Annotated in this window: 106 protein-coding genes, 2 tRNA genes and 11 pseudogenes (2 of these 119 only partly in view); 56 read left to right on the top strand and 63 right to left on the bottom strand. The window is 60.4% G+C overall.

Going from position 1 to position 113,230, the window contains the following annotated elements:
- Positions 1–483, bottom strand: partial view of an inorganic phosphate transporter gene (locus PSAKL28_RS16035; protein WP_038612312.1) — the 5' portion only. The gene continues 1,134 nt to the left of window position 1, outside the view; the window shows 483 of its 1,617 coding nt (coding positions 1–483); it begins with the start codon at positions 481–483; the stop codon falls past the left edge of the window.
- Between the two features lie 112 nt (positions 484–595).
- On the opposite strand from PSAKL28_RS16035, the gene PSAKL28_RS16030 reads away from it, so the two are divergent.
- Positions 596–994: a DUF488 domain-containing protein gene (locus PSAKL28_RS16030; protein ID WP_038612307.1), complete on the top strand. Its 399-nt coding sequence runs from the start codon at positions 596–598 to the stop codon at positions 992–994.
- Positions 995–1,112: 118 nt separating this feature from the next.
- Positions 1,113–1,556 (top strand): GNAT family N-acetyltransferase, encoded by a 444-nt coding sequence (locus PSAKL28_RS16025; protein ID WP_038616766.1) that lies wholly within the window; start codon positions 1,113–1,115, stop codon positions 1,554–1,556.
- Here PSAKL28_RS16025 and PSAKL28_RS16020 read toward each other — a convergent pair.
- The 11 genes from PSAKL28_RS16020 to PSAKL28_RS15970 all read right to left on the bottom strand — a co-directional run bounded on the left by PSAKL28_RS16020 (position 1,534) and on the right by PSAKL28_RS15970 (position 15,823).
- Positions 1,534–2,994 (bottom strand): right-handed parallel beta-helix repeat-containing protein, encoded by a 1,461-nt coding sequence (locus PSAKL28_RS16020; protein WP_257011811.1) that lies wholly within the window; start codon positions 2,992–2,994, stop codon positions 1,534–1,536. The genes PSAKL28_RS16025 and PSAKL28_RS16020 overlap by 23 nt on opposite strands.
- 17 nt (positions 2,995–3,011) lie before the next feature.
- Complete coding sequence (locus PSAKL28_RS16015) at positions 3,012–4,127, bottom strand: polysaccharide lyase (protein WP_038612304.1); 1,116 nt, start codon at positions 4,125–4,127, stop codon at positions 3,012–3,014.
- On the bottom strand, positions 4,118–5,512 hold the full coding sequence (locus tag PSAKL28_RS16010) for an alginate O-acetyltransferase AlgX-related protein (protein ID WP_038612301.1): 1,395 nt from the start codon (positions 5,510–5,512) through the stop codon (positions 4,118–4,120). Before PSAKL28_RS16010 ends, PSAKL28_RS16015 begins: the two co-directional genes overlap by 10 nt.
- A gap of 8 nt (positions 5,513–5,520) precedes the next feature.
- The gene (locus PSAKL28_RS16005; RefSeq protein ID WP_038612298.1) at positions 5,521–6,165 is read right to left on the bottom strand and encodes an alginate O-acetyltransferase AlgF; all 645 of its coding nucleotides are present in this window, start codon (positions 6,163–6,165) and stop codon (positions 5,521–5,523) included.
- A 19-nt stretch (positions 6,166–6,184) separates the two neighbouring features.
- On the bottom strand, positions 6,185–7,279 hold the full coding sequence (locus PSAKL28_RS16000; protein ID WP_038612295.1) for an alginate O-acetyltransferase: 1,095 nt from the start codon (positions 7,277–7,279) through the stop codon (positions 6,185–6,187).
- A gap of 9 nt (positions 7,280–7,288) precedes the next feature.
- The gene (locus tag PSAKL28_RS15995) at positions 7,289–8,716 is read right to left on the bottom strand and encodes an MBOAT family O-acyltransferase (protein ID WP_038612292.1); all 1,428 of its coding nucleotides are present in this window, start codon (positions 8,714–8,716) and stop codon (positions 7,289–7,291) included.
- 14 nt (positions 8,717–8,730) lie between these two features.
- Positions 8,731–10,188 carry an alginate export family protein gene (locus PSAKL28_RS15990; protein WP_038612289.1) on the bottom strand — a complete coding sequence of 486 codons (1,458 nt, stop codon included), beginning with the start codon at positions 10,186–10,188 and terminating at the stop codon, positions 8,731–8,733.
- Positions 10,185–11,636: a tetratricopeptide repeat protein gene (locus tag PSAKL28_RS15985; RefSeq protein ID WP_038612286.1), complete on the bottom strand. Its 1,452-nt coding sequence runs from the start codon at positions 11,634–11,636 to the stop codon at positions 10,185–10,187. Before PSAKL28_RS15985 ends, PSAKL28_RS15990 begins: the two co-directional genes overlap by 4 nt.
- A gap of 20 nt (positions 11,637–11,656) precedes the next feature.
- On the bottom strand, positions 11,657–12,820 hold the full coding sequence (locus tag PSAKL28_RS15980) for a PilZ domain-containing protein (protein ID WP_038612283.1): 1,164 nt from the start codon (positions 12,818–12,820) through the stop codon (positions 11,657–11,659).
- Between the two features lie 15 nt (positions 12,821–12,835).
- Entirely contained in the window at positions 12,836–14,359 is a 1,524-nt protein-coding gene (locus PSAKL28_RS15975; protein ID WP_096335676.1) for a glycosyltransferase, read from the bottom strand.
- A 156-nt stretch (positions 14,360–14,515) separates the two neighbouring features.
- Positions 14,516–15,823 carry a nucleotide sugar dehydrogenase gene (locus tag PSAKL28_RS15970; protein ID WP_038612277.1) on the bottom strand — a complete coding sequence of 436 codons (1,308 nt, stop codon included), beginning with the start codon at positions 15,821–15,823 and terminating at the stop codon, positions 14,516–14,518.
- A 654-nt stretch (positions 15,824–16,477) separates the two neighbouring features.
- Between PSAKL28_RS15970 and PSAKL28_RS15965 the strand changes: the two genes are divergently transcribed.
- The 7 genes from PSAKL28_RS15965 (at position 16,478) to PSAKL28_RS15935 (ending at position 22,392) form a co-directional block, all read left to right on the top strand.
- Positions 16,478–16,885 carry a helix-turn-helix domain-containing protein gene (locus tag PSAKL28_RS15965; protein WP_051939428.1) on the top strand — a complete coding sequence of 136 codons (408 nt, stop codon included), beginning with the start codon at positions 16,478–16,480 and terminating at the stop codon, positions 16,883–16,885.
- A gap of 78 nt (positions 16,886–16,963) precedes the next feature.
- Positions 16,964–17,602 carry a response regulator transcription factor GacA gene (gene gacA / locus PSAKL28_RS15960; protein ID WP_038612274.1) on the top strand — a complete coding sequence of 213 codons (639 nt, stop codon included), beginning with the start codon at positions 16,964–16,966 and terminating at the stop codon, positions 17,600–17,602.
- Between the two features lie 4 nt (positions 17,603–17,606).
- Entirely contained in the window at positions 17,607–19,430 is a 1,824-nt protein-coding gene (uvrC, locus tag PSAKL28_RS15955) for an excinuclease ABC subunit UvrC (protein WP_038612271.1), read from the top strand.
- 32 nt (positions 19,431–19,462) lie between these two features.
- Positions 19,463–20,023, top strand: coding sequence for a CDP-diacylglycerol--glycerol-3-phosphate 3-phosphatidyltransferase (gene pgsA / locus PSAKL28_RS15950; protein WP_038612268.1), 561 nt, complete (start codon positions 19,463–19,465; stop codon positions 20,021–20,023).
- A gap of 62 nt (positions 20,024–20,085) precedes the next feature.
- Positions 20,086–20,161: transfer RNA gene (locus PSAKL28_RS15945), tRNA-Gly, on the top strand.
- 90 nt (positions 20,162–20,251) lie between these two features.
- Positions 20,252–20,327 (top strand) — tRNA-Gly (locus tag PSAKL28_RS15940).
- A 226-nt stretch (positions 20,328–20,553) separates the two neighbouring features.
- A complete protein-coding gene (locus tag PSAKL28_RS15935) occupies positions 20,554–22,392 on the top strand; it encodes a tyrosine-type recombinase/integrase (protein WP_038612265.1) in 1,839 nt (612 codons plus the stop codon).
- A gap of 159 nt (positions 22,393–22,551) precedes the next feature.
- On the opposite strand, the gene istB is transcribed toward PSAKL28_RS15935, so the two are convergent.
- Together istB and istA are read right to left on the bottom strand one after the other, a co-directional pair.
- Positions 22,552–23,307: an IS21-like element ISPpu7 family helper ATPase IstB gene (gene istB, locus PSAKL28_RS15930; RefSeq protein ID WP_003290589.1), complete on the bottom strand. Its 756-nt coding sequence runs from the start codon at positions 23,305–23,307 to the stop codon at positions 22,552–22,554.
- 17 nt (positions 23,308–23,324) lie between these two features.
- Positions 23,325–24,839, bottom strand: a complete 1,515-nt coding sequence (gene istA / locus PSAKL28_RS15925; protein ID WP_019364253.1) for an IS21-like element IS1491 family transposase — start codon at positions 24,837–24,839, stop codon at positions 23,325–23,327.
- A 927-nt stretch (positions 24,840–25,766) separates the two neighbouring features.
- On the opposite strand from istA, the pseudogene PSAKL28_RS15920 reads away from it, so the two are divergent.
- Positions 25,767–26,363 (top strand): annotated as a pseudogene (locus PSAKL28_RS15920) (reverse transcriptase domain-containing protein); the annotation flags it as partial.
- 14 nt (positions 26,364–26,377) lie between these two features.
- Here the strand turns inward: PSAKL28_RS15920 and PSAKL28_RS15915 are convergent.
- From PSAKL28_RS15915 to PSAKL28_RS28770, 3 genes and pseudogenes are all read right to left on the bottom strand, one after another.
- The gene (locus PSAKL28_RS15915) at positions 26,378–28,591 is read right to left on the bottom strand and encodes a recombinase family protein (RefSeq protein WP_038612262.1); all 2,214 of its coding nucleotides are present in this window, start codon (positions 28,589–28,591) and stop codon (positions 26,378–26,380) included.
- Positions 28,584–28,748, bottom strand: a complete 165-nt coding sequence (locus PSAKL28_RS28275) for a hypothetical protein (RefSeq protein WP_157687042.1) — start codon at positions 28,746–28,748, stop codon at positions 28,584–28,586. Before PSAKL28_RS28275 ends, PSAKL28_RS15915 begins: the two co-directional genes overlap by 8 nt.
- 40 nt (positions 28,749–28,788) lie before the next feature.
- Positions 28,789–29,010: pseudogene (locus PSAKL28_RS28770) on the bottom strand (DUF5372 family protein); the annotation flags it as partial.
- Positions 29,011–29,051: 41 nt separating this feature from the next.
- Between PSAKL28_RS28770 and PSAKL28_RS15910 the strand changes: the two are divergent.
- Entirely contained in the window at positions 29,052–29,774 is a 723-nt protein-coding gene (locus tag PSAKL28_RS15910) for a reverse transcriptase domain-containing protein (RefSeq protein WP_257011810.1), read from the top strand.
- Positions 29,775–29,960: 186 nt separating this feature from the next.
- A pseudogene (locus PSAKL28_RS27085) lies at positions 29,961–30,405 on the top strand (transposase); the annotation flags it as partial.
- Between the two features lie 121 nt (positions 30,406–30,526).
- On the opposite strand, the gene PSAKL28_RS15905 reads toward PSAKL28_RS27085, so the two are convergent.
- The 3 genes from PSAKL28_RS15905 to PSAKL28_RS15895 all read right to left on the bottom strand — a co-directional run bounded on the left by PSAKL28_RS15905 (position 30,527) and on the right by PSAKL28_RS15895 (position 33,233).
- Positions 30,527–31,504 (bottom strand): DUF2955 domain-containing protein, encoded by a 978-nt coding sequence (locus tag PSAKL28_RS15905; RefSeq protein ID WP_051939423.1) that lies wholly within the window; start codon positions 31,502–31,504, stop codon positions 30,527–30,529.
- A 60-nt stretch (positions 31,505–31,564) separates the two neighbouring features.
- Positions 31,565–32,623, bottom strand: a complete 1,059-nt coding sequence (locus PSAKL28_RS15900; protein WP_038612256.1) for an HlyD family secretion protein — start codon at positions 32,621–32,623, stop codon at positions 31,565–31,567.
- Positions 32,624–32,852: 229 nt separating this feature from the next.
- Entirely contained in the window at positions 32,853–33,233 is a 381-nt protein-coding gene (locus PSAKL28_RS15895; RefSeq protein ID WP_038612253.1) for a hypothetical protein, read from the bottom strand.
- 462 nt (positions 33,234–33,695) lie between these two features.
- Here PSAKL28_RS15895 and wrbA point away from each other — a divergent pair, with 462 nt between their 5' ends.
- The 4 genes and pseudogenes from wrbA (at position 33,696) to PSAKL28_RS28580 (ending at position 36,752) form a co-directional block, all read left to right on the top strand.
- Positions 33,696–34,298 (top strand): NAD(P)H:quinone oxidoreductase, encoded by a 603-nt coding sequence (wrbA, locus tag PSAKL28_RS15890; protein WP_038612250.1) that lies wholly within the window; start codon positions 33,696–33,698, stop codon positions 34,296–34,298.
- 133 nt (positions 34,299–34,431) lie between these two features.
- Positions 34,432–35,442: an alpha-hydroxy-acid oxidizing protein gene (locus PSAKL28_RS15885; protein WP_051939421.1), complete on the top strand. Its 1,011-nt coding sequence runs from the start codon at positions 34,432–34,434 to the stop codon at positions 35,440–35,442.
- A gap of 11 nt (positions 35,443–35,453) precedes the next feature.
- On the top strand, positions 35,454–35,681 hold the full coding sequence (locus tag PSAKL28_RS26555) for an alpha-hydroxy-acid oxidizing protein (RefSeq protein ID WP_051939419.1): 228 nt from the start codon (positions 35,454–35,456) through the stop codon (positions 35,679–35,681).
- 129 nt (positions 35,682–35,810) lie between these two features.
- Positions 35,811–36,752: pseudogene (locus tag PSAKL28_RS28580) on the top strand (catalase).
- Between the two features lie 45 nt (positions 36,753–36,797).
- On the opposite strand, the gene PSAKL28_RS15875 reads toward PSAKL28_RS28580, so the two are convergent.
- From PSAKL28_RS15875 to PSAKL28_RS15860, 4 genes are read right to left on the bottom strand one after another with little or no spacing between them, the layout of a single operon-like run.
- On the bottom strand, positions 36,798–37,760 hold the full coding sequence (locus PSAKL28_RS15875) for an SdiA-regulated domain-containing protein (RefSeq protein WP_021264366.1): 963 nt from the start codon (positions 37,758–37,760) through the stop codon (positions 36,798–36,800).
- 45 nt (positions 37,761–37,805) lie between these two features.
- A complete protein-coding gene (locus PSAKL28_RS15870) occupies positions 37,806–38,165 on the bottom strand; it encodes a TraR/DksA family transcriptional regulator (protein ID WP_021264365.1) in 360 nt (119 codons plus the stop codon).
- A complete protein-coding gene (locus PSAKL28_RS15865; protein WP_038612245.1) occupies positions 38,165–39,016 on the bottom strand; it encodes a universal stress protein in 852 nt (283 codons plus the stop codon). The genes PSAKL28_RS15870 and PSAKL28_RS15865 overlap by 1 nt, the downstream gene beginning before the upstream one ends.
- 14 nt (positions 39,017–39,030) lie before the next feature.
- Positions 39,031–40,518: a SulP family inorganic anion transporter gene (locus PSAKL28_RS15860; RefSeq protein WP_021264363.1), complete on the bottom strand. Its 1,488-nt coding sequence runs from the start codon at positions 40,516–40,518 to the stop codon at positions 39,031–39,033.
- A 505-nt stretch (positions 40,519–41,023) separates the two neighbouring features.
- Between PSAKL28_RS15860 and PSAKL28_RS15855 the strand changes: the two genes are divergently transcribed.
- From PSAKL28_RS15855 to PSAKL28_RS15840, 4 genes are all read left to right on the top strand, one after another.
- Positions 41,024–42,706 carry a TnsB C-terminal domain-containing protein gene (locus PSAKL28_RS15855; RefSeq protein ID WP_010791757.1) on the top strand — a complete coding sequence of 561 codons (1,683 nt, stop codon included), beginning with the start codon at positions 41,024–41,026 and terminating at the stop codon, positions 42,704–42,706.
- A 2-nt stretch (positions 42,707–42,708) separates the two neighbouring features.
- Positions 42,709–43,617, top strand: a complete 909-nt coding sequence (locus tag PSAKL28_RS15850) for a TniB family NTP-binding protein (RefSeq protein WP_038612208.1) — start codon at positions 42,709–42,711, stop codon at positions 43,615–43,617.
- Between the two features lie 50 nt (positions 43,618–43,667).
- On the top strand, positions 43,668–44,804 hold the full coding sequence (locus PSAKL28_RS15845) for a TniQ family protein (protein WP_430308200.1): 1,137 nt from the start codon (positions 43,668–43,670) through the stop codon (positions 44,802–44,804).
- Positions 44,805–44,891: 87 nt separating this feature from the next.
- Positions 44,892–45,506, top strand: a complete 615-nt coding sequence (locus PSAKL28_RS15840) for a recombinase family protein (protein WP_000904941.1) — start codon at positions 44,892–44,894, stop codon at positions 45,504–45,506.
- 52 nt (positions 45,507–45,558) lie between these two features.
- On the opposite strand, the gene merE (PSAKL28_RS15835) is transcribed toward PSAKL28_RS15840, so the two are convergent.
- From merE (PSAKL28_RS15835) to merT (PSAKL28_RS15810), 6 genes are read right to left on the bottom strand one after another with little or no spacing between them, the layout of a single operon-like run.
- Positions 45,559–45,795 (bottom strand): broad-spectrum mercury transporter MerE, encoded by a 237-nt coding sequence (gene merE / locus PSAKL28_RS15835; protein ID WP_001087809.1) that lies wholly within the window; start codon positions 45,793–45,795, stop codon positions 45,559–45,561.
- Entirely contained in the window at positions 45,792–46,157 is a 366-nt protein-coding gene (gene merD, locus PSAKL28_RS15830; protein ID WP_003465059.1) for a mercury resistance co-regulator MerD, read from the bottom strand. The genes merE (PSAKL28_RS15835) and merD (PSAKL28_RS15830) overlap by 4 nt, the downstream gene beginning before the upstream one ends.
- 16 nt (positions 46,158–46,173) lie before the next feature.
- On the bottom strand, positions 46,174–47,820 hold the full coding sequence (gene merA, locus PSAKL28_RS15825; RefSeq protein ID WP_038612220.1) for a mercury(II) reductase: 1,647 nt from the start codon (positions 47,818–47,820) through the stop codon (positions 46,174–46,176).
- Positions 47,817–48,062, bottom strand: a complete 246-nt coding sequence (gene merF / locus PSAKL28_RS15820) for a mercury resistance system transport protein MerF (RefSeq protein ID WP_023083081.1) — start codon at positions 48,060–48,062, stop codon at positions 47,817–47,819. Before merF (PSAKL28_RS15820) ends, merA (PSAKL28_RS15825) begins: the two co-directional genes overlap by 4 nt.
- Before the next feature lie 2 nt (positions 48,063–48,064).
- Complete coding sequence (merP, locus tag PSAKL28_RS15815) at positions 48,065–48,340, bottom strand: mercury resistance system periplasmic binding protein MerP (RefSeq protein ID WP_000735441.1); 276 nt, start codon at positions 48,338–48,340, stop codon at positions 48,065–48,067.
- Positions 48,341–48,355: 15 nt separating this feature from the next.
- Positions 48,356–48,706, bottom strand: a complete 351-nt coding sequence (gene merT / locus PSAKL28_RS15810) for a mercuric ion transporter MerT (protein WP_001294667.1) — start codon at positions 48,704–48,706, stop codon at positions 48,356–48,358.
- 71 nt (positions 48,707–48,777) lie between these two features.
- On the opposite strand from merT (PSAKL28_RS15810), the gene merR (PSAKL28_RS15805) reads away from it, so the two are divergent.
- The 15 genes and pseudogenes from merR (PSAKL28_RS15805) (at position 48,778) to pcaC (ending at position 64,812) form a co-directional block, all read left to right on the top strand.
- A complete protein-coding gene (gene merR, locus PSAKL28_RS15805) occupies positions 48,778–49,212 on the top strand; it encodes a mercury resistance transcriptional regulator MerR (RefSeq protein WP_000429838.1) in 435 nt (144 codons plus the stop codon).
- Between the two features lie 269 nt (positions 49,213–49,481).
- Positions 49,482–50,042, top strand: a complete 561-nt coding sequence (locus tag PSAKL28_RS15800; RefSeq protein WP_034115140.1) for a recombinase family protein — start codon at positions 49,482–49,484, stop codon at positions 50,040–50,042.
- 3 nt (positions 50,043–50,045) lie between these two features.
- Entirely contained in the window at positions 50,046–53,012 is a 2,967-nt protein-coding gene (locus PSAKL28_RS15795) for a Tn3 family transposase (RefSeq protein ID WP_032495636.1), read from the top strand.
- A gap of 32 nt (positions 53,013–53,044) precedes the next feature.
- Positions 53,045–53,218: pseudogene (locus tag PSAKL28_RS27710) on the top strand (helix-turn-helix domain-containing protein); the annotation flags it as partial.
- Positions 53,219–53,624: 406 nt separating this feature from the next.
- Positions 53,625–54,734 carry an NAD(P)-dependent alcohol dehydrogenase gene (locus tag PSAKL28_RS15790; RefSeq protein WP_032495629.1) on the top strand — a complete coding sequence of 370 codons (1,110 nt, stop codon included), beginning with the start codon at positions 53,625–53,627 and terminating at the stop codon, positions 54,732–54,734.
- A gap of 397 nt (positions 54,735–55,131) precedes the next feature.
- Positions 55,132–55,845 (top strand): SphA family protein, encoded by a 714-nt coding sequence (locus tag PSAKL28_RS15785; protein ID WP_306452870.1) that lies wholly within the window; start codon positions 55,132–55,134, stop codon positions 55,843–55,845.
- Between the two features lie 408 nt (positions 55,846–56,253).
- A complete protein-coding gene (gene pchA, locus PSAKL28_RS15780) occupies positions 56,254–57,729 on the top strand; it encodes a 4-hydroxybenzaldehyde dehydrogenase (RefSeq protein ID WP_032489498.1) in 1,476 nt (491 codons plus the stop codon).
- An 87-nt stretch (positions 57,730–57,816) separates the two neighbouring features.
- Positions 57,817–58,122 (top strand): c-type cytochrome, encoded by a 306-nt coding sequence (locus PSAKL28_RS15775; protein ID WP_371262002.1) that lies wholly within the window; start codon positions 57,817–57,819, stop codon positions 58,120–58,122.
- Positions 58,123–58,132: 10 nt separating this feature from the next.
- On the top strand, positions 58,133–58,816 hold the full coding sequence (locus PSAKL28_RS15770; RefSeq protein ID WP_032489500.1) for a hypothetical protein: 684 nt from the start codon (positions 58,133–58,135) through the stop codon (positions 58,814–58,816).
- A gap of 13 nt (positions 58,817–58,829) precedes the next feature.
- Positions 58,830–60,395, top strand: coding sequence for an FAD-binding oxidoreductase (locus PSAKL28_RS15765; RefSeq protein ID WP_032489501.1), 1,566 nt, complete (start codon positions 58,830–58,832; stop codon positions 60,393–60,395).
- A gap of 214 nt (positions 60,396–60,609) precedes the next feature.
- The gene (gene pcaH / locus PSAKL28_RS15760) at positions 60,610–61,329 is read left to right on the top strand and encodes a protocatechuate 3,4-dioxygenase subunit beta (protein WP_032495631.1); all 720 of its coding nucleotides are present in this window, start codon (positions 60,610–60,612) and stop codon (positions 61,327–61,329) included.
- Positions 61,330–61,339: 10 nt separating this feature from the next.
- Entirely contained in the window at positions 61,340–61,951 is a 612-nt protein-coding gene (pcaG, locus tag PSAKL28_RS15755) for a protocatechuate 3,4-dioxygenase subunit alpha (protein ID WP_032495632.1), read from the top strand.
- A complete protein-coding gene (gene zapE, locus PSAKL28_RS15750) occupies positions 61,941–63,029 on the top strand; it encodes a cell division protein ZapE (RefSeq protein ID WP_051939417.1) in 1,089 nt (362 codons plus the stop codon). The genes pcaG and zapE overlap by 11 nt, the downstream gene beginning before the upstream one ends.
- Positions 63,023–64,390: a 3-carboxy-cis,cis-muconate cycloisomerase gene (locus PSAKL28_RS15745; RefSeq protein ID WP_038612238.1), complete on the top strand. Its 1,368-nt coding sequence runs from the start codon at positions 63,023–63,025 to the stop codon at positions 64,388–64,390. The genes zapE and PSAKL28_RS15745 overlap by 7 nt, the downstream gene beginning before the upstream one ends.
- A 26-nt stretch (positions 64,391–64,416) precedes the next feature.
- On the top strand, positions 64,417–64,812 hold the full coding sequence (gene pcaC / locus PSAKL28_RS15740) for a 4-carboxymuconolactone decarboxylase (protein ID WP_032495635.1): 396 nt from the start codon (positions 64,417–64,419) through the stop codon (positions 64,810–64,812).
- Positions 64,813–64,988: 176 nt separating this feature from the next.
- Here the strand turns inward: pcaC and PSAKL28_RS15735 are convergent, their stop codons facing one another.
- The 3 genes from PSAKL28_RS15735 to merR (PSAKL28_RS15725) form a co-directional block, all read right to left on the bottom strand.
- On the bottom strand, positions 64,989–67,955 hold the full coding sequence (locus PSAKL28_RS15735; protein ID WP_032495636.1) for a Tn3 family transposase: 2,967 nt from the start codon (positions 67,953–67,955) through the stop codon (positions 64,989–64,991).
- 3 nt (positions 67,956–67,958) lie between these two features.
- Positions 67,959–68,519, bottom strand: coding sequence for a recombinase family protein (locus PSAKL28_RS15730; protein ID WP_034115140.1), 561 nt, complete (start codon positions 68,517–68,519; stop codon positions 67,959–67,961).
- 269 nt (positions 68,520–68,788) lie between these two features.
- Positions 68,789–69,223 carry a mercury resistance transcriptional regulator MerR gene (gene merR / locus PSAKL28_RS15725; RefSeq protein ID WP_000429838.1) on the bottom strand — a complete coding sequence of 145 codons (435 nt, stop codon included), beginning with the start codon at positions 69,221–69,223 and terminating at the stop codon, positions 68,789–68,791.
- Between the two features lie 71 nt (positions 69,224–69,294).
- On the opposite strand from merR (PSAKL28_RS15725), the gene merT (PSAKL28_RS15720) reads away from it, so the two are divergent.
- Genes merT (PSAKL28_RS15720) through merE (PSAKL28_RS15695) form a run of 6 tightly spaced genes read left to right on the top strand, consistent with a single transcriptional unit; the run spans position 69,295 to position 72,442 of the window.
- On the top strand, positions 69,295–69,645 hold the full coding sequence (gene merT / locus PSAKL28_RS15720; protein WP_001294667.1) for a mercuric ion transporter MerT: 351 nt from the start codon (positions 69,295–69,297) through the stop codon (positions 69,643–69,645).
- A 15-nt stretch (positions 69,646–69,660) separates the two neighbouring features.
- Positions 69,661–69,936, top strand: coding sequence for a mercury resistance system periplasmic binding protein MerP (gene merP, locus PSAKL28_RS15715; RefSeq protein WP_000735441.1), 276 nt, complete (start codon positions 69,661–69,663; stop codon positions 69,934–69,936).
- A gap of 2 nt (positions 69,937–69,938) precedes the next feature.
- Positions 69,939–70,184: a mercury resistance system transport protein MerF gene (merF, locus tag PSAKL28_RS15710; RefSeq protein WP_023083081.1), complete on the top strand. Its 246-nt coding sequence runs from the start codon at positions 69,939–69,941 to the stop codon at positions 70,182–70,184.
- Complete coding sequence (gene merA / locus PSAKL28_RS15705) at positions 70,181–71,827, top strand: mercury(II) reductase (protein ID WP_038612220.1); 1,647 nt, start codon at positions 70,181–70,183, stop codon at positions 71,825–71,827. The genes merF (PSAKL28_RS15710) and merA (PSAKL28_RS15705) overlap by 4 nt, the downstream gene beginning before the upstream one ends.
- Positions 71,828–71,843: 16 nt before the next feature.
- Positions 71,844–72,209: a mercury resistance co-regulator MerD gene (gene merD / locus PSAKL28_RS15700; RefSeq protein WP_003465059.1), complete on the top strand. Its 366-nt coding sequence runs from the start codon at positions 71,844–71,846 to the stop codon at positions 72,207–72,209.
- A complete protein-coding gene (gene merE, locus PSAKL28_RS15695; RefSeq protein ID WP_001087809.1) occupies positions 72,206–72,442 on the top strand; it encodes a broad-spectrum mercury transporter MerE in 237 nt (78 codons plus the stop codon). The genes merD (PSAKL28_RS15700) and merE (PSAKL28_RS15695) overlap by 4 nt, the downstream gene beginning before the upstream one ends.
- A 52-nt stretch (positions 72,443–72,494) precedes the next feature.
- Here merE (PSAKL28_RS15695) and PSAKL28_RS15690 read toward each other — a convergent pair whose 3' ends face one another.
- The 6 genes from PSAKL28_RS15690 to chrA all read right to left on the bottom strand — a co-directional run bounded on the left by PSAKL28_RS15690 (position 72,495) and on the right by chrA (position 78,702).
- Entirely contained in the window at positions 72,495–73,109 is a 615-nt protein-coding gene (locus PSAKL28_RS15690; protein WP_000904941.1) for a recombinase family protein, read from the bottom strand.
- Between the two features lie 87 nt (positions 73,110–73,196).
- Positions 73,197–74,333 (bottom strand): TniQ family protein, encoded by a 1,137-nt coding sequence (locus PSAKL28_RS15685; protein WP_430308200.1) that lies wholly within the window; start codon positions 74,331–74,333, stop codon positions 73,197–73,199.
- 50 nt (positions 74,334–74,383) lie between these two features.
- Positions 74,384–75,292, bottom strand: coding sequence for a TniB family NTP-binding protein (locus PSAKL28_RS15680; RefSeq protein WP_038612208.1), 909 nt, complete (start codon positions 75,290–75,292; stop codon positions 74,384–74,386).
- A 2-nt stretch (positions 75,293–75,294) separates the two neighbouring features.
- The gene (locus tag PSAKL28_RS15675; RefSeq protein ID WP_010791757.1) at positions 75,295–76,977 is read right to left on the bottom strand and encodes a TnsB C-terminal domain-containing protein; all 1,683 of its coding nucleotides are present in this window, start codon (positions 76,975–76,977) and stop codon (positions 75,295–75,297) included.
- A gap of 203 nt (positions 76,978–77,180) precedes the next feature.
- The gene (locus PSAKL28_RS15670) at positions 77,181–77,486 is read right to left on the bottom strand and encodes a PadR family transcriptional regulator (RefSeq protein ID WP_038612200.1); all 306 of its coding nucleotides are present in this window, start codon (positions 77,484–77,486) and stop codon (positions 77,181–77,183) included.
- Positions 77,487–77,496: 10 nt separating this feature from the next.
- A complete protein-coding gene (chrA, locus tag PSAKL28_RS15665; protein WP_032495638.1) occupies positions 77,497–78,702 on the bottom strand; it encodes a chromate efflux transporter in 1,206 nt (401 codons plus the stop codon).
- A gap of 295 nt (positions 78,703–78,997) precedes the next feature.
- On the opposite strand from chrA, the pseudogene PSAKL28_RS28255 reads away from it, so the two are divergent.
- The 5 genes and pseudogenes from PSAKL28_RS28255 to PSAKL28_RS27065 form a co-directional block, all read left to right on the top strand.
- Positions 78,998–79,234: pseudogene (locus PSAKL28_RS28255) on the top strand (catalase); the annotation flags it as partial.
- A 119-nt stretch (positions 79,235–79,353) separates the two neighbouring features.
- On the top strand, positions 79,354–79,623 hold the full coding sequence (locus tag PSAKL28_RS28250) for a catalase-related domain-containing protein (protein ID WP_257011809.1): 270 nt from the start codon (positions 79,354–79,356) through the stop codon (positions 79,621–79,623).
- 316 nt (positions 79,624–79,939) lie between these two features.
- A complete protein-coding gene (locus tag PSAKL28_RS28030; RefSeq protein ID WP_218918487.1) occupies positions 79,940–80,128 on the top strand; it encodes a globin domain-containing protein in 189 nt (62 codons plus the stop codon).
- 12 nt (positions 80,129–80,140) lie between these two features.
- Positions 80,141–81,193, top strand: a pseudogene (gene hmpA / locus PSAKL28_RS15655) (NO-inducible flavohemoprotein); the annotation flags it as partial.
- Positions 81,194–81,219: 26 nt separating this feature from the next.
- Positions 81,220–81,460, top strand: a pseudogene (locus PSAKL28_RS27065) (transposase); the annotation flags it as partial.
- On the opposite strand, the pseudogene PSAKL28_RS27060 reads toward PSAKL28_RS27065, so the two are convergent.
- Together PSAKL28_RS27060 and PSAKL28_RS15645 are read right to left on the bottom strand one after the other, a co-directional pair.
- Positions 81,449–81,912, bottom strand: a pseudogene (locus PSAKL28_RS27060) (transposase); the annotation flags it as partial. The pseudogenes PSAKL28_RS27065 and PSAKL28_RS27060 sit on opposite strands and share 12 nt — an antisense overlap.
- Positions 81,913–82,030: 118 nt before the next feature.
- Positions 82,031–82,951: pseudogene (locus PSAKL28_RS15645) on the bottom strand (LysR family transcriptional regulator).
- Between the two features lie 108 nt (positions 82,952–83,059).
- Between PSAKL28_RS15645 and PSAKL28_RS15640 the strand changes: the two are divergent.
- The 6 genes from PSAKL28_RS15640 (at position 83,060) to PSAKL28_RS28245 (ending at position 87,926) form a co-directional block, all read left to right on the top strand.
- Complete coding sequence (locus PSAKL28_RS15640) at positions 83,060–83,875, top strand: DODA-type extradiol aromatic ring-opening family dioxygenase (RefSeq protein ID WP_038612189.1); 816 nt, start codon at positions 83,060–83,062, stop codon at positions 83,873–83,875.
- A gap of 19 nt (positions 83,876–83,894) precedes the next feature.
- Positions 83,895–84,689: an SDR family NAD(P)-dependent oxidoreductase gene (locus PSAKL28_RS15635; protein WP_038612186.1), complete on the top strand. Its 795-nt coding sequence runs from the start codon at positions 83,895–83,897 to the stop codon at positions 84,687–84,689.
- 58 nt (positions 84,690–84,747) lie between these two features.
- The gene (locus PSAKL28_RS15630) at positions 84,748–85,038 is read left to right on the top strand and encodes a DUF2218 domain-containing protein (protein WP_051939415.1); all 291 of its coding nucleotides are present in this window, start codon (positions 84,748–84,750) and stop codon (positions 85,036–85,038) included.
- 28 nt (positions 85,039–85,066) lie between these two features.
- Positions 85,067–85,591, top strand: a complete 525-nt coding sequence (locus tag PSAKL28_RS15625) for a cytochrome b (RefSeq protein ID WP_038612183.1) — start codon at positions 85,067–85,069, stop codon at positions 85,589–85,591.
- A 492-nt stretch (positions 85,592–86,083) separates the two neighbouring features.
- A complete protein-coding gene (locus tag PSAKL28_RS15620) occupies positions 86,084–87,415 on the top strand; it encodes an IS4 family transposase (RefSeq protein WP_075226550.1) in 1,332 nt (443 codons plus the stop codon).
- 181 nt (positions 87,416–87,596) lie between these two features.
- Entirely contained in the window at positions 87,597–87,926 is a 330-nt protein-coding gene (locus PSAKL28_RS28245) for a hypothetical protein (RefSeq protein WP_075226638.1), read from the top strand.
- Positions 87,927–88,352: 426 nt separating this feature from the next.
- Here the strand turns inward: PSAKL28_RS28245 and PSAKL28_RS26550 are convergent, their stop codons facing one another.
- Positions 88,353–88,793, bottom strand: a complete 441-nt coding sequence (locus PSAKL28_RS26550) for a type II toxin-antitoxin system HicB family antitoxin (protein ID WP_157687041.1) — start codon at positions 88,791–88,793, stop codon at positions 88,353–88,355.
- Between the two features lie 415 nt (positions 88,794–89,208).
- Between PSAKL28_RS26550 and PSAKL28_RS15610 the strand changes: the two genes are divergently transcribed.
- Entirely contained in the window at positions 89,209–89,520 is a 312-nt protein-coding gene (locus PSAKL28_RS15610) for a carbohydrate porin (protein WP_084589125.1), read from the top strand.
- A gap of 31 nt (positions 89,521–89,551) precedes the next feature.
- Here the strand turns inward: PSAKL28_RS15610 and PSAKL28_RS15605 are convergent, their stop codons facing one another.
- From PSAKL28_RS15605 to PSAKL28_RS15565, 9 genes are all read right to left on the bottom strand, one after another.
- Positions 89,552–90,535: a LysR family transcriptional regulator gene (locus PSAKL28_RS15605; RefSeq protein WP_218918485.1), complete on the bottom strand. Its 984-nt coding sequence runs from the start codon at positions 90,533–90,535 to the stop codon at positions 89,552–89,554.
- A gap of 25 nt (positions 90,536–90,560) precedes the next feature.
- Positions 90,561–91,781 carry an L-lactate MFS transporter gene (locus tag PSAKL28_RS15600; RefSeq protein WP_038612175.1) on the bottom strand — a complete coding sequence of 407 codons (1,221 nt, stop codon included), beginning with the start codon at positions 91,779–91,781 and terminating at the stop codon, positions 90,561–90,563.
- Positions 91,782–91,911: 130 nt separating this feature from the next.
- A complete protein-coding gene (locus tag PSAKL28_RS15595) occupies positions 91,912–93,210 on the bottom strand; it encodes an NAD(P)/FAD-dependent oxidoreductase (RefSeq protein ID WP_038612172.1) in 1,299 nt (432 codons plus the stop codon).
- Positions 93,211–93,273: 63 nt separating this feature from the next.
- Positions 93,274–93,729: a lipocalin-like domain-containing protein gene (locus PSAKL28_RS15590; protein ID WP_038612170.1), complete on the bottom strand. Its 456-nt coding sequence runs from the start codon at positions 93,727–93,729 to the stop codon at positions 93,274–93,276.
- Between the two features lie 14 nt (positions 93,730–93,743).
- Positions 93,744–94,505, bottom strand: coding sequence for an SDR family oxidoreductase (locus PSAKL28_RS15585; RefSeq protein WP_038612167.1), 762 nt, complete (start codon positions 94,503–94,505; stop codon positions 93,744–93,746).
- 166 nt (positions 94,506–94,671) lie between these two features.
- On the bottom strand, positions 94,672–95,190 hold the full coding sequence (locus PSAKL28_RS15580; RefSeq protein ID WP_038612165.1) for an acyloxyacyl hydrolase: 519 nt from the start codon (positions 95,188–95,190) through the stop codon (positions 94,672–94,674).
- Positions 95,191–95,264: 74 nt separating this feature from the next.
- Positions 95,265–96,692, bottom strand: a complete 1,428-nt coding sequence (locus PSAKL28_RS15575; protein ID WP_038612162.1) for an efflux transporter outer membrane subunit — start codon at positions 96,690–96,692, stop codon at positions 95,265–95,267.
- Complete coding sequence (locus PSAKL28_RS15570) at positions 96,689–99,826, bottom strand: efflux RND transporter permease subunit (RefSeq protein WP_038612159.1); 3,138 nt, start codon at positions 99,824–99,826, stop codon at positions 96,689–96,691. The genes PSAKL28_RS15575 and PSAKL28_RS15570 overlap by 4 nt, the downstream gene beginning before the upstream one ends.
- A 14-nt stretch (positions 99,827–99,840) precedes the next feature.
- Positions 99,841–100,989, bottom strand: coding sequence for an efflux RND transporter periplasmic adaptor subunit (locus PSAKL28_RS15565; RefSeq protein ID WP_038612156.1), 1,149 nt, complete (start codon positions 100,987–100,989; stop codon positions 99,841–99,843).
- 232 nt (positions 100,990–101,221) lie between these two features.
- Here PSAKL28_RS15565 and PSAKL28_RS15560 point away from each other — a divergent pair, with 232 nt between their 5' ends.
- Positions 101,222–102,004, top strand: a complete 783-nt coding sequence (locus PSAKL28_RS15560; protein WP_038612153.1) for an IclR family transcriptional regulator — start codon at positions 101,222–101,224, stop codon at positions 102,002–102,004.
- Between the two features lie 7 nt (positions 102,005–102,011).
- Entirely contained in the window at positions 102,012–102,629 is a 618-nt protein-coding gene (locus tag PSAKL28_RS26545) for a TetR family transcriptional regulator (protein WP_051939412.1), read from the top strand.
- A 60-nt stretch (positions 102,630–102,689) separates the two neighbouring features.
- Here the strand turns inward: PSAKL28_RS26545 and PSAKL28_RS28575 are convergent.
- Positions 102,690–102,838, bottom strand: a pseudogene (locus PSAKL28_RS28575) (IS630 family transposase); the annotation flags it as partial.
- Between the two features lie 59 nt (positions 102,839–102,897).
- Here PSAKL28_RS28575 and PSAKL28_RS15550 point away from each other — a divergent pair.
- Positions 102,898–103,650, top strand: a complete 753-nt coding sequence (locus tag PSAKL28_RS15550; protein ID WP_038612150.1) for an SDR family NAD(P)-dependent oxidoreductase — start codon at positions 102,898–102,900, stop codon at positions 103,648–103,650.
- A gap of 63 nt (positions 103,651–103,713) precedes the next feature.
- On the opposite strand, the gene PSAKL28_RS27050 is transcribed toward PSAKL28_RS15550, so the two are convergent.
- From PSAKL28_RS27050 to PSAKL28_RS15495, 11 genes are all read right to left on the bottom strand, one after another.
- Positions 103,714–104,067, bottom strand: a complete 354-nt coding sequence (locus PSAKL28_RS27050) for a c-type cytochrome (protein ID WP_075226636.1) — start codon at positions 104,065–104,067, stop codon at positions 103,714–103,716.
- A complete protein-coding gene (locus PSAKL28_RS15540) occupies positions 104,067–105,707 on the bottom strand; it encodes an FAD-binding oxidoreductase (protein WP_038612147.1) in 1,641 nt (546 codons plus the stop codon). Before PSAKL28_RS15540 ends, PSAKL28_RS27050 begins: the two co-directional genes overlap by 1 nt.
- A gap of 35 nt (positions 105,708–105,742) precedes the next feature.
- Entirely contained in the window at positions 105,743–106,402 is a 660-nt protein-coding gene (locus tag PSAKL28_RS15535) for a hypothetical protein (protein ID WP_038612144.1), read from the bottom strand.
- 169 nt (positions 106,403–106,571) lie between these two features.
- Positions 106,572–107,504 carry a LysR family transcriptional regulator gene (locus PSAKL28_RS15530; RefSeq protein ID WP_038612141.1) on the bottom strand — a complete coding sequence of 311 codons (933 nt, stop codon included), beginning with the start codon at positions 107,502–107,504 and terminating at the stop codon, positions 106,572–106,574.
- Between the two features lie 92 nt (positions 107,505–107,596).
- The gene (locus tag PSAKL28_RS15525; RefSeq protein ID WP_038612138.1) at positions 107,597–109,519 is read right to left on the bottom strand and encodes a flavin-containing monooxygenase; all 1,923 of its coding nucleotides are present in this window, start codon (positions 109,517–109,519) and stop codon (positions 107,597–107,599) included.
- Between the two features lie 60 nt (positions 109,520–109,579).
- Positions 109,580–110,488, bottom strand: coding sequence for an alpha/beta hydrolase (locus PSAKL28_RS15520; protein WP_038612135.1), 909 nt, complete (start codon positions 110,486–110,488; stop codon positions 109,580–109,582).
- Positions 110,478–110,867 carry a Rieske (2Fe-2S) protein gene (locus PSAKL28_RS15515; RefSeq protein ID WP_051939410.1) on the bottom strand — a complete coding sequence of 130 codons (390 nt, stop codon included), beginning with the start codon at positions 110,865–110,867 and terminating at the stop codon, positions 110,478–110,480. Before PSAKL28_RS15515 ends, PSAKL28_RS15520 begins: the two co-directional genes overlap by 11 nt.
- Before the next feature lie 3 nt (positions 110,868–110,870).
- A complete protein-coding gene (locus PSAKL28_RS15510; protein ID WP_038612132.1) occupies positions 110,871–111,182 on the bottom strand; it encodes a YciI family protein in 312 nt (103 codons plus the stop codon).
- A complete protein-coding gene (locus PSAKL28_RS15505; RefSeq protein WP_038612129.1) occupies positions 111,179–112,054 on the bottom strand; it encodes a dioxygenase family protein in 876 nt (291 codons plus the stop codon). The genes PSAKL28_RS15510 and PSAKL28_RS15505 overlap by 4 nt, the downstream gene beginning before the upstream one ends.
- 43 nt (positions 112,055–112,097) lie before the next feature.
- Entirely contained in the window at positions 112,098–113,165 is a 1,068-nt protein-coding gene (locus tag PSAKL28_RS15500; protein WP_038612126.1) for a maleylacetate reductase, read from the bottom strand.
- A gap of 9 nt (positions 113,166–113,174) precedes the next feature.
- On the bottom strand, positions 113,175–113,230 hold the final stretch of the coding sequence (locus PSAKL28_RS15495) for an aldehyde dehydrogenase family protein (protein WP_038612123.1). The gene runs 1,408 nt beyond the window's last position; the window shows 56 of its 1,464 coding nt (coding positions 1,409–1,464); its start codon lies off the right edge, out of view; its stop codon occupies positions 113,175–113,177.

Here is a 113,230-nt window from a genome sequence, read left to right as displayed (position 1 = left end):
CAGGTTCCAGATGATCGCCGATAGCAACAAGGCGAAGACCATGGCAAAGCCGGCCGAGGAGCCAACCTTGAGAATCAGTTCTACCGGCAACAGGGCGATGATCCCAAAAGCCACGGCACCGCTGGACAGCAGTACCCCGAGGAAGTTGAAGAAACCGGACCAGACCACCGCCACCGAGGCGGGTAGGGAATGGGTGTAGATCACTGTGGCTACGGCGTTGGCGGTATCGTGAAAGCCATTGACGAATTCGAAGCCCAGGGCGATCACCAGCGCCACCCCGAGCAACAGGAAGGGCGTCCAGGTGGTGACCACCGTGCCGCTGGCATCGATGTCGTGCGCCAGGCTCCAGGCTGTGTAAAGCAGACCGGCCAGCAACAGGCCGAAGAACAGGATCAGGGTACCGCGACCGGGCTTGTGGTTCAGCTGCGGTCGTGGGTCGGTTGTGGCAAGCGATGGACTGCTGGCCAGCGTCGGGGTAGTCATGATGACTCCGGGTTGGTTACCTCAGGCGGCAAGCTTAGAAGATAAGAGCGAAACCGACCTGATCCCGATCAATGAAAGGTCTAGGCTGATACAAAATAATGACGAGGTGCCGATGATTCGCTGCAAGCGTGTTTATGACCCCGTGGCGGCCGAAGATGGCCAGCGTGTGCTGGTCGACCGCTTGTGGCCACGTAACAAGCGCAAGGAGCAGCTACAGGCGCTATGGTTGCCTGAGGTGGCGCCGTCGACTGTATTGCGTCAGGCCTTCCATAAAGGCGAAGTGGATTTTGCCGGCTTTGCCGAGCGCTATCGTCAGGAGCTGGCGGCGCGGCCCGAGCATTGGTGGTCACTGCTTGGGATGGCCGGGAAGGGCGATCTGACCCTGCTTTATGCAGGTAAAGACACCGAACACAACAATGCCCTGGTACTGGCCCAGTGGCTGGAAGATGAGCTGGACCGGCAGGGGCCGATGAGTTCGCCGGTGTGCTATGCCGGGGAAATCAAACCCTAGTTGGTGCTGAAGACTTCTCGGTGGGAGCGGGCTTGCCCCGCGATTGCATTTTCTCAGTCACATTGCATCGCGGGGCAAGCCCGCTCCCACCGTTGTTTTGAACAACTCATTCAGGGACCTGCCCTTGCAACTCATCCCCGCCACCGACCAGCACTGTGCCTTCGCCCGCGACCTGACCCGTCGCGCCATGCTGCGTTACTACCACGAGTTCGACCTGCTGTGGATCGAAGAAGCCTTCGATCAGGCCTGGAACTGGCGTGAACAATGGTTGATCGTCGAAAGCGATACGGTGCTGGGCTTTTGCAGCCTCAGCCAGGACCGCCAGGCCCTGTACATCCGCGAATTGCATCTGCTCGAGAATGCCCGTGGGCGCGGCATCGGTACCCAGGTATTGGAGCACCTGGCCGGCTGGGCTGCCGAGCGGCGTTTACCGCTGATACGTCTGACAGTGTTCAAAAGCAACCCGGCGCAGGCCCTGTACCAGCGCCGGGGGTTTCAAGCAATGGGCGAGGATGAATGCTTCGTGCGCATGCAGCGGACTATTGACTACCGTTCCGGTTGACGCGCACCACGTGCTCCTGGCGCTGGGTGGCGTCGAGCAGCGGCCCCTGAATGGTCAGCAGGTCACCGATCAACAGGTTCTGCAACAGCGGTTTGCCTTCGAAGCGATTGCGCCCGAGCACCACCTGCTGCAGTCCTTCGACCCGTACCACTGCCTTGCCTGCCTTGCCCAGGGTGTTGCCACTGAGGGTCAGTGGACCTGCCAATGGCGCGGCATTACGCAGGCTGATGGCATATTCCGGGGTGTTGCCGATACGGTTATTGACCAGGATTGCGCCGCTCACTTCGCTGGCATCCACGGCGCTGCCCTGGCTGTTGCCGATCAGGTTGTCCTCGATCAGCAGGGGCGCCTGGGCGTTGGGTGCCAGGTTGCGCAGTTGCAGGCCGTTGCCGCGGCTGTCGCCGATCAGGTTGGCGCTGAGCAGCAGGGCGCCGCGCTGCTCGCTGATTTCGATGGCGGCCTTGTGCGCGCCGAGGATCAGGTTGCGCTCGACCCGTGCCACCGTCTGTCCGCGCAGGCGGATGCCACTGTTGTTGTCGATGCCGCGCAGTTGGTTGTTGACCAGGTTGACCTGGCTGTCGCGTACGTCGATGGCGTACTGCTGTGACTGCTCGAAACGACTGTCGTTGATCTGCGCTTGCGTGTGTTGCAACTCGACGGCGCTGGACAGCTCGTTGAACTGGCTGTTACGCACGATCAGCGTAGCCTGGGCCGTGCCCGGCGCTTGCTGGCTGCTCAGGGCGGTGCTCAGGCCACGGGACAGGTTGGCGTTGTAACCCAGGCGTGCAAGGGTCGAGCCGATGATCTGGGTATGGCTGCCGGCCCAGGCCACCACGAACGGGCGCCAGGCACGGTCGGTGCTGCCCGGTTTGTCGCCGGCGACACTTTCCAGGCGTGACTGGTTCAGGCCCAGCCAGCCCTGGTTGATCAGCGCCGTGCCCGAGTAGCTGTACAGGTACAGGCTGGTGCCTTCCAGCACCAGACCGCCATCACTGCCGATCATCAGTGGATAGCTGAGCAGGTAGCCGTCCTTGTAGGGCTTGAGGATCCGCGGGTTGTTCAGCGCGTCGTGCAGTTGCCCCAGAGTGATGCTGCCGCCATGAATCAGTACCGCCTGCGGGTGATGTGCCTGGTAGCCGGCAATGGCGCGGAACAGGCCATTATTGACGAACGGTTCGAACGGCCAGCTGCCGCTCTGCGAGGAAAACATCGGTTGCAGGCTGACACTGGCACGCCCGGCCGGACGCGGGCGTTCCGTGACCTGCAACTGCACGGCCTGGGCAGTCTGTTGTTGCAGCTGTTGCAACTGTGCCTGATGTTCGCTGTTGCTGATCACGCTCAGCGACTGCTGCTGTGGCAGGCTTTGGCTTGCCGCCTGGGCCGTGCCTGCGCAGAGCAGGGCGGCGAGGCAGCAAAGGGAAAGAGGGCGCATGGCCATGGCGATTCGTCCTTGGGTTACGGCAGTTTGGGGTACAGCGGCTTGAGCGGGCCGCCAATCTGGCTGTAGTTGTCGACGTCGCCGTCTTCGCTGTCGTACAGCTGGCGAGCCAGGCGATGGTCTGGTGCGCGCTGCAGGAAGGGGATCAGCCAGGCCAGCTTGTAAGGCGCTACGGTGATCTGCGATTGCCCCTTGAGCTCGGGCAGTTCGTCGGGATCGAGGATGCTGCGTGCGGCGAAATTGCCCAGCAGTTCCAGGGTCTGCTGGTCTTGCGCGCTCCAGGGCAAGCCATTGACCCGCGCCGACTCGGCCAGCAACACCAGCGGCACCAGGGCGTATTGGCTATAGGTGGCGGCCAGTTTGCCGCGGGCGACTTCCAGCGGCAGGTAGGCATAGCTGCCATCGCGGGCCTTGACCGCCTGTTGCAGGCCAAGGCGCAGGTTGCCGTCGGCCCACTGGATGAAGTCGTCACGCCCGATCAACATGCCGGTTGCGGCTACCGCCCAAGCGGCCCAGTAGTCATGGTTGTTGAACCAGGCAAAACCTTGCGCCCGGCGCGGCTGGTACTCGGCAATGATGCGTTCGCCCAACTGCCTGAACCAGTCGCGCTGCTGCGCCGACAGCTGCAATTTGCCGTCGCTGGCGGCCTGGGTCATCAGCAAGGTCGAGGCCATCGCCGCCACCGCCCACTTGCGCGCGGCCATGCCGGTGCTGCTGGCGTCGGCGCTGAGCAGGGCCTGGGCTTCGGCCCAGCGTTGCAGCCACTGGTCCTGGCAGGCCAGGGCCATGTTCGCTTGCTGGGGCGTTTTCGCCCGCTGGAAACGCTTGCTGGCATAGATCAAGCCGCCGATAAACTGTTTGACCTGCTTACCGATCTTTGCGCTGTTGGCATCGGGACTGCTGCGCAGGGTCGACTTGCTGGAATCGCGCTGGTCGTACTTGCTCTGCATCTGCAAGCTGCCGGTATAGGGCGCGGGTGGCCCCTTGCTGCACTGCAGGGTGCGGTAGTCGGCGATCATCGCCGACTGCGCAGTGGCACGTGGCGGCCAGATCGAGCTGGCCGCCAGGCTGTGGCTCAGTTGCAGGCTGGCGCACAGACCCAGGGCCAGTGCGCTCCAGGTCTTCACAGGCATAGTCGGGTTTCCACCTGGGTAGCAGCGCTGCCGGGCTTGGTCGGCTCCATGAACACCGAGAGCAGATTGGCCCCGGCAAACTCCTTGGCGCGGCTCAGTTCCAGGTAGTACTGACCACCGGTGACCACCGCCTCGCGGCGGAACCAGACCTTGTCGCGCGCGCCGTTGTCGTAATAGACGATCACGTAGAAATCCTTGACGTTCTTGTCGCTGATGCGGATGTCGAGGAAGCCAGCGTTCACCGCCTTGCGCGCTTGGCCTGCGTTACTGAGCAGTTCGATACGCTCGTTGACCTTCAGCGCCGGACGCTGCAGGCGGTTGGTCATGACCTCGGTGGACACCGGGCAGCCGCCCTTGATCGCTGGAATCAGCTGGCGGTACATCAGCTCGGATTCCAGCTGGTAGTTGGCCGGCAACTCCCAGATGATCAGCTTGGGCGGCGCCTTGGGCTTGTAGTTCTCCGACAGCAGGTATTCGAGTAACGAGCCGTCCTGGCCGACGCCGGGCAGGGCGTAGTTGAGAATGTCGACGTCGAGGAACTGCTTGAGGTAGCCGTCGAAGTTGAACTGCTTGCTCTCGTCTTCCCGGGCGGCGGCGTTACTGTCGCCGACCAGGATCACCTGCGGATCCGGCGCGTCGTCGAACAAGGCATCGGCGCCCTGGTCCGCGGGGATGGTCTGGTAGCCACGCACGTACTGGAAACCGTAGTTGTTGCCGCAGATATAGCTCAGCGCCAGGTTCAGGGTGCCGTCTTTGGGCACCATCACCCCAGGCTCGGTGCGGTACTGCTTCTTGTCCAATGAGGCATAGAACGGCTGACGGCGTACTTCCTCGGCCACCAGGCGGGCGGTGGCTTCAGCGCCCGCCGGCGTCCAGTGGTGATCGCGGCGGAAGAAGAACTCGCCCTCGGGCGGGTTCTGCACCACCTGCATCATCGGTGCGACGATGGCACCGCCGTTGCGCAGTTGTTGCAGATAACTGCTCAGGTTGCCGCTGGCGCGGGCGAAGTCGAAACCATGCAGTTTGTCGGCGTACAGCTTGTCGCGGTGCATCAGGCCGCGGGTTGGCTGGATGGCCATGGCCACCTGGATACCCTGACGATGGAAGGTGTCCATCAGGCGTGCGAACTCCGGGCGCATCGGCGCCGGGATGCCGAAGTCGTTGGTCAGGTCGACCGCCGAGCGAAACAGCCAGCGATCCTTGCCCGGCACGATTTCGCGCATCAGCTTCATGCGCCCTTCGGCATAGTGCTGGGGATTGCTCAAGCCGGGGCACATCAGGCACTCCAGGCCTTTGCAGGTGGCCGGGTTGCTGTCGGCGGCCGCGCCGTGCACGCTGAACAGCGCGCCGGTAACGGCCAGGCCAAGGGCGAATAGGCTTTTCATGGCGCCGCTCACTCGCTCGGGTCGATGCTGTTGGCCAGGCTCATGCTGCGATAGCCGTTGCCCTGAGGCAGCAGTACGTAGCTATAGGAACGGCCTTTCTTGAGGAACAGTTCGTCGAACTGGGCGATTTTCTGCTGCTGGTCATAGGCGGCAAAACCGATCTTGATTTCGTTGACCATGCGGCTACCGGTCTGGTCCTTGCCCAGGGTGTCGACCACCACACTCTTGCCATCGACGGTTTTCAGCGCGACCTTGGCCGGGGTCAGGTTGTAGAAGGCGATCTGCGCTTTTTTCGGCTCGTTGACGTACTTGTCGGCAATCAGCGTCAGCGTGTTGCCGTCATAGACCACGGTGCTCGCGGCATTGGCCTTGAGCTGTGGCTCGATGGCCTTGGCACCGACGGCGATCTTGTGGTTACCGGCCGGGGTGAAACGGTAGCCACTCAGTTGTCCGGCGGCGACCCGCTGCGGGTTGACCTTGCCGCTCAGAGTCACGTCGATGTTGCTCTCGGACAGGTTGAGCACCCGCACAAAGGCGGAGTCGGCCGGGGCCACGGCGTCGTACAGGTCGGCGTTGCCTTCGGCGGCCACGCCTTGGGTGCTGACCAGCAACAAGGCGCTGGCGGTGAGCAGGTGCTTGAGCGAACGGTTCATGTCGATCTCCTTGAAAGTGTCAGAAATGCTGGGTCTGGCCGGGACGGCTCAGAGAGCCCAGGCGGTGGGCGAGCAGGGTGCGCAGCGGGAACTCCCAGATCACCGTGTCGATCTGCGGGTTCTTGAGGTCGTCGCTGGCGAGGAACTGGTTCATCGCCTCGAACGGGCCGCGGGCTTCCACCGCGACACTGAGCAGGTCGCGGTTGAGCGCCTCTTTGAGAAAACCGGTGAAGTTCCAGTCGTCGATCTTGCTGTAGCTGGTGCCGACCAGCAGCAGGCTCTGCTGTTCGTCGGCGAACAACGCGTCAGTGTTCTGTTCGGCCTTGAGGGTTTCGTACAGGGCGATCTGGCTGGGGCCGAACTGCGGGGCCAGTTGGGCGTGATTGAACTGGATGTAGTTCATCAGGTCGCCCTTGACGGTTTTTTCCGCGACCTTGTGTGACACGTAGCGCTCATCGCCGAGCAGGTCAGGGCGCTGACGGGCCAGTTCATAGGCCGTCAGCCGCGCGCCTTCCGGGCTCCAGTGGGTGTCGGATTTAAGGAACAGTTCCGGGCCGGCGCTGTTGTACAGGAAGGCCGAACGCACGGGCGTGACCTCGGTTTTCTGCGCCTGCAGGCCGGCAATGAAGCGGTCGTACAGGCTGATCGCCCGCGGATCGACCGCACGCTCGGTGTGGGCGCCATAGACATCCACCTTCATCGGCAGCGGCAGCAGGATCAGGCGTTTGTTATGCGCCTTGAGCTTTTGCTCGACCTCGGCGATTTGCGCCAGCTGGCCTTCCAGGTTGGCTTGCAGGTTGTTCGGTACGCGGTACTCCTGGTTGGTGTACAGCCAGCCGTCCTTGCCCAGCACCACGCCTTTGGTGCCTTCGTCGAACAAGTGGTACTGGGCGTTGGCCCACAGTTCAACCGAGGGTTCGCGCAGGAAGAAGCGCTTGTCGTAGACCTGCTCGAATTTGCGCAGCAACTTGCCATCGACAAACAGGTTCCAGGCATCGCTCTGGCTTTTGGCGAAGCTGAACACTGGCGGCAGGGAATAGACGAACATCCCTGCCAGCACTACGCCAAAGAGGATGCCGTTGACCTTGCTCGCCGAACTCATGACCGGGTACATGGCCGTCTCCTAGAACTGGAAGTACAGAAAGGGTGAAAAGGAGTTCGCTGCCAGGCTGCTCAGCGCCAGGGCGAAACCGGCCCACAGCAGCACGGCCTTGAGGCCACCGACATGACGCATGAAGTACTGCTCTTTATTGCCGGCGTAGTAGCGCACGTTGTTGCTGCCGGCCAGCACCAGCCAGCACAGGGCGACGGCGGCAAACGACATGGCCATCTTCGAGGCTCCGAGCACGTACAGGTCCAGCGAGCCCAGGCCGTTGAAGCCGAACAGCGCCTGGTAGATGTCCAGGCTGTGACGCAGGTCGTTGGTGAAGAACAGCGGCATGCTCAGGATGATCAGCACGAAGGTGCGCAGGTTGCGTCCCAGGTGGTAGGGCGTGGTGATCTTGGTCGCCAGGTTGTATTTGCGTTCGATGACCATCCCCAGGCCAAAGAACAGACCCCAGAAGATGAAGGCGAAGCTTGCGCCGTGCCACAGCCCCGACAGCAGCATGGTGTAGACCAGTGCCGGCAGTGCCCCGGCCACCCGTTTGCGCACCAGCGGCATGTACACGTAGTCGCGCAGGAAATGCGCCAGGGTCATGTGCCAGCGAGCCCAGAACTCGGTGATGCTCTGCGAGACGTAGGGCTGGTTGAAGTTCTCCGGAAAACGGAAGCCCATCATCAACGCCAGGCCCAGGGCCATATGGCTGTAGCCGGCGAAGTCGAAGTACAGCTGCAGGGTCGAGACCACCAGGCCGAACCAGGCGTCGCTGAGCTGCAGGGTGCCTTCGCTGATGAACAGCACGTTGATCGGTGCCAGCTGGTCGGCGATCAGCACCTTCATGATGAAGCCGAGCATGAAACGACACACGCCCAGGGAAAACAGCTCCAGGGAGTGGGTGCGCTGGCGCAGCTGCGGCGCCAGCTGGCTGTAACGCAGGATCGGGCCGGCGACCAGGTGCGGGAACAGAGCAACGAAGGCGGCGAAGTCGATGAAGTTGTTGGTTGGCGTGGCGTCCTTGCGGTAGATGTCGACGATGTAACTCAGGGCGTGGAACACATAGAAGGAGATGCCCAGCGGCAGGAAGATGGTCTCCAGGCTCCAGGTGTTGATACCCAGCGGCGCGAGCAGGGCGGCGAGCACTTCGGCGCCAAAGTTGGCGTATTTGAAGTAGCCCAGGGTCGACAGGTTGCCGACGATACCGATCCACAGCAGGCGCAGGGCCCAGCGTTTGTCGCCGGCATCCAGGCGCGCCTTGATGCGCAGGCCGAACCAGTAGTTCCAGTAGGTGATGGCGACAAACAGCAGCAAAAAGTCCGGCCGCCACCAGGCATAGAAGATGTAGCTGGCAGCAACGATCACGGTCGAGCGCCACTGCGGCCGGGCGAGGAAGTACACGGCCAGGAACAACGGCAGGTAGAGGAACAGAAAGACGTTGGAGGCGAAGATCATCGGAGGGTCCGTCCTTAGTAGCTGATCACCACGCCGACACTCAGCTGGTAGTCATCACCGCTGTCCAGGGCGTTGCCGGCATTGAGGTAGCTGGCGCTGACCAGGGCGTTGACGTCCAGGTGCTTGCCGTCGATGGCCACGGGAAACATCTTCCAGTAGTAATTGAGGTCGTACATTTGCCCGACATCCTTGCCGCCACCGTGGTTGCCCTGGGCAATGGCGCGGTTGCGTTCGCTGCGCTGGTCACCGTCGATGCGCACTGGCAGGGTGCCGTCGGCATCGCGCAGTTTCAGGTCGGTCACGCGCAGGTCGAGGGCACTGCGCGGGGTCGGGTTGGTTTCCAGGCTGATACCGTAGTAGCTCAGGTTGCGCAGGTCGAGACTGACGAAGGAACTGGTCAGGCGCGTGCTGTAGCTGCCCTGGCGGGTGATGCGGTCGGACTGGATGGCATTGAGGCGAAAGCCGTCGTTTTCGTTGCTTGGCTTGTCGGTCAGGCCGCCACGCAAAGCTACCCGTGGCGTCCAGGGCAGGTCGTGAAAGCGCTTGCCGATCTCGCCCAGGGCTGCCCAGCCGCTGGCATTGTTGCCGGTGCTGGTGGTGCCGTTGCCATCGGTGTTGTCGACCTTGCCATCGAGACCGGCCAGCTCCAGGTGGTAGTCACTGAACAGCGGGCTGACATCCAGGTCATCGGCCTTGAAGAACAGCCCGTAGCGCATGCCCTTGAAGTCGTAGCGATCTTCCGGGTCGTGGCCGCTGTGGTCATTCTCGTGCATCAGGCGCACGCCGGCCCAGTTGCGCTCGCTCCAGCGGTAGGCGTATTCACCCATCAGGTAGGTGGTGCGTTCTTCGCTGTCGGCCAGGCTGTTGACGTCGCTGTTGTAGTTGTAGAACTTCTGCCCCACGGCAAAAAAGCCACGGGAGAAGGTGTCGTTGTAGTTGAAGCGCAGCGACTCCAGGCTGTCGTCCCACCAGATGCCGTAGTCATCGAAGTAGCGTTGGCGGCCGACCGACAGCGAGAAGCGCGGGTCATCGCCGAGCAGGTTGCGTTTGACGTACAGCTCGCGCAGTTCGGCGTACCAGCCTTCAGGCTGTTCGCGGTCGAAGCTGTTGCTGTTCTCGTTCTGCGTGCTGATCGACTGGCTGGAGTCATAGTTCAGCCACAGGCGGCCATAGACCATCCACTTGGCCCAGCGCTTTTCCGGCGAGTACCAGGCAAACGATGGCTCGTAGCGCAGGCTGTAGAACATCTCGCGGCTGCGGCCGACCTCGGAGTTTTCCGGGCCGTAGCCGGTCTGCACGGTCAGTTTGTTGAAGAACTCCGAGGTGATCACCGGCGCACTGCCGTCGCTGGGCAGCACCCGCACCGGTTCGTTGCTGTCTGCTTCGGGGCCGGTGATTTCTTCGGCGGCCATGGCCGGGTACAGCGGTGTCAGGGCCAGCAGGGCACCGAACAGGGAGTGATGCGCTTTCACAGGGTTGCCTCCTTCAACAGATCGGCGCGCGCCGCCAGGGCACGGTCGATGTCATCCTTTTTCAGGGTCTTTTCCAGGCGTTTGATCAGGCTGCGGGCACCACTTTCGCCCAGTTCAAGCGCCACCTGGGCATAGGTGTAGGCCTTGACCGGGTCATGGCAGATGGCCCGGCCATAGGCGTGCAGGGTGGCCATGCGGTACCAGGCCGTGGTTGAGCCGGCCTGGGCCTGGGCCTGGAAAATCTGCAGGGCCTTGTCCTGGTCCGGCTCATCCTCTACGCCCTTGCTGTAGTAGTCGGCGAGCAGCAACTGGGCATCGGGGTAGTGGCTGGCGATCAGTTCATCAATCAGCGCGCGGGCTTTTTGCGGGTCCAGGGTTAACCAGTTGTTGACCATATAGAACGAGGCTTGCAGGGCCTTGGCGCGGGTCGGCTCATGGGCTTGCACCTGGTTGATCAGGGCCTGGGTCTCTTCCGCGTTATGCGCGGTGGGGTCGGAGATCATGTAGCTGGCCTTGGACGCTATCGCCGGTACATAGCCGCGCTCGACAGCATGGTCACGCCAGCGCAGGGCCTCGGCCCGAGCCAGCTCCAGTTCGTCGCTGCGCGCTTTTTCCCGGGCCAGCTGCGCGGCGTCAGGTTGCACCTGGGCAGTGCCCATGGCGCGTACCTGGCGCTCCTGACGGTCGCTTTCCAGGTCGGCGCGCTGCACGCTGTTGATGCTGTCAAGCAGCGAGCCGATGCGGTGCACGATCTCCACCGCCAGGGTTGGCCGCTGGGCTTCGAGGCTACGGGCGAAGGCCGGGAAGGCGCGGTCCTGGTCTTCACCGAGGAAGCGGTAGTAGCGATCGATGGCCCGCACATCCACGCGCACTGCTTGCTGGTACCAGTGCTCGGCGGTCTGCCGATCGCCCTGGCGTTCAGCCAGCACTGCACGGTACAGCTCGGGGCGGCAGTTGAGCAGGCACGATTGCTGGTACAGCGCCAGCAGGTGCTGCGCCTGGTCGTTGGAGACCAGTTGCGGGTAGACCAGAAACACCTCCAAGGTGGTGCTGGCATTGCGCGGGTCGAGGGTTGCCGGATAGCGCGTCAAGGCCTGGGCTACCCAATCACGCTGGCCTTTTTGCAGGCTCGGGGTGCGATCAAGCAGACGTGCCAGCGAGGCCAGCGCCGGAATCTGCCCACGGCCGTCAGCGAATGCTTCCTTGTACAGGCCGAGTACTTCCTGACGGCTGGCGCCGTCGGTGTTGGCCAGGACATCGCCGAGAAGCAGCTTGGAGGCCAGGTCGCCACGATCGGACAGCAGGCGCAGGTCGCTACTGACATTGGCGCTGGGGTCCTTGTACAGCGCGTAGCGGATCTGCTCCAGGCTCTGGCCGGCCGACACGGCACTGGCACAGGCTACGCACAGGCCTGCCAGAAGCAGACGGGAGGGCATCATCGCGTTCATCGCCAATCCTTCCTTTGCGCTCAACGCGATGCCGTGAACGGCAAGCCCAGGAACAGGTCCACCGCCACCGGCTTCTGGTAGGCCTGGCGTGGCAACGGGGTGTCCGGAGCGATGGTCAGGGCGAGGTTCTTGTTGGCTTCATCGACACGCGAGTCGACCACCTTGCCGCTGAAGTGCTGGTCCAGGCCGAACACCTTCAGGTCCACCGAGGTGACCCGGGAGATATCGGCCAGCTTGTCGAACGGCACATTGGCGGTAACGAACAGGCCTTCGTCACGCGGCAGCAAGTGCATCAGCGGCGCCTGTTTGTAGCCGTAGCCATCCAGCGGCTTGCTCGGGAAGTAAACCTCGCAGTCGCACGGGCTGTTGATCACCGTCTCGATGGTGGCGCGTCCGAGCAGCGTCTGCAGATCGCCTGGCGACAGGTCGGCCACGGCTTTCATGTCCGCCGGGCTGGTGAAGCTGGTGGCCAGCTGGGTGGAGATATTGGCCAGCGGCTGGCCGGCTTTCACCTCGGTCTGGCCGGGCTGCAGGAGGAACTTCACATAGCCGTTGTCGGGCATGCTGATGAGCTGGGCGTTGGCTGAGACCTGGGCCTGCACCGCGGGAATGCGGAAGAACAGCAGGTAGCTCTTGTAGGCCACAAAGCCCAGGGCGGCGAGACCGGCAGCGGCGTAGAGCAGAGTGCCGGTCACGGCCTTGAGACGATCGCTGCTGCTGCGCGCGCTGGCGTGCTGTTGCTTGCGTTCCTTGATGTAGTTCTCGCGCTGCATCACGTTGAACAGGCCGTTGATGTCGGCAATCTCGCCCGACAGGTAGGCGCTGATGATGTAGCGCAGGATGTCGCGCTTCTGCGCATCGAGGTCGACGAACTGGGCGCCGACTTCTTCGCCGCGCTGGGAGACGATGCGCACCTTGCTGTCCAGGCTCAGGTCGACCTGGTTCAGGCGCAGGCGGATCGAGGCGTTGTACAGGCTGCCGATGGTCAGCGGTTTGTCGTGACGCAGGCCGATACCGCCCAGGGAAATGTCCTGCAAGGTGGTTTCCACAGTCGGCTGGCCGGCCGCTGCCAGGGTGACGCGGGCATTGATCCGGGTGCGCACGTACTGGCGTTCGTCGATCGCTTCATGGACGACATTGGCTGCAGTTTTACCGGGAACTGTAGGTGTACTTGAGCTACTCATGGCAGGCGGCTTTCCTTAACGTTGCGTGAGTTCGAGAAGAACCGAGATGACCCCGAAGAAAATCGCGATGGAAGAAAACAGCATCGCCTTGGAGGACCAGCGGTTCAGGGCGGCATCGAAGTCGACGCTGCCGTTGCTTAAAGTGGTTTTCTGTCGGGTCCAGCGCTGCTGGTCCATATGGAACAGCGCGTAGATCTTCATCACCGAGCCGACAATCTGGTTGTAATAAAGAACGAAGGGGTACACCGGGCTCACCGGGTGGCCTGCGAACAGAAACAGCACGGTGACAATGCTGCGCGACAGCAGCACCCAGAACAGGTACACCAGCAGGTACTGGATGCCGAACACGAGGCCTGCGACCACCGAGGCGGTCAGGCCCATCAGACAGGTCCACATCGACACCCGCTGATCGAGCAGCACATACAGGGTGAACAGGCCCAGGCGCGCGCGGCCGAGCAGGGCGGTGGCACGAAAGTTCTGGCGCAGCGAGTTGCCGTACCAGCGGAACATCAGCAGGCGGGTGGCGCGCCAGAAGCTGTTGTCCGGTGGATGCTCGACGGTCAGGGTATTGCTGTCGGGCACGTAGAAGGTGTCCCAGCCAGCACGCATCAGGCTCAACCACGACGACTTGTCGTCACCGGTGAGGAACTGGAAGCGGCCCAGGCGCCAGTGTTCGAGAAAGTCGGCTTCGACGTCGCGGATGAAGTCCGGATTGGTCATGACGCTGGCGCGAAAGAACGACAGCCGTCCGGTCAGGGTCAGCACCCGGTGCGACAGGGCCATGGAGCACATGTTGATGTGCCGCTGGACAAAGCGCATCGAGTGCCACTGGCGCATCAGATTGCTGCCTTCGACCTCGCAGAACTCGTTGGTGGTCAGGCCGCCAACCTTGGGCAGGTAAGCGAACAGCTTGACCGCCCGTTCGACGCAGCCCGGCAGCATCATGGTGTCGCCATCGACCACACCGACCACCGAATCCTCCAGCGGCATCTGCCGCGACAGGGCGCGGAAGGCATGGGCCAGGCCATCACGCTTGCCGGTACCACGGGCGCGAACGATCACCAGTTTGATGTCGTCGCGGTCCTTGACCTCGTTGCGCATGATTTGCTTGATGAACTGCTCGTCGCCTTTTTCGACGATCGAGGCAATCACCGTGCACGGCACCTTGAGCCGTTGCACCTCCTGGAACACCGACTGGTAGACCTTGAAGGTGGTGTGGGTGGGGATGCGAAAACTGGTCACCACCATGAACATGTGCGCGGGCAGCGCCGCATCGCCCATGCGCTCGACGGCCTTGCGGATGCGCGGGAACTTCCAGTGCAGGAAGTACATACCGCGCGCGTAGTGGACGATGGCATTGCCATAGCGCCACATGCCCAGGGTGCCGATGAAGAAGATGAAGCTGTGGTGGCTCGGGTCCAGGTACGCCGGGGCGATCATCTCCGATGCCAGGGCGATCAGGCCGAACAGGCAGGCCCAGGCGCATAAGCTCATGGCTGCCCGTCGTGCGCCTGAAGGCGGTTGTTGCTGTCGTTCCATCTAACCGTTGCTCCGTTGTACAGGCGCCTGAGCCTGAGCGAAACGCGCACTTGCCAGGCCCGGCCGCAGTGCGGCAGGCAGACAGAGGCAGGAGTGCAGTTCGCTCAGGCGCAGGCCTGGGATGCTTGCCGGGTGCTCTCTACGGAGTCTCAGGCGTTACCAGCAGATACCCTGTTGGCTGCTGTTGCTGCCATGGGGCATGAAGCCGACCAGGTCGATGACCTGTTTGCCATCAGCGACATCCAGGGCCTGGGCGAAGCTATCGTCGTTGTTGCCCAGCACAATCACGTCAGCCCCGTTGATGACCTGGCTGAGGTCGCTGCAGAGCAGGGACGAGACGTGAGGGATCTTCGATTCGATGTACTCGCGGTTGGCGCCGAAAACCCGTGCGTACTCGACGTTGGCGTCATAGATACTCAGCTCGTAACCCTTGCCGATCAGCATCTCGGCCAGTTCCACCAGCGGACTTTCGCGCAGGTCGTCAGTACCGGACTTGAAGCTCAGGCCGAGCAGGCCGATGCGGCGTTTGTCCTGGCGAGCGATCAGCTCGAAGGCATTGCGCACCTGGTTGCGGTTGCTGTCCATGATCGAGGCCAGCAGCGGGTGCTCAACGTCCAGTTGCCCGGCGCGGTAGGTGAGGGCGCGCACGTCCTTGGGCAGGCAAGAGCCACCGAAGGCGAAGCCTGGACGCAGGTAGTAGCGCGACAGATTGAGTTTGTAGTCCTGGCAGACCACATCCATCACTTCGCGGCCATCGACACCGGAGGCCTTGGCAATGTTGCCGATTTCGTTGGCAAAGCTGACCTTGGTCGCGTGCCAGACGTTGCAGGTGTACTTGATCATCTCGGCGACTTCGATCGACTTGCGGATCACCGGTGCATCAAGGCCCTTGTACAGCGACTCAAGGAGGTCGCCGGACTGTTGGTCCAGCTCGCCGATCACGGTCATGGCCGGGAAGTCGTAGTCCTGGATCGCAGTGCTTTCGCGCAGGAACTCGGGGTTCACGGCAACCCCGAAATCAACACCGGCGCGTTTGCCCGAAGCTTTCTCAAGCAGTGGGATGACCACATTTTTCGCCGTGCCTGGCAGTACCGTGCTGCGCACCACGATGGTATGGCGGCTGCCTTTGTCGCGCAGGGCCATGCCGATTTCGCGACACACCGCTTCCATGTAGACCAGGTCCAGGTCACCGTTTTTCTTGCTCGGCGTGCCGACGCACAGCAGCGACATCTCGGTCGCCAGCACGGCGGCCTGAACATCAGTGGTGCCGCGCAGGCGGCCATGATTCACACCATCGAGCAACAGTTGCTCAAGCCCGGGTTCGACAATCGGCGATTTGCCCTGGTTGATCATGTCGACCTTGGCCTGAGAAATGTCGACGCCCAACACCTGGTGGCCGCGGGCGGACAAACAGCCGGCACACACGGCACCCACATAACCCAGTCCAAAAATACTGATGTTCATAGTTCCCTCTTCCGGGTTCGGCAATGCCGACCCGGTTACTCGGTTTATCGGTGATGTCGACGAGGCGAGCACGCATAAACATATCGCGCACTGAACAGGCGATGGCCGTGTTGTTCGTTGTCTTATTTCTATCCTAAGGGGGAAATTTTTAGTTACGCAAGCAATCTGTTGTTGTTAATTCAAAACTAATTGATATTTGCTTTTTAAGTTTAAAAAACACTTATAAATCAATAACTTAAAGTTGCCAATAAGTTGTGTGTCAAAAAACAGGCTTTGTTGCTCTGGCGGTTTTATGGCGCCAATAAAATGAGTTTTATTGCGTTTTCGACGACGTTTTGGCGGGTTTGTTGCTGGGTTTTGCTGTTGTCATTGAACTTTTTTGTTGGCTTGAATTGTGGTGAGTGATGGCGTTTAGATAGTTGTTGAGTAGCACTAAAGTGCCATTTTCGCCGGGATGAAAGTTTACCTGCCGATATTCGGTTCTAAGGCCGTCGAGCGCCGAGTAAATTCCTTGTACAGACAACCTCAGGCAGGTGAGGCATGTGCCGGCTTGTGCAGTACTCGTGTTCCTGTGCATAGTGCTGTGCGACTGGCCTATCCTGTAGGTCTTACGTAGTTGCCCCTCTGGGTGATGTATCAAGGACATGGATCGCAATGAACGGAATCGGTGCCCGTCTACGGGAAGAAAGGGAGCGTCTGGGGCTGACTCAGCGGGTGTTCGGTGACATTGGTGGGGTCGAGCCCAATGCCCAGGGCAAGTACGAGAGTGGCGAGCGAACGCCCAAGGCCGATTACCTGGCGGCGGTGGCAACGCGTGGCGTCGATGCCCTGTATGTGTTGAGCGGTACACGTACGCTTGTCCTTCAGGGCAGTCTGAGCCCGGAGGAGGAGCGCTTGCTGGGGGCTTTTCGCGGCTTGCCCGCGGCCGATCAGGCCGCCATCGCGCAATTGCTCGGTAGTCTTGCCAATGCTCTGCCAAGGGCCTATGCGAAGGTTTCCAGGCGTGACTCGAGTGTTTTTGGCCGTGAAGTGGGCAACGGCGAAATAGCAGCGATGCGATGACGTGTTCCGTTAGCTCTAGCGCCTGGTTTTTTGCTAAGGTGGCGGGATCCAATTGCCGCCGCAGTGTGAGGTGTCTGCTTGATTAGGGTCCTGGTGGTCGATGATCACGATCTGGTACGTACGGGCATCACCCGCATGCTGGCCGATATCGATGGTCTGCAGGTGGTGGGCGAGGCCGACTCTGGCGAGGCATCGTTGAAGGTCGCGCGTGAACTCAAGCCCGATGTGGTCCTGATGGATGTGAAAATGCCCGGGATCGGTGGTCTTGAAGCCACACGCAAGCTGCTGCGCAGTCATCCGGATGTGAAAGTGGTGGCAGTGACCGCCTGCGAGGAAGACCCGTTTCCCACGCGCCTGTTGCAGGCGGGGGCGGCCGGCTACCTGACCAAAGGTGCGGGCCTGGATGAAATGGTCCAGGCCATTCGCTTGGTGTTTGCCGGTCAGCGCTACATCAGCCCGCAGATCGCCCAGCAACTGGCGCTCAAGTCGTTCCAGCCGCAAGGCTCGCCGTTCGATGCACTGTCGGAGCGGGAAATCCAGATCGCCTTGATGATCGTCGGTTGCCAGAAAGTGCAGATCATCTCCGACAAGCTGTGCCTGTCACCGAAAACGGTCAATACTTACCGTTACCGGATCTTCGAAAAACTCTCGGTCACCAGCGACGTCGAACTGACGCTGCTGGCGGTCCGCCATGGCATGGTTGACGCCAGTCTCTGAACTCATGACCCCTGTGTTCGATTCAAGTGCTTTCCTGGCGACCTGCAGCGGTCGCCCGGGTGTTTACCGGATGTTCGACGGTGAAGCCCGGCTGCTGTATGTCGGCAAGGCGAAGAACCTCAAGAAGCGCCTGGCCAGCTATTTCCGCAAGACCGGCCTGGCGCCGAAGACGGCTGCCCTGGTGGCACGTATCGCCCAGGTCGAAACCACCATCACCGCCAACGAGACCGAAGCGCTGCTGCTTGAGCAGACACTGATCAAGGAATGGCGGCCGCCGTATAACATCCTGCTGCGCGACGATAAGTCCTACCCTTATGTGTTCCTCTCCGACGGACCGTTCCCGCGGCTGGGGATTCATCGCGGCGCCAAGAAGCTGAAGGGCAAGTACTTCGGGCCTTACCCCAGCGCGGGGGCGATTCGTGAAAGCCTGAGCCTGCTGCAGAAAACCTTCTTCGTCCGGCAATGCGAAGACAGCTATTACAGCAACCGCACCCGGCCGTGCCTGCAATACCAGATCAAACGCTGCAAGGCGCCTTGTGTCGGCCTGGTCGAGCCTGAGGAATATGCCGTTGATGTACGTCACTCGGTGATGTTCCTCGAAGGCCGCAGTCATCAACTGACCAACGAGCTGAATGCCGAGATGGAGCAGGCCGCCATGGCCCTGGAGTTCGAGAAGGCCGCCGAATTGCGCGACCAGATCGCCTTGCTGCGCCGGGTCCAGGACCAGCAGAGTATGGAGGGCGGCAGCGGCGACGTGGACGTCATCGCCGCGTTCACCAACCCGGGTGGCGCCTGCGTGCACCTGATCAGTGTGCGCGGCGGGCGGGTGTTGGGTAGCAAGAATTTCTTTCCCCAGGTTGGGATCGAAGAGGAGGTGGCCGAGGTCATGGCCGCGTTTCTCTCCCAGTACTACATCGGCAATGCCGAGCGCGACCTGCCGGGCGAGCTGATCGTCAACGTGGTGCACGAAGACTTCGCAGCGTTCACCGCCGCCATTGAAGCCTTGCGCGGGCGTGAGTTGACCATCAGCCATCGGGTGCGCGGTACCCGTGCGCGCTGGCAGCAATTGGCGGTGACCAACGCCGAGCAGGCACTGGGTGCGCGCCTGGCCAACCGTCAGCACATGGCCTCACGGTTCGAAGCGCTGGCGCAGGTGCTGGACCTGGATGAAACCCCGCAGCGCCTGGAATGCTACGACATCAGCCACTCCAGCGGTGAGGCGACGGTCGCCTCCTGCGTGGTGTTCGGCCCGGAAGGCCCGTTGAAGTCCGACTACCGGCGCTTCAACATCGAAGGCGTTACCCCCGGTGACGACTATGCGGCCATGCACCAGGCGCTGACCCGACGCTTCGGGCGGATCAAGGACGGCGAGGGCAAGCTGCCCGACGTACTGCTGGTCGACGGTGGCAAAGGCCAGCTGAATATGGCTCGCGAGGTGCTCCAGGAACTGGCGGTTCCCGACCTGATCCTGCTTGGCGTGGCCAAGGGCGTGACGCGCAAGGCCGGCTTTGAAACGCTCTACCTCAACGACGCTGCCCATGAGTTCACCCTCAAGGGCGACTCGCCGGCGTTGCACCTGATCCAGCAGATCCGTGACGAAGCGCACCGTTTTGCCATTACCGGCCACCGTGCCCGGCGTGGCAAAGCCCGGCGTACTTCCAGCCTGGAAGACGTCGCCGGGGTAGGGCCAAAGCGTCGTCGTGACCTGCTCAAACACTTCGGTGGTTTGCAGGAACTGACCCGCGCCAGCATCGAAGAAATCGCCAAAGCACCGGGAATCAGTAAAAAGCTTGCCGAGTCGATTTATGCCAACCTGCATAGCGAGTAGAATGCACGCTCACTTTGCAGCCAGTTGTGCCGATGAATATCCCAAATCTACTTACAGTTCTTCGCGTCCTGCTCATTCCGATCTTCATTCTGCTGTTTTATGTTCCGTATCACTGGAGCTATATCGCAGCGAGCAGCGTCTTCGCCATTGCGGCGGCCACTGACTGGCTTGACGGTTACCTGGCCCGTCGCCTGCAGCAGAGCACGCCCTTTGGTGCCTTTCTCGACCCGGTAGCCGACAAGCTGATGGTCGCCGTGGCCCTGGTGCTGCTGGTGCAGGTGCATGCGAACTTCTGGCTGACACTGCCAGCGGCGGTGATCATCGGTCGCGAGATCGTGGTATCGGCGCTGCGCGAGTGGATGGCCGAACTGGGGGCGAGGGCGCATGTGGCCGTGTCGAACCTGGGCAAATGGAAAACCGCGGCACAGATGCTGGCGCTGGTAATCCTGCTGGCCAACCCGCCGGTGCTGACCTTCTGGGTGATCCTGGGCTACGCCTTGCTGATGGTCTCTGCCGGCCTGACCCTGTGGTCGATGGTGCACTACCTGCGCGCCGCCTGGCCGCACCTGCGCGAAGGTTCGGAGCAAAAATAAAGCTTTTTTGAATCAAGGGCTTGACGGCGATTCATGATCCTATAGAATGGCCGTCACCAAATGCGGGAATAGCTCAGTTGGTAGAGCACGACCTTGCCAAGGTCGGGGTCGCGAGTTCGAGTCTCGTTTCCCGCTCCAAATTTGGCGTCGCAGTATTCAGGTACTGCATGCATTGGAAACAAGGTCGTTGGCCGTGTTTCTGTCCGGTATAACCGGTTGCTGTATTTTGCGGGAATAGCTCAGTTGGTAGAGCACGACCTTGCCAAGGTCGGGGTCGCGAGTTCGAGTCTCGTTTCCCGCTCCAAATTATGATCTACAGACGTCCATTGAAGTCTGTAAGTCGTTGAAATCAGGACCTTCGGGTCCTTTTTTCGTTCCAGCGAGTTCCACTGGAAACCACCGACAGCCACGACTTTTAAGTCCATTTTTAAGTCCATCAATACGGGTGTCACGGTTTCCGGATTGTTGCTGGAGGAGCGAGGCCTGCGCGACAAGTATCTAGTCCTGACCAAGAGTTCAGGAGCTAGAGCATGGCACTCTCAGATCTGGCTGTCCGGCAAGCAAAAGCAACCGGAAAGCCTTACACCCTCGGCGACCTTGATGGGCTGTCCCTGGCGGTGGCACCTGAAGGCGGCAAGTCGTGGCACTACCGCTACTACTGGGCCGGTAAGCAGAAACGCATGTCGCTGGGCACTTACCCCGAGGTCAGTCTCCGGGAAGCGCGTGCCCTACGCGACGAAGCCCGAGCTCTTGTGGCCAAGGGCATCAACCCCCGAGCACACCGTAAGCAGAAGCGGCAGTCCGTCCGTCTCGCGGACGAGAACACATTCAAGACCGTGTTTGACAAGTGGGTCGAGCACCGTAGGCTCGTTCTCAAGGAAGGACGGCAGAGCACGCTTTCACAGATCCAGCGCATCTTTGCCAAAGACGTTCTTTCTGTTCTTGGGAAGCGGTCAATTTATGAGATCCAGCGCCCCGACCTGTTGGAGGTCGTTGCAAGGATCGAGCGTAGAAAGGCGCTCACTACCGCCGAAAAGGTCCGTACTTGGTTCCGGCAGATGTTCCGTTACGCACTGATCATCGTCCCTGGGTTACCGCTGAACCCAGCGTTCGATCTGGATGTCGTCGCGTTGCCTCAGCCGCCTGTGCGTCACAATCCATTTCTGCGCATGCCTGAACTTCCGGTCATGCTCCAGATACTACGCAAGTATCCCGGTAAGCTGCAGACCCAGCTTGGCCTTCGGTTGCTACTTTTGACAGGGGTTCGCACTGGGGAGTTGCGACTGGCGACGCCGGATCAGTTCCGCCTTGATAAGGGCCTGTGGATCATCCCCCCTGAAGTGGTAAAACAGTTGCAGCTTGAACTGCGCAAGGAGGGCAAGCGTTCCGGTGATATCCCGCCCTACATCGTGCCGCTCTCTGTGCAGGCGATGGAGGTCGTTCACCACCTGCTCGATCAAGTCAAGCCAGCCCAGCGTTATCTGTTTGCCCACTACAGTGATCTGAAAAAACGCATCAGTGAAAACACGCTCAACTCCGCGCTGAAACGGATGGGGTACAAGGATCAACTGACAGGTCATGGCATCAGGGGGACCATTTCCACCGCTCTCAACGAAATTGGCTACCCTAAGGTCTGGGTCGATGCGCAGCTCTCGCACTCTGATCCTGACAAAGTGAGCTCGGCGTACAACCATGCCGAATACGTGGAGCAACGGCGGCGCATGATGCAGGACTGGGCCGACCGGCTGAACCTGTTCGAGCAAAACCAGATCGAGTCAGCCAGCATGCACCTCACGGTTCATCTAGAAGGTGTTCCGCAGTTGGCGGGAGGTTTTGATGAAGTGGTCCCTACCTCCGCGACGCATGCGCCAATCCTGCGGGTGACGAAGTCAGGGAACACGATGCCAACTCTGCCAGCGACTGTTCAACGTATATCGGCTGTTTCGGGACCAATGCCTGAGTTTTCGGATATTCAGCGTGAGCGGCTGGAAATGCTGGAGATGTTCAATGCCCCGCATAACCTGCCGGCGGCGGTGTTCGCTGAGATGGCCGGCAAATCACGCCGGTGGATCAGTTACGAGATTCAGGCCAGAAAAGTGCTTGCGCTGAGCCTGGGTAACCAGGGACGGCGCGTTCCAGATTGGCACCTAGATCCCCTGAAACATAGGCTGGTGCAGGCCGTTCTGAAGCATTCGCAGGACGCTGATTCCTGGGAGATCTACCGAGCATTACTGAATCCTCACCGAATGCTGGAAGACCGCACGCCGATCGGGGCCGTTACGTCAGCGAATTTCCATGAGGCTGTCATGGCTGCGTGTTTTACCTTGAAGAGTAGCGAGAGCGAGAACTCCTCTCCTCAACGAGCATAGAAAAGGATCGGTCACGAGTTCCGGGCCTTAATGCGGATTCCACGCCATCCGGCCACCCAGTCCGCTCTCATCTGGCCAGGCATTCCAGGGCCATCTGGCCACCTGTTCCACGGCCATCCGGCCGGGCAGTCGGAGCGCAGCGACGCAGGGGTGGCATTGTTAGTCCGGGTTGGCTGGCGTCGTCAATTTCTGCGTCCGTTTGCGCATTGATTCACCCTTCAGATTGATCCGGTAAGCGTTGTGCACCAGGCGGTCGAGGATAGCGTCGGCCAGGGTCGGATCGCCGATCAGTTCGTGCCAGTTGTCCACCGGCATCTGGCTGGTAACGATGGTCGAGCGCTGGCCGTAGCGGTCGTCCAGTAGCTCCAGCATGTCGCGCCGCTGTTCGGCGGTGAACGGGGCCAAGCCCCAGTCATCGAGGATCAGCAGGTCGGTCTTGGCGTAGCTGCTCATCAGCTTGGCGAAGCGCCCGTCGCCATGGGCCAGACCCAGTTCTTCCAGCAAACGCGGCAAGCGCAGGTAACGCACGCTGTAGCCTTCTCGGCAGGCCTGGTGGGCCAGGGCGCAGGCCAGCCAGGTTTTACCGACACCGGTGGGGCCGCCGATGATCAGGTTGAGGCCGTCGCGTAGCCACTGGCCGCCGCTCAGTTGCAGGATCAGCGCCTTATCCAGCCCGCGCGGGCTGCGGTAGTCGATGTCTTCGAGGCAGGCGTTGTGCTTGAGCCGGGCCTGGCGCAGGCGGCTGCTCAGGCGCTTGTCGTCGCGTTCAGTCAGCTCGCGGTCGACCAGCAGGCCGAGGCGTTCCTCGAAGCTCAGGCTGTCGATGTCCGGGGTTTTCAGTTGTTCGTTCAGCGCCTTGAGCATGCCGTGCAGGCGCAGGGTTTGCAGCTTGTCCAGGGTCGGATGGGGCAGCATGGTGGGATTCCTTGTGTTCAGTGGTAGTAGCCGGGGCCGCGCAGGTTGGCGTGGTCGTCCGGCAGCAGGGGCAGGTGCTGCTGGGCCAGCGGCAGGTTCTCCAGCCCCTGGCGCAGGATCGATTCGAGGCTCTTGTAGCTGCACGTGCCGAGGCTGATGGCGCGACGGCAGGCCAACTCCAGGCGCACTTCGCCGTGGGTTTTGCCCAGGCGCAGGATGCCCAGGCAGGCCCGGTAGCCCTGCTGCGGATGGATGCGCCGTTCGAGGATGTGCCGGATCACGCCGGCGGTGTTCGGCCCGGTCTGCTCGGCCCAGCGGATCAGCCGTTGTGGCGTCCACTCGGCATGCTCGCGATGGCTCTTGGGCATGTGCTCGGCCTGCGTGCTGTGCCGGCCCTTGTGCATTGAGCGCAGGTGGCTGGCCACTCGCTGGTTGGCGTGGAAACACTCGACGGTGCGCGCCGTCAGGCGCACCTCCAGCTGCTTCTTCACCAGTTGATACGGCACCGAGTAGTAATGCCCATCGACCTCGACGTGGTAGTCGATGTGCACCCGCGCTTTCTTCCACTCGGCGTAGACGTAGGGTTGCTCCGGCAGGGGGCGCAGCGCCGGACGATCCAGGCTGTCGAAGGCCGTCTGGCGCGAGCCCGGCAGCTTCTTGAACGGGCGTTGGTTGAGCCGCTCCAGCAACACGGAGATGGCGCTGTTGAGTTCGTCCAAGGAGAAGAACTGACGGTTGCGCAGGGCCGCGAGGATCCAACGCTCGACCACCTGCACGCCGACTTCGGCCTTGGCCTTGTCGCGCGGTTTGCGTGCCCGCGCCGGCACCACCGCCACTCCGTAGTGCTCGGCAAGGTCGCGGTAGCTGGGGTTGATGTCCGGCTCGTAACGATGGGCCTTGCTCACCGCGCTGCGCAGGTTGTCCGGCACCACGATCTCCGGCACGCCGCCGAGGAAGGCGAAGCAACGGGTATGCGAGCCTAGCCAGTCCGGCAGCTGCTGCGACCAGGTGGCTTCGGCGAAGGTGTAGCTGGACGCGCCGAGCACCGCGACGAACACCTGCGCCTGGCGGATCTCGCCGCTGTGGCGGTCGATAACCGGCACCGTCTGGCCGGCATAGTCGACGAACAGCTTCTCGCCGACGCGGTGCTCCTGACGCATCACCACGTCCAGCTTGCCCTGCCAGGCCCGGTAGTGCTCACAGAACCAGCTGTACTGAAAGCCCTGCGGCTGGCTCAGGCGGTACTCCTGCCAGAGCAGCGCCAGGGTCACCCCGGGGCGGCGCAGTTCGGCATGCACCCATGCCCAATCGGGTAAAGGCCGCTTCTCGCTGGCAACCGCCGGGGCCGGCGGGAACAGTTGCTGCTCCAACTCGGCATCGGACAACGAACAGGGCCAACTGAGACCACTGGCGGCAAAACGATTGAGGTAGTCGCCGACGGTGACACGACCGACCTGCACGCTGACCGCAATCTGGCGAGCTGATAGTCCGACCTCGAACTTGAGACGTAGTACTTCGCGAATCTTACGCATGGATAAACGCTCCACGACGACCTCTCTGCTTCGAAAAAGAGGTCGATGGTAGTGAAGAAATCCTGCGTAGCTGCCTGCCCGGTTGAGTGGCCGGATGGCCGTGGAATCAGTGGCCGGATGCGCGTGGAATGGGTGGCCGGATCAGCGTGGAATCGGTGGTCAGATGCTCATGGAATGGGTGGCCAGATGACCGTGGAATCCGCAGCCTTAAGGGAATGGCTGAGAATCTCGACATTTAATCGTTAGCTTGCTATCATACTTATACATTCCGCCATGTTGAGATGCTTGAGGAATTAGAAGCCCTGACGGCCACGAACCGTCAGGGCTTTACTTTGTCAGCTAAATGCTCAACTGGAAGATGGCCTCGGGGCAGGGGGTGGATGTCCTGTGAAATCCATAAGTTAATGGCTGGGGTGCAAGGGGTCGAGTGTTCGAATCACTCCGTCCCGACCATTTATCTTTAAGAAATCCAGTCACTTAGCGGTGACTGGATTTTTTTATGGTGCGCCAGGCATGGCGCGTTGCGCGAAGCGCAACCAGCTTGGCTGTGGTGGCCTCGCTGGTGACTTGGAGGTGAAAGTCCTCTACACACCCGGCAAGGGGAAGTGTTAGCCAGAGGCAAGGGTGTCGCGGGCGACTGCGAATCTGAAGGAAGCCCGAGGCAAAGTGCTGGCCTGACGAACAGGAAGCGGATTAGGCGGTGCAGCGGGGTAAGACGGCCATAATCGTCAAAGCCCAATACTTGCACGGAACGCTGTGACGTATATCCGACAGGCATAAGTAGGAAGGTCGCGCGAATTACCCTGGGAGATCTTCACGTTTGCCACTGTGCTACCGAGCGTCGAGAGGCGACGGGATGAACGTGCAGAAGTCAGCCGAAGCCGTAGTAAGTGACGAGTAACTCCGTCACCAAGGGCCGAACAGGTTATGCCGCCAGTAGGCGTCAGAGTCTCGTTGAATACCGAAATGCAGAAATTTCTCTCAGAGAAGACTGTCACTCCGAGTCCCGGACAGAATCCGCGGATGACGGCTGACAGCGCACAGGTATCAGCGGCGTCTATGGCGTGGACGAACGCGGAGCCGGACACGCTGATGGAGCGGGTGCTTGCACCGGCCAACCTCAGACGTGCGTATCAACGCGTAGTCAGCAACAAGGGTGCGCCGGGTGCCGATGGCATGACGGTCGACGAATTGGCGGGCTACGTGAAACAGTATTGGCCGACTCTCAAGACTCGGTTGCTGGCCGGCGAGTATCACCCGCAAGGTGTACGCGCCGTCGACATCCCCAAGCCAAAAGGCGGAACAAGACAGCTGGGAATCCCCTGCGTCGTGGATCGCCTGATCCAACAGGCACTGCTGCAACAGCTCACGCCGATCTTCGACCCACTGTTCTCGGATCACAGCTACGGCTTCCGTCCGGGCAGAAGCGCTCACCAAGCCATCGAAACAGCCCGTGCCCACGTGGCAGCGGGTCACCGCTGGTGCGTGGAACTGGATCTGGAGAAGTTCTTGGATCGTGCATCGCAATACCCTTTGGTTCATGAAGAGTGTTCGAAGAGGTCAGGTTGATCGTTGACAGCCTTGATACGCAAGCCTTTGCGTCGTCCGTGGCAGACCAGGACGGCGTCGAGTTCGCCGCGCTTTACACGTTGCAACACGGTTTGACGGGAAACACCGAGTAGCTTGGTTGCCTCCTGCATCACGACGTAGCCCTCTGGGGAGTGTTCAACGAAGCGGCGTCGCAATGAGTCGGTGATGCGAATACGCCAAGGCGCACCGGGCGTTGTTTGTTCGGCGGCGATGAAGCCGTCGTTGACCCAGCGATGTAGCGTGGACGGCGCAGTGCCCAACGCTCGGGCGGCTTGGCGGATGCTGAGCAACTCGCCGTCAGGGAGTACGGCGGGCAGTTCGAAACAAGGGATGTGCCAATGGCGCCGAAGGTTGCCCACAAGGCTCTGGTTGAAACGCAAGCCACGTGCGGTCACCCGACCTTGCGCATTGAGGATTCCGGCGATGATGGCATCAGGATGGTGTTCCGCCAGACGACGAACCAAGGCAATGGTGTCTTCGTCGGTGCGGATGGTCGCGGGTCGCGATCGCGGTAACGCGATATCGCATTCGGTGAGTTTGCCGCCTCGCCAACGTAATTTCAGATGAGCCTGATAGTGCTCGCGCTGGACGGTGATGGAGACTTCCTCGAGCAACGTGCGCAGCAATTGCTTCCTGTCACGCACCGTGAGATTTGGTGCGTCCCACAGTTGTTTGAGGTCTTTGCCGAGTACCAGCAGGCTCTTGCGCTGTTCAGGGCTCAGCGTACGTGGTCGAAGCTGTTCGCGCCGGGAAAGTTCTGCCTGGGCCTGTTCGAGTTCACGCAGCTGTGTCTCCCATTGTGTTTCAAGTCCGCGCGCGACCAGACAGTTCTCAGGATCCACGGCACGGTAGCGTCGTTCGGCACGCAGCGCTTCGTAGTGCGTCCGTTCGACAGTCAGGCGCCACTGCGCAAGTGCTGCATCGTGATCGGCCTCAAGACGTTCTGCGGCCTGTACGGCCGCTTCGAGGCCGGCCGGCTCAACGGCGTGCAGGAAGGCCAGCGCAACGGCGGTGTCAATCTGAAGGCCACCAATATTGAGGCAATAGACGCCACGACCATTCTCGATGCCTTTGTTCGAACAATGGTAACCCGGCGTCTGATTCGTGCCGCGGTAGTGGGTTTTAAGCGACCGACCGCAGTGGCCGCAGGTGGCCAGGCCTTGCAGCAAGGCGGTACCTTCCCTCACGGCTCCCCCGGTTTCATGGGGGCGGGGCTTGGTATTTGCAGCCAGACGCATTTGGTTGGCCTCATAGGTTGCCCAATCGATATAACCCTCATGGTGCTCACGGATAAGCACGGCCCATTGCGATTGAGGCAGACGCCGCAAGCGTGTCTTGAGCGTGCCGTGTTTATCGACATAGCGTTCTGTGCGCGTCTTGCCATAGCAGTAGGCTCCCGCATAAACCGGGTTGGTGAGCACATTGTAAATGGCGTTGTAGGTCGGTGCGACCCAGCGGATTTGCTCGTTGCGGTTCAATTGCAGAGGGAACGATAAGTTCTCGGAACGCAACCACAGCCAAACACGGCGGGCAGAGCCAAACTCGTTAAAACGTGCAAACACGGCATGTAGTGCGCTCACGACGGCTTCATCGGGATGCAACCTGACTTCGCCGTCGGCCTCGCCCCACACCAGTCCGGTCGGCAGACCCCGGCGCAACTCACCGCGAGCAGCCTTGTTGCGAATGCCGCCGTCCAGACGCGCGCGCAGAATGTGCAGTTCGGCCTCGCTCATAGTGCCCTTGAGTCCAAGCAACAGGCGATCGTTGAAGTGCGCTGGGTTGTACACGCCGTCGGCATCGCCGATGAGCGTATCGGTCATGGTGCAGAGGTCGAGCGGTCGGTACCAGTCAGCGTTATTACGCGCCAGACGGGAGACCTCCAATCCAAGAATAATGCCGACGTGACCGAGCGCGACTTCGGCGGTCATCCGCGCGAAGCCGCCCCGGCGAGCGGTGCTGGCCCCCGAGAGCCCCAAATCATCGTCGACAACATTGACCTGCTGTTGGGACCAGCCGAGGGCAGTCGCCCGTTGTGCGAGCGCGTACTGGCGTTGTGTCGATTCCCGGTTGTGCTCTACCTGGCTCGCGCTGGACTGTCGAATGTAGACGAACGCCGCACGCTGCAAATGGCTGGTACCGATCTTGTTGGCAGTGTCACTCATCAGCGTTCTCCCTGTGGATCGGATCGTTGCCCGTCACGACCTTCGCGATCGCTTGAGCCAGACTGTCGATCACCGCTTGGCGTGTTGTTTGGTCGAGTTGTTCCCACAGACTGTCGTCGTCCGGCGGCAGGTCTGCGAAGGTTAGGTTCAGTTGCATCGTTGCTCTCCTGTTCCGTCTGGCGCAGCAAAGCATCAATGATCAGGCGTGCGTGGAGTAAGTCGGCAAGTGAGCCAATCGCGTCGGCGACCGAGGCCGTGGGAGCCTCGTCGGAGCCGACGACGAAATCGGTCCAATTGACGGGAATCAATCCGCGTGACTCATCGGGAAAAATCAGCAGAAGGTGCAATCGTCCGGCGCGCTGCCTTCGGTTAATGACCTTGAGGCGTTGGCCTTCGAACGGGTGACCCGTTCGCGTAATGACGACCGATTCAGGAACGTCGTGGCGAGGGGTAGTCTGTCGTGGTTTCCTTTGATGAGATCGACCATGAATGGATGCTGATGTTTCTGGGACACCGGATTGCAGACCGGCGCCTGCTCGGGCTTATCTGCAAATGGTTTCAGGCGGGAGTAATGGAAGATGGCCGTAGGGTAGCTGCTACCAAGGGATCCCCTCAGGGTGCAGTGATTTCACCCGTGTTGGCGAATATCTATCTGCACTACGTGTTGGATCTTTGGGCAAGGCAGTGGCGCCAGCGGCATGCCCGTGGCGATGTAATTGTTGTGCGCTACGCGGACGACAGCGTGGTGGGTTTCAGGACGCAATGGCAGGCTCAGCAGTTTCTGGTGCAATTGCAGGAACGGTTAGCCAGATTCGGTTTATCTCTCAACGCCTCGAAGACCCGGCTGATTGAGTTTGGTCGTTTTGCTGCGAGAAATCGTAGGAAGCAAGGTTTAGGCAAACCGGAGACTTTTGACTTCCTGGGCTTCACGCACTGTTGTAGTACCAACAGAAGCGGTGGGTTTCAAATACTGCGACTGACGGCCAAGAAGCGAATGCGCGCGACGCTGCTGGCTATTCGGGATGAGCTGAAGCGCCGACGGCATGAACCCATCCGGGCTCAAGGGCAATGGCTCACTCGGGTGGTGAGTGGTTACTTCAACTACCACGCGGTGCCGGGAAATCTGATACGTCTTGGTGGTTTTCGTCTGGCGGCAAGCCCTCAAACGTCGCAGCCAGCGTAATCGGCTTCAATGGTCACGCTACGGACGCCTTGCCGATCTCTACATACCTAGACCCAGAAATGCACATCCTTACCCTGAGGATCGCTTCGCGTCACGTACCCAAGGCAGGAGCCGTATGCGGTAGTTCCGCACGTACGGATCTGGGCGGGGGGCGGCAGGTAACTGCCGTCCCTACCGCGACCCTTTCATCGCACTCGGCAGGGGTTTATCGAAGAGTGCACCGCCTCTTACAACCGACTGCGGGGATTACTTTCTGAATTTGGAGTGGTCCTGCCGCAAAGCCCAGAGCGATTGAGAAGAGAGATTGACCCCTATCTGGACAGTTTGCCTGGCTGGGCAAGACGGTGCATGAGTGAACTATTGGAACACATCAGCCATATTGAGGACCGACTGCTAGAACTTGATCGAGCAATCAACCACATTGCTCGTGAAGATGATCGTAGCCGTAGGTTGCTGCAATTACGCGGGCTGACTCGACCACGGCGAGTGCCTTGGTTGCCAGTATCGAGGGCTGGACGACTTCAGAAATGGCCGCCAAGTGGCCGCATGGCTCGGACTGACACCGGGTCAATACAGTAGCGGCGGAAAGCAGCGCTTGGGGAGTATTCCACAGAATCACCAGCAGTTTCTTAATGTAGGGAGAAAATCTGCCCACTTCGTCCAGAGGGGCGCCAACGCAGCCAGCACTTGGTTCTTCGGCGAAGCCGCAGCCAGGTGTTCCTGGCAGGACTCGCGCCGCGCGCCGGGGATATTCAATGTTTAGCGTGTCGGGTGGGCTCAAACAGATTAAAGAAGCGGTGCAGCAGAAACACTACCACCAACATGCCCAGCACCGAGACGCAGGTCGAGGCCAAGCGGTAAGCCGTGTTCTGCATGATGTCCTGATTCATCGTCAGATCCTGACCGAAAATCACCGCCAGCGTGGTTACCGTGGCGAAGCCGGCCCCGGGGCGCCCCATGTCCATCATGTGCCAGCGCGCGCATAGCATGAAGCCGACCCAGAGCAACAGCCCAACTATCGGCAGTACGTCGTAGTGGGTGTAAACAATCAGCTGGATGATCATCGCTACCAGACAGCCGATGATGGTGCCGAGCGCCCTCTCGCGCCCGGCGAAATGCACGCCTTTCCAGTGCATCGGGAACAGCACCAGAATCCCGGCGATTTGCGCCGCCAGGGTGTCAAACAGGTTGAAACACTGAAAGATCACAAAGGAAAACGTCGCCGCCGAGGCACCGAGCAAGGCTTCATGACGCAAGCTCGCGGTATCCTTGGTCGATGCCGGTGGTGGCTGGCGTGGCTCGCGGTCCGGGAACAGCACGTACATCACGCAAGCGATCAGAATCGCCAGCCAGATGGCGACCGCGTTGCTGAACAGCATTTCCACCACATTGATATCCGGATAGCTGGCGAAGTGCAGCTGCATGGAAAGGAACACCGTGGCCAGGGCACCGAACAGCATCAGCGGTCCGCGCGCCATCAGCGCAAAGCGGTACAGGAATAACAGAAACACAATCGGGATCATCAATACAGGACGATCGCCGAACATCCCCTGCAGCAGCGCCACCTCTACTGCGCACACCACACCCTGTGCCAGAAACTGACGGATGATGGACGGATTTAGGATCGGTACTAACCCCAGCAATAGCACTGGGTACAACACAAAAAATGCACCGTAATCCCAGTTGAAAAGCTTGCACAGATAAAAGCCTGTAGTACCCCCACCAGCCATGCGCAGACATTGCTGCACCCCGTTGGAGCTTAGCTGGAAGCTTCGACTCACGCGGCCACCTCAGTAGATGTAGTGCAGCAGGCCGACCAGGCGAATCTGCACCCAACCCAGGACATCCGCTGGAGTGCCACCCGGATAAAGCTGCACAGTGGCCTTGGCTCCAGTCGGCAGGTTCTGGGGCAAAGGTTGCTCCAGTTTCACATGCAGACGCTGACGCTGGGCATCCCGTACCCAGCGGTCAGACTTCACCGGCTGCGCCAGTTCGCCAGTGGGGTCGAGCTGGCCTTCGCGTACACCGGCGTCGACGTGGGTTACCCGGGCATCGAACAACATCCCTGGCAAAGCGTCGAACACCACGGTCGCCTCGGTGCCCGGGACGACGTACCGCAGCGCCTTTTCACGGAAATCCGCAGTGATATCCGTTTGATCGGCCACCAAAGCTGCAACGGGAGTACCGGCATTAATGTAGGTCCCGGAAGTCAGTTGCAGATTGCTGATCACGCCAGCCTGAACAGCCCTTACCTGGCTGTACTCCAGCTGCAAGCGTGCCTGATCCAGTGCATTCTGCGCTTGACGCACGCGCAGGCTGTTGACACCAGCTTGACCACGGCGGACTACCAATTCCTGGACCGTGGAGCGCGCAGCGCTCGCATCAGCCAGCGCCATCTTGCGCTTGGTCTCAGTCTGATCGAACAGTTGTTGCGAAACCAGCTTACGGCCAATCAAGGCATGCAGACGCTTGGCTTGACGCGTCTGCTCCACCGCATTGGCTTCTGCCGCCAGCAGCGCCGCGCGAGCAGCCGCCAGGCGGGAGTCCAGTTCATCGTTATCTTGCTCGGCCTGTTCCAGTGCCAGCTTGGCTTCATCTACAGCCAACTCAAACGGCTCCGGGTCAAGGCGGAACAGCACTTGCCCCGCCTGAACATGGGCGTTGTTGTCGACAGCAACCTTTACCACCAACCCTGAAACTTGAGGCGCAACCCGTACTACGGGCCGCATCAGCTGAGCCTGGGGGGTCAAGGGCATCCACAAATCGGCAACCATAAAATAGACGAACACAAAACCGAAAACCGTGATGCCAACCTTGACCCAACGGGCAAACCGTTGATCGGGCGTCATGTGAATCCTCAAATAGATAAATGTCCTGCTCGTACGGCAGCATGGCTGCCATACTAAACTTTAGCTAGCGAACATTAGCTACAAAATTCACGCCTCATCACAAGCACCAAAAGATAGATGGCCGCTGCAGGGGCCGAGCGAGGGCCATTGAATCGTAGCTGACGGTTCGCAGAAGGGGTTCAAATCCCTGCTTTAGCGCCACATTATGGACCTCTGATTTCCTCGGAAATCAGGGGTTTTGTATTTTCAGGCCCTGGCGCTTCCAAGTGCCGGCCATCTTCGAATACGTTTTGCTGTCGGCAATGGTCATCAGCTTGCGGCCATCCTTGAAGGTGGCGATAAAGGTCACTTCCTCCTCCTTGCCGCCTAGCCTCAAACCAGCGAGCAGGCCGATCGGGCCCGCCACTAGGGCGCCGGCCATGCCCCAGCCAATCGCACCGCGCAGGCTCGTGTTGGTTTCCTGGTTGGCGTTCTTCATGTCCTTGATGCGTGTCAGCGGAATCGTTTCCCCGGGGAAGGGGCTTCGGGCAGTCTTGAGTGTGAGCGATCCATTGCTGTATTCGCCTTCACCTTGCAAGAAGTCACCCGACTGAACGGAGAGCCGTGTCATGGGATTTCCTGAATGAGTCGAGATGAATGTGACGCTCACTGATGATCCTGTAATGGGTGAGCGTCAATGCCTTTGCAACGGGATGTAAGAGTAGGTCATTTCCTCCGGACTGCCGGGAAGGAAAGAAGCGCTGTCAGCAAATACCGAAGTCAGCCCTACCTTGACGTTGCGCAGGCAGTCGGCCTGACGCCCGGTTAGGGTTTACTTCAAACTGACACAACCAAAAATTCGAAAGTCGTTGAACTCCGTTCTCTGCGCTCCCCAACAAAAGCGTCTGCCAGCAGGCAGCATACGGAGCTGCTAGTGTTAAGACCGCATGCCGTCCACGTCTCTGCAGTCTGGTGGGTATTAGTCGCAGTTTTGTACGTGAGCAAGCGCTACACCTGCCACTGTTGTCGTGGCAGTGCTGCGTTCCAAGATCTTCCTGATCCATCGAATGGCTCTTAATCCAGGAAAAAAATCATGGCGAAGGTACTTGTTCTCTATTACTCAATGTACGGCCACCTCGAAATAATGGCTAACGCTGTGGCCGAAGGTGCGCGATCCGTCTCTGGCGCCGACGTGACGCTCAAGCGTGTCGCTGAAACCATCTCGGCCGAACAGGCAGCAGCCATCGGCGTCAAACTTGACCAGAAGGCACCGGTGGCAACACCTGACGAGCTGGCTAATTACGACGCTATCATCTTTGGTACGCCGACGCGCTTTGGCAATATGGTGGGACAGATGCGCACGTTTCTCGACCAGACCGGCGGACTGTGGATGAGCGGTGCCCTCGTCGGGAAGATCGGTAGTGTGTTTGCGTCGACGGGTACGCAGCATGGTGGCCAGGAAACCACTATTACGTCGTTCCACAGCACACTCCTGCATCAGGGGATGGTCATCGTGGGTGTGCCTTACACCTGCGCAGGGCTGACCAACATGAGCGAGATCACCGGCGGCACGCCTTATGGCGCGACCACGCTGGCAGGCGCCGACGGCAAACGGCAACCGTCACAAAATGAACTGGATATTGCGCGTTTCCAGGGTAAACACGTCGCTGAACTCGCAATAAAGCTCGCGGGTTAACGCAAGCACGTAGACGGCATATAACGCAAGCACGTAAACGGCATATGTTGCAGGACAGCCGCCGAGCTTCTCTGGCCTGTGTAACGCCGGGGCGGATTGCGTCTTTGACAGCCAGCAACAAAGGAGCTCAAGCATGCCAGCTTACGAGCAAAGTGCCATCAACCTCTCGCGCCGAGGAGTGCTGAAACTTGCCGGCGCCGGCCTCGCGGCCACGGCGCTTGCCGCCAGTCCCGTGGCCGCCCAGACGCCGGAGGACGTCAGCAACGTCGATCTCAACCTCGTGCGCAGGGGTACCGACAAGAAACTCGACATCTTCAACATGGACCGGCTGGAAGAGCAGGCCAAGCAGATTTATGGGCACGGTATCTACGTGTTCGTGGCCAACGGCTCCGGCAAGCAGTGGACATTGGCCGAAAATCAGCGCTCTTGGGGCGACTACGCATTCGTCCCGCAGCGCATGCGAGGCGTGGTGCGCGACAAGATCGACCTGTCGGTAGATCTGCTCGGGCTGCGCCTGCCGCACCCGTTCATCATTACCCCCTTCGGCAGCCACGGCTTGCACCATCCACTGGCCGAAGTGGCCACAGCGCGCGGCATCGCCAAATCTGGTGGGCTGCTGACCGTTTCGAGCTCGTCCACGGCCAGCATGGAAGACATCGCCAAGGTCAGCGACGGCCCCAAGTGGTTTCAGATCTACTTGACCACTGACGACGGTTTTTCCCGCACAGTGCTGCAGCGTGCCAAGGCGGCGGGTTTCAAGGCTATCGTGCTGACGGTGGATGCTATCGGTCAGGGATCGTCCGACGAATACATGCGCCTGGGCAATCCGCGCCCGTGGCTGCCCTACGGCAACTTCCCGGACGGCAAGCAGCCGGCGTTCAAGACCAACCTGAGCTGGGCCGACGTCGAGATGATCCGCAACGTCACCGGCTTGCCGGTGGTCGTCAAGGGTATCACCCGGCCCGAGGACGCGCGTTCGGCGATAGCGGCTGGCGCTGCGGGGATCCAGGTCTCCAATCACGGTGGGCGGGCGCTCGACGGAACAGCGGCCGGCATCACTGTGCTGCCTTCGATCGCAGAAGAGGTCAAAGGCGAGGTGCCCTTGATTCTTGACAGCGGCATCCGCCGCGGCACTGACGGGTGAAGGCACTGGCGATGGGCGCCAACGCGGTGGCGATCGGCAGGCCGGTCATGTTCGGCTTGGCGTTGGAGGGTGCGAGCGGCGTCGACAGTGTGATCGACTACTTGCACCGCGAAACCGTGAATACACTCCTGCATCTGGGTGCCAATAACCTCGGCGAGCTGCGTAGTGAGCACGTGCGCCCAGCCGCTGCGCCTGGTACCTACGAGCCGCTGAGCGTGGGAGCAGAGCGGCTGGGCTGATGAGACGTCGCGCAACAGGCCTGGACGTGTACGCCCGACACCTGCAGGTGGCTTCCTCGTGCCACCCACCCCAGGCAAAAACGCAAGATCATGAACCATTACTTCCTCTACCACTAGAGAAGAAGCCTCATGAGTAGTTCTGACGACAATAGCGTTACGGGGTCGACCACCAGTTCCGGCGCGCCCGCCGTAAGCGATCGTAACTCTCTGACGGTTGGCCCCGATGGCCCGATCGTTCTGCACGATGTGCATTTCCTCGAGCAGATGGCGCATTTCAACCGCGAAAAGGGGCCGAGCGCCAGCCACACGCCAAGGGCTCCGGCGCGTTCGGTGTACTGCAAATCAGCGAGGATGTTTCGCAGTACACCAAGGCGGCATTGTTCCAGAAAGGCGCGTCCACCGAGATGCTGGCGCGCTTTTCTACCGTAGTCGACGAGCAAGGTAGCCCCGACCTGGCGAAATGTGCGCGGCTTTTCGCTGAAGTTTTATACATCTGAAGGCAACTACGACCTGGTGGGCAACAACACGCCGGTGTTTTTCGTGCGCGACCCGATGAAGTTTCCCCACTTCATCCGCAGCCAAAAGCGTCTGCCAGACTCGGGCTTGCGCGACAACCATATGCAGTGGGACTTCTGGACCAGCAATCCCGAAACGGCGCACCAGGTCACCTACCTGATGGGCGAGCGCGGCCTGCCGCGCACCTGGCGCCAGATGAACGGCTACGGCTCGCACATCTACATGTGGGTCAATGCGGCCGGCGAGAAATTCTGGGTGAAATATCATTTCCACACCCAGCAGGGCATGGCCTTCTTCCGTAATGCCGAAGCCTCGGCCATGACGGACAACGACGCCGACTTCCATCGCCGCGACCTGTTCGAGGCCATCGCCCACGGCGAGTATCCGATGTGGACGCTGGCGGTACAGGTCATGCCCTACGCCGACGCGAAGAACTACCGCTTTAACCCCTTCGATCTGACCAAAACCTGGTCGCACAAGGACTATCCTCTTATCAAGGTCGGCACCATGACCCTGAAGGGGAGCCCGCAGAATTCGGAAAAAATCGTACGCTAACAGTTCAAGCGTCCCGGCCACGCCTGACTGTAGCTTGTTGACTGGTCAATCTGTCTCGCGGGTAAAGCGATAGAACAAGTTCGGCTCGCTGACCACGTACAAATACCCTTCATCGTCGATGGTTACGCCTTCGGCTTGGGGTATGCCTTTCAGCAAACCAGCAAACCCCCTCGCCAAGGAGCGGAAACTCACCACCGTGCCCTCATCGGTCATTTCAATCAGCAGTTTCGACTCGTCGCTCAGCAATATCAGATGACCGCTCTGTTGATCGAAGACGACCGAAGACAAGTCAGTGGCAAATACCTTGTCTTTTACTAAGCTGGACAGGTCGCGGACGTGCAGGGAAAAACCTCCTGTCAGACTGGCACGAAGGCCGCTCACCTCAAGCAATTGGCGAGGGTCACGCTCCTTGGTCACAAACAGGCGGTCACCTTCCAGGTCGTAGGCGAGCCCTTCAAGGCCTTTGTTGCCCTCTTTGCCAAGTGCCAAGGTCAGAGCTGGATACTGGTTTCGGCTCAATGAGCGGTCAGAAGAAAGCTTGCCGTTTTCGTCGATGGGGACATCCACGATAACCAGGCTCTGCCGACGCTCCTCGGCAATTACCAATTGACCGTTGCCGGCATAAGACACCGCTTCCACATCGTGGAAGCCATCCAGGCTGTAACGTCGCTCCACGTCACCGTCACGGCTTAGGGCCAGCAGTTCGTTCGGGCCATTGGTAACCGCCCACAGCAGTTTTAGATCAGGGTCGAAGGTCAGGCCCGAAAGGTTATTGTCCACACCGGGAACCGGCCTAGCATCCAGTTCAACCCGATAGCCAGGCAGCCAAACAGAACGTTCCTGCCAATCGTCTGTGTGCCAGTGGGTCTTGATCCAGAAGTACAGACGATCATCAAGGTGATGAGTACGTACTTGGAATACGGTGAGCAACACAAGGCACAGAAGCGCCCACATCCAAACACTTACTTTCCGTGTTCTGCCCAGCCAGTTTTTAGCCATCAAATACATTAGAAGTCTCGTTAAATGGGACTGACGCCACCAGCCGTGATGGTTTCAACCCGACTCGGTGCGGCTGGCACAGGTGACGCAAAACGGCGTGGCCGGATCGAATTCCAAGCGGCCCGAGGCGATCAACTCGCCGCATTGGTTACACCAGCCATACTCACCCTCGTGCCAACGCTTGAGGGCCAGTTGGAGGCGGACGCGTTCATGCTGCGCCCGACTGCGGATGGCATCGTTCATTGCTTGCTGCTGGAGTGCATCCATCCTCGACAAACGCCCTACCTTGCTTTGATCCAGCTCTACCGATTGCGAGCGAGACTCAGCGTCTTCCAGCAATCGATCCAGCTCGGCAGCCCGCTGTTCCAGCAGGGTCTTGAAATGGGCAAGATCGAGGGCGTCCTCCAAGGCCATTAGCGCAGCAGTAACAGCGGACTGGTTGTGGTGCGGAGCATGCTGGTCGTGGTGCTACCGACCAGGAATTGCCGGATACGGGAATGGCCATAGGCCCCCATCACCAGCAGATCAATGCCATGCTCTTTCTGATAGGCGTGCAGGGTAGGCTCTATCTCACCGCTCCGGGTCTCGGCACGAACAGTGAAGCCGGCGTTGATCAGCACTTTCTGCGCCCAGTCCAGCTGTGCAGATGCTTCATCGCTTACGGGGCCAACCATGACCAGGTGGATCGGCAACCCCTTCAGCAGCGGGCTGGCTGCCAGCATCTCCACACCCTTGCGGGTAGTAGCGCCGCCATCGAATGCCAGCATCGCGCTCTCGGGCTTTTGGAAGTTGGCCGGGGTGACCAGGATTGGTCGGTGCATGATACGAATCACGCTCTCCAGCTGGCTTCCGACATGCTGACTCAGACCGCCGCTAGACTCGCCCTGGCGACCGATGACCAGCAGGCGCGTTTCGCTTTGTAGCTCTTGCAGGCTTTCCAGCAGATCGCCATGGCGTTGCTTGGACTCCGGTGCGGCCACACCATCCTTCATGGCACGCTCTTTCGCGGCCGCAAGCATGATCCGCCCTTGTTCAAGGGCCAACTTGCCGCGCTGTTCATCCAGGGAAGCAAGCTCATCGAGTAGGTGCTCGCGGCTGCCAAGCCCGATATTGCCACTCAGATTCGCTGCAACCGGGTACTGGCGCTGATCCAGCACATGCAGAAAGGTCAGTGGTGCTTCCAGGCTCAGACTGGCCCAGGCTGCGTAGTCGCAAACGGCTGGGGACGAGGCGGAACCGTCGATACAGGCAATTACGTGGGTCATTGTTGTTCTCCTTCTCAGTGGCCCATGAGTTGATCAATGGCGTCGGGTTTATCGTGAACGCCGAAGCGATCCACGATAGTGGCGCTCGCTTCGTTGAGGCCCAGCACTTCGACTTCGGTGCCTTCGCGGCGGAACTTGATGACCACCTTGTCCAGGGCGGCAACGGCGGTTATATCCCAGAAGTGGGCACGGTTCAGGTCGATGGTTACCTTGTCCAAGGCTTCCTTGAAGTCGAAGGCTGCGACGAACTTGTCGGCCGAGCTGAAGAACACCTGGCCGGTGACCGCGTAGAGGCGGTGTTCGCTGGTTTCGTCCAGCGAAGAGCTGATCGCCATGTAATGGCCAACCTTGTTGGCGAAGAACATCGCGGCCAGCAGCACGCCGGCCAAGACGCCGAAGGCCAGGTTGTGGGTGGCCACCACGACCACCACGGTGACGACCATGACAATGTTGGTCGACAGTGGGTGCTTCTTCAGGTTGCGCAGCGAATCCCAACTGAAGGTGCCGATGGACACCATGATCATCACTGCCACCAGCGCAGCCATCGGGATCTGCTTCAGCCAGTCGCCGAGGAATACCACCATCAGTAGCAGGAATACGCCTGCGGCCAGGGAGGACAGACGAGAACGACCGCCGGATTTAACGTTGATGATCGACTGACCAATCATCGCGCAACCTGCCATACCGCCGATTAGGCCCGAAGCAATGTTGGCCACGCCTTGACCCTTGCACTCGCGGTTCTTGTCACTGGAGGTGTCGGTCAGGTCGTCGACAATGGTCGCGGTCATCATCGATTCCAACAGACCGACCACGGCCAGCGCTGCCGAGTAAGGGAAGATGATGGCCAACGTCTCGAACGTCAGCGGCACGTCAGGCCAGAGGAAGATTGGCAACGTATCTGGCAGTTGACCCATATCACCGACCGTGCGGATATCCAGCCCAACCGACATGGCGACGGCGGTCAGCACGATGATGCACACCAGCGGCGATGGGATGAGCTTGCCGATCTTGGGGACATAGGGGAACAGATAGATGATGCCGAGGCCCGCGGCTGTCATGGCGTAGACGTGCCAGGTGACATTGGTCAGCTCGGGCAGCTGAGCCATGAAGATCAGGATTGCCAGCGCATTGACGAAGCCGGTCACCACCGAGCGCGAGACAAAGCGCATCAGCGAGCCGAGCTTCAGGTAACCGGCGGCGATCTGCAACACACCACACAGCAGCGTGGCAGCCAGCAGGTATTCGAGACCATGATTCTTGACCAGGGTCACCATCAGCAGTGCCATGGCCCCAGTTGCGGCCGAGATCATGCCGGGTCGGCCACCGACAAAGGCGATCACCACGGCGATACAGAAAGAGGCGTACAGGCCGACCTTGGGGTCAACCCCGGCAATGATCGAGAAGGCGATGGCTTCAGGGATGAGGGCCAGGGCGACCACAAGACCGGCGAGGATGTCGCCACGGATGTTGGAAAACCAGGTTTGTTTTAACGAGTGGAGCATCAGAATTCCCAAGGCAATGGATCGCGCAGCACAGCACGGCGCAAGCCATGTGCAGCTGGTCGATACGAGGTCAAATTGTCGGATGTAGGGGTGCTGTGGAGGGTGTTAAAACCGAAGGCACAGCAGAGCGTGACTGCTGGCGGAGCAAGCAGTCACAGATGATGCGGGGGGCGAAGCGCTATGGCGGCGTAGGCAGCCAGATCATGTTTTGCAGGGTAAGCATGAGGTCTTATCGAATGTCTTTGGTAACTCAATGGCCGCGACAGTCTACAGGAAGAGGGCAATTTCTGCGAGTCAACCCCGACTAGGGCGTCCAGCTTGGATGTCAGCCTGAGCTATACCCTAACTGGATGTCAGGCAAGTGTCATTTTCAGAAGACGACTGCACCAATTGACGGGGCGTAACGCCAGATGTGCAGGCGACTCCTGACAACGCAATATCAGAAGTCATCTGCACCAATCTCGACTATGCTCAATACTCGTGTGCACCAAAGCGAGGTGTGAGCATGGCGTCAGACACATCATTGATTGCCGAGCAAGGCGTGGCCACCCTGCCCGATGCGGCTTGGGCGCAGGCCCGGCAACGGGCGGAAATCATCGGGCCGCTGGCAGCGCTTGATGTGGTCGGGCATGAAGCCGCCGATGCCGCTGCTCACGCGCTTGGCCTGTCCAGGCGGCAGGTGTATGTCCTAATCCGCCGTGCCCGGCAAGGTGCTGGGCTTGTGACGGACCTGGCTCGCAGCCGATCCGGCGGCGGAAAAGGCAAGGGACGCTTGCCGGAATCAGTTGAGCGCATCATCCGCGAGTTGCTGCAAAAGCGCTTCCTGACCAAGCAGAAGCGTAGCCTGGCAGCGTTCCACCGCGAGGTCGCGCAGGCTTGCAAAGCGCAAAAGCTGCGGGCGCCGGCGCGCAACACCGTGGCTCTGCGGATCGCCGGCCTCGATCCGCTCAAGGCCACTCGCCGCCGGGAAGGTCAGGATGCGTCCCGCAGCCTGCAAGGTGTCGGTGGTGAGCCTCCCGCCGTGACCGCGCCACTGGAACAAGTGCAGATTGATCACACGGTCATCGACTTGATCGTGGTGGACGAGCGCGACCGGCAACCGATTGGCCGTCCGTATCTGACCATCGCCATCGACGTGTTTACCCGCTGCGTGCTCGGCATGGTCGTCACGCTGGAAGCGCCGTCATCTGTTTCGGTCGGCCTGTGCCTTGTGCATGTCGCCTGCGACAAGCGTCCCTGGCTGGAGGGTCTGAACATAGAAATGGAGTGGCCGATGAGCGGCAAGCCCAGGCTGCTCTACCTGGACAACGCGGCCGAGTTCAAGAGCGAAGCGCTACGCCGAGGCTGCGAGCAGCATGGCATCCGGCTTGACTATCGCCCGCTCGGGCAGCCGCACTACGGCGGCATCGTGGAACGGATCATCGGCACGGCGATGCAGATGATCCACGACGAATTGCCAGGGACGACCTTCTCCAACCCTGACCAGCGCGGCGACTACGATTCCGAAAACAAGGCCGCCCTGACGCTGCGTGAGCTGGAGCGCTGGCTCACATTGGCGGTCGGCACCTACCACGGCTCCGTGCACAACGGCCTGCTCCAGCCGCCGGCAGCGCGCTGGGCCGAAGCTATCGCGCGGACCGGCGTGCCAACCGTCATCACTCGCACCACGGCTTTTCTGGTCGATTTTCTGCCCATCATCCGCCGCACGCTGACCCGCACCGGCTTCGTCATCGACCACATCCATTACTACGCCGATGCGCTCAAGCCGTGGATAGCTCGGCGCGACCGCTTGCCTGCGTTCCTGATCCGGCGCGACCCGCGCGACATCAGCCGCATTTGGGTGCTGGAGCCGGAGGGGCAGCACTATCTGGAAATTCCATACCGCACCTTGTCGCACCCGGCTGTCACCCTCTGGGAACAACGACAGGCGCTGGCGAAATTGCGGCAGCAAGGGCGCGAACAGGTGGATGAGTCGGCGCTGTTTCGCATGATCGGCCAGATGCGCGAAATCGTGTCCACCGCGCAGAAAGCTACGCGCAAGGCGCGGCGCGACGCGGATCGACGCCAGCATCTCAAGGCAACGGCAGTTCTTTTCAAAACCACGCCACCACCGGACGCGGACATGGCTGACCCGCAGGCAGACAACCAGCCACCTGCCAAACCGTTCGACCAGATTGAGGAGTGGTAGCCGTGGAAGAATATCCCATCATCGACTTGTCCCACCTGATGCCGGTGGCCCAGGGCTTGGCCCGTCTTCCGGCGGACGAACGCATCCATCGCCTTCGCGCTGACCGCTGGATCGGCTATCCGCGAGCAGTCGAGGCGCTGAATCGGCTGGAAGCCCTGTATGCGTGGCCGAACAAACAACGCATGCCCAACCTGCTGTTGGTCGGTCCAACCAACAACGGCAAGTCGATGATCGTCGAGAAATTCCGCCGCACCCATCCGGCCAGCTCCGACGCCGACCAGGAGCACATCCCAGTGTTGGTTGTGCAGATGCCGTCCGAGCCGTCGGTGATCCGCTTCTACATCGCGCTACTTGCCGCGATGGGCGCGCCATTGCGCCCGCGCCCACGGCTGCCGGAAATGGAGCAATTGGCGCTGGCACTGCTGCGCAAGGTCGGCGTGCGCATGCTGGTGATCGACGAGTTGCACAACGTCCTGGCCGGCAACAGCGTCAACCGCCGGGAATTCCTCAATCTGTTGCGTTTCCTCGGCAACGAGCTGCGCATCCCGCTGGTCGGGGTCGGCACACGCGATGCCTACTTGGCGATCCGCTCGGACGACCAGTTGGAAAACCGCTTCGAGCCGATGATGCTGCCGGTGTGGGAGGCCAACGACGATTGCTGCTCACTGCTGGCCAGCTTCGCGGCTTCACTCCCGCTGCGGCGACCCTCGTCGATTGCCACGCTGGATATGGCCCGCTACCTGCTCACGCGCAGCGAGGGCACCATCGGCGAGCTGGCGCACCTGTTGATGGCGGCGGCCGTCGCTGCCGTGGAGAGCGGTGAGGAAGCGATCAACCATCGCACGCTCAGCATGGCCGATTACACCGGTCCCAGCGAGCGGCGGCGGCAATTCGAGCGGGAACTGATGTGAAGCCAGCGCCACACTGGCCACTGCATCCGGCTCCCAGGGAAGGCGAAGCCTTGTCTTCGTGGCTCAACCGCGTGGCCCTTTGCTATCACATGGAGGTGTCCGAGCTGCTGGAGCACGATCTTGGTCACGGCCAGGTTGATGACCTGGACACCGCGCCACCACTGGCGCTGCTGGCGATGCTCTCCCAGCGGAGCGGCATCGAGCCGGACCGGCTGCGTTGCATGAGTTTCGCCGGCTGGGTGCCTTGGCTACTGGACAGCCTTGATGATCAGATTCCAGACGCATTGGAAACCTATGCGTTCCAGCTCTCGGTGCTGCTGCCGAAACTCCGCCGTAGGACGCGATCCATCACGAGCTGGCGTGCCTGGCTGCCCAGCCAGCCGATACATCGCGCCTGCCCGCTCTGTCTGAACGACCCGGCAAACCAAGCCGTACTGCTTGCATGGAAGCTGCCCCTGATGCTGAGCTGCCCGCTGCATGGCTGCTGGCTGGAATCCTATTGGGGCGTGCCTGGGCGGTTTCTCGGCTGGGAGAACGCCGACACTGCGCCGCGCACCGCCAGCGACGCGATTGCGGTGATGGACCGGCGCACCTGGCAGGCACTGACGACCGGCCATGTGGAGCTGCCGCGCCGACGCATCCACGCTGGATTGTGGTTTCGGCTACTACGCACGCTGCTCGATGAGCTGAACACCCCGCTTTCGACGTGCGGAACCTGCGCGGGGTATCTCCGCCAAGTCTGGGAAGGCTGCGGGCATCCGCTGCGTGCTGGGCAAAGTCTGTGGCGACCGTATGAAACCCTGAACCCGGCAGTACGGTTGCAGATGCTGGAGGCGGCGGCAACGGCAATCAGCTTGATTGAGGTGAGGGATATAAGCCCGCCGGGCGAGCATGCAAAGCTGTTCTGGTCCGAACCCCAAACCGGTTTCACCAGTGGCCTGTCGGCGAAAACGCCGAAGCCCGAACCCGTCGATCACTGGCAACGGGCGGTCCAGGCTATCAATGAGGCGATCATTGAAGCGCGGCACAACCCCGAGACGGCTCGCTCGCTGTTCGCGTTGGCTTCCTATGGTCGGCGCGACCCCGCTTCCCAGGAACAGTTGCGCGCCACCTTTGCAAAGGAAGGCATCCCTCCGGAATTTCTGTCACATTACGAGCCTGATGGACCCTTTGCATGTCTTAGATAGAGTGACGGGTTAAGTGACAAATTTTGACGACCAGAACTTTCCGGCGCACACTGTCACATAATCGAACGTATATGTGACAGGTACGACATGCTGATAGGCTACATGCGGGTATCGAAGGCGGACGGCTCCCAGGCTACCGATTTGCAGCGCGACGCGCTGATTGCCGCCGGGGTCGATCCAGTACATCTTTACGAGGACCAGGCATCCGGCATGCGCGAGGATCGGCCCGGCTTGACGAGCTGCCTGAAGGCGTTGCGAACTGGCGACACACTGGTCGTGTGGAAACTGGATCGGCTCGGACGCGACCTGCGACATCTCATCAACACCGTGCACGACCTGACTGGGCGCGGCATCGGCTTGAAGGTATTAACCGGGCACGGCGCGGCCATCGACACCACGACCGCCGCCGGCAAGCTGGTCTTTGGCATCTTCGCCGCCCTGGCCGAGTTCGAGCGCGAGTTGATCGCGGAGCGCACGATTGCCGGCCTAGCCTCGGCCCGCGCGCGCGGGCGGAAAGGCGGCCGGCCGTTCAAGATGACCGCCGCCAAGCTGCGGCTGGCGATGGCGGCAATGGGTCAGCCAGAGACCAAGGTCGGCGACCTGTGCCAGGAACTTGGCGTCACGCGGCAGACCCTGTATCGGCATGTTTCACCCAAGGGTGAGCTACGTCCAGATGGCGAGAAGCTACTCAGCCGAATTTGATGCCGGCATGAGGCAACGTAGCGACAGCGTGGTTTGTCTCAATGGGAAGCGCTCATGATCGATCTTTGAAGGCCCGCAGCAGTCGTGTCACAGACAGGACGAACAAACCGGTCAGCGTGAGGGCTGCGATACCCCAGTACTCTCCGATGAACGCGCCGGCCGTCGTGCCGGCCAGCACAATGGCGAGAATCGGCAAATGGCAGGGACAGGTGAGCACGGCCAGCGCGCCCCACAGGTAGCCGGTGATCGGTTTGTGCGTCTCGGACGGCAAGCGCTCGGGGCTGTTCATGGCAGACTCTCCGCGTGCTGTGCCGGCTCGGTCGGCATGGTGGCCAACTGCACCTCCAGATCGGCCAACGCTTCGCGCCGACGCTCGACGAACTGGCGCAGAACGGCAAGCTGCGCGGCCGCTTCATCGCCGTCCGCAGCATCCAGCGCCCGGCACAGCCGCGCCAGCGCGTCCAGGCCGATGCCCGCCTCGAAGGCCGCCCGCACGAAGCACAGCCGTTGCAAGGCGGCATCATCGAACAGGCCATAGCCGCCCGGGGTGCACGCCACCGGACGCAGCAATCCGCGCAGCAGGTAGTCGCGCACGATATGCACGCTCACCCCGGCATCAAGGGCCAGCCGGGACACGGTGTAGGCGCTCATTGAAAACCTCCTTTTTTTATCCAGCGCAGCAGGAAAGCTGCTTCACGTCCTTGTTGAAGGTCTGCGCCGCAAGCTTCAACCCCTCGACCATTGTCAGGTAGGGGAACAACTGGTCGGCCAGTTCCTGCACCGTCATGCGGTTGCGGATGGCGAGCACCGCCGTCTGGATCAGTTCGCCCGCTTCCGGGGCCACCGCCTGCACGCCGATGAGCCGTCCGCTACCTTCCTCGATGACCAGCTTGATGAAGCCGCGTGTGTCGAAGTTGGCAAGCGCTCGCGGAACGTTGTCGAGTGTCAGCGTGCGACTGTCGGTCTCGATGCCATCGTGGTGCGCTTCCGCCTCGCTGTAGCCCACGGTGGCGACTTGCGGGTCGGTGAACACCACTGCCGGCATCGCGGTCAGATTGAGGGCTGCGTCGCCGCCGGTCATGTTGATCGCGGCACGGGTGCCGGCGGCCGCTGCCACGTAGACGAACTGCGGCTGGTCGGTGCAGTCGCCGGCCGCGTAGATGTTCGGGTTGCTCGTGCGCATGCCTTGGTCGATAACGATGGCCCCTTGCGCATTGACAGTGACCCCCGCCGCGTCCAGCGCGAGGCTGCGCGTATTCGGTGCCCGACCGGTGGCAACCAGCAACTTGTCAGCGCGCAATTCACCGTGTCCGGTGGTCAGCACGAATTCGCCGTTCACATGGGCGATCTGGCTGGCTTGCGTGTGCTCCAGCACCTCGATGCCCTCGGCGCGGAAAGCGGCTGTCACGGCCTCGCCGATGGCCGGGTCTTCCCGGAAGAACAAGGTGCTGCGTGCCAGGATCGTGACCTGGCTGCCGAGCCGGGCAAAGGCTTGCGCCAGTTCCAACGCCACCACCGACGAACCGATCACGGCCAGGCGTGCGGGAATGGTGTCGCTGACAAGCGCTTCGGTGGAAGTCCAGTAGGGTGACTCTTTCAGGCCCGGAATCGGCGGCACGGCCGGACTGGCACCGGTGGCGACCAGGCAGCGGTCGAACGTTACCTCGCGCTCGCCACCCTCGTTCAAACGGACGACCAGGCTCTGGTCGTCCTTGAAACGCGCTTCACCGTGCAAAACGGTGATGGCTGGATTGCCGTCCAGGATGCCTTCGTATTTGGCGTGCCGCAGTTCATCGACACGGGCCTGCTGCTGGGCCAGCAGTTTGCTGCGGTCAATCGCAGGCACAGTTGCCGCAATACCGCCGTCGAACGGACTTTCCCGGCGCAGATGGGCAATATGGGCAGCGCGGATCATGATCTTGGACGGCACACAGCCGATATTGACGCAGGTGCCGCCGATGGTGCCGCGTTCGATCAGCGTGACCGTCGCGCCTTGCTCGACGGCCTTCAGCGCCGCCGCCATCGCGGCCCCGCCGCTGCCAATGATGGCGATATGCAAACCGGCGCCCTCAAGTGCATCACGGATTTTTGGTTCATCTTTGAAATCACCAACCCGGATCGAGCCTTGATAACCCAATGCGGCGATGGCGGCCAGCAGTTGGTTGTGGCTCACGGCGGTGTCTGCCATGACTTGCGCGCGGCTTTCTGGATAGGACACCACAGCGGCATTCACGCCGGGAATCTTTTCCAAAGCATCTTTGACATGGGTGGCGCAGGATGTGCAGGTCATGCCATTCACGGTGATTTCGGTCATTTTTTTACTCCATTGAATTTCGGGGTGCAGCAGGCATCGGCTTGGCGTTTTCGTTGGATGGCGTAGATGGTCAAGCCGATGAAAATCGCCAGCGCAGGCAGCAGCACATAGTCCAGATAGCCGGTCAGCGCGGACAAGCTGACCACACCGAGCAAAATGACCAGAACAGGGGTGAAGCAACACAGCGCCACGAGGGTTGTGCCAATGATGCTGACCCGCAGCAGTGTCTTCGGGTCTTTCATGATCAGTTCTTGACTGATGATGGGTAGCCCGCATCCTCGGTAGCCTTGGTCAGTTTCTGCACGCTGGTCTTGGCATCATCGAAGGTGACCACCGCTTCGCGCGTCTCGAAGGTCACGTCAACTTTACTGACGCCATCGACCTTGGAAATCGCCTTCTTGACAGTGATCGGACAGGCCGAGCAGGTCATGCCCGGTACGGACAGCGTAACGGTCTGGGTGGCGGCCCACACGGGGGCAACAACGGCAGCGAGGGCAAGGGCGGAAAGCAGCTTTTTCATGGTGAACTCCTGTGATCAATAGAAAAATGGCACGACGTAGGGAAATCCGAGCGCGACCAAAACCAGCACGGCCACGCCCCAGAAAATGAGCTTGTAAGTAGCTCGCACTTGGGGAATCGCGCAAACCTCACCCGGTTTGCAGGCGGCTGACGGCCGGTAGATGCGCCGCCAGGCGAAGAACAACGCCACCAGCGCCACGCCGATAAAGATGGGGCGATAGGGTTCCAACACCGTCAAGTTGCCGATCCAAGCGCCGCTGAACCCCAAGGCGATCAGAACCAGCGGCCCGAGGCAGCAAGCCGAGGCGAGGATGGCGGCCAGCCCGCCAGTGAAGAGCGCGCCGCGCCCGTTTTGAGGTTCAGACATACGTTTGTCCTTTCGAATCTGAATTGGATAGCTTAAGCTTACTTCCGTAGTTATGTACGGAGTCAAGCGATATGGAAAACAATTTGGAGAACCTGACCATTGGCGTTTTCGCCAGGACGGCCGGGGTCAATGTGGAGACCATCCGGTTCTATCAGCGCAAGGGCTTGCTCCCGGAACCGGACAAGCCTTACGGCAGCATTCGCCGCTATGGCGAGACGGATGTAACGCGGGTGCGCTTCGTGAAATCAGCCCAGCGGTTGGGCTTCAGCCTGGATGAGATCGCCGAGCTGCTGCGGCTGGAGGATGGCACCCATTGCGAGGAAGCCAGCAGCCTGGCCGAGCACAAGCTCAAGGACGTGCGCGAGAGGATGGCTGACCTGGCGCGCATGGAGGCCGTGCTGTCTGATTTGGTGTGCGCCTGCCATGCGCGGAAGGGGAACGTTTCCTGCCCGCTGATTGCGTCACTGCAAGGGAAGAAAGAACCGCGCAGTGCGGACGCGGTGTAGCCCGAGGGAACTACGCCTTAGCGTGCTTTATTTTCCGTTTTCTGAGGCGACTCCAACGTCAGAAAAGACCGTGCGGTCGACTTTTGATATTTCGTGCTGTCGCCTTCTGAAAGTGACAGCAAGGCCGCACCGCGCCGTCAGAATAGAGTCCGCTTTCACATTCTTTGACACATGCTTGCCAAGGTCATAGATTTCAGCCTGACAAATTCAAGGCTTCGGGCGCAATGGAACCAAAAACCAACGTAAGCCCTACAGCCCATGGAGGCATCTTGCAGGGACAACGCATCGGTTATGTCCGGGTCAGCAGTTACGATCAGAATCCGGAGCGGCAACTTGAGCAAGTCGAGGTCGGCAAGCTGTTCACCGACAAAGCCTCGGGCAAGGACACCCAGCGTCCCCAGCTGGAGGCCATGCTCGGCTTCGTCCGCGAGGGCGACACCGTTGTGGTGCACAGCATGGATCGCCTGGCCCGTAACCTCGATGACTTGCGACGCCTGGTGCAGAAGCTGACCCAGCGCGGCGTGCGTATCGAGTTCCTGAAAGAGGGCCTGGTGTTCACCGGCGATGACTCGCCGATGGCCAACCTGATGCTGTCGGTGATGGGGGCCTTCGCCGAGTTCGAGCGCGCCCTGATCCGTGAGCGGCAACGGGAGGGCATCGCCCTGGCCAAGCAGCGCGGCGCGTACCGGGGCCGCAAGAAGGCCCTGTCCGACGAGCAGGCTGCTACCCTGCGTCAGCGGGCGTCAGTCGGAGAGCCCAAAGCGCAGCTTGCCCGCGAGTTCAACATCAGCCGGGAAACTCTCTACCAGTACCTACGCACGGACGATTGATACATGCCGCGTCGCTTGATCCTCTCGGCTACGGAGCGGGATACCCTGCTCGCGTTGCCGGAAAGCCAGGATGACCTGATCCGCTACTACACCTTCAACGACTCCGACCTGTCGCTGATCCGCCAGCGGCGCGGCGACGCCAACCGCCTGGGCTTCGCGGTGCAGCTCAGCCTGCTGCGATATCCAGGCTATGCGCTGGGCAGCGACAGCGAGTTGCCCGAGCCGGTCATCCAGTGGGTGGCCAAGCAAGTTCAGGTCGACCCAACGAGTTGGGCGAAATACGGCGAACGCGACGTGACTCGCCGCGAGCACGCCCAGGAACTGCGCACCTACCTACAACTGGCCCCGTTCGGCCTGTCCGACTTCCGCGCCCTGGTGCGCGAGCTGACCGAGTTGGCCCAGCAGACCGACAAGGGGTTGCTGCTGGCCGGCCAGGCGCTGGAGAGTCTGCGGCAGAAGCGGCGCATCCTGCCGGCGCTGAGCGTGATTGACCGGGCCTGCTCGGAAGCCATTGCGCGGGCCAATCGCCGGGTCTACCGCGCCCTGGTCGAACCACTCACGGACTCGCATCGGGCCAAGCTGGACGAGCTGTTGAAGCTCAAGGCCGGCAGCAGCATCACCTGGTTGACCTGGTTGCGGCAGGCCCCACTAAAACCGAACTCCCGGCACATGCTCGAACACATCGAGCGGCTGAAGACATTTCAGCTGGTGGATTTGCCCGAAGCTCTGGGCCGGCACATCCACCAGAACCGCCTGCTCAAGCTGGCCCGCGAGGGTGGGCAGATGACGCCCAAAGACCTCGGTAAGTTCGAGCCGCAGCGGCGCTACGCGACCCTGGCCGCCGTGGTGCTGGAGAGTACGGCGACCGTGATTGATGAGCTGGTCGATCTGCACGACCGCATCCTGGTCAAGCTGTTCAGCGGCGCGAAGCACAAGCATCAGCAGCAGTTCCAGAAGCAAGGCAAGGCGATCAACGACAAGGTGCGCCTGTACTCCAAGATCGGCCAGGCCCTGCTGGAGGCCAAGGAAAGCGGCAGCGATCCCTACGCCGCCATCGAGGCGGTGATTCCCTGGGACGAGTTCACCGAGAGCGTCAGCGAGGCCGAGCTGCTGGCCCGGCCGGAGGGCTTCGACCATCTGCACCTGGTTGGCGAGAACTTCGCCACCCTGCGCCGCTATACGCCGGCCTTGTTGGAGGTGCTGGAACTGCGCGCCGCCCCGGCTGCGCAAGGCGTGCTGGCGGCCGTGCAGACCCTGCGCGAGATGAACGCCGACAACCTGCGCAAGGTGCCGGCCGATGCGCCCACCGCCTTCATCAAGCCGCGCTGGAGGCCGCTAGTGATAACCCCGGAAGGCCTCGACCGGCGCTTCTACGAAATCTGCGCCCTGTCAGAGCTGAAGAACGCGCTGCGCTCCGGCGACATCTGGGTCAAGGGCTCGCGGCAGTTCCGCGACTTCGACGACTACCTGCTGCCGGCAGAGAGGTTCGCCGCGCTCAAGCATGCGCAGGCTCTGCCCCTGGCGATCAACCCGAACAGCAACCAGTACCTGGAAGAGCGCTTGCAGCTGCTGGACGAGCAGCTGGCCACCGTCACCCGCCTGGCCAAGGACAACGAGCTGCCCGATGCCATCCTCACCGAGTCAGGGCTGAAGATCACCCCACTGGATTCCGCGGTGCCCAATACCGCGCAGGCGCTGATCGACCAGACCAGCCAGTTGCTGCCGCGCATCAAGATCACCGAACTGCTGATGGACGTGGACGACTGGACGGGCTTCAGCCGCCACTTCACCCACCTGAAGGACGGTGCCGAGGCCAAAGACCGGACATTGCTGCTGTCAGCGATCCTGGGCGATGCGATCAACCTCGGGCTGACCAAGATGGCCGAGTCGAGCCCCGGCCTGACCTACGCCAAGCTGTCCTGGCTGCAAGCCTGGCACATCCGAGACGAAACCTACTCGGCGGCCCTAGCCGAGCTGGTCAACCACCAGTACCGTCATACCTTCGCCGCTCACTGGGGCGACGGCACGACCTCTTCTTCCGATGGCCAGCGCTTCCGGGCGGGCGGTCGGGGCGAAAGCACCGGGCACGTCAACCCGAAGTACGGCAGCGAGCCGGGGCGGCTGTTCTACACCCATATCTCCGACCAGTACGCACCGTTCAGCACCCGCGTGGTGAATGTCGGCGTGCGCGATTCCACCTATGTGCTCGACGGCTTGCTGTACCACGAGTCCGACCTACGGATTGAGGAGCACTACACCGACACGGCTGGCTTCACCGATCACGTCTTCGCCTTGATGCACCTGCTGGGCTTCCGCTTCGCACCGCGCATCCGCGACCTCGGCGAAACCAAGCTGTATGTTCCGAATAGCGTCCAGGACTACCCGACATTGCGCCCAATGGTTGGCGGTACCCTGAACATCAAGCATGTCCGCGCCCACTGGGACGACATCCTGCGCCTGGCCAGCTCGATCAAGCAGGGCACCGTCACTGCCTCGCTGATGCTGCGCAAGCTCGGCAGCTACCCGCGCCAGAACGGTCTGGCCGTGGCCTTGCGCGAACTGGGCCGGATTGAGCGCACACTGTTCATCCTCGACTGGCTGCAAAGCGTAGAGCTACGTCGCCGCGTGCATGCCGGACTGAACAAGGGCGAGGCGCGCAACTCCCTGGCCAGGGCGGTGTTCTTCAACCGCCTCGGCGAAATCAGGGATCGGAGCTTCGAGCAGCAGCGCTACCGGGCCAGCGGTCTCAACCTGGTGACGGCCGCCATCGTGCTGTGGAACACGGTGTACTTGGAACGCGCCACCCAGGCGATGGGCGAAGCGGGGAAGTCGGTGGATGGCGAGCTGCTGCAGTACCTGTCGCCGCTGGGGTGGGAGCACATCAACCTGACCGGCGATTATGTCTGGCGGCAGAGCCGCAGGCTGGAGGACGGGAAGTTTCGGCCGCTAAGGCTGCCCGGAAAACCTTAGCGTACGATTTTTTCCGTTTTCTCTATTCGCCCCTTGAAGCCAAACGTGAGCTGATTTACACCGGCATAACCATCAGCCAGCTTTCAGACAAGCTGGGTTTCAGCGATCCGACGTATTTTTCACGCTTCTTCAAGCGCCTGAGTGGCCAGTCGCCCAATGCCTTTCGGTCGGAGGTCAGCGAGGCCGGTAATCTCGAGCCCCGCTGAATTCGACGGATGCGAATGTATTGCTTTAACATTCCGCGCAAGTGGCTTGCGGTGTCTTGGCTAGATGCGGGGCCCTCCTAACGGATTGAATAAGCAGGGATTATTTGACTGCGTTGGCTTCGGAATTGAAAAGAAAAGGGGTAGTCTCGTCAGCCGAAAAAACCGACGACAACACCCGGTCATGCGCTAGGTGCTGCCCTTGTCTTATTCCGAGCGGCGCTACGGCGCCACGCGGGCGCCTCGACAAGAGTGCGCGCAGAGGGGAACATTCCATGACAGCTATTGGAATCGCCGGCACCCTTGGATCAAGGGCGTCGGGTGTATGGATGGGATTAAACGACGCGACCCGCCCGGCGCAGAGATGCTCTGCTCGGGCAATATTTATGAGTAACCAAGGAGTCAAGATATGAAGATTCGCGCGCTGGTAGTCGAGGCGAAAGATGCACCCTTCAAGCTTGAGGAGATCGAGCTCTCGGAGCCGGGACGTGGTGAAGTGCGCCTCCGTATCGTGGCCTCCGGGGTTTGTCACACCGATGCCATCACCCGGGCCGGCGACATGCCGATGCCGTTCCCATGCGTGCTGGGTCATGAAGGTTCCGGTGTCGTGGAAGCTGTGGGCCCGGGCGTGACCACGCTGGTTCCCGGCGACAAGGTGATCATCGGCTGGCCCTCGTGCGGGGAATGCCGCAATTGCCTGGACGGGCAGCCGCGCTATTGCCTGCACACCGGTGATGCGCTGGTGTCGGGTCGCCGTTTCAAGGGCGAGCTCAAGGGAACCACCGCCTATTCGCGCAACGGTCAGGAGCTCAACGGCCACTTCTTCGGCCAGTCTTCGTTCGCCACGCATTCCATCGTGTCTGCCGATGCGTTGGTCAAGGTTCCCGACGAAGTGCCGCTCGAATTGCTTGGCCCTCTGGCCTGCGGCCTGGCCACCGGTGCCGGCGCGGTCCTGAATGAAGCCCGCCCCAAGCTGGGCGACTCGATTCTTGTCGTCGGCGTGGGTGCGGTAGGCCTTGCCGCGATCATGGCGGCCCGTAACTCGGGGGTGACGAAGATTATCGCTGCCGATGTGCACGATAACCGCTTGGAAATGGCCCTCGAATTTGGCGCGACCCACACCATCAACTCGCGCACCAGCGATCTGGTTGAGGAAGTCAAAAAAATTACCGGGTCAACCGTCGATTTCGCCTTCGATTGCACGGGTGTCATCAAGGTGATCGAGACCATGGCGCAGACGGTGGGGATGCTTGGCACGCTGGTGCTGATCGGTGGCGCACCCGCCGGTGCCTCCTTCTCTCTGGATCATCTCTCGACGTTGTGGGGCAAGCGCGTCATCGGCGTACTGGGTGGGGGCGGGCGTTCCGGTCAACTCATCGGTTCGCTCGTCGAACTCCACAAGCAAGGGCGTTTCCCGTTTGACCGCCTGGTTACCTATTACGAGCTCGACCAGATTGAGCAAGCGCTCGAAGACTCCAAGACCGGCAAGGTGATCAAGCCCATCCTGCGCATGTCCTAAGGAAAGCGCGCAAGCGCAAGTAAGACCGGCAGGGATGCCGACGATAACAGCAGTCAGCGGACGGTTTTGCGTGCCGCCGCTGACTCTGATCGTCTAGTTTTTAGGCTGGGAAAATTGCGATCAATAATCATAAAAAACACGTTTGCCCGCTTGGGCGGACTGCATTAAAACTCACCAGGGTTACACCCCATGAAAATGTTTTCCCCTGACTTTCGTGCCTCCCTCCCTTTTCTGAAAAAAATCGTATTCGCAACCGCGCTGGGCGGCTGTGTCGCTACCGCGCAGGCCACCGAGGGCGGTGGTTCATCATGGCCGATGGGTATCGAGAATTACTTGATGGGCATCCTGCCGCCGCCGGGTACCTATGCTCAATTATATGCAGGAAACTATACGGCGAATGAATTGCGACAATTCCGGCGACAAGCTCGACGTGGGGTTCGATCTGCGGGTCACCACGCTGGTGCCGCGCTTCATCTGGGTTACCGAACAGCAGGTGCTGGGTGGCACTCTGGGGTTTCACGCGCTGGTGCCCCTCAATGACATTCGTCTCAATCTCGATGGCCAGCGGGATCACAAGCGCGGCATCGGCGATGCGCACCTGGGGCCGGTGATCGGTTTTCACCACAGCGACAAGCTGCACACGGCCATGGGCGTGGATTTGATTCTGCCCACCGGTAGCGAGTACGACAAAGACGACCTGGTGAACCTGGGCACCAACTTCGTCACCCTCCAGGCTATTTATGCGCTGACCTACCTGGATCCGGCGGGCCTGAATGTCGATATGCGGTTAATGCACGAATACAACTTCAAAAATCCCGATACGGACTACAAGTCCGGCCGCGAGCTGCACGCCGATTACGCCGTGGGCTGGGGGCTGGGCAATGGCTGGGTGCTGGGTGTGGGCGGTTACGTCTACAAGCAGATTAGTGACGACAAACTCGATGGCCATCTTGTGGCCGACAATCGCGGGCGGGCCTTTGCCATCGGTCCGTCGGTGCAGTACAGCAGCGCCTCCGGCTGGTCACTGAGTGGCAAATGGCAGGATGAAATAGGCGTGCGCAACCGCGCCGATGGCAGCGCCTTCTGGCTGAAGTTCAGCGTACCGCTGTAGCATGCCGTGGGATTCCCCTTGCGGGGATCCCCTCTCTCAACGGGCCTTGAGTCGGTAGCGGACCTGGGCCCGGCTTTATGTCCAAGGCTTGCGTTGCCGCGGCGAGAGAGTAGTTGCGTCTTTCCATGTCGGGCGGATCAGGAGCAGTAAGCACGGCTCCAGCATGTGCAGGTGCGGACTGGCCGAGTACAATGCGAATTATTGCCTTCTGGTTAAATTGTGTTCGATTAACGAACATTGTCACGGCATTAGGTGCTCTAAATACCCTATTCTTCCCCGAATGCGTGCAGCCCTGCTGCTGGTGTCGTGCCGGTCACGAGCACAATAATGAAGTGACGCCACTCGGACAGCCGATACGCATTGGCGCGTCCTATTTCTTTTTTGTTAGAGATGCGTAGGAGAAACACTATGTCTCAACGCCTTGCTGCTTATGAGAACATGAGTCTGCAACTGATCGCCGGTGAATGGCGTGTTGGTAAAGCCGGTCGGGATCTCGATGTCCTCGATCCTTTTACCCAGGAGAAACTGCTGCAGATTCCCTTGGCCAACCGTGAAGATCTCGACGAGGCCTACCGCAGCGCGCGCCAGGCACAAGTAGCCTGGGCGGCGTGCGGCCCTTCCGAGCGCGCTCAGGTGATGCTCAACGCGGTACGTATTTTTGACGAGCGCCGCGACGAGATCATCGACTGGATCATCCGTGAGTCGGGCAGCACCCGTATCAAGGCACAGATCGAATGGGGCGCCGCGCGCGCCATCACTCAGGAGTCCGCCAGCCTGCCGAGCCGCGTTCACGGCCGCATCCTGGCCTCCGATGTGCCTGGCAAGGAAAGTCGCGTCTACCGTGAGCCGCTGGGTGTGATCGGTATCATCAGCCCCTGGAACTTCCCGCTGCACCTGACTGCTCGCTCCCTGGCTCCGGCTCTGGCGCTGGGCAACGCGTGCGTGATCAAGCCGGCCAGCGATACGCCGGTTACCGGTGGCCTGCTGCTGGCGCACATTTTCGAAGAAGCGGGCCTGCCCAAGGGCGTGCTCAGCGTCGTGGTCGGTTCCGGTAGCGAAATTGGCGACGCCTTCGTCGAGCACGAAGTGCCGGGCTTCATTTCCTTCACTGGCTCGACCCAGGTTGGCCGCAATATCGGTCGTATTGCCGCCGGTGGCGAGCACCTCAAGCACGTGGCACTGGAGCTGGGCGGCAACAGCCCCTTCGTGGTGCTGGCGGACGCCGACCTCGATCAGGCGGTAAATGCCGCGGTAGTGGGCAAGTTCCTGCACCAGGGGCAGATCTGCATGGCGATCAACCGCATCATCGTTGAAGACTCTGTCTACGATGAGTTCGTCAATCGCTACGCCGAACGCGTCAAGTCGCTGCCCTATGGCGACCCGAGCAAGCCTGAAACCGTGGTCGGCCCGGTAATCAATGCCAAGCAACTGGCCGGTCTGCAAGACAAAATCGCAACCGCCAAATCCGAAGGCGCTCGCGTCATGGTGGAAGGCGAGGCGCAGGGCAACGTACTGCCGCCTCATGTGTTCGCCGATGTGACGGCCGATATGGAAATCGCACGCGAAGAAATCTTCGGCCCGCTGGTCGGCATTCAGCGCGCCCGCGACGAGGCGCACGCCCTTGAGCTGGCCAACAGCAGCGAGTACGGCCTGTCGAGCGCCGTGTTCACCTCGAGCCTTGAACGTGGCGTGAAGTTCGCCCGGGGCATCCGCGCCGGCATGACTCACATCAACGACATTCCGGTCAACGATGAGCCCAACGCGCCGTTTGGCGGTGAGAAGAACTCGGGCCTGGGCCGCTTCAACGGCGACTGGGCGATCGAGGAGTTCACCACCGATCACTGGATTACCGTGCAGCACGCCCCGCGCCGCTATCCGTTCTGAGTTGACGGCTTGCCTAACCGTCAACCCACCTTATTGAAATTGGAGCAACAAATGACATTTCCCTTTAGCGGCGCAGCTGTGAAACGGATGCTCGTGACTGGAGTTGTGCTTCCCTTTGGTCTGCTGGTCGCAGCGGGACAGGCGCAGGCCGACAGCCAGTGGGGCAGTGGCAAGAACCTGTATGACAAGGTTTGTGGCCATTGCCACAAGCCCGAAGTCGGGGTAGGGCCGGTTCTTGAGGGTCGCGGCCTGCCGGAAGCCTACATCAAGGCCATTGTGCGCAACGGCTTCCGTGCCATGCCGGCATTCCCGGCGTCCTATGTTGATGACGAATCCCTTACTCAGGTGGCTGAATACCTGTCGAGCCTGCCGGCCCCAGCGGCTCAGCCTTGAGGAGACTGTCATGAGTATGAATCGTCGTTTCGTGCTCAAGGGCATGGCCCTGAGCAGTATCGCCGGTATGGCCATGGCCGGTCCGCTGCGGGCGCTGGCAGCTGGCGAGAGCCCGGCGCCGAGCGCTGCCGTACGACCGGTGTTGGCGCTGGTCAGCGCGGGTGCGGCTGAGTCGGTTTTCCTGCGCGGCGCTCAGGCTGCGGCAGGGTCGCAGCTGCAGGTTCAGCGCTTTGATCATGATCTCGGTCGCCTGTTGGGCTTCGAGCGTCAGCTGCGCAGTGGTCAGCCGATGCGTGTGATCGGCCTGCTGGATGACGCCACAGCCACCCTTGTGTTGGATATGGCCCGCAGCGCCGGCGCTCGGGTGCAGTGGCTCGGCCAGCACAGCAGTGTGGCGGGCGTTACTCACCACCGTCTGCTCAGCAGCGACCTGGCCGATGGCTGCTCGCGTCGCCTCGGCCGTCAGCTGCATGCCTGTGGTGCCGGTTTTCATATCGCCGACGAACGTCAGGGCAGTCTGGCTGCGCCGCGCCAGTTGAGCGCACCGTCGCGCAGTGGCGAGCATACCTCCGAGTGGGCGTCTGCTGTTGGCTATTTGCTGGCGTCGCTGGGTGAGCAACCGGCCATGCCGGCGCCTGCCCCGGTGAGCACCGGTCTGACCGGCAGTTTCGTTTCTTTTTCGATCGAGGCCTGAAGGAGTCTGATCAATGTCCGAGCAAAACAATGCTGTGTTGCCCAAAGGGGTAACGCAGGGCGAGTTCAACAAGGCGGTGCAGAAATTCCGCGCCTTGCTGGGTGACGATAATGTATTGGTCGAATCCGACCAGTTGGTGCCTTACAACAAGATCATGATGCCGGTCGAGAATGCGGCTCATGCCCCCTCGGCCGCCGTCACCGCGACCACCGTCGAGCAGGTGCAGGGTGTAGTCAAGATCTGTAACGAACACAAAATTCCGATCTGGACCATCTCCACTGGGCGCAACTTCGGTTACGGGTCCGCCGCGCCGGTGCAGCGCGGTCAGGTAATCCTTGACCTGAAGAAGATGAACAAGATCATCAAGATCGACCCGGAAATGTGCTATGCGCTGGTCGAGCCGGGGGTTACCTTCGGTCAGATGTATGACTACATCCAGGAAAACAACCTGCCGGTGATGCTGTCGTTCTCGGCACCCTCGGCGATTGCCGGCCCGGTCGGCAATACCATGGACCGAGGCGTGGGCTACACCCCCTACGGCGAACACTTCATGATGCAGTGCGGCATGGAAGTGGTGCTGGCCAACGGTGACGTTTACCGCACCGGCATGGGTGGCGTGCCTGGCAGCAACACCTGGCAGATTTTCAAATGGGGCTATGGTCCGACCCTGGATGGCATGTTCACTCAGGCCAACTATGGCATTTGCACCAAGATGGGCTTCTGGCTGATGCCCAAGCCGCCCGTGTTCAAGCCGTTCGAAGTGATCTTCGAGGACGAGGCGGACATCGTCGAGATCGTCGATGCACTGCGCCCGCTGCGCATGAGCAACACCATCCCCAACTCGGTGGTAATCGCCAGCACCTTGTGGGAAGCCGGCAGTGCGCACCTGACCCGCGCCCAGTACACCACCGAGCCGGGCCACACGCCGGATAGCGTGATCAAGCAGATGCAGAAAGACACCGGCATGGGTGCCTGGAACCTCTACGCTGCGCTGTACGGTACCCAGGAACAGGTCGACGTAAACTGGAAGATCGTAACTGACGTCTTCAAGAAACTTGGCAAGGGCCGTATCGTCACCCAGGAAGAGGCGGGTGACACCCAGCCGTTCAAATACCGTGCCCAGCTGATGTCCGGCGTGCCCAACCTGCAGGAATTCGGCCTGTACAACTGGCGTGGGGGCGGTGGCTCCATGTGGTTCGCGCCGGTCAGCGAGGCGCGTGGCAGCGAGTGCAAGAAGCAGGCGGCCATGGCCAAGCGCGTTCTGCACAAGTACGGCCTGGATTATGTGGCCGAGTTCATCGTGGCGCCGCGCGACATGCACCACGTCATCGACGTGCTCTACGACCGCACCAATCCTGAGGAAACCAAGCGCGCCGACGCCTGCTTCAATGAGCTGCTGGATGAGTTCGAGAAGGAAGGCTATGCGGTGTATCGGGTGAACACCCGCTTCCAGGATCGCGTGGCGCAGAGCTATGGCCCGGTCAAGCGCAAGCTGGAGCATGCCATCAAGCGTGCGGTGGACCCGAACAACATCCTCGCTCCGGGCCGCTCGGGCATCGACCTCAATAACGATTTCTGATGCTGACGGCTGGTTAGCCACCGGTTAACCAATAGAAACGCCCGGGCCTAGGCCCGGGCGTTTTATAAGCGGAAGGCGCGAGTCGAATGAGGTTGGATAACCAAATGGTTATTCATGTCGTGCAAGGTTTCAATTTCAACCTGTGGGCAATTGGCCGAGACTCGGCTCCGTTCGATTCAACGACCCTCCGTCATTACAAAAACAGGAGATCGACATGTCCGACGCTCAAGAACGTCGTTTTGTCATGCGTGACCGCAATTGGCACCCCAAAGCCTTGACCCCTGATTACAAGACCTCGGTCGGGCGTTCCCCGCGCCAGGCACTGGTCAGTATTCCTCAATCCATTTCCGAGACCAGCGGTCCGGACTTTACGCACCTGAAGATGGGCCAGCACGACAACGATCTGCTGCTCAACTTCAATACCGGTGCGCTGCCGATCGGTGAACGCATCATCGTTCACGGCCGTGTGGTGGATCAGTTCGGTAAGCCGATCCCGCACACCCTGGTGGAAATGTGGCAAGCCAACGCCGGCGGCCGCTACCGCCACAAGAACGACCGTTACCTGGCTCCGCTCGATCCGAACTTCGGTGGCGTGGGCCGTGCGCTGACTGACAGCGAAGGCCGTTACCATTTCCGCACCATCAAGCCGGGTCCGTATCCGTGGCGTAACAACCCGAACGACTGGCGTCCGGCGCACATTCACTTCTCCATCAGCGGCCCGGCGATCTGCACCAAGCTGATCACTCAGCTGTACTTTGAAGGTGATCCGCTGATCCCGCACTGCCCGATCGTCAAGGCGGTGAACGATCCGCAAGCGGTGCAAACCATGATTGCGCGTCTGGACCTGACCGCCAACAACCCCATGGATTGCCTGGCGTACCGTTTCGATATCGTGTTGCGCGGCCAGCGCAAAACCTGGTTTGAGAACATCTGAGGAGGCGACCATGACTGAGATCAATCTGCTCCGCGAGACCACCTCCCAGACCGCCGGTCCCTACGTGCACATCGGCCTGGCGCTGGCCGCAGCCGGTAACCCGACCCGCGAACAGGAAATCTGGAATCAACTGGCCAAGCCCGAGGCGCCCGGCGAGCACATCACGGTGATCGGTCGTGTCTTCGACGGCAACGGTCACCTGGTGCGCGACTCCTTCCTGGAAGTTTGGCAAGCCAACCACGAAGGCGTGTACGACGAGGAATACAACCTCGACAAGCCATTCAATGGGTTCGGCCGTACCGCCACCACCTTCGATGCCGGCAGCGAGTGGACCATCGAGACCGTCAAGCCGGGTGTGGTGAACGCAGCCGATGGCCGTCCGCAGGCACCGCACATCAACGTGTCGCTGTTTGCCCGCGGGATCAACATCCAGCTGGCGACCCGCATCTACTTTGATGACGAAGCCGAAGCCAACGCCGCTGATCCGGTGCTCAACCTGATCGAACAGCCCGAACGCCGTCAGACGCTGATCGCCACCCGCGAAGAGCAGGACGGCAAAGTGGTGTACCGCTTCGATATCCGCATTCAGGGCGAGAACGAGACAGTCTTTTTTGACTTCTGAGACATCGCCGGGGCAGCTGCTCCGGCACGAGTACGAAACGCGTCTCGCGGCCCGGGGTTACCGAGCCGACGCGGCGCAACAGGCGGCCGTTGACCTGCTAGGTCAATGGCTGTCGGCGTTTCTGGGGCGGCGCCGTTCTTTTCTGCGCCGTCCCGCCGCCGGTGTTTATCTGTGGGGTGGCGTAGGGCGTGGCAAAAGCTTCGTCATGGACGCGTTGTACGCCGCCGCACCGCTGGCCGAAAAGCGGCGGGTGCATTTCCACGCGTTCCTGGCCGAGCTGCAAGCCCTGATCCGCGCCTACGCCGGGCAACCCGATCCGTTGGTTCTGGCCGCGCGAGAATTGGCGGGCAGCACACGTCTGTTGTGCTTCGATGAGTTCCACGTGCATGACATTGGCGACGCCATGCTTTTGGGCCGTCTTGTCAAAGTGCTGGTGGAAGAGGGGGTTGGCGTGGTCTGCACGTCCAATTACCCGCCGTCGAAGCTGTGCCCCAATCCGCTGTACCGCGAGCGATTCCTGCCCACGATCAAATTGATCGAGGCTCGCTTCGACGTGCTGGAACTGGACGGTGGTCAGGACTACCGCAGCGAATCCACGCGGGACTGGGGACAGTTCTGCTGGCCGCTGGCTGGCGATGCGGGCTGGGAAGCAACCCCCTTGGCTCCGCCCGCGCAGGCCGAGCGTGACCTGGTCGTCGACGTCAATCGGCGTCCCCTGCGTCTGCGTGCCCGAGATGGCCAAATTGCTTGGCTGGACTTCGCCGAGTTGTGCCGCAGTCCGCGCTCCAGTGCGGATTACCTCTGGCTGTGCGCGCACTTTGCCGAGCTGACCGTGTGCACGGTGCCCCGTCTGGATGGCGAGGGTATCGACGTGCAACAGCGTTTTTTGAATTTCATCGACATTGCCTATGACAGCGGCGTGCGCCTGCTTCTCGGCGGTGTCGACCGACCGGACGTGCTGTGCCGCGCCGGTAGTCATACTGATTTTTCCCGTACCCATAGTCGCCTGCAGCAGTTGCAAGCGCTCGACGTGGCGAATGCTGCGTCGCTCTGTTCTTTTCAGGAGGCTGAATCGTGAGTGTCAGCAACCAGCTTTTCGATGCCTATTTTACCCAGGCATCCATGCGGGACGTGTTTTCCGACCGGGGTCGCCTACAGGGCATGCTTGACTTCGAAGCCGCGCTGGCGCGTGCCGAAGCGGCTGTCGGGCTGATCCCCGCGCATGTCGTGCCGGCTATCGAGGCGGCCTGCCAGGCGGATCTGTACGATCCGGTTGCGCTGGCGCAGGCGATTGCCACTGCGGGTAACTCGGCGATTCCGCTGGTTAAATCCCTGGGCCGCCAGATCGCCCAGAGCGATGCCGAAGCCGAGCGCTATGTGCATTTGGGCGCTACCAGCCAGGACGCCATGGATACAGGCTTGGTGTTGCAACTGCGTGCTGCGCTGGCGCTGATCGAGGCGGACCTGTCCGCCTTGGCCGATGCCTTGGCCATACAGGCGGAAAAACACGCGAGCACCGTGTTGCCGGGGCGTACCTGGCTGCAACACGCCACGCCGGTGACCCTCGGCATGAAGCTGGCCGGTACGCTCGATGCGTTGAATCGTCACCGTCAGCGCCTGGCCGAACTCAAGCCCCGCCTGCTGTGCCTGCAGTTCGGCGGCGCCGCCGGCACCTTGGCCGCGCTGGGTGAACAGGCGCTGCCGGTATCGGTCGCGCTGGCCAACGAGTTGCAACTGACGCTGCCCGAACAGCCTTGGCATACCCAGCGTGACCGTATTGTTGAAGTCGGCAGCGTACTGGGGCTGATCGCCGGCACGCTGGGTAAGTTTGGCCGCGACCTGTCGCTGCTGATGCAAACCGACGTGGGCGAGGCGTTCGAGCCGTCCGCGCCGGGCAAGGGTGGTTCGTCCACCATGCCGCACAAGCGCAACCCGGTGAGCGCGGCGGTGCTGATCGGCGCGGCAACCCGCGTGCCGGGTCTGGTCTCCACCTTGTTCGCGGCGATGCCCCAAGAGCATGAGCGCAGCCTGGGCTTGTGGCATGCCGAATGGGAAACCTTGCCGGAAATCTGCTGCCTCGTCTCCGGGGCGCTCGCGCAGGCTTTGATTGTTGTGCCGGATCTGGAAGTCGATGCCGAGCGCATGCGTGCCAACCTGGAGCTGACCCAGGGCCTGGTGCTGGCGGAAGCGGTGAGCATTGCCCTGGCGCAACGCATCGGTCGTGACGCGTCCCATCACCTGGTCGAACAGTGCTGCCGCCGCGCCGTGGCCGAGAAACGCCATCTTCGCGCTGTGCTGGGCGATGACCAGCAGGTCAGCGCGCAGCTCACGGCAGAAGAGCTGGATCGTTTGCTTGACCCAGCCCATTACCTCGGCTTGGCACCGACGTGGGTCACCCGCGTTGTCGATGAGCATCGCCGACTCGGCGCCCTTGATTAACCCCAACTTTTTATCCGGAGCCAAAAATGGACGAGAAACAGCGTTACGAAGCCGGCATGCAGGTACGCCGCGCGGTACTGGGCGATGCCCACGTGGACCGCAGCCTGGAGAACCTGACGCCGTTCACCGAAGAGTTCCAGGAAATGATCACCCGCCACGCCTGGGGTGATATCTGGACCCGCCCCGGCCTGCCTCGGCATACCCGTAGCCTGATCACCATCGCCATGCTGATCGGCATGAACCGCGAAGGCGAGCTCAAGCTGCACCTCAAGGCGGCGAAAAACAACGGCGTGACTCGCGACGAGATCAAGGAAGTGCTGATGCAGTCGGCGATCTATTGCGGCATTCCGGCTGCCAACCACACCTTCCACCTGGCGCAGGAGCTCTGGGACGAGGTGGGCGTGGAATCGCTGCAAAAGTAATCCGGAGCGCAGCATCAGCCTCTGGAAGTAACACAGAAAAAACGGCCTTTTGGCCGTTTTTTCGTTTCGTCGGCCCTGAGCGAACTGGGCAATGACGCTGAACGAGCGTGGCAAAGGGGGAGTCCTAGCGGAGAGGCCCTTATGGGGCGAATAGAGAAAACGGAAAAAATCGTACGCTAAGGTTTTCCGGGCAGCCTTAGCGGCCGAAACTTCCCGTCCTCCAGCCTGCGGCTCTGCCGCCAGACATAATCGCCGGTCAGGTTGATGTGCTCCCACCCCAGCGGCGACAGGTACTGCAGCAGCTCGCCATCCACCGACTTCCCCGCTTCGCCCATCGCCTGGGTGGCGCGTTCCAAGTACACCGTGTTCCACAGCACGATGGCGGCCGTCACCAGGTTGAGACCGCTGGCCCGGTAGCGCTGCTGCTCGAAGCTCCGATCCCTGATTTCGCCGAGGCGGTTGAAGAACACCGCCCTGGCCAGGGAGTTGCGCGCCTCGCCCTTGTTCAGTCCGGCATGCACGCGGCGACGTAGCTCTACGCTTTGCAGCCAGTCGAGGATGAACAGTGTGCGCTCAATCCGGCCCAGTTCGCGCAAGGCCACGGCCAGACCGTTCTGGCGCGGGTAGCTGCCGAGCTTGCGCAGCATCAGCGAGGCAGTGACGGTGCCCTGCTTGATCGAGCTGGCCAGGCGCAGGATGTCGTCCCAGTGGGCGCGGACATGCTTGATGTTCAGGGTACCGCCAACCATTGGGCGCAATGTCGGGTAGTCCTGGACGCTATTCGGAACATACAGCTTGGTTTCGCCGAGGTCGCGGATGCGCGGTGCGAAGCGGAAGCCCAGCAGGTGCATCAAGGCGAAGACGTGATCGGTGAAGCCAGCCGTGTCGGTGTAGTGCTCCTCAATCCGTAGGTCGGACTCGTGGTACAGCAAGCCGTCGAGCACATAGGTGGAATCGCGCACGCCGACATTCACCACGCGGGTGCTGAACGGTGCGTACTGGTCGGAGATATGGGTGTAGAACAGCCGCCCCGGCTCGCTGCCGTACTTCGGGTTGACGTGCCCGGTGCTTTCGCCCCGACCGCCCGCCCGGAAGCGCTGGCCATCGGAAGAAGAGGTCGTGCCGTCGCCCCAGTGAGCGGCGAAGGTATGACGGTACTGGTGGTTGACCAGCTCGGCTAGGGCCGCCGAGTAGGTTTCGTCTCGGATGTGCCAGGCTTGCAGCCAGGACAGCTTGGCGTAGGTCAGGCCGGGGCTCGACTCGGCCATCTTGGTCAGCCCGAGGTTGATCGCATCGCCCAGGATCGCTGACAGCAGCAATGTCCGGTCTTTGGCCTCGGCACCGTCCTTCAGGTGGGTGAAGTGGCGGCTGAAGCCCGTCCAGTCGTCCACGTCCATCAGCAGTTCGGTGATCTTGATGCGCGGCAGCAACTGGCTGGTCTGGTCGATCAGCGCCTGCGCGGTATTGGGCACCGCGGAATCCAGTGGGGTGATCTTCAGCCCTGACTCGGTGAGGATGGCATCGGGCAGCTCGTTGTCCTTGGCCAGGCGGGTGACGGTGGCCAGCTGCTCGTCCAGCAGCTGCAAGCGCTCTTCCAGGTACTGGTTGCTGTTCGGGTTGATCGCCAGGGGCAGAGCCTGCGCATGCTTGAGCGCGGCGAACCTCTCTGCCGGCAGCAGGTAGTCGTCGAAGTCGCGGAACTGCCGCGAGCCCTTGACCCAGATGTCGCCGGAGCGCAGCGCGTTCTTCAGCTCTGACAGGGCGCAGATTTCGTAGAAGCGCCGGTCGAGGCCTTCCGGGGTTATCACTAGCGGCCTCCAGCGCGGCTTGATGAAGGCGGTGGGCGCATCGGCCGGCACCTTGCGCAGGTTGTCGGCGTTCATCTCGCGCAGGGTCTGCACGGCCGCCAGCACGCCTTGCGCAGCCGGGGCGGCGCGCAGTTCCAGCACCTCCAACAAGGCCGGCGTATAGCGGCGCAGGGTGGCGAAGTTCTCGCCAACCAGGTGCAGATGGTCGAAGCCCTCCGGCCGGGCCAGCAGCTCGGCCTCGCTGACGCTCTCGGTGAACTCGTCCCAGGGAATCACCGCCTCGATGGCGGCGTAGGGATCGCTGCCGCTTTCCTTGGCCTCCAGCAGGGCCTGGCCGATCTTGGAGTACAGGCGCACCTTGTCGTTGATCGCCTTGCCTTGCTTCTGGAACTGCTGCTGATGCTTGTGCTTCGCGCCGCTGAACAGCTTGACCAGGATGCGGTCGTGCAGATCGACCAGCTCATCAATCACGGTCGCCGTACTCTCCAGCACCACGGCGGCCAGGGTCGCGTAGCGCCGCTGCGGCTCGAACTTACCGAGGTCTTTGGGCGTCATCTGCCCACCCTCGCGGGCCAGCTTGAGCAGGCGGTTCTGGTGGATGTGCCGGCCCAGAGCTTCGGGCAAATCCACCAGCTGAAATGTCTTCAGCCGCTCGATGTGTTCGAGCATGTGCCGGGAGTTCGGTTTTAGTGGGGCCTGCCGCAACCAGGTCAACCAGGTGATGCTGCTGCCGGCCTTGAGCTTCAACAGCTCGTCCAGCTTGGCCCGATGCGAGTCCGTGAGTGGTTCGACCAGGGCGCGGTAGACCCGGCGATTGGCCCGCGCAATGGCTTCCGAGCAGGCCCGGTCAATCACGCTCAGCGCCGGCAGGATGCGCCGCTTCTGCCGCAGACTCTCCAGCGCCTGGCCGGCCAGCAGCAACCCCTTGTCGGTCTGCTGGGCCAACTCGGTCAGCTCGCGCACCAGGGCGCGGAAGTCGGACAGGCCGAACGGGGCCAGTTGTAGGTAGGTGCGCAGTTCCTGGGCGTGCTCGCGGCGAGTCACGTCGCGTTCGCCGTATTTCGCCCAACTCGTTGGGTCGACCTGAACTTGCTTGGCCACCCACTGGATGACCGGCTCGGGCAACTCGCTGTCGCTGCCCAGCGCATAGCCTGGATATCGCAGCAGGCTGAGCTGCACCGCGAAGCCCAGGCGGTTGGCGTCGCCGCGCCGCTGGCGGATCAGCGACAGGTCGGAGTCGTTGAAGGTGTAGTAGCGGATCAGGTCATCCTGGCTTTCCGGCAACGCGAGCAGGGTATCCCGCTCCGTAGCCGAGAGGATCAAGCGACGCGGCATGTATCAATCGTCCGTGCGTAGGTACTGGTAGAGAGTTTCCCGGCTGATGTTGAACTCGCGGGCAAGCTGCGCTTTGGGCTCTCCGACTGACGCCCGCTGACGCAGGGTAGCAGCCTGCTCGTCGGACAGGGCCTTCTTGCGGCCCCGGTACGCGCCGCGCTGCTTGGCCAGGGCGATGCCCTCCCGTTGCCGCTCACGGATCAGGGCGCGCTCGAACTCGGCGAAGGCCCCCATCACCGACAGCATCAGGTTGGCCATCGGCGAGTCATCGCCGGTGAACACCAGGCCCTCTTTCAGGAACTCGATACGCACGCCGCGCTGGGTCAGCTTCTGCACCAGGCGTCGCAAGTCATCGAGGTTACGGGCCAGGCGATCCATGCTGTGCACCACAACGGTGTCGCCCTCGCGGACGAAGCCGAGCATGGCCTCCAGCTGGGGACGCTGGGTGTCCTTGCCCGAGGCTTTGTCGGTGAACAGCTTGCCGACCTCGACTTGCTCAAGTTGCCGCTCCGGATTCTGATCGTAACTGCTGACCCGGACATAACCGATGCGTTGTCCCTGCAAGATGCCTCCATGGGCTGTAGGGCTTACGTTGGTTTTTGGTTCCATTGCGCCCGAAGCCTTGAATTTGTCAGGCTGAAATCTATGACCTTGGCAAGCATGTGTCAAAGAATGTGAAAGCGGACTCTATTCTGACGGCGCGGTGCGGCCTTGCTGTCACTTTCAGAAGGCGACAGCACGAAATATCAAAAGTCGACCGCACGGTCTTTTCTGACGTTGGAGTCGCCTCAGAAAACGGAAAATAAAGCACGCTAAGGCGTAGTTCCCTCGGGCTACACCGCGTCCGCACTGCGCGGTTCTTTCTTCCCTTGCAGTGACGCAATCAGCGGGCAGGAAACGTTCCCCTTCCGCGCATGGCAGGCGCACACCAAATCAGACAGCACGGCCTCCATGCGCGCCAGGTCAGCCATCCTCTCGCGCACGTCCTTGAGCTTGTGCTCGGCCAGGCTGCTGGCTTCCTCGCAATGGGTGCCATCCTCCAGCCGCAGCAGCTCGGCGATCTCATCCAGGCTGAAGCCCAACCGCTGGGCTGATTTCACGAAGCGCACCCGCGTTACATCCGTCTCGCCATAGCGGCGAATGCTGCCGTAAGGCTTGTCCGGTTCCGGGAGCAAGCCCTTGCGCTGATAGAACCGGATGGTCTCCACATTGACCCCGGCCGTCCTGGCGAAAACGCCAATGGTCAGGTTCTCCAAATTGTTTTCCATATCGCTTGACTCCGTACATAACTACGGAAGTAAGCTTAAGCTATCCAATTCAGATTCGAAAGGACAAACGTATGTCTGAACCTCAAAACGGGCGCGGCGCGCTCTTCACTGGCGGGCTGGCCGCCATCCTCGCCTCGGCTTGCTGCCTCGGGCCGCTGGTTCTGATCGCCTTGGGGTTCAGCGGCGCTTGGATCGGCAACTTGACGGTGTTGGAACCCTATCGCCCCATCTTTATCGGCGTGGCGCTGGTGGCGTTGTTCTTCGCCTGGCGGCGCATCTACCGGCCGTCAGCCGCCTGCAAACCGGGTGAGGTTTGCGCGATTCCCCAAGTGCGAGCTACTTACAAGCTCATTTTCTGGGGCGTGGCCGTGCTGGTTTTGGTCGCGCTCGGATTTCCCTACGTCGTGCCATTTTTCTATTGATCACAGGAGTTCACCATGAAAAAGCTGCTTTCCGCCCTTGCCCTCGCTGCCGTTGTTGCCCCCGTGTGGGCCGCCACCCAGACCGTTACGCTGTCCGTACCGGGCATGACCTGCTCGGCCTGTCCGATCACTGTCAAGAAGGCGATTTCCAAGGTCGATGGCGTCAGTAAAGTTGACGTGACCTTCGAGACGCGCGAAGCGGTGGTCACCTTCGATGATGCCAAGACCAGCGTGCAGAAACTGACCAAGGCTACCGAGGATGCGGGCTACCCATCATCAGTCAAGAACTGATCATGAAAGACCCGAAGACACTGCTGCGGGTCAGCATCATTGGCACAACCCTCGTGGCGCTGTGTTGCTTCACCCCTGTTCTGGTCATTTTGCTCGGTGTGGTCAGCTTGTCCGCGCTGACCGGCTATCTGGACTATGTGCTGCTGCCTGCGCTGGCGATTTTCATCGGCTTGACCATCTACGCCATCCAACGAAAACGCCAAGCCGATGCCTGCTGCACCCCGAAATTCAATGGAGTAAAAAAATGACCGAAATCACCGTGAATGGCATGACCTGCACATCCTGCGCCACCCATGTCAAAGATGCTTTGGAAAAGATTCCCGGCGTGAATGCCGCTGTGGTGTCCTATCCAGAAAGCCGCGCGCAAGTCATGGCAGACACCGCCGTGAGCCACAACCAACTGCTGGCCGCCATCGCCGCATTGGGTTATCAAGGCTCGATCCGGGTTGGTGATTTCAAAGATGAACCAAAAATCCGTGATGCACTTGAGGGCGCCGGTTTGCATATCGCCATCATTGGCAGCGGCGGGGCCGCGATGGCGGCGGCGCTGAAGGCCGTCGAGCAAGGCGCGACGGTCACGCTGATCGAACGCGGCACCATCGGCGGCACCTGCGTCAATATCGGCTGTGTGCCGTCCAAGATCATGATCCGCGCTGCCCATATTGCCCATCTGCGCCGGGAAAGTCCGTTCGACGGCGGTATTGCGGCAACTGTGCCTGCGATTGACCGCAGCAAACTGCTGGCCCAGCAGCAGGCCCGTGTCGATGAACTGCGGCACGCCAAATACGAAGGCATCCTGGACGGCAATCCAGCCATCACCGTTTTGCACGGTGAAGCGCGTTTCAAGGACGACCAGAGCCTGGTCGTCCGTTTGAACGAGGGTGGCGAGCGCGAGGTAACGTTCGACCGCTGCCTGGTCGCCACCGGTGCCAGTCCGGCCGTGCCGCCGATTCCGGGCCTGAAAGAGTCACCCTACTGGACTTCCACCGAAGCGCTTGTCAGCGACACCATTCCCGCACGCCTGGCCGTGATCGGTTCGTCGGTGGTGGCGTTGGAACTGGCGCAAGCCTTTGCCCGGCTCGGCAGCCAGGTCACGATCCTGGCACGCAGCACCTTGTTCTTCCGGGAAGACCCGGCCATCGGCGAGGCCGTGACAGCCGCTTTCCGCGCCGAGGGCATCGAGGTGCTGGAGCACACGCAAGCCAGCCAGATCGCCCATGTGAACGGCGAATTCGTGCTGACCACCGGACACGGTGAATTGCGCGCTGACAAGTTGCTGGTTGCCACCGGTCGGGCACCGAATACGCGCAGCCTCGCGCTGGACGCGGCGGGGGTCACTGTCAATGCGCAAGGGGCCATCGTTATCGACCAAGGCATGCGCACGAGCAACCCGAACATCTACGCGGCCGGCGACTGCACCGACCAGCCGCAGTTCGTCTACGTGGCAGCGGCCGCCGGCACCCGTGCCGCGATCAACATGACCGGCGGCGACGCAGCCCTCAATCTGACCGCGATGCCGGCAGTGGTGTTCACCGACCCGCAAGTCGCCACCGTGGGCTACAGCGAGGCGGAAGCGCACCACGATGGCATCGAGACCGACAGTCGCACGCTGACACTCGACAACGTTCCGCGAGCGCTTGCCAACTTCGACACACGCGGCTTCATCAAGCTGGTCATCGAGGAAGGTAGCGGACGGCTCATCGGCGTGCAGGCGGTGGCCCCGGAAGCGGGCGAACTGATCCAGACGGCGGTGCTCGCCATCCGCAACCGCATGACGGTGCAGGAACTGGCCGACCAGTTGTTCCCCTACCTGACAATGGTCGAGGGGTTGAAGCTTGCGGCGCAGACCTTCAACAAGGACGTGAAGCAGCTTTCCTGCTGCGCTGGATAAAAAAAGGAGGTTTTCAATGAGCGCCTACACCGTGTCCCGGCTGGCCCTTGATGCCGGGGTGAGCGTGCATATCGTGCGCGACTACCTGCTGCGCGGATTGCTGCGTCCGGTGGCGTGCACCCCGGGCGGCTATGGCCTGTTCGATGATGCCGCCTTGCAACGGCTGTGCTTCGTGCGGGCGGCCTTCGAGGCGGGCATCGGCCTGGACGCGCTGGCGCGGCTGTGCCGGGCGCTGGATGCTGCGGACGGCGATGAAGCGGCCGCGCAGCTTGCCGTTCTGCGCCAGTTCGTCGAGCGTCGGCGCGAAGCGTTGGCCGATCTGGAGGTGCAGTTGGCCACCATGCCGACCGAGCCGGCACAGCACGCGGAGAGTCTGCCATGAACAGCCCCGAGCGCTTGCCGTCCGAGACGCACAAACCGATCACCGGCTACCTGTGGGGCGCGCTGGCCGTGCTCACCTGTCCCTGCCATTTGCCGATTCTCGCCATTGTGCTGGCCGGCACGACGGCCGGCGCGTTCATCGGAGAGTACTGGGGTATCGCAGCCCTCACGCTGACCGGTTTGTTCGTCCTGTCTGTGACACGACTGCTGCGGGCCTTCAAAGATCGATCATGAGCGCTTCCCATTGAGACAAACCACGCTGTCGCTACGTTGCCTCATGCCGGCATCAAATTCGGCTGAGTAGCTTCTCGCCATCTGGACGTAGCTCACCCTTGGGTGAAACATGCCGATACAGGGTCTGCCGCGTGACGCCAAGTTCCTGGCACAGGTCGCCGACCTTGGTCTCTGGCTGACCCATTGCCGCCATCGCCAGCCGCAGCTTGGCGGCGGTCATCTTGAACGGCCGGCCGCCTTTCCGCCCGCGCGCGCGGGCCGAGGCTAGGCCGGCAATCGTGCGCTCCGCGATCAACTCGCGCTCGAACTCGGCCAGGGCGGCGAAGATGCCAAAGACCAGCTTGCCGGCGGCGGTCGTGGTGTCGATGGCCGCGCCGTGCCCGGTTAATACCTTCAAGCCGATGCCGCGCCCAGTCAGGTCGTGCACGGTGTTGATGAGATGTCGCAGGTCGCGTCCGAGCCGATCCAGTTTCCACACGACCAGTGTGTCGCCAGTTCGCAACGCCTTCAGGCAGCTCGTCAAGCCGGGCCGATCCTCGCGCATGCCGGATGCCTGGTCCTCGTAAAGATGTACTGGATCGACCCCGGCGGCAATCAGCGCGTCGCGCTGCAAATCGGTAGCCTGGGAGCCGTCCGCCTTCGATACCCGCATGTAGCCTATCAGCATGTCGTACCTGTCACATATACGTTCGATTATGTGACAGTGTGCGCCGGAAAGTTCTGGTCGTCAAAATTTGTCACTTAACCCGTCACTCTATCTAAGACATGCAAAGGGTCCATCAGGCTCGTAATGTGACAGAAATTCCGGAGGGATGCCTTCCTTTGCAAAGGTGGCGCGCAACTGTTCCTGGGAAGCGGGGTCGCGCCGACCATAGGAAGCCAACGCGAACAGCGAGCGAGCCGTCTCGGGGTTGTGCCGCGCTTCAATGATCGCCTCATTGATAGCCTGGACCGCCCGTTGCCAGTGATCGACGGGTTCGGGCTTCGGCGTTTTCGCCGACAGGCCACTGGTGAAACCGGTTTGGGGTTCGGACCAGAACAGCTTTGCATGCTCGCCCGGCGGGCTTATATCCCTCACCTCAATCAAGCTGATTGCCGTTGCCGCCGCCTCCAGCATCTGCAACCGTACTGCCGGGTTCAGGGTTTCATACGGTCGCCACAGACTTTGCCCAGCACGCAGCGGATGCCCGCAGCCTTCCCAGACTTGGCGGAGATACCCCGCGCAGGTTCCGCACGTCGAAAGCGGGGTGTTCAGCTCATCGAGCAGCGTGCGTAGTAGCCGAAACCACAATCCAGCGTGGATGCGTCGGCGCGGCAGCTCCACATGGCCGGTCGTCAGTGCCTGCCAGGTGCGCCGGTCCATCACCGCAATCGCGTCGCTGGCGGTGCGCGGCGCAGTGTCGGCGTTCTCCCAGCCGAGAAACCGCCCAGGCACGCCCCAATAGGATTCCAGCCAGCAGCCATGCAGCGGGCAGCTCAGCATCAGGGGCAGCTTCCATGCAAGCAGTACGGCTTGGTTTGCCGGGTCGTTCAGACAGAGCGGGCAGGCGCGATGTATCGGCTGGCTGGGCAGCCAGGCACGCCAGCTCGTGATGGATCGCGTCCTACGGCGGAGTTTCGGCAGCAGCACCGAGAGCTGGAACGCATAGGTTTCCAATGCGTCTGGAATCTGATCATCAAGGCTGTCCAGTAGCCAAGGCACCCAGCCGGCGAAACTCATGCAACGCAGCCGGTCCGGCTCGATGCCGCTCCGCTGGGAGAGCATCGCCAGCAGCGCCAGTGGTGGCGCGGTGTCCAGGTCATCAACCTGGCCGTGACCAAGATCGTGCTCCAGCAGCTCGGACACCTCCATGTGATAGCAAAGGGCCACGCGGTTGAGCCACGAAGACAAGGCTTCGCCTTCCCTGGGAGCCGGATGCAGTGGCCAGTGTGGCGCTGGCTTCACATCAGTTCCCGCTCGAATTGCCGCCGCCGCTCGCTGGGACCGGTGTAATCGGCCATGCTGAGCGTGCGATGGTTGATCGCTTCCTCACCGCTCTCCACGGCAGCGACGGCCGCCGCCATCAACAGGTGCGCCAGCTCGCCGATGGTGCCCTCGCTGCGCGTGAGCAGGTAGCGGGCCATATCCAGCGTGGCAATCGACGAGGGTCGCCGCAGCGGGAGTGAAGCCGCGAAGCTGGCCAGCAGTGAGCAGCAATCGTCGTTGGCCTCCCACACCGGCAGCATCATCGGCTCGAAGCGGTTTTCCAACTGGTCGTCCGAGCGGATCGCCAAGTAGGCATCGCGTGTGCCGACCCCGACCAGCGGGATGCGCAGCTCGTTGCCGAGGAAACGCAACAGATTGAGGAATTCCCGGCGGTTGACGCTGTTGCCGGCCAGGACGTTGTGCAACTCGTCGATCACCAGCATGCGCACGCCGACCTTGCGCAGCAGTGCCAGCGCCAATTGCTCCATTTCCGGCAGCCGTGGGCGCGGGCGCAATGGCGCGCCCATCGCGGCAAGTAGCGCGATGTAGAAGCGGATCACCGACGGCTCGGACGGCATCTGCACAACCAACACTGGGATGTGCTCCTGGTCGGCGTCGGAGCTGGCCGGATGGGTGCGGCGGAATTTCTCGACGATCATCGACTTGCCGTTGTTGGTTGGACCGACCAACAGCAGGTTGGGCATGCGTTGTTTGTTCGGCCACGCATACAGGGCTTCCAGCCGATTCAGCGCCTCGACTGCTCGCGGATAGCCGATCCAGCGGTCAGCGCGAAGGCGATGGATGCGTTCGTCCGCCGGAAGACGGGCCAAGCCCTGGGCCACCGGCATCAGGTGGGACAAGTCGATGATGGGATATTCTTCCACGGCTACCACTCCTCAATCTGGTCGAACGGTTTGGCAGGTGGCTGGTTGTCTGCCTGCGGGTCAGCCATGTCCGCGTCCGGTGGTGGCGTGGTTTTGAAAAGAACTGCCGTTGCCTTGAGATGCTGGCGTCGATCCGCGTCGCGCCGCGCCTTGCGCGTAGCTTTCTGCGCGGTGGACACGATTTCGCGCATCTGGCCGATCATGCGAAACAGCGCCGACTCATCCACCTGTTCGCGCCCTTGCTGCCGCAATTTCGCCAGCGCCTGTCGTTGTTCCCAGAGGGTGACAGCCGGGTGCGACAAGGTGCGGTATGGAATTTCCAGATAGTGCTGCCCCTCCGGCTCCAGCACCCAAATGCGGCTGATGTCGCGCGGGTCGCGCCGGATCAGGAACGCAGGCAAGCGGTCGCGCCGAGCTATCCACGGCTTGAGCGCATCGGCGTAGTAATGGATGTGGTCGATGACGAAGCCGGTGCGGGTCAGCGTGCGGCGGATGATGGGCAGAAAATCGACCAGAAAAGCCGTGGTGCGAGTGATGACGGTTGGCACGCCGGTCCGCGCGATAGCTTCGGCCCAGCGCGCTGCCGGCGGCTGGAGCAGGCCGTTGTGCACGGAGCCGTGGTAGGTGCCGACCGCCAATGTGAGCCAGCGCTCCAGCTCACGCAGCGTCAGGGCGGCCTTGTTTTCGGAATCGTAGTCGCCGCGCTGGTCAGGGTTGGAGAAGGTCGTCCCTGGCAATTCGTCGTGGATCATCTGCATCGCCGTGCCGATGATCCGTTCCACGATGCCGCCGTAGTGCGGCTGCCCGAGCGGGCGATAGTCAAGCCGGATGCCATGCTGCTCGCAGCCTCGGCGTAGCGCTTCGCTCTTGAACTCGGCCGCGTTGTCCAGGTAGAGCAGCCTGGGCTTGCCGCTCATCGGCCACTCCATTTCTATGTTCAGACCCTCCAGCCAGGGACGCTTGTCGCAGGCGACATGCACAAGGCACAGGCCGACCGAAACAGATGACGGCGCTTCCAGCGTGACGACCATGCCGAGCACGCAGCGGGTAAACACGTCGATGGCGATGGTCAGATACGGACGGCCAATCGGTTGCCGGTCGCGCTCGTCCACCACGATCAAGTCGATGACCGTGTGATCAATCTGCACTTGTTCCAGTGGCGCGGTCACGGCGGGAGGCTCACCACCGACACCTTGCAGGCTGCGGGACGCATCCTGACCTTCCCGGCGGCGAGTGGCCTTGAGCGGATCGAGGCCGGCGATCCGCAGAGCCACGGTGTTGCGCGCCGGCGCCCGCAGCTTTTGCGCTTTGCAAGCCTGCGCGACCTCGCGGTGGAACGCTGCCAGGCTACGCTTCTGCTTGGTCAGGAAGCGCTTTTGCAGCAACTCGCGGATGATGCGCTCAACTGATTCCGGCAAGCGTCCCTTGCCTTTTCCGCCGCCGGATCGGCTGCGAGCCAGGTCCGTCACAAGCCCAGCACCTTGCCGGGCACGGCGGATTAGGACATACACCTGCCGCCTGGACAGGCCAAGCGCGTGAGCAGCGGCATCGGCGGCTTCATGCCCGACCACATCAAGCGCTGCCAGCGGCCCGATGATTTCCGCCCGTTGCCGGGCCTGCGCCCAAGCCGCATCGGGCAGGGTGGCCACGCCTTGCTCGGCAATCAATGATGTGTCTGACGCCATGCTCACACCTCGCTTTGGTGCACACGAGTATTGAGCATAGTCGAGATTGGTGCAGATGACTTCTGATATTGCGTTGTCAGGAGTCGCCTGCACATCTGGCGTTACGCCCCGTCAATTGGTGCAGTCGTCTTCTGAAAATGACACGCGGTGCGGCCTTGCCTGACATCCAGTTAGGGTATAGCTCAACCTGACATGTAAAAAGCTCAATCTCCTTCTATCAACTCCCCGAACAGCTCCTTGACCTTTGTTTTCGCATCAGCAAGTGCAGTTCTGCCCTGTTCAGTAATTACATAAACACGCCGTTCACGTCGCCCCGTGCGTTCGTGACGTGAGGTCAGATAGTCTTTTTTTTCCAGGCCGTGCAGCATCGGGTACACCGTGCCGGCACTCATCTCGTAGCCGTGACGGCGTAGCTCTTCGATGATCCCCAGTCCAAAGACGGGTTCCTCGGCTGCATGGTGAAGGATGTGCAGGCGGATCAAACCGCCGTAGAGGTCTTGGTCAGTCATTTTTCGTGCCTCACAGCGCGACACTCAACAGCCACCCCGCTGCACCGCTGCTGACGACAACCAGCCACGGCGGGAGCTTCCAGAACATAAGTGCGACAAGGGCGATTAATGCCAAGCCGAAGTCTTGCGGCTGAAAAATTGCGCTAGTCCATACAGGGTGATAGAGGGCTGCGAGCAGCAGGCCAACTACAGCGGCATTGATCCCGGCCAGCGCGGCTTGGGTGCCCGTATTGCGGCGCAGGCGCTCCCAAAATGGCATTGCCCCGACGACCAGTAAGAACGAGGGTGCGAAGATAGCCAGTAGGCACACAAGGCCACCGATCCAGCCCGACGGGGCCGTGTTCATCGAGGCACCAAGGAACGCGGCGAATGTGAACAAGGGGCCGGGTACCGCTTGAGCTGCCCCGTACCCGGCGAGGAAGGATTCATTGCTCACCCAGCCTGAGGGCACGACTTCGGCTTGCAGCAATGGCAGCACAACGTGACCACCGCCGAACACCAGTGATCCGACACGATAGAAGGAATCCACCATTTCCATGGTTTGACTTGGCATTAGTTTGGCCAACACCGGCAGACCAATCAGCAAGACAAAGAACAGCGAGAGCCAGAACGCGCCCGCCCGATGACTGACCGTGATAGGTAGTGGGCCGTGCTCAATAATTTGCGCTGGCTTGAACAATAACCGGCCTGCGATGCCTGCGATAGCAATTACGCCGACCTGCCCCCATGCGGACGGCACAAGTAAAACGACACAGGTAGCAATTGCCATGATGGTGACTCGCAACCCATCCGTGCATAGGTTGCGCGCCATGCCCCATACCGCTTGAGCGACCACGGCAACAGCAACCACTTTTAATCCATGCAACGCGCCCTGCGAGACGTAATCGCCATAGCTGGAGATGCCGAGCGCGAAAAGGATCAAGGCTATGGCAGACGGCAGCGTGAAGCCAGCCCAAGCAGCCAGCGCCCCGCCGTATCCAGCCCGAGACAGTCCTACCGCTATGCCGACCTGGCTGCTTGCAGGCCCTGGCAAGAACTGACAAAGCGCGACCAAGTCAGCATAGCTCCGTTCAGAGAGCCAGCGCCGCCGTGTGACGAATTCGGCGCGGAAATAGCCCAAATGCGCGATGGGGCCGCCGAAAGAGGTCAATCCAAGTCGCAGAAAAATAAGAAAGACCGACCATGGTCTGCTGTCATTGGGAGGGGGGGTGGTCATGCTTTCGCCTTCATGATTTGCGTCAGGTTGAATCACAATAATCGAAATTCGATAACGAAACCCGCTTATTAAACATAGAAAATGCCTCGATGCGTTCTATGCAGTTAGTTCTAGCTTTGGCTTTAACAAGAGCACGCTTACTTACGCCTTAGAGTGCTTTATTTTCCGTTTTCTGAGCTGCCCTTTTCAGAACCCACTGGCCTAATCATGCCCACAGGTCACGAAACAGGGAGTTGGCTTAAGTGCATTTCCTGTTCCGCTACTCCCCAGACTGGGATTCAGAGCTTAGCGTACGATTTTTTCCGAATTCTGCGGGCTCCCCCTGAACCGCAACCCGGAGAACTTCTTCGCCCAGATCGAGCAGGCCGCGTTCTCGCCGGGCAACACGATGCGGGGCATCGGCCTGTCACCCGACAAGATGCTGCTGGGCCGCGCGTTCGCCTACAACGACGCGCAGCGCAATCGCATCGGCACCAACTTCCATCAGTTGCCAGACAACCAGCCCAAGGTTCCGGTGAACACTTATCAGTTTGACGGCCAGATGGCCTACGAGCACAGCGGCAGCGCGCCCGTATACGTACCCACAGCGACGGACGGCCATGGGCCGACACCACCGGCCCGGCGGAAGATGGCTGGGAAGCCGACGGCGCGATGGTGCGCAGTGCCTCCACGCTGCACGCCGAGGACGACGACTTCGGCCAGCCTGGTATCCTGGTGCGCGAGGTGTTCAACGACGCACAGCGGGAAGCGCTGGTCGATCAGGTCGCGGGTAGCCTGCTTGGCGGTGTGCGCAGCCCCGTGCTGGAGTGCGCCTTCGACTATTGGAAAAACGCCGACGCCAATGTCGGGCGACGTATCGAAGAGAAGGTGCGCACCAGCACCGTGACAACGAAGCCGGCTGAAGGCATGGGCGAAGGCTGAAGCCCCTCATCCATCACTCTCCGCGTCGAGGTGAGTGATGGATGGGCTTCAGTTCATGCGCGTGTTCCAGCAGATGGTCGACGACGCCTGGTGCCATGACATCAACGGCGACGGGCGCAAATTGCTGACCGGATCGAACCCTCTCCAGTGGCCTCACGCCCCTGCTACCCCTGGGCGAAGGCCGGGGGTGACAATAACCTTATAGAACCGTCGAGTTCTGGCCAACGATCTGCCAAGTCACAAGCAGCATGCTGCTATGGGCTGTTGACGTTTCGAGCCAGCCCAACACCAACACCAGCCGGTTATTGGATCTAAGATGAAGGCTCTATCGTTCATTCATCTGGGAGAAAATGTGATGCTCACTCAGAAAACGAAAGATATCGTTAAAACTACCGCTCCAGTGCTTGCCGAGCATGGATCTGCCATTGTTAAGCGCTTCTACGAGCATTTGTTTCTGGCTCATCCAGAGCTAAAGAACCTGTTCAACATGGCTCACCAACAGTAGGGTCAGCAGCAAGAAGCATTGGCACGGGCCGTGTACGCCTACGCGGCGAACATCGAAAATCCGCAGAGCCTAACAGCGGTACTCCGGGGTATTGCGGGTAAGCATGCCAGCCTTGGCGTGCGTCCCGAGCAATACCCCATTGTGGGTGAGCATTTGTTATGGGCCATTAAGGACGTTTTGAAAGAGGCCGCCACGGACGAGATCATTTCCGCCTGGGCACAGGCTTATGGGAGTCTGGCCGATTTGCTCATGGGCATGGAAAGCGAACTGACCGAACATACCGCTGAAGCACTCGGCGGTTGGAGTGGTTGGCGCGAGTTCGTCGTTCGGGAAAAGAATCAGGAAAGTGACGTGATCACTTCCTTCGTCCTGGAGCCAGTTGACGGCCAACCCGTGATTAATTTTGAACCTGGCCAGTACACCAGCGTTGCCGTTCATGTGCCTGCGCTTTGCCTTCAGCAGATCCGTCAATACAGTCTGTCCGACGCGCCCAACGGACGCACCTATCGCATTTCGGTAAAACGTGAAGACGTAGGCGCCAACAAACCAGCAGGGTATGTTTCCAACCTTCTGCACACTCAGATTAAGGTCGACGACCACCTCAAGCTGACGGCCCCCTATGGCAATTTCTACATCGATGTCAACGCAACGACGCCGGTCGTATTGATCAGCGGCGGCGTGGGGGTTACTCCCATGATCAGCATGTTGAAAAGGGTTTTACTGACTCCAGAACGCCAAGTCGTTTTTGTCCATGCTGCGCGCAACAGTTCCGTGCAGGCGATGAGAGAAAAACTACGCAACGCAGCGGCGATCAACTCCAATCTCAAGCTGATCGTTTTTTATGATGAACCCCTCCCCATTGATGTTCAGGGAAAAGACTACGATCACCTCGGCCAAATTGACTTGAGCAACATCAATGTTGACATTCTGTTGCCAGACGCTGATTACTACATCTGTGGACCAATTCCCTTCATGTGTATACAACATGACGTATTGACGAACCTTGGGGTTGACGAAACGCACATCCATTACGAAGTGTTTGGGCCTGACTTATTTGACGCATAGAGTCTCGTCATTTCAGCTACTGGTAAGGCTATGACAGTGAGCGAATCCGCGAACAAATCGAAGCTCAGGGCGCTCGTTCGGTGATCCCGAGAAAGCGCAACTCGATCAAGGGCAATGCCGGGTATCTACCGCTACCGGCAAGTGGTCGAGAACGCCTTTGCGCGTCTGAAACATTACCGGGCTGTGGCGTTTCGGTATGACAAGCTGAAACGAAATTACGAAAGCGTGGTAGCCCTGGCTTGCGGATTTCTCTGGCTAACGATGTGAAACGTCAACAGCCCCTGGTGTGCTGTTTGAAAATAAAGCCTGTGAGGCCATTGCCCCACGGGCTCGCTGTATCTTGTTCACGATATCGTCTCCCTTCGCATTCCAGGCATAGCGGGTGGCAGCGCATTTCGCAGTGCCCGGAACGTGGCAGTCGAGCTATCCAATTCGCGATCAGAGTTGGAGCTACCCCTGCGAAAATCCACCGTGGTGTTGTGAAAGAAGCGTTCAATCATGTTCATCCACTGGCTGGAGGCCGGAGTGAAATGCATGTGGACGCTCTTGTGCTTCTCAAGCCAAGTCTTCACTTTTGGGGGCTTGGGCGTGGCGTAATTGTCCATGAACAGATGCAGCTGAAGATGCTTGGGCGTTTCGCGATTGATCTTTTTGAGAAGCCCCAGCCACTCCTGATGCCGGTGTTGGCGTTCGATGCAGCTGATCAAACGTCTTTGCAGGTTACGTAGGACGGCCTCGCTCGTGGCAGGGCGTTGAGGGTTACAGTTAGTTGGGTCGAGCTCCCCGCTGGCGGAGTGGGGACAACACCAAGGATGTCGATCCAGCAGTCCGAGAGGTTCAGGCGTTCTGCCATGAGGGGTTCTGAGTGAACGCCTCGGCCAGGTAATCAATCATCACCCGCACCTTGGCCCTTGGCCGGCGGACGGCGATCTGGCGAGTAGACGGCGTAGATGCCGCCCAAGGCATAGGTCGGATGATCAAGTTGTAGGGCGACCGGTTCACCGCGCTTGAGAGCGTCCGAGACGATGAAATCCGGTTGGTAGATTAACCCCTGTCCGCCCACAGCGGCGGCCAGCAGGGCGTCGCCATTATTGGCGGCAAGATCACCGTTGATCGTCACGCGCACACTACCGTCGCGACCGAAGGCCCATTCCTTACCCCCGGCCCAGGACGACAGGGTGTAGGCCAGGCAATTGTGCTGGGCCAAGTCGGCCACCCGCCGGGGTACGCCGCGTTGGTCGAGATAACTGGGCGCGGCGCAGACGACCTACGCACAATCACCGAGCTTGCGGGCCTGCAGCGGACTGTCGGTCAACTGACCGATGCGGATCGCCAGGTCCCAGCCGCCGTCAAGCAAGTCCACCACGCTGTCGGTCAGCCCCAGTTCGATCTTGAGCGCCGGATGCCGGTGTCTGAAGGCTGGCAGCAACGGCGCAATGAAACGGCTGCCGAATGACAGCGGCATGTTCATGCGCAGCAGTCCGCGGGCATCGACCCGTTGCGAGGTGGCGCTGGCTTCGGCTTCATCGATCTCCGGCAGGATGCGCAGGCAAGCTCCAAGTAATCACTGCCAGCCTCGGTCAGGCTCAGGTGGCGTGTGGTACGGTGCAGCAGTTTGACTCCCAGGTGCGCCTCCAGAGCATCGACATGCTTAGTGGCCATCGCCGACGACATGCCCAGGTACCGGCCCGCAGCGGACAGGCTGCCGGCACTGACGGCACGAGCGAAGATACGCATGCCAGTTACGCGATCGAGCATGTTATCTCACTCTGCGAGTAGGAAGTGAAGGCAGTATTTGGTGGGTTATCTATATAAATTATTCAAGCGATACTCCATGCAGTCAATTAAAACGTGCGGAGAGTGCCCATGACCGCTATCAGCAATACCCGTATGCCGACCCTGTTCGTGCCCCATGGTGCGGGCCCTTGCTTCTTTATGGACTGGAATCCGCCCACCGCCTGGAACCATATGGCGGAGTTCCTGAAGAACGTGGCCAATACCTTGCCCGCGCGCCCTACGGCGATCGTGCTGGTCTCGGCCCACTGGCTGGATCCGGTATTCAGCGTAACCAGCGGCCCGCAGCCGGAGTTGATCTACGACTACCACGGCTTTCCAGAGCATACGTACGAGCTGCGCTATCCGGCTCCTGGTGAACCGCAACTGGCGGCACGCATCGCCGGGCTGCTCGGCCAGGCGCAACAGCCGGCACAGGAAAATCCGCTGCGCGGCTTCGATCACGGTATGTTCATTCCACTGATGCTAATGTTCCCTGACGCCGACATTCCGGTGGTGCAACTGTCGTTGCGCCACGACCTGGACCCGCAGGCACACCTGGATGCCGGTCGTGCGCTGGCAGCGTTGCGCGACGACGGCGTGCTGATCGTCGGCAGCGGCATGAGCTTCCACAACATGCGCGGCTATGGCGACCCACGTTTCGGGCCGATCTCCGAGGAGTTCGACCGCTGGCTGGTACAGGCTGTCGAATCCATACCGCAGCAACGCGAGCAGGCCTTGGCCGATTGGGTGCAGGCACCTTCAGCGCGGCTGTGCCATCCACCGCGCGCCGAGGAACATCTGCTGCCGCTGATGCTGGTCGCCGGTGCGGCGGGCGAGAGCGCTGGCCAATGCATCTTTACCGACCGGGTGATGGAAACCACGCTGTCGGCCTTCCGTTTCGGCTAATTCTCTCAGGAGGTAGAACATGATCATCAATCTTTCCGGCAAGACCGCCATCGTCACCGGTTCCACGGGCGGTATCGGCCTGGCCATTGCCAAGGGGCTGGCCGATGCCGGCGCTACCTTAGTTATCTGCGGCCGCCAGCAGGACCGCGTCGATGCGGCCCTGGCCCAGTTGCAGGCTACCCAAGCCGGTGCGCAGGCACGCGGCCTAGTCGCCGATCTAGGCACCGCTGTGGGCTGCCAGGCGCTGATCGATGCCGAGCCACAGGCAGACATCCTGGTCAACGATCTGGGCATCTACGGCGTCAAGGCATTCTTTGACATCAGCGATGCGGACTGGGAGGAAATCTTCCAGGTCAACGTAATGAGCGGCGTGCGTTTGGCGCGTCACTATGCCCAAGGCATGCAAGAGCGCGGCTGGGGACGGATTCAGTTCATTTCCAGCGAGTCTGCGTTGAACATACCCAGCGAAATGGTCCATTACGGTGTCAGCAAAGCGGCCTTGCAGGGCTTGTCGCGTGGCCTGGCTAAGGTCCTGGCCGGTAGCGGCGTGACCGTCAACACCATCCTGCCAGGACCAACCCGTACCGAGGGCGCTATCGCCTTCATCGACAACATGGCGCGCGAGCGTGGCGTGTCTGCGACGGAAATGGAAGCGTTGTTCCTCGCCGAGAATCGCCCGTCGAGCCTGATTCGTCGCTTTGCCAGCCCCGAGGAAGTGGCCAACCTCTGCGTCTATGCCGCCTCGCCCCAGGCCAGTGCGACTACGGGTTCGGCCTTGCGCGTCGAGGGTGGCATCGTCGAAAGCATTGCCTGACTGACCGTTGCCCTTACCGCGCAGTAGCCGGCGAGGGCTGATTAACAGGAGATTCATCATGTTTGTTTCTACTGCTCAGATAGCCACTGACAATCCACAACGACTGATTACGCGTCTGTGCAAGCACTGGAGCCACAAGTTTTCGGTCATCTGCGACGAACAGCAGGGCGAGATAGAACTTAACATTGGACACTGCTTGCTCAAGGCGTTGGAAGGCGGACTGCACGTCCGTTTGCAAGCCGCCGAGGAGGAACAGATCCAACACTTGCAAACGGTTGTCGGCGATCATTTGCAACGCATGGACTCCAAGCCACTGCCCGATTTTGTCTGGAACCGGCAGGCGTCTTGATCGCCTTTACAAGAACAAGGAGAAGAACATGCAAGACTCAGCGCACCGGTATGGCGGAATTACCCGTCTTCTGCATTGGACGATGGCCCTGCTGATCGGGTTGCAGTTTTTCAAGCTGGGCGACCGCATCGATGACGGCGAGCACTGGATCGGTCAAACCATCGTGCCTTGGCATATATCCTTCGGCGGCCTGTTGCTGGTGCTGATTGTGCTGCGCCTGCTCTGGGCGCTGGGTCAACGGCAACAACGCCCACAGCCTGTCGGGTCGCCCGCTCTGCTAGTTAAGGCCGGACATGGCCTGCTCTATGCCTGCATGCTGCTGATGCCGATCACCGGCGTTCTAGTGATGCTCGGCAACGGCTACGGGCTGAAGGTCTTCGGGGTACAACTGGTCGCCAAGACCGGCGTGGAAACCGACTGGATGATCAGCCTCGGCAACCTGCATTCGCCGCTGGCCTGGCTGTTGGTGATTCTGGTGGTCGGCCACATCGGCGCTGCACTGTTTCATCACTTCGTCAAGAAGGATGACACGTTCAAGCGCATGGGGGGCTGAGCCAGCCAATCCGTTGTGCATCTGTCAGGCCGTTTCCAGCGCTCGTGGGGTTGGGATCACCGAAGACGGTGAGAGAGCGAGGAAGGCAAATCTGTGGATGGCTCGAAAGCAGTTGATGGGTATGGACGAGTTGCGCGTGTAACAAATAGAAATGGGCTGAAAGCCCGACGCCACGGCGTCCACCTCTACGACCTCAGACAGACAGAGCGCTTAGCGAACGAAAATATCCGTTTTCTCTATTCGCCCCCAAAAGAGAGCTGATCCTGAAAATCGACTTCTCAACCGGTGAGTGCTATCCAGATATCCCGTTCATTGGTATCGCCATTCGCCACAAAATTTTGTATGTCCACCGTCATAGCACACGCAAGGAGAAGCTGTTCGATCCCGATGGCTACAGTGCCGGCCAGTGGGTAATGCTGTTCACTTAAGCATTTGAGCTCACGGCGGGCTTCCTAGAAAATCCGATGCCAGACCACTGGCATCGGATTTTTTATGTCTGTTCAACAGGACCTGCTCGACCTCGGCGACCTTTTCAACTTCTGCGACCTGAGCACTTTCACCCAAAACATTCCCATTGAATGGGTCGCGTCTGCACTGGATTTGTCGAGTCAGGCGACCATTCGCCGACGGCGCCTGCCCGCTGATCAAGTGCTTTGGCTGGTGCTCGGCATGGCCTTATTTCGTGACGAGCCGGTTCACGAGGTGGCCAGACGTTTGAACATCTGCTCCCAAGGCCTGGCCTCAGACCACTTGCTGGCCCGCAGTGGTGTAACCGAAGCTCGTAAACGGCTCGGCGCCGATCCTGTTGAGTGGTTATTCCGCAAGTCCGGCAACCAATGGGGTGCAGAGCGTTATGACGATGATGCCTGGCATGAACTGCAGGTCTTCGCGGTGGACGGTGCGCTTTTGCGCACCCCGGATACGCCCGAGCTGCGAGATCACTTCGGGTCGGGAAATACTCTGAGCGAACGCCAGACACCGTTTCCGATGCTGCGCCTGGTAGCGCCAATGAATGTGCGTTCGCACGTGATCCTGGATGCTCAAATGAGCCCTTACCGACGCAGTGAAATGCGCTTGGCCGACGAGTTTTTGCAGCAGATTCCCGACCATTCGGTGACGCTGTTCGACAAAGGGTTCTGGGGCGCCGAGCTGCTGTCGAGTCTGAGCAGTTCGGGCACCCACCGTCATTGGTTGATCCCGGCAAAAAAAGGACTGGTCTGTGAGGAGGTGGTCCGTTACAGCCAGCACGACCGTTTGGTGCGTATGAAAGTCTCGCCGCAGGCCAGAAAGCGAAATCCGACGCTTCCATCGCACTGGGAAGTACGCGAAGTCAGCTATGAAATTCAAGGCAAAGTGAAGACCGTCATGACGTCCTTGCCGGCCGAGACCTACACCACCAAGGCCGTTGCCAAGCTTTATCAGGAACGCTGGGAGATCGAGCTGGGCTTCAGGGACATCAAGAGTTCGATGCAACAGAACGCCATGACCTTGCGCAGTAAAAAAGTCGAGCTGATTTATCAGGAGGTGTGGGGACTTTTGCTGGCTTACAACGTAATTCGTCGGGAAGCCAGTCAGGCAGCGGTGGCGTTTGGCCGAGCGCCCTCAGACATCCGTTTCAAACCGGCTTGTCAGTACATCGCGGTGCAATTGATTGTGATGGCAGCGGCCAACCCGATTTCAGCCACAGGGAGACGATTGGCAGAGTTAAGGGCAGGTATCGGAGGATTGTTTCTGGATCACCGTCCAAGGCCTTCGAGGCCAAGGACGGTGAAGATCTCAAAACCCCGATTTCCAGTAGACCGTAAGGCTGCTCCGCTTAAGTGAACAGCATTAGGCTCATGGAGGGCTGCTTTTCCACGCAGAGCACTGATCCGTCATCGCATAAATTGCAGGGCGACTACTGGAGCCTTAATTGCTCATCATGAGCAGGCGTACTACGTTCGTTGATTAGTGGCTCCTGGCGATGACTGGTAAAATATGCAGAGCTCACATTGGTCAACTGCATATGCCTAATTTTCGGATTCTGATTTGCTCCACACTGGCTGCGAGCCTTATTGGCTGTGCATCACCAGGAAATCCTACTGGCAGCAAACTGACGGACAAAACGCCTGAGGAGTACGCGGCGTGCGTGCTACCGAAATGGCTAGCAGTAGCTCCGCATGCTTGGCAAAAGTCGATCACCAATGGTTATCGGATAACAGCACCCAGCGCCGTGACCTCCGATGAAGTATTGGAAGTCGTCGAATACCACGATGGCAGCCGTGCTACGTTTTATAAAGGAAGCTTTCTTTCAGGCGACAAGCTTCGTCAGGTAGCGAGAGAATGCTTAGATTGATTGCTAGCGCTGTTCGAGCTCGCCATTGTCGACGTAGGGCGCATTAGCGAAAGAATCCTAGCCAGCAGAACCTTCTGTAGACGGGGCCAAATCCCTTTGGCTCAGTCATAGTGCTGGAGTGGTGTTACAAAAGGATGACAGGCATGAAAAAGCCCGTCGAGGCGGGCTTCTCTGGTCGTGATTCAGATCAATCAACCAGCTTTTAGAACTTTTTCTTGCTAACGCCCGCTTGCAGGCACATGTATTTGATTAAGTCGCCGTGAAATGGGGCTTTGGGCTTCTCCACGGTCACCTTACGGAACGGGTTTCCGTCGTTTGTTCACGGCTTCCTTCCTGATTCCTGAATCGAAATCCAAGCTTTTTCAGTACCGCAGTGACCTCTCTGTAGTTGAGAGGGCGGTGTCGCCCAAAGCCCATTCACAATCCTTAGCAAACGTACTGAAGCGTAGGCTCGTTGAAGAATCTGATTTTCTTCTTGGCGCTACGACGCTGAGCGAGCGACCAGAAGAACGCTTTAACTTCATAGCCTAACCGCATAGATAGAGGTGCTCGCCGACCAAGCAGATCTGCTGCATGCTCCTTGTCGACAGTGAGAGCTTCTACCACGTAGGGCTTAATCTGTCTTTCGAGCTTTTCCTTGGCCTCCTCAAAGGTGTCACCTTGAGCGGCCAGGGTAAATTGCGGGCAGGTGGCAATCCAATAACCATCCTTCTTCTCGGCGTAGCAACGCAGGATGGCGATTATGGTGCCACCACCATATAAGTCAACTGAAATGCGCGCCACGAAATCGTGGAGCGCACTGTGACTACAGATGAGACTGAGGTAGCTTTCACCGGTTCGGGGGTTGGGGTGCAATGGTTGGCGCAAATTTATGAGGCTCATGGAACCGAAAAGCTATTCTGCCTTGGCTCTGGCAATGAGCTGGCTCTTTTCCTCGCTCGCATACCCCACCAACCGACCCTCCCCAGTCCGCATCCCCTTAGGCCGGCGCAACGCTGACCCAGCAGCAATCAACTCAAAGCCAGCACTGATAATGCTTTTCGAGGCAGAAGCTTGGGTCAGTAAAATTTCGGTAGTTGGGGCAATTCAGCATCAGCGGCAACATTGAGACCTTCATCCCTGTTCGTAGCTTGCAGTCGTTTCAATTTCACGCTGTTGCACGCTTCCTCATTCCGCTAATGTCCCAGATTCCCAACTGCATGCTTGTCGGATACGGTCTTCGTATGAATACATGAACTACCTCCAGGTAGTCCAAGATTTCCGCTGCATCCCCCAGTAAAGGCTGCGTTATACGACCAAAGCTGGATTGGTCAAGACCGGCACGTTTCGCGGGCGTGACCAGGACACCATTGGTTTAGCGGTCTCGCATATCGGCTTCAGCGACAAGGAAGTGGACTTCCTCACGGGTATGCGCCAAGTTGGCGGCGGTAGTACCCGTGTGTCCTCGCACGAGGAAATCATCGAGCTGAACTACGGCATCCATGTAGCGCCCGGTGTGACCGTGATGCCGAACATCCAGTACACCTTCAATCCCGCTACACGCCAACCTCTGCCCACAGCATCGACAATACTCTGGTGCTCGGTCTGCAATTGAACATCAGCTTTGATCGACTCTTCGACCTGCCTCACATGCCGAACAATAGTTGATCGTTCGTGGTCTGCCAGATCAGCTCCCTGAGCCAGGTGACGCCCGGATCAAAGTGATTGCGGGGGTGCCAGGCCAGGTTGAGCGCAAAATCCGGGGCGGCAAACGGCAGTTCGAACACATCCAGATCGTCGGCGAATGGCGCCAACAGTGACGCCGGTAATGTGCAGACAAGATCGCTATTGCGGAGCACTCGCGACACCAATGTCAGCTGCGGCAGCGTCACTGCCAGCTGCCGGCTGCGCTGCAGAACCGAGAGATGTTCATCCATGTAGCCGAGCAAGTTGTTCGACTCGTTTGACACCAGTACATGCTGCAGCGCGCAGTATCCATCGAGGTCCAAGGCACCGTTACCACGCGGATGCCCTTTGCGCTGCGCCATGAGAAAGCGATCACGGGTCAGAGGGCGGCTTTTGAGGCCTTCGGGAACCAGCCTTGCGTCGTCGATCAGCAAATCTATCTCTCCTCTTTCGAATTGCGCGGCGACTTGTTCGGTTTGCGGACGGCTGAAGATGAAACGCAGGCTATTAGGCGAAAACCCGTTGAGACGCTCGAGCAGCGGCAGGCCTAGGGCAACCATTGCATTGTCGCTGGCGGCGATATGAAAGCTGCGCTCGTCCGTTGCCGGGTCGAAGCTGGGTTGAAAGCGCACAACCTGGCGCAGAGTACTGAGCGCCAGTGCCAATGGCTCCTTCAACGAAAGCCCCATGGCGGTGGGGGTCATGCCGCGGCCTTTTTCGGCGGGTAACAACAGGGGGTCATCGAATGCGACGCGTAGCCTGGCCAGTTGCGCCGACAATGCTGGTTGGCTGATGTTCATGCGCAGGGCGGCGTGGGTGACGTTGCATTCCTGCAGCAGTACATCGAGCGAGAGCAGAAGGTTGAGGTCGATATCGCTCAGTTCCATGGCAGCTCCCAAAGTGTGGTTCAAATGAAAAAGGTGTCCGATCGGCGGATCGGGCACCTTTGCAGAGATGACGGGCGATTGTCTAGCCCTGGGCCTGTGCGCACCTCCATTGCAGCAAGCTGCGGCTGAGCAGCACGGCCAGCGCCGCACCGACCAGGCAGATGATGATGGCAATGTAGAACGCCTGGCTGAAGTCGCCACCGTTTGCCGCCGCCATGGAGACCGCCAACTGCGGCCCGATGGCCGCTGCAATGGCGTAACCGCAGAACATGATGCCGTAGTTGACGCCAAAATAGCGCGCGCCAAAGCGCTGAGACACCAGTGAAGGGAATACCCCCATCACGCCACCGAAGGCAATGCCAATGCCGCAGATGGCAACGGCGAAACCAGTGGTCGTGGTGCTGCTGGCCAGCAACATGAGCATCGAGGCGATCAACAGGAAGATGACAATCAGCGCGTTGGCACCGCCGATGCGATCGGACACCGCACCCCAGATGAAACGTCCTGCGGCGTTGCTGGCGGCGTACAGGCCGACATAGAGCGCTGCGGTGCTGGCACTGAGGGCGAACATGTACTGGCCGATGGGCGAGACGTTGGCCGCAATCATCAAGCCTGACAGTGCGCCGGAGGCCATCAGGGTGACCATCAAGTAGAAGACCGGGCTTTTCATCATCGCCTGCCAGTTCAGGCTATGGTCGGCTTGGTCGTGGGATGTGCTGGGCGTCCAACCCGCAGGGCGGTAGTCGTTGGGCGCCGAGCGGCAGACCATGCCGCACAACACGGCAATGGCGATGAACACCAGGCCGGTGGTGTTGAGCGCCGAGAGGACGCCGTACTGGTTGATCAGCATGTTGAGCAAAGGCGCGGTCAGCAGGGCCGCGGCGCCGTTGCCCGCGGTCACCAGGCCAGTGGCCATGCCGCGCTTGTCGGGGAAGTAGCGGGTGGCATTGCCCAGTGCACCGGCATAGGCGAACGAGATACCCACCCCGCCCAATACGCCGTAACCCAGGTAAAGCGCTGTCAGCGAGGAAAAATGGCTCATCAGGATGAAGGCCAGGCCAAAAGCGGCACCGCCGAGTAGCATCGAACTGCGCGCATACCCGCGGTCGACGAACTTGCCGGCAATGATCATGGGTACCGGACACACCGCAGTGCTGATGGTGAAGGCCAGGGCCACTTGCTCTGGCGTCCAGCCGCGTGCAACGGCCAAGGGGCCGGAAAACACGCTGAATGCATAGATCGAACCCGTGCAAAGCAGAACCAGAACGGCGGCAGTAATGTTTATCCACCGGTTCGACGTCATAGGGCTTACCTCATTGTTATTGGATTGACAGATTACGTTGCTGCGCAGTTACAGGTAGTCGCCTAGAGGGCGCGGCAGTCCGCAAGTCTGCCGGCCATGGTTCAAGCAACAACGCGGAAGGCGCCTGAGTTCAGTGAAGCTTCATGCGAGGGTTGGTGCGACGGCCAATGCGGTCGTTGATCATCAGAAGGCCGGTCCTGAACAGACCGTAAAGTGCCACCTGGTGCATACGGTACAGTGACACGTAGAACATGCGTGCCAGCCAGCCTTCGACCTTGACACTCCCCAGCACACTGCCCATGAGGTTGCCTACGGCACTGTATTTGGCCAGCGATACCAGCGAGCCATAGTCCTGGTACTGGTAGTCGGCTAGCGGCTTGCCTTCGAGCCGGTGCTTCAATGACACGGCGAGCAGGGAGGCCTGCTGGTGCGCGGTCTGGGCGCGGGGTGGGACATTCTTGCCACTGTCGTCGCCCATCGGGCAAGCGGCGCAATCGCCCAGGGCGAAGATGTTTTCGTCGCGCGTAGTCTGCAGGTTGCGCTGCACGACCAATTGGTCGATACGGTTGGTTTCCAGTCCGTCGAGGTCCTTGAGGAAACTCGGTGCGCGGATACCGGCAGCCCAGACCTTCAAGGTGGCGGGGATGAAATCGCCGTTGGCGGTGAGCATGCCATCGGCAGTAATCTCGCTGACCGCTGAGCGGGTATGAACCTTTACGCCGAGTTTTTCCAGTTCGTGCAGCACGGCCGTCCCGATGCGTTCAGGCAGGGCAGGGAGCACGCGTGGGCCCGCTTCGATCAGGTTGATCTGCATGTTCTGCGGGGCGATGCTGTTGAGGCCATAGGCTGCGAGCTCTTCGGCCGCATGGTGCAGTTCCGCTGCCAGCTCTACACCTGTGGCGCCAGCGCCAACAATGGCGATGTTCATCTGGCTATCGCTCTCCTGCCGGGCATGGGCGCTCAGGTATTGGCTGAGCAACTGGCGGTGCAGGTTCAGTGCCTGTTTGGGGGCGTCGAGGAAAATGCAGTGTTCCGCCGCGCCAAGAGTGCCAAAGTCGTTGGTCACGCTACCGATAGCGATGACCAAGGTGTCGTAGGTCAGGGCCCGGGCGGGCACCAGCTCGTTGCCAAGCTCATCCAGCGTGGCGGCCAAGTGGATGCACTTGTTGGCCCGATCCAGCCCAACAAGCCGGCCGATCTGGAACTCGAAGTGGTTCCACTTGGCCTGGGCAATATAGTTGAGTTCATTATCCGTGCTGTTGAGCGAGCCTGTCGCCACCTCGTGCAGCAGCGGTTTCCAGATGTGTGTCAGGTGTGCGTCGACCAGGGTGATCTGCGCCTTGCGCTTTTTGCCCAGGGTTCGACCGAGGCGGGTCACCAGCTCAAGACCACCGGCGCCACCGCCTACGACAACGATTCGATGTGTCATGGGGTTCTCAATCGAATTGAATCAGGCTGCTTCAGAACGAAGCAGCCTGGATGAAAGGAAGTGTCACTCGGGCTGGGCGCGGTGCCAGACCAGCTTGGAATTGACAGTTTTGCCCTTGGAACTGATGGGCGAGGCAGTGCCCAGCGTCAGCACATCACCTTCGATGCTGACCACGCGTGGCTGGGTTTGCCCCATCCAGTTGGGGAACAGCGAGATGAACATGCTGTGGGTCAGGGTGCGGTTCTGCTCGTTGACCTTGAACGGCCCGGTGTAGGCAATGTAGGTCGAGCCTGCGGCCTTGTATTCTTCCAGTGTGCCTTCGTAGAAGTCGTTGACCGCGAACGGCGCGCGGCCTGGCTTCATGAGCTGGGCAGACATGTAGCCGTCGGGGGTGTACATGATGATGCCCATGGGCTTTTCACCCATTGGGTAGAAAGGCTCGGAGCCATCTACTGGAATTTCCACGTACGAGTGCAGTTTCCAGGCACCTACCAGTTGGTCGCGCAGTTTTTCGCTCATGTGCTTCTCTCCTCTCAAGCGTGCTGCATGTCGCAGTCGATCGGCAGCATCTGCCCGGAAATTGACTGGCCGCTGTCTGAGGCGATGAACACTGCAAGGTCAGCGATGTGGGCTGGGTTGACCAGATGTTTGATCGACTGCGAAGCCAGGGCTTGGACGGTTTCTTCTTCGACGTTCTTGCCGCTGACCATGGCGCGGCCTTCGAGGACCTTCTGGAAGCGCGGCCCGTCGACGGCACCGGGGAGGATGGCGTTGACGCGAATATTGAAGGCGCCCAACTCGATCGACAGGGTCTTGGTGAAGCCGATCAGACCCCACTTGGTGGTGGAATATGCGCTGCGGTTTGGGTAGCCGAAGCGGCCCGAAACGGAGGACATGTTGATGATCGAGGCCGCAGGCGATTGCTTGAGGTGGGGAATAGCGAAATGGGTCACGGCGAAGGTTCCGTTGAGGTTGACCTGAACCACTTTGCCCCATTCGGCCGGGTCCAGTTGGTCAACCGGAGCGGTAGGGCCGGCGATGCCTGCATTGTTGACCAATACGTCCAGGCCGCCGAGTACGTTCACCGCTTCTTTGACCATCTTCTCGATGTCAGCGAGGTCGGAGATATCGCAGCGGGCGGTGTGAACGCCTGGGAGTTCCGCTTCCAGCTTGGCCAGGCCATCAGTGTCGATGTCACAGGCAAAGACGCTGGCGCCCTTGTCCATGAATGCCTTGACGATGGCGCGGCCAATGCCGCCGGCGCCGGCTGTTACGAGTACGCGTTGTGCTGTCATGCTCGATCTCCTTGGGAAGAGTCATTTACGTATGACTTAACTTAGCGAAGCACTTGGTATATTTGAAATCAATGGTCAATATATGACCTATAGATACTGTGGATGGCTTGGCAGTTGTCATCGGGCAAGACCTGAGGCAGCCGCCCTAGCCGTTGCGTTCATGGGGTTAGAAGCTGTGGGTGTAGAACAGTGAGTACGACTCGATACCATCGTTGGGTTGCTTAATGCCCGCGTTGGAGTAGTGGATGGCGCGGATCCCCACTTTCTGTTCGTCGGAAAGTTTCAAGCCGACACCAATGCGGTCTTCGAAGTTGAACGAGGAGCCAAGCTTCTGCTCGCCGACATCGGTTTTCGAAAAGAGGGCGACACCCACGCCCACTTCGATATAGGGAGCATAGCGCCAGCCGGAAAACTCATAGATGAAGACTGGACTGAACGATAGCGAGTGAGCGCCAGATGCTTCGTCTCCACCTTCCCAGTAGGTATAGGCGCCATCCCAGTAGCCACTGAGATGGCCGGTATCGGTTTGCCACCAGCTTTTGTCCCATGCCTGTTCCAGTCCTGCGCGGAAGGTCATGTCACCCTGGCCGGTGACACCGACCGCTCCTGTGATGCTCGCGGCGTCTGCAAGCGGGGAGAGCAGGCTCAGTGTCGCCACACTGATAAGGGTTAGGCGAGTATTCACTATGTATTCCTTACGACTGTAAAACGACTGGGTTATTGCATTCCCAGGTCGGCGCGGACCGACCCGGGAATGCATCATTTCAGGCTGACAAGGGGCCTGGAAGGCTGGGCATCCCAGCCGCCACCGAGCGCCTTGAACAGGCTGACTTCGCTGCTGAGCTGGCTCAGGTGGTCCTTGAGCAATTGCTGTTGGGCAGCAAACAGTTCGCGCTGCGCGTCGAGCACTACCAGGTAGTTGTCCACCCCTTCGTCGTAACGCTGGTTGGCCAGCTTGTAGTACTCCTGATTGTTATCGACCAGGTCGTGTTGGGCTTGCAACTGCTCACCGAATGTACCGTGTGCCGCCAGCCCATCGGCCACCTCGCGGAAGGCGTCCTGGATGCTTTTCTCGTACTGGGCGACATTGATGTCCTTGACCACCTTGCGGTAATCAAGGTTGGCGCTCAGGCGGCCGGCGGTAAAGATCGGCAGGTTGATCTGCGGCATGAAGCTCCAGACCCCCGAGCCACCCTCGAACAGGCCGTCGAGATCGCGGCTGGCGGTCCCTGCCGCTGCGGTGAGGCTGATGCTGGGGAAGAACGCCGCGCGTGCCGCGCCGATGTCGGCATTGGCCGCCAGCAAGCGGTGTTCGGCCGCGCGGATGTCCGGCCGACGCAGCAACAGGTCGGCCGGCATGCCTGCAGACAGCGTTGCCAGCGGTTGTTCCAGGGTGTCGCGGGCCGGCAGGTCGCCCGGCAACTTGGTGCCGAGCAGCAACTGCAGGGCGTTGACGTCCTGCGCGACCTGACGGGTGTACAGGGCTTTCTGCACACGTGCGGTCTCCACCAGGCTGCGCGCCTGGCGTACATCGAGCGCCGAGGCGGTGCCGACTTCGCTGCTGGAGCGAATCAGGTCCAGGCTGTACTGGTAGCTGTCCAAGGTGGAGCTGGCCAGTTCCAACTGGGCCTGGTCGCTGCGCCAGGTGAGGTAGGCAATGGCAACGTCGCCGACCAGGGCAATCTGCACGGCGCGCTGGGTTTCGGCGGTGGCCAGGTACTGCTGCAGCGCAGCATGTTCCAGACTGCGCAGGCGGCCGAACATGTCCACTTCGTAGGCAATGCCCAGGGTCGCCGAGTACTGGCTCTGAATCTCGGTATTGCCGGTGGTGGACAAGTCGTCGGGCACCCGCTGGCGTGTTCCGTCAGCGTTGGCATCGATCGTCGGGAACAGGGCCGAGCGCTCGATGCGGTGCAGCGCCCGGTATGCCTCGACATTCAACGCTGCCTGGCGCAGGTCGCGGTTGTGCTCCAGCGCGACGCCGATCAACTGGCGCATGGCGGGGTCGCGGAAGAACGTCTGCCAGCTCAGGGTGGCTTCTTGCCCACCTTGTGCCTGGTCTTTCGCGTAGGCCGGGCCCGCGGGCCAGTCTGCCTGTATGGGTGCTTCAGGGCGGTGATAGTCGGGGATCAGGCTGCAGCCTGGCAAGGTCAGCCCCAGCGCGATCGAGAGGTATCGCAGCTTCATGCCGACTCTCCTTGGGCTGCTGCCACTCGTTGCTTGCGTTCGAACAATTTCACCACCACCACGTAGAACAAGGGGACGAAGAACACGGCCAGGACCGTGGCGGTGATCATCCCGCCGACGACACCGGTCGCGATCGAGTGCTGGCTGCCGGCACCGGCGCCGGTGTTGAGTGCCATGGGCAATACACCGAAGGTGAAGGCCAGCGAGGTCATGATGATTGGCCGCAGCCGCAGCTTGGCCGCTTCGATGGCCGCCTTGGCCAGCGGCATGCCTTCTTTCTCGTACAGTTCCTTGGCGAACTCGATGATCAGGATGGCGTTCTTCGCGGTCAGGCCGACTGTGGTCATCAGGCCGATCTGGAAGTACACGTCGGCCTCGAGGCCACGCATCAGGGTCGCGAGTACGGCGCCGAGGATGCCCAGTGGCACCACCAAGATTACCGACACGGGTACCGACCAGCTTTCGTACAGTGCCGCCAGGCACAAGAACACGATGATGACGGTCAGGGCGTAGAGTATCGGGGCCTGGTTGCCGGTCTTGATCTCCTCGTAGGACAGGCCGTTGTAGCTGAGGCCGATACCCGGTGGCAGTTGCTGCATGATCTCGCCGATCGCCACCATGGCGTCACCGGTGCTGTAGCCAGCGGCCGGTTCACCGAGGATCTGCAAGGACGAGATACCACCGTAGCGTTCCAGCTTGGGCGAGCCGTAGACCCAATCACCGGTGGCGAACGCCGAGAACGGCACCATTTCGCCCAGGGCATTGCGCACGTACCATTTGTCGAAGTCTTCCGGCGAAATGCGCGAGCTGTCGACGCCTTGCAGGTACACACGCTTGACCCGGCCCAGGTCGATGAAGTCATTGACATACATCGAGCCCCAGGCAGCGCTCATGGTTTCGTTGATCGAGGCGATGCTGACCTGCAGGGCGCGGGCTTTCTCGTCGTCGATGCGCACCTGGAACTGCGGCTCGTCATCCTTGCCATTGGGGCGCACGGCCTTGAGCTTGGGGTTTTCTGCCGCCAGTTGCAGGAACTGGTTGCGTGCCTTCATCAAAGCCTCGTGGCCCAGGCCGGAGTTGTCCTGCAGGTACAGGTCAAAGCCCATCGCGTTACCCATCTCGAGGATGGCAGGGGGCACGAAGACCATGGCCTGGCCGTCTTTGATATGGGTTAAACGCTCATTGGCGCGCTGGGCCAGGCTGAACGCATCCTGCCCTGCACCTTGGCGGACGGCCCAGTCCTTGAGCACGATCAGTACCAGGCCGGAGTTCTGCCCACGGCCGGCAAAGTTGAAGCCGTTGATCGTCATGACGTGCTCGACCAGTTCGCCTTCGTCGTTGACTAGGTAGTCCTTGACCTCCTGCAGCACGGCTTCGGTACGTTCGGCCGAGGCGTTCAGTGGCATGCGCACCTCTGCCATCATCAACCCCTGGTCCTCGTTCGGTAGAAACGCCTTGGGAATTTGAGTGAACAGATAGCCGGTGCCGGCGGTGATCAGGGCGAAGATCAGCAGGTAGCGGCCACGGTGCTTGAGGATGCCGCCCACGCCGCGTTCGAAGCGTGCGGTACTACGGTCGAAAACGCGGTTGAACCAGCCGAAGAAGCCTTTTCGCTCTTGGTGCCCATGACCTTGTGGGGCCTTGAGAATGGTGGCGCATAAGGCGGGTGTGAAAATCAGCGCAACCAGTACCGACAACGCCATGCAGATGACGATGGTGACGGCGAACTGCTTGTAGATGATGCCCGCCGAACCGCCGAAGAAGGCCATGGGCACGAACACCGCAGACAGCACCATACCGATGCCGACCAAGGCACCAGAAATCTGCTGCATGGACTTGCGCGTCGCTTCAAGGGGCGACAAGCCTTCCTCGTGCATCAATCGCTCGACGTTTTCCACCACGACGATGGCATCGTCCACCAGAAGTCCGATCGCTAGCACCATGGCGTACATGGTCAATACGTTGATGGTGATGCCGAAGGTCGGTAGCAGGGCAAAGGCTGCCAGCAACACCACCGGCACCGCCAGGGTCGGGATCAGCGTCGCACGGAAGCTCTGCAGGAACAGGAACATCACCAGGAACACCAGGATCACCGCTTCGCCGATGGTATGCACCACCGACTCGATGGATGCCTCGACGACCGGCGTGGTGTCGTACGGGTAGATCACCTCGACGCCTTCAGGCAGGTAGGCTTTCTGTTTTTCCAGCTCCGCCTTGACTGCTTTCACCGTCTCCAGCAGGTTGCCGCCGCTGGCCAGGCGCAGGGCAAGGCCCGCCGAGTACTCGCCGCGGTACTTCGACGAGATGGCGAAGTTGTCGGAAGCCAGGGCGACCTTGCCCAGGTCCTTGACGCGTACCTGGGAGCCATCGGCCTTGACCTTGACCAAGATCTCTTCGAACTCGGCCGGGGTGGTCATGCGGGTCTTGCCCAGTACCGTGGCGTTGAGCTGCACACCGGAGCGGGTCGGCAAACCGCCGAGCTGGCCGGAGGATACCTGCACGTTCTGCTCGCGAATGGCCTGGGCCACATCGCCTGGGGTGAGCTGGTAGCTGTTGAGCTTGACCGGGTCGAGCCAGATGCGCATGGCATAGGGCGAGCCGAACAGCATGTAGTCGCCCACACCATTGATACGCGAAATCGGGTCCTGCAATTGCGAGGCAATCACGTTGCCCAGGTCGAAGTTGGTCATCTTGCCGGTCTTGTCCACCAGACCGATGATCAGGAAGAAGTTCATCTGGTACTTCACCACCCGCAGGCCTTGGCGTTGCACCTCCTCAGGCAGGCGCGGGGTGGCCAGCTGCAGTTTGTTCTGCACCTGGACCTGGGCGATGTCCGGGTTGGTGCCCTGTTCGAAGGTTACGATGATGTTCATGCTGCCGTCCGAGGCACTCTCGGCGGACATGTAGCGGAAGCCGTCGAGGCCGCTGAGCTGCTGCTCGATGACCTGGACCACGGTGTCCTGCACGGTCTGGGCCGAAGCACCCGGGTAGGTGACCTGGATCGACACGGCGGGTGCGGCAATGTTGGGGTACTGGCTGATGGGCATGTTCATCAGCGACAGCGCCCCCGCCAGCATGGCGACGATCGCCAGCACCCAGGCGAAGATCGGCCGATCAATGAAAAAGCGAGACATGGATCACTAACTCCTCAATGGGACTGGGTGTCCGCCAGTGGCGGGAAATCGGCGACCAGGTTGACGTTCTTGGCGTCCACTGGCTTGACCTTGATCCCGGCGCGGGCTAGTTGCACACCTTCGGTAATCACGCGTTCGCCATCCTTGATGCCGTCGCCGATCAACCAGGCATTACCCACGGTGCGCAAGGTTTCCACTTCGCGCCGTTCGACGGTGCTGTCGGGTTTGACCACCCATACGGTCGGGGTGCCGCGGGCATCGCGGCCCACCGCCTGCTGCGGAACGAGGATGGCCGCCTGCTGTTCACCTTCGCTGAGCAGCGCGTGGACAAACATGCCTGGCAGCAGCTTGCGGTCGGGGTTGGGGAACTCGGCCCGCAGGGTCACCGAGCCAGTGGTGGGGTCGACGCTGACTTCAGAGAAACGCAGCACGCCCTTGAGCGGATAAAGGGACCCGTCATCCAGTGTGAGGCTGACTTGTGCCCGGTCTTCACCTACCCGCTGCAGGCGCCCGGATTCCAGCGCACGCTTCAGCCCAAGCAAGCGGGTGATAGGTTGATTGACATCGACATAAATCGGGTCGAGCTGGGTGACGGTGGCCAGCGCCTGGGCCTGGCCATTGGTCACCAATGCGCCTTCGGTGACAGCCGAGCGGCCGATGCGCCCCGAGATCGGTGCCAGCACTTTGGTGTACTGCACATCGATCCGTGCGACCTGGGCTTCAGCCTGGGCCTGTTTCCAGGCGGCCTGGGCATCGTCGTACTGCTGCTGGCTGATGGCGTTGGTCTTGAGCAGTCGCTCGTAGCGCCGCGCCAGGTTCTGTGCCGCCAGCAGCGTGGCTTCGGCCTTGGCCTGGCGGGCCTGATAGGTGCGTGGGTCGATCTGGTACAGCGGCTGGCCTTGCGTGACCTCGGCGCCTTCGACGAACTGGCGTTTTTCCAGGATGCCCGACACCTGAGGCCGGACTTCGGAAATGCGAAAAGCCGAGGTACGCCCCGGCAGGTCGGTCGTCAATGTCAGCGCCTGTGACTTCACGGTATAGACCCCGACTTCGGGGGGCGGCTGCTCGTTCTTCGCGGCCTCCTGGTTACCGCAACCCGCCAGCAGCCAAAGGGCTGCCAGGGGGATCAGCTGTCTTGAATGGAATGATTTATTGAACTTCACCGCGTGTCTCCTGTGCGAGGTCGGGCGATCAGGTACTGGTTAATGAATCGTAATGCGGTATAGTGTACCGCAATATGGTTTTGCCAAGTCAAGCACTGCTGGCATAAGGTAGGCACTCACTCAGCATAGCCTTTGTTCAGAAGCCCACGTGCTGGCTGGATCGAGCGGTTGGCACTAAAGTGGCGGCGCAAAGTGGCGGCGAGCCGCGACAGACGGACATCAAGAGGGTGGTATGACAAGTACGGAAGAAAGCACTGGCAAACATGGCGGGATACAAGTTATCGCCCGCGCCGCGTCGATCATGCGGGCGTTGGGCAACAATCCCCAGGGGTTGAGTCTGGCGGCGATCGCCCAGGTGGTCGATCTACCGCGTTCGACGGTGCAGCGCATCATCAATGCACTAGCGGTGGAACATTTGGTGAAAGCACGGGGGCCGAGTGGTGGTTTTCGCCTGGGGCCGGCGTTCGGCCAACTCATCACTCAAACCCAGATGGATATCATTTCCCTGGTCAGGCCTCACCTGACTTCGCTGTCGGAGCAGGTGCAGGAGTCGACGTGCCTGTCGTCGCTGTCCGGCGACAAAGTCTATGTGATGGACCGAATCGTGGCCGAGCGAGAGCTGCGGGTCGTTTTTCCAATCGGTATCCATGTACCCGCCATGGCGACCTCGGGGGGCAAGGTGCTGTTGGCCGAACTCCCTGAAGATACCCTGCGTGCCTTGCTGCCTGATCCATTGCCGGCGTGCACGGCCAAAAGCCTGAAGCGCGAGGCATTGCTGGCGCAATTGAAGGACGTCAAGGCCAGCGGTGTGGCAACGGATGAGAACGAATACATCGAGGGCCTGTGTTCCTATGCCGCGCTGCTCGACACCTATTTGGGGCTCTATTCAATCTCGATCGTAGCGCCAACTTCGCGAGCAATGATCGCGGGGGGGCGTTTTCAGCACGCGTTGCAGGTATGCAAGAAGAATATTGAAGAGGTGATCGGTCGGATGCCTCGGACAATTCACGGATAACGTGTCGATGGCTAGAAAGACAGCAGCGGAGGCCGCACTGACACGCCAGAGGATTCTGGCCGCAGCCACAGAACTTTTCTCACAGGCTGGTGTGACTGAAACAACGCTTGAGCACATCGCGCAGCGGGCCAATGTCACTCGAGGCGCAATTTATTGGCATTTCAGGGGCAAGGAGGATTTGCTTAAAACAATTTTCGATGAGCAAATTCTCCCACTGGAAAGCACTTTGGCTAAAGACCTTCCTCTATCGCTGGCGTGGCAGCAGTTGCAACAACGCCTGATAGAAACGATCAGCGAAGAAATTCCTCGGCGCTTGGCAGAGATCATGATGTATCAGGGGGCTTGCGGAGGGGACTCAGCCGTTCATCAGCAACGACTGGCTGGTGTCAGAGGACGATTCATGCAGCATCTCAAAACGGTAATTGAAAATGCCGTGGGCGCTGGCGAATTGACCGCGTCGCTCAATATACGGCGAGTGATGGAGTTTTTTGGTGTTAGTACGACAGGCTTGCTGTTTGATTGCTTGCAAAAAGAGGGTAACGCTATTGAATCTGTTCACTCAACGCTGAACGTTCTCTGGCATGTACTGATGAATCCGCCAGCGAGCTTTCTAGCGGAGGACTGATCCGACGGCGACCTAAGCAGATGGCATCACCACGGTTCCGGTTCCTAGTGTCCTGAGCGCTTAATTCATTGGTTTATTTTTTATCACGCTCAGTTTTGCCTTATGTACCGAACTGATGATGGCTTCACCCGTTTTGTTCCTTTGAACGGCTTCGCCGAATGCTCGTTGTGAGCAGTAATGAATTGACGGATCGCGACTTTCAGGTCGGTCATGAAAGTCGAGCCTGGCCGACGACCATAATTCAGTAAAGAAAGAGAGGTAGGACAGCATGATATTCGATAACAAGGTTGCTCTGGTTACAGGGGCTGGTTCTGGTATTGGCGAGGCGGTAGCCAAAGAGCTCGCCCGACTTGGCGCCAAGGTGGTCGTGGCTGACATCAATCGGGACAGCGCCCAGCGGGTAGTGGATGAAATCATGGCAGCTGACGGCGAAGCGGCTGTATTCGTTGCCAACAGTGCCTTGGTGGAGGATAACGAAATGCTGGTAGCTTTTGCTGTAGATACATTTGGTAAGCTGAACTATGCAGTGAACAATGCTGGCGTCGCCAGCAATGTGGCCGATGCGGCAGAGGCCGATATTGAAGATTGGAATCGCGTCATCAATATCAACCTCAACGGCGTTTTTTACGGCATGCGTGCTCAGATTCCGGCACTGCTCGCAGCAGGTGCTGAGAACTGTGCTATCGTGAATATGGCCTCGATTCATTCTGCGGTAGCCAATATCGGCATGGGCGGCTATACCGCCGCCAAGCATGGTGTGATCGGACTGACCCGAAATACCGCAGCGGAATATGGGGCGCAGGGGCTGCGAATCAATGCTGTCGGTCCAGCTTATATCAACACTCCTTTACTGGATGCGTTGCCAGACGAAACCCGTAACGAGCTTATCAGTCGCCACCCGCTCGCCCGCCTGGGTCGTCCCGATGAGGTAGCCAAGGTGGTGCGTTTTCTGCTTTCCGACGATGCTTCCTTTGTCACCGGTGCCTATTACCTGGTAGATGGTGGTTACACGATTGTCTAAGTCAAGCGCCCTCATAAGCCACTGGGACATTAACGCCCCATACGTGGGGCGTTAATGTGAGGCTCAGTTACCGGCTGTGCCTTTCGGCGACGATAGATAGGCGCCGATTGCAGCGAGTTCATTGTCATTGATCTCGGTCTTGCGGAAGAACGGCATGACTGAAATGCCATTACGGACAAAGACTGCAACAAACTCCGGCGAGAGGTTGGTACGTTGTTCCAGTACACCAGGCATCGACCCCTGATAGCGCTGATCAAGTGCCTGGGTGCCGGGGTGGCCTGGTCCTGCTCCGTGACAAGCGACGCACCACTTGCCGAATAGCGCTTTCCCCTGTGTCAACTGCTGATCCTGTGCTGATGTTGTCAGAGAGGTCAGCGTCAGCATGGCTGAGATGCTGCATAGCAGTAACTTCTTCATCATGCATCCTCCCGGTAACGCTTCGGCCAGATTCCCCCCCGGCCTGGCGCAATAATGCCATTCGGATCAACTGTGTCCTTGAGCAGACTCTGAAAGCGCAGCAGCGCGTTGTTATTGAAGGAGTAAGTACTGGCAACGATATCCTGGAAGATCGGCGCAGTGCGGTACTCCGTCCAGCCGTGCTCGGCGGCGAGCTTCACCAATGTGATGAACTGATCGACCGCTTTCCTGTTCTGTTCCTTGTCACTGCGCGAAATAAAGAAAGGGAACAAGTAAATATAACTGCGGTATTGCCATGTCTGCGGAACATTGGTTCGCGCAATTGGCGCACTGGTCAGCCCAAGTTCCTTGGCAGCTTTGCAAAATACCTCATGGGCCTTGATGAAAGCCTTGCCGTTACGGGGCACGATAGGGGCAAACCAGGCATGGCCATCATCGGGGTTTGGCATGGCTTCGGAGCGTGCGCCTATGGAAAAGATGGACATATTCGGAATACCAAGAGCCACCTGGTGACGCAGCTTCTGCTGATCCTTCTTGGCAATGGGCAGGCTGTAGGATTCCAACTGCTCGAACTGTACACCGGGAATATCAGCGAATTTTTCCTGAGCATACTCCCAGTTGGCAAACAGGGTTTTTTTTGGTCCGTAGAAATTCAACACCACATTCCAGTATTCCAGCCCATGGTTTTGTGCATAACTCTGGTACTCGGCAACGGATGCACCGCCTGGCTGATTATTAAGTTGCATCAGCTCGCGGGTCGTCTTATAAGACTCCGGCTCCCACATCAGGCATAACGAGTCCATCGGGCAGCCATAGCGCGGATGACCAATAAGACCCTGGTCTTCCAGATAATTGACCGTATCAATCAGCGGAATAATATCTTCGTAACGGGGTACCTTGACCATACAGGAAAGATAATGCTCGGGCTGCGGCATCATCCAGAAGCCCATCTTGGTGACGATACCGAAGTTGGACTGGGCGAACAGGCCGTCAACATAAGCCCCGTAACCATATTTGTTCTCGCCCCAGGTTTCCGCACCCGGTACCGCAGCCATACCAGTACGCAGCAGTTCGCCGTCCGGCAACACTACTTCCATACCGCAATGCGAGCCAAAATGGTCACGGTAGTTGCCCAAGGTATAACCAACACCGTGATCCAGGGCATTACCCAGTGGGCTACCCCAGCCCGGATCGGGGACATCCATCATCAGCTTCAGACCGCGTTCCTGAATATAGTTATACAGGTCAAAATAAGAAACGCCTGGCTCCACAATGCAGAAGTTTCGTTTGTCATCGACCTCAATGATCTTGTTCAACAGTTTCAAATCGACAATGACGCTACCGCTCATATTGGGAGCGGAGCCGCCATAACCAAGGTTCTTGCCCGTGGATATGGCAAACAATGGAATCCTCAAGCGGTTGGCAGCCTTGACTATGGCCTGTACTTGCTCGACCGTGGTCGGGGCTACGGCAGCGGAGGCTACCAGTTCGTCCGATTCACCCCACTTTGGTGAATAGGCATCCCGATAGAGGGCAACATCCGCCTCGCTGATAAACACGTTGTCGGCACCGACGATACGGCGAAACTCGTCCAATGCTGAATCGAAGTCCTGGGCGCTCACGCCCTGTGGATAGTTCATGGCTTCACTCCACTATCAAGATATTGGTTGGTCGCTTACACAATGCGGTGATGAGGGGTGATGACCCAGGTGTAGAGTGGACGGGCAGAGTCAGTCGGGTAATTGCCGGGCATGGCCAGCGATCTTTCAGCGAGTAGGATGGCTTGCCTGGGAGGATATCTGACCACACCGGCCATGCAGTCCGCCCATTCGTATCGTTGCGCTGCAAGTGCTGCGCAACTGGCCAGCATGGACTCGGGGCCGGCGATACTGTGAGTTGTAATGCCATTCGCCTGCACCCGATGTTCGGCGCGGAAGGTCACGCGCAGGCCATGATCCCAACCGAGTCGTTCCAATACGAACAAGGCGTCAGCGTGTGTCATGCCAGCAATGGCGACGGGCTGCTTGCGCCATTGCTCAGCCAGATACTCAGTCCACAATTCGGTTACATCACCTCGCATGGCATGGGTTGCATGGCCCGCCTGTTCGGACTGAGCGCCGAATCGGGCGCTGGCCGGGTGACGGGGGTCGTAAACAATACGACATAGGGACAGAGTCTCCTGGCGTACGGGGCTTGCCAGGCTAGCTGCCATGCTGAGCAGAGGAGTACTGACCACGGTCATACCCAGCGTAGCGGCTGTTCCCAGAAGAAAGGTTCTGCGCGAGGTTATGAGGTGGGGCCCAGGTTGGTATTTGATTGGGGGTGGACGCTTCATGCTGTTCTCCTGAATGTTGCTGGCTCGGCAAACAAGTCCTACGCCAGGTTGGCGCTAGGGTCTGTTGCCGTTTCATCTCAAGCCATTGATCTATAAGGGGTGCCTACAGAATTCGGAGGCGATACCGCGTTGCCATGTTTTCGCTAAGACAGCGAACCATCCTTCGTGATCAGAGGATCAGTATCCCGCGATCCAGTAATTGCTGATCCCATTCAGGCGCATCACCGATACGCTCGATCAAAAAATCGATCAAGGTCCGCACCTTCAGTGCCCGACGCTGGGTTTCTGGATACACGGCGGCGAAGTCGAAGGATGACAGCCGATAGTTGGTCAAAATTGGTACCAACTCCCCGCTGATAAGGTAGTTACTAGCGATGAGGGTGGGCAAGCAGGTGATGCCAGCCCCGCTCAAGGCGTAATCGCGCAGCAGATGGACCGAACTGGAGCGCACCTGGCCGTGCAGGATCAGATCGATGCACTCCTCACCCCATGTGAACTGCCATCGGTTGCGTGACGGGTAGCCACCGTACAACGCTATACGGTGATCCTTGAGCTGCTGTGGATGCTCGGGCGCGGCCTGTTCGCGTAAGTATGCGGGCGACGCACAGAACAACCTGTGGACGTTGAACAGCTTGCGCACCACCAAGCGCTCGGCCATCGGCGGGAACATCTGAAAAGCGATGTCGAAGCCCTCTTCGATCGGGTCGACCACGCGGTCATTGACCACGACATCGAACTCGATCTCTGGATACATTGCGGTGAACTCGGCTAACATCGGGCCCAGGTGATCGATGGCAAATCCTTGCAGGACCTGGACGCGTAACTGGCCGGTGAGGTTGGAGCGTTGGTTGCGCATTTTCTCGGTCAAACCGTGAAAGCCGGCGACCATGTCGGCACATTCTTGGAAATAGGCTTCGCCGATGTCCGAAAGGCGGACGTGGCGAGTGCTGCGATGAAACAGCGGAGAATTGATGAACGTCTCAAGCTGTTGCACACGATTAGTAATCACCGAACGGGTCACGCCCAACTGCTCCGCCGCCTTGGAGAAACTACCGGTCTGTGCCACGTGCACGAATGCTTCCGTAATGAGTAGACGATCCATGACCTTCCCCTTCTTGTAATTATTACCTGGCGGCCAGGCACCGCCTGCTTTCGCATAGTAAGGCTGTGACTGGAACCCCGCTAGGGAGGCGATCAGGAAAGGCAGTAGTCGGTAGCCTGTACTTCGTGGGTCCTATGCCAGAATTCGACGGCATTGAACGGGAAATTCTGCGTCACCCGGCCTTTGCTGTTTTTGTACCAGCTGTTTACCCGCGAGAATCCCCAGGCTCGCAAGCCGTTGGCTTGGTCGACACGCTGGTTGTAACTCTCGAACACCTGCGCTTTGATCTCCATACTCTGGTGCCCACCTTCCAGCAGCAGCCGCACGGCGTCGACAATGTAGGTCGCGGTGAACTCCGAGAACTGAATGATGGTGCTGTACACCACCAGCCCGGTGTTAGGACCGTACATGCAGAACATGTTGGGAAAGCCGGGTACGGTCATGCCCATGTAGGCACGGGCGTCGTCATCCTTCCAGACCTCGCGCAGTGCCAGGCCGTCGCGCCCGGTGATGTTGATCGGCATCAAGAACTTGGAGGCATGAAAGCCGGTGCCGTAAACGATCAGGTCGAACTCGTGTACAGTGCCGTCGATACAACAAATACCCGTGGGACGGATTGCTTCGATCGGTTGACGAATCATGCTGACGTTGTCACGTTTGAGCGTCGATATCCAGGTGCCATTGTCACGGATGATGCGCTTGCTGCCGACTGGCGAATCCGGAATCAGTACGTTACGCAAGTCCGGCCGGTCAGCGAACTGCGGCTCCATCCAGGCGCAGATGTCCCGGCGCAATTGATCGTTGCGTGCTGATACCGCGACTTCAGTCGGGGGGTAATCGACATCGACCACGACATCCTCAAGAAAGCCAACACTTTGTGGCATGACTTTGGTCGCTCGATACCACAGGCTGTAGTTGGGCAGATTGGCGAGCAGCCATTTGCAGCTGTCAGAGATTTTCTCGTGTAGATCAGGTGTGGGCAGCAGCCAGTTGGTAGTGCGCGCAAAGACTTTAAGATCGGCGGCGGTCTTGGCCAGTTGCGGGATGAACTGGGCAGCGCTCGCCCCGGTGCCGATCACGGCGACTCGCTTGCCGCTCCAGTCAACGTTGTGATCCCACTGCGCCGAATGGAACGCCGGGCCTTGGAACGTCTCTTTACCAGGAATGGCCGGGATCATCGGCCGATTCAGTTGCCCGACGGCGAACACCACCACGTTGCTATCGACACGGGTTTGCCCGGCGCTGTCGCGGCACAGCAGCTGCCAGCGCTGGCGGTCTTCGTCCCAATGGGCATCGGTGACTTCAGTATTGAACTGGATATGGTCGTACAGGCCCTTATCCCGCGCCACCGCCTGCATGTAGCTGAACACCTGCGGGCCAGGGGCAAAACAGTCGTCCCAGGTGCTGCGGGCGAAGGAGAAACTGTAGAAGAAACTGTTGATGTCGATGCGACAACCCGGGTAGGTGTTTTCGCGCCAGGTGCCGCCAACGTCGGTGCCTTTCTCGTAGACGACGAAGGGCACGCCTGCCTGCTTGAAACGCAACGCGGCGATCATGCCGCTCTCGCCGGCACCAATGATCACTACCTTGAACTCGCGGCCGGCCGCCACATGATCTTTATGCCAGCGGGGCGCGCGAGGGTCTTCTTCGGCGGTCACCAGTTCCTCTGCAACCAAGGGCAAGTACGGTTCAATGACTGGACCCATCAGCCAGGTCCCCAAAGCATGCAACTGCTCGCTGCTCGGCCGAGCCGGCACCGGCAGACCGCTGTCGCGGAAGGCCAGTAGCTTTTGTAGGCAGTCCTCGCGAACCTCGGCCTCCACTTCGGGCGTCATGCCGCTGTGCGCGACACCCATGGCAACCACAGGTTTCCAGGCTGGTTTGAGCACATTGAGGTCGCCGGTCAAGTGTGCCACGGTCAACAGTAGAGTCGGAATATCCGCCCCTTGCAGGTGGGCACGCAGGGTTTCATCATCACATTCAAGGGAAGCCAAAGTGGTGTTGTAGGTTCTCATGGGTAAACCTCTTGTTTGTTGTCAGGGTATTGTCGATTGCTCGTAATGGGCTTAAAGGGTCTACAGCCAGGGCTCAATCTGCTCCCCGAGCCACTCCAGCGCAGTGTGACTGGCACTGAGGAGCGGCATGGTCACGAAGCCGTGCATCTGCCCGATGAAGCAGCGCTGTACAACGGTGATGTCGGCCTGCGCTAGGCGGTCGGCGTAGGCCTGGCCTTCTTCGCGTAGCACATCGAATTCCGCCGTCAGCACCACGGCTGGTGGTACTCCACGCAGATCCCTCGCTGCCAATGGTGAAGCCGACACCTGCTGGCGCTGATCGGCTTGTGGCAGGTAGTGATCCCAGAACCAGCGCATGTCCTCGCGGGTCAGTAGTAACTGGCGTTGCGAATCGAGGTAACTCGGGCCATCGAGATCCGCTTGGGTGACCGGGTAGAGCAATACCTGTAGAGCCCAATGCGACTGGCCACGCTGGGCAGCCCGCTGGGCAAACACGGCCGCCAGGTTGCCGCCGGCGCTATCGCCGGCAACGATCAACGGGCCATTGGCCGAGCCAGCCAGCTGCGCGCGGCGATCCACCAGCCACTGGGCCGCTTGCTCGACGTCATCCAGAGCAGCCGGGAATGGAAACTCGGGCGCCAGGCGGTAATCGACCAGCACCACAGTGCACTGCGTGCGCTGCGCCAACTGACGAGCGAAGTGGTCGAAGTCATCAAGACCACCGACCACCCAGCCACCGCCATGCAGGTAAAGGATGGAGCCGCGAACCACAGCGTTGGGGGTCAAGACCCGTAAACGCACGCCACCTAATTGCACCTCTTCGACATGGTGCATCGCAGGCCCTTCGGCCTCGGGACGCAGGCCTGCCATCAGCTCGCGAGCCTCGGCTGGCTGCATCAAATGAAACGGCTTCAGCCCGCTCTCGGCCAATTTCTTGAGCAATTGGGCAGACTCGACATCAAGCGTCATGGCATTGCACTCCTGTCAGCGGTACCAGCACGGGTGCGCCATTAACCTCGTCCAACCACAGCGAGCCGTCCTGCTGGTACACCGGGACACTGTCCAGCCGCGCCCCCTCGCAAGGGCCATCGATGCAGCGGCCATCATCGAAACGAAACATCGCCCCGTGATGCACGCACATCAATAGCCGCGTCTGGTAGGTACTGAACGACCCCGGTTGATAGTCCAGGGGGATGGAAAAATGCGGGCAGCGATTGCGGTAGACCCACACCTGCATGCCGCGTCGCACCGCCACCAACGCCGTAGATTGCCCTTGCAGTGTGGTTTCGAGCCCGAGTGCGCCGCCATCGGGGACCTGATCAAGGGCGCACAGTTCGATTGCTGCCATGGCTCAGGCTCTCATCTGCGGATTGCCAAGGCCCCAACTCCAGGGCCGGATCTCGACGCGTTCGAATAGCCCGGCCTGGGCATAAGGATCGTCGGCAAAAAAAGCTTCTGCCTCGCTCAGGCTGCCGGCCTCTACCACCAGCAAAGTGCCATTCATTGCGCCTTGGCAGCTGCTCAAGGTCGGTCCACCCAGGCGTACTACCACGCGATGAGGATGTGGTTCGCGCAGGTACTCGCGGTGCCTGAGGCGGATCTCACTGCGCAATGGTTCGAGGTCGGGCTTGTCGGTCGCGAAAATGGCAAAGAACTGGTTCATGCCGAGGCCTCCAGCACGAAGTCGAACGTCGCTAGGCGGAAATCCGTGCCGATATCAAACTGCGCTGCGAGTGGGTCACTGGCTGCCCGTTGCTGATATGCGACCCGCAGCGAATCCTTGACGCCGAACACGGCGTCGGAATTGATGTAGGGATCGTCATCGTTAAACAGATGGGTGACCAAGCGTCGATGACCTGGCGCGTCGAGCATGAAATGTAGGTGCGCCGGGCGCCACGGATGACGGCCGCTGGCCTCCAGCAGGTCGCCGACCGGGCCGTCGGTGGGGATCGGATAACTGACCGGCACCACGCTGCGAATGGCATAGCGGCCCTGTTCGTCGGCGAAGTAACGACCGCGCAGGTTGCCATGTGGCTGCGCGACGTCCTGACCTGAATACTGGCCGTTTTCGGCGGTCTGCCAGACATCCAGCGTGGCGCCTGGCAACGGGTTGCCAGCGGCGTCGCGGACGTAACCTGTGATCAGCGAGGCGCTACCGGGAATCAACGCCATGTTCTCGCCGTATTCGCGGTCAGGCATGCCGGCAATATAGAACGGCCCGAACACAGTGCTCTGGGTTGCATCGACGCCACTGCGATGCTCGATAGCATCGACCAACATGGACAGGCCTAGCACATCAGACAGCAGGATGAATTCCTGCCGCACCAAGTCATCACACTTCTGCCCCGTGGCAGTGAGGAACTGAATTGCCTGGAACCACTCGGATTCGCTGAGCTCGACCTCGCTGGCAAACCGGTGAACATGCTTCACCAGTGTCTGCAGCAAAAAGCGCAGGCGAATATTGGGTGTGTGCCCGAAGCTGTTGATGGCGCGGGCGGTAATCTCGCGCTCGGAAGACAAGTCTAGGTCTTTCATCTTGTTATTCTCATGTGGCAATCGACGGACAGCGGCAATACCTTCAGGCCGGTGCCTGCCCCTTCAACGCACGGGTCAGCAATGCTTCGATGGCATCCTGTTCGAACGGCCGCGGGTTGTAGTACGGGCTGGCACAGGCAATACCAGCGGCTTCGGCAGGGCCATGCTCGGGAAAGCCAATCTCGGACAACGCCAAGGGAATCCCCAGGCGACGGTTCAAGGCGTAGAGCAGCGGCCCGACTTCATCGGAATACTCGCCGCCCAATGCGCGAGCAGCACGGCGCAAGGGCTCGGCAGCAGCTTTACGGTTGTAGTGCGCCGCGTGGGGCAGGACGATCGCATGGGCTTGGGCGTGCGGCAGGTTGAAGGTCCCGCCGAGGGTGTGACACAACTTGTGGTGGATCGCCATGCCCACCGAACCCAGGCAGATACCGGCCAGCCATGCGCCTTGTAGCGCCTGGCCACGGGCCTCGACGTTTTGCGGGTCGTCGACGATTTTCGGCAGTGCCTGCGCCAATGCGCGGATCGATTCTTCGGCCATCAACGAGATCACCGGGTTGGCGTCCTCGGCGTACAAGGCTTCAATCGCATGGGCCATGGCGTTCATGCCGGAGCAGGCCGACATGCTCACCGGTAGAGTCAGCGTCAGCTCCGGGTCATAAATCACGGTCTTGGGCAGGACCCGTGGATCACGACCGGTTTTCTTCAGGCGGTTTTCGGTCAGGCCGTAGATCGGGGTCATCTCCGATCCGGCGTAAGTGCTCGGGACCGCCAGGATCGGCAAACCGCTGCCCATGGCGATGGCTTTGCCCAGGCCGATGGTCGAACCACCACCTACGGCCACGCAGCAATCCGCTTCGCGGCGCACGGCCTCCTCGCGGGCCGCTTGCGCTGTTTCCAGCGGTACATGCATCACCGCGTAGGGATAGACGCCGGCGCTGCGATCACCCAGTAACCTGGCGACCTGCTCGCCCAGTTCCTGTTGCTCCGGTGTGGTCAGGATCAGCGCGCGACGGGCGCCCAAGCGCTGGATTTCGTCACTGAGGCTGGCGAGTTTGCCTGCCCCGAAAATCACTCGGGTCGGCGTGCCTTGATAGATGAATTCGTTCATGAGGTGGCCTCAGCGTGGGTAGTGGGGAAGGATCTTGGCGTCGACGTTGACCCATACCGAGCGAG

Origin of the sequence: Pseudomonas alkylphenolica, from assembly GCF_000746525.1 — a bacterium.
GTDB lineage: Bacteria > Pseudomonadota > Gammaproteobacteria > Pseudomonadales > Pseudomonadaceae > Aquipseudomonas > Aquipseudomonas alkylphenolica.
This window is presented reverse-complemented; position numbering and strand designations above follow the sequence as displayed.

Coding starts and splice junctions, on each gene's coding strand:
- PSAKL28_RS16030 (WP_038612307.1), top strand. CDS start 596: ATGATTCGCTGCAAGCGTGTTTATGACCCCGTGGCGGCCGAAGATGGC.
- PSAKL28_RS16020 (WP_257011811.1), bottom strand. CDS start 2,994: ATGGCCATGCGCCCTCTTTCCCTTTGCTGCCTCGCCGCCCTGCTCTGC.
- PSAKL28_RS16015 (WP_038612304.1), bottom strand. CDS start 4,127: ATGCCTGTGAAGACCTGGAGCGCACTGGCCCTGGGTCTGTGCGCCAGC.
- PSAKL28_RS16010 (WP_038612301.1), bottom strand. CDS start 5,512: ATGAAAAGCCTATTCGCCCTTGGCCTGGCCGTTACCGGCGCGCTGTTC.
- PSAKL28_RS16005 (WP_038612298.1), bottom strand. CDS start 6,165: ATGAACCGTTCGCTCAAGCACCTGCTCACCGCCAGCGCCTTGTTGCTG.
- PSAKL28_RS16000 (WP_038612295.1), bottom strand. CDS start 7,279: ATGTACCCGGTCATGAGTTCGGCGAGCAAGGTCAACGGCATCCTCTTT.
- PSAKL28_RS15995 (WP_038612292.1), bottom strand. CDS start 8,716: ATGATCTTCGCCTCCAACGTCTTTCTGTTCCTCTACCTGCCGTTGTTC.
- PSAKL28_RS15985 (WP_038612286.1), bottom strand. CDS start 11,636: ATGAACGCGATGATGCCCTCCCGTCTGCTTCTGGCAGGCCTGTGCGTA.
- PSAKL28_RS15980 (WP_038612283.1), bottom strand. CDS start 12,820: ATGAGTAGCTCAAGTACACCTACAGTTCCCGGTAAAACTGCAGCCAAT.
- PSAKL28_RS15975 (WP_096335676.1), bottom strand. CDS start 14,359: ATGGAACGACAGCAACAACCGCCTTCAGGCGCACGACGGGCAGCCATG.
- PSAKL28_RS15970 (WP_038612277.1), bottom strand. CDS start 15,823: ATGAACATCAGTATTTTTGGACTGGGTTATGTGGGTGCCGTGTGTGCC.
- PSAKL28_RS15965 (WP_051939428.1), top strand. CDS start 16,478: ATGAACGGAATCGGTGCCCGTCTACGGGAAGAAAGGGAGCGTCTGGGG.
- uvrC (WP_038612271.1), top strand. CDS start 17,607: ATGACCCCTGTGTTCGATTCAAGTGCTTTCCTGGCGACCTGCAGCGGT.
- pgsA (WP_038612268.1), top strand. CDS start 19,463: ATGAATATCCCAAATCTACTTACAGTTCTTCGCGTCCTGCTCATTCCG.
- PSAKL28_RS15935 (WP_038612265.1), top strand. CDS start 20,554: ATGGCACTCTCAGATCTGGCTGTCCGGCAAGCAAAAGCAACCGGAAAG.
- istB (WP_003290589.1), bottom strand. CDS start 23,307: ATGCTGCCCCATCCGACCCTGGACAAGCTGCAAACCCTGCGCCTGCAC.
- istA (WP_019364253.1), bottom strand. CDS start 24,839: ATGCGTAAGATTCGCGAAGTACTACGTCTCAAGTTCGAGGTCGGACTA.
- PSAKL28_RS15915 (WP_038612262.1), bottom strand. CDS start 28,591: ATGAGTGACACTGCCAACAAGATCGGTACCAGCCATTTGCAGCGTGCG.
- PSAKL28_RS28275 (WP_157687042.1), bottom strand. CDS start 28,748: ATGCAACTGAACCTAACCTTCGCAGACCTGCCGCCGGACGACGACAGT.
- PSAKL28_RS15905 (WP_051939423.1), bottom strand. CDS start 31,504: ATGGCTGGTGGGGGTACTACAGGCTTTTATCTGTGCAAGCTTTTCAAC.
- PSAKL28_RS15900 (WP_038612256.1), bottom strand. CDS start 32,623: ATGACGCCCGATCAACGGTTTGCCCGTTGGGTCAAGGTTGGCATCACG.
- PSAKL28_RS15895 (WP_038612253.1), bottom strand. CDS start 33,233: ATGACACGGCTCTCCGTTCAGTCGGGTGACTTCTTGCAAGGTGAAGGC.
- wrbA (WP_038612250.1), top strand. CDS start 33,696: ATGGCGAAGGTACTTGTTCTCTATTACTCAATGTACGGCCACCTCGAA.
- PSAKL28_RS15885 (WP_051939421.1), top strand. CDS start 34,432: ATGCCAGCTTACGAGCAAAGTGCCATCAACCTCTCGCGCCGAGGAGTG.
- PSAKL28_RS26555 (WP_051939419.1), top strand. CDS start 35,454: ATGGGCGCCAACGCGGTGGCGATCGGCAGGCCGGTCATGTTCGGCTTG.
- PSAKL28_RS15875 (WP_021264366.1), bottom strand. CDS start 37,760: ATGTATTTGATGGCTAAAAACTGGCTGGGCAGAACACGGAAAGTAAGT.
- PSAKL28_RS15870 (WP_021264365.1), bottom strand. CDS start 38,165: ATGGCCTTGGAGGACGCCCTCGATCTTGCCCATTTCAAGACCCTGCTG.
- PSAKL28_RS15865 (WP_038612245.1), bottom strand. CDS start 39,016: ATGACCCACGTAATTGCCTGTATCGACGGTTCCGCCTCGTCCCCAGCC.
- PSAKL28_RS15860 (WP_021264363.1), bottom strand. CDS start 40,518: ATGCTCCACTCGTTAAAACAAACCTGGTTTTCCAACATCCGTGGCGAC.
- PSAKL28_RS15855 (WP_010791757.1), top strand. CDS start 41,024: ATGGCGTCAGACACATCATTGATTGCCGAGCAAGGCGTGGCCACCCTG.
- PSAKL28_RS15840 (WP_000904941.1), top strand. CDS start 44,892: ATGCTGATAGGCTACATGCGGGTATCGAAGGCGGACGGCTCCCAGGCT.
- merE (WP_001087809.1), bottom strand. CDS start 45,795: ATGAACAGCCCCGAGCGCTTGCCGTCCGAGACGCACAAACCGATCACC.
- merD (WP_003465059.1), bottom strand. CDS start 46,157: ATGAGCGCCTACACCGTGTCCCGGCTGGCCCTTGATGCCGGGGTGAGC.
- merA (WP_038612220.1), bottom strand. CDS start 47,820: ATGACCGAAATCACCGTGAATGGCATGACCTGCACATCCTGCGCCACC.
- merF (WP_023083081.1), bottom strand. CDS start 48,062: ATGAAAGACCCGAAGACACTGCTGCGGGTCAGCATCATTGGCACAACC.
- merP (WP_000735441.1), bottom strand. CDS start 48,340: ATGAAAAAGCTGCTTTCCGCCCTTGCCCTCGCTGCCGTTGTTGCCCCC.
- merT (WP_001294667.1), bottom strand. CDS start 48,706: ATGTCTGAACCTCAAAACGGGCGCGGCGCGCTCTTCACTGGCGGGCTG.
- merR (WP_000429838.1), top strand. CDS start 48,778: ATGGAAAACAATTTGGAGAACCTGACCATTGGCGTTTTCGCCAGGACG.
- PSAKL28_RS15795 (WP_032495636.1), top strand. CDS start 50,046: ATGCCGCGTCGCTTGATCCTCTCGGCTACGGAGCGGGATACCCTGCTC.
- PSAKL28_RS15790 (WP_032495629.1), top strand. CDS start 53,625: ATGAAGATTCGCGCGCTGGTAGTCGAGGCGAAAGATGCACCCTTCAAG.
- PSAKL28_RS15785 (WP_306452870.1), top strand. CDS start 55,132: ATGAATTGCGACAATTCCGGCGACAAGCTCGACGTGGGGTTCGATCTG.
- pchA (WP_032489498.1), top strand. CDS start 56,254: ATGTCTCAACGCCTTGCTGCTTATGAGAACATGAGTCTGCAACTGATC.
- PSAKL28_RS15775 (WP_371262002.1), top strand. CDS start 57,817: ATGCTCGTGACTGGAGTTGTGCTTCCCTTTGGTCTGCTGGTCGCAGCG.
- PSAKL28_RS15770 (WP_032489500.1), top strand. CDS start 58,133: ATGAGTATGAATCGTCGTTTCGTGCTCAAGGGCATGGCCCTGAGCAGT.
- PSAKL28_RS15765 (WP_032489501.1), top strand. CDS start 58,830: ATGTCCGAGCAAAACAATGCTGTGTTGCCCAAAGGGGTAACGCAGGGC.
- pcaH (WP_032495631.1), top strand. CDS start 60,610: ATGTCCGACGCTCAAGAACGTCGTTTTGTCATGCGTGACCGCAATTGG.
- pcaG (WP_032495632.1), top strand. CDS start 61,340: ATGACTGAGATCAATCTGCTCCGCGAGACCACCTCCCAGACCGCCGGT.
- pcaC (WP_032495635.1), top strand. CDS start 64,417: ATGGACGAGAAACAGCGTTACGAAGCCGGCATGCAGGTACGCCGCGCG.
- PSAKL28_RS15735 (WP_032495636.1), bottom strand. CDS start 67,955: ATGCCGCGTCGCTTGATCCTCTCGGCTACGGAGCGGGATACCCTGCTC.
- merR (WP_000429838.1), bottom strand. CDS start 69,223: ATGGAAAACAATTTGGAGAACCTGACCATTGGCGTTTTCGCCAGGACG.
- merT (WP_001294667.1), top strand. CDS start 69,295: ATGTCTGAACCTCAAAACGGGCGCGGCGCGCTCTTCACTGGCGGGCTG.
- merP (WP_000735441.1), top strand. CDS start 69,661: ATGAAAAAGCTGCTTTCCGCCCTTGCCCTCGCTGCCGTTGTTGCCCCC.
- merF (WP_023083081.1), top strand. CDS start 69,939: ATGAAAGACCCGAAGACACTGCTGCGGGTCAGCATCATTGGCACAACC.
- merA (WP_038612220.1), top strand. CDS start 70,181: ATGACCGAAATCACCGTGAATGGCATGACCTGCACATCCTGCGCCACC.
- merD (WP_003465059.1), top strand. CDS start 71,844: ATGAGCGCCTACACCGTGTCCCGGCTGGCCCTTGATGCCGGGGTGAGC.
- merE (WP_001087809.1), top strand. CDS start 72,206: ATGAACAGCCCCGAGCGCTTGCCGTCCGAGACGCACAAACCGATCACC.
- PSAKL28_RS15690 (WP_000904941.1), bottom strand. CDS start 73,109: ATGCTGATAGGCTACATGCGGGTATCGAAGGCGGACGGCTCCCAGGCT.
- PSAKL28_RS15675 (WP_010791757.1), bottom strand. CDS start 76,977: ATGGCGTCAGACACATCATTGATTGCCGAGCAAGGCGTGGCCACCCTG.
- PSAKL28_RS15670 (WP_038612200.1), bottom strand. CDS start 77,486: ATGACTGACCAAGACCTCTACGGCGGTTTGATCCGCCTGCACATCCTT.
- chrA (WP_032495638.1), bottom strand. CDS start 78,702: ATGACCACCCCCCCTCCCAATGACAGCAGACCATGGTCGGTCTTTCTT.
- PSAKL28_RS28250 (WP_257011809.1), top strand. CDS start 79,354: ATGGTGCGCAGTGCCTCCACGCTGCACGCCGAGGACGACGACTTCGGC.
- PSAKL28_RS28030 (WP_218918487.1), top strand. CDS start 79,940: ATGAAGGCTCTATCGTTCATTCATCTGGGAGAAAATGTGATGCTCACT.
- PSAKL28_RS15640 (WP_038612189.1), top strand. CDS start 83,060: ATGACCGCTATCAGCAATACCCGTATGCCGACCCTGTTCGTGCCCCAT.
- PSAKL28_RS15635 (WP_038612186.1), top strand. CDS start 83,895: ATGATCATCAATCTTTCCGGCAAGACCGCCATCGTCACCGGTTCCACG.
- PSAKL28_RS15630 (WP_051939415.1), top strand. CDS start 84,748: ATGTTTGTTTCTACTGCTCAGATAGCCACTGACAATCCACAACGACTG.
- PSAKL28_RS15625 (WP_038612183.1), top strand. CDS start 85,067: ATGCAAGACTCAGCGCACCGGTATGGCGGAATTACCCGTCTTCTGCAT.
- PSAKL28_RS15620 (WP_075226550.1), top strand. CDS start 86,084: ATGTCTGTTCAACAGGACCTGCTCGACCTCGGCGACCTTTTCAACTTC.
- PSAKL28_RS28245 (WP_075226638.1), top strand. CDS start 87,597: ATGCCTAATTTTCGGATTCTGATTTGCTCCACACTGGCTGCGAGCCTT.
- PSAKL28_RS15600 (WP_038612175.1), bottom strand. CDS start 91,781: ATGACGTCGAACCGGTGGATAAACATTACTGCCGCCGTTCTGGTTCTG.
- PSAKL28_RS15595 (WP_038612172.1), bottom strand. CDS start 93,210: ATGACACATCGAATCGTTGTCGTAGGCGGTGGCGCCGGTGGTCTTGAG.
- PSAKL28_RS15590 (WP_038612170.1), bottom strand. CDS start 93,729: ATGAGCGAAAAACTGCGCGACCAACTGGTAGGTGCCTGGAAACTGCAC.
- PSAKL28_RS15585 (WP_038612167.1), bottom strand. CDS start 94,505: ATGACAGCACAACGCGTACTCGTAACAGCCGGCGCCGGCGGCATTGGC.
- PSAKL28_RS15575 (WP_038612162.1), bottom strand. CDS start 96,692: ATGAAGCTGCGATACCTCTCGATCGCGCTGGGGCTGACCTTGCCAGGC.
- PSAKL28_RS15570 (WP_038612159.1), bottom strand. CDS start 99,826: ATGTCTCGCTTTTTCATTGATCGGCCGATCTTCGCCTGGGTGCTGGCG.
- PSAKL28_RS15560 (WP_038612153.1), top strand. CDS start 101,222: ATGACAAGTACGGAAGAAAGCACTGGCAAACATGGCGGGATACAAGTT.
- PSAKL28_RS26545 (WP_051939412.1), top strand. CDS start 102,012: ATGGCTAGAAAGACAGCAGCGGAGGCCGCACTGACACGCCAGAGGATT.
- PSAKL28_RS15550 (WP_038612150.1), top strand. CDS start 102,898: ATGATATTCGATAACAAGGTTGCTCTGGTTACAGGGGCTGGTTCTGGT.
- PSAKL28_RS27050 (WP_075226636.1), bottom strand. CDS start 104,067: ATGAAGAAGTTACTGCTATGCAGCATCTCAGCCATGCTGACGCTGACC.
- PSAKL28_RS15540 (WP_038612147.1), bottom strand. CDS start 105,707: ATGAACTATCCACAGGGCGTGAGCGCCCAGGACTTCGATTCAGCATTG.
- PSAKL28_RS15535 (WP_038612144.1), bottom strand. CDS start 106,402: ATGAAGCGTCCACCCCCAATCAAATACCAACCTGGGCCCCACCTCATA.
- PSAKL28_RS15530 (WP_038612141.1), bottom strand. CDS start 107,504: ATGGATCGTCTACTCATTACGGAAGCATTCGTGCACGTGGCACAGACC.
- PSAKL28_RS15525 (WP_038612138.1), bottom strand. CDS start 109,519: ATGAGAACCTACAACACCACTTTGGCTTCCCTTGAATGTGATGATGAA.
- PSAKL28_RS15520 (WP_038612135.1), bottom strand. CDS start 110,488: ATGACGCTTGATGTCGAGTCTGCCCAATTGCTCAAGAAATTGGCCGAG.
- PSAKL28_RS15515 (WP_051939410.1), bottom strand. CDS start 110,867: ATGGCAGCAATCGAACTGTGCGCCCTTGATCAGGTCCCCGATGGCGGC.
- PSAKL28_RS15510 (WP_038612132.1), bottom strand. CDS start 111,182: ATGAACCAGTTCTTTGCCATTTTCGCGACCGACAAGCCCGACCTCGAA.
- PSAKL28_RS15505 (WP_038612129.1), bottom strand. CDS start 112,054: ATGAAAGACCTAGACTTGTCTTCCGAGCGCGAGATTACCGCCCGCGCC.
- PSAKL28_RS15500 (WP_038612126.1), bottom strand. CDS start 113,165: ATGAACGAATTCATCTATCAAGGCACGCCGACCCGAGTGATTTTCGGG.